This window comes from Flavisolibacter nicotianae, from assembly GCF_003628535.1.
Classification (GTDB): Bacteria; Bacteroidota; Bacteroidia; order Chitinophagales; family Chitinophagaceae; genus Flavisolibacter; species Flavisolibacter nicotianae.
Window position 1 is genome coordinate 571,606 of the sequence record NZ_RBCI01000002.1, and the last position, 115,343, is coordinate 686,948.

A 115,343-nucleotide genomic window follows, 5' to 3' on the forward strand; every position below is an offset into this window, starting at 1 on the left:
TGCATCATTCGTGATTTTTTTCGACCGTCCGTTTATGGCCGGCGATTTTGTGAAGGTGCAAAACGTGTCGGGAGTAGTAGAGCGAATCGGGCTGCGGAGCACACGTGTACGTACAGCCGATAAATCCTATGTGACGGTGCCCAACAAGCAAATGGTGGACAGTATTCTCGATAACATTTCGCGGCGGTCGCATATACGCGGTGAAATTAATTTGAACATTCACCTGCAAACCCCAACGGCCCGAATCAATGAACTGATCATCGAAATCAAAAACTTTCTTTCCACCATCCCGGAAATTCAAACGCAAACAGTCCTGTTCAACGATATCAGGATGCAGGCCTACATTGTATTCATTGAATTTTTTACGCCGCCGATCGAGTGGGCACGTTTCACCGATATCAAGCAGCGAGTCAATTTTCACATCCTGCAAACGATGGACAAACTGGAGATCAGGATTGCCTCCGAAGGGAAAGAAGCGGCTAGCGGGCCAAAGTAAAGTCGAATAGGCAATTGGCAATTAGCAAAGCGTGTACACCCTGGCCCTGACTCATTGCTTATTGCTTGCTGAACCAGCAATCACCTCCGCCAGTTCTTTTTCCGGCATGCCGATACGGCCATACTCCACTACGCGGCCGATCTCTTTGCCGTTCTTCAGTACGATGAACGTCGGAACGTTAATGATGTTGAAGGTTTCCGCCAGGTTGAAAAGGGTTTTCTTGTTGCGGTCAACACCCAGCAGCGTAATGCGGTTGGGGGAGAGGCCGGCGGCGTCGGTTGTGGCCAGGAAATTGGGAAGCAGGTGCTTGGTATCGCCGCACCAGGTACCGCCAAAAATCAAGATGCTTACGCTGTCTTTCACTGCAGCGAATTGTTTCACCACGTCGGGATTGGGTGTAAAGCTTTTCTGTCCTTCTGCAAACCAGCTGAACGCCGTATCGGTTACGAGGTCTTTGCGGCTGATGAATCCTTTCAGCACTTTTATACCGCTGTTGTCGCGGCTGATCTCAACCGCCGGCTGTGCATATACTGAAGAGAGCGAAAAGAAGGCAATGATGCAGAGGAGAATCGTTTTCATGTTTTTCCTTGTCCTTCAAAAATAAACGCAATCAGAGAGACGGGTGTTAAAGAGATGCTACAAATTCAAAAAGAAGGACATCCGTAGCCATTTCGGAATTTCCAAACGACGATCTGGAAAACCAATCGGCGGATCCCGAAGGCCGTCAGCCCTGAAAAAAACAAGCATGAAATCTTGTTGCAATGCAGCAGTGTCCTGCCAAATTTCTTTGAACCGAACCACTCCAAACTTCTTCTATCTTCGCCCCTATGTGGAAGTCCATTGCCATTGCTGTACTGCGGTTTAAATATGTCCTGCTTTTCCTCCTTGCGCTGCTCACGGCCTTTTTGGGCTACGAGGCCAGCAAGGTGAAACTGGGCTATGAATTTGCCAAAGCCATTCCCACCGACAATCCCAAGTATCTTGCCTTCGAACGCTTCAAGCAAACCTTTGGCGACAACGGTGGACTGATGGTGCTGGCCGTGCAGACCGACCGGTTTTTCGACTCGGCTTTCTTCAATGATTTTGTCCAGTTGCAACGCGACCTGAAAAAGGTCAACGGGATCGAAGGTATTCTTTCCGCGCCGTCGGCGGTGAAACTGGTCCGGGCCGAAGACGCCGAAAAGCTGCAGGCACTTCCCCTTTTCCCGGACTCCGTGCTGGCGCAGGCGCAAATCGACAGCGGCAAAGCTGCCCTGCTGAACATTCCTTTTTACCGGGGTTTGTTATACAACCTGCAAACGCAGACATGGATGATGGCCGTTACGGTCGACAACAAGTTGTTCAACACACCGGAACGCAGCCGTGTGATCGACAGTGTGCTTCGCCTGTGTACGGATTTTGAAAACAAACATCACATCCAGCTACACAGGAGCGGGCTGCCGCTGATCCGCACCATCCTGAGCGACCGGATCAAAAACGAAATGAAATTCTTCCTCATTGGATCCGTGGTGCTCTCTGCACTCATTCTCCTCCTGTTTTTCCGTTCGGTGAGTGCGATGCTGCTTTCGCTGGCCGTGGTGGGCATTGGTGTGGTCTGGAGCGTAGGCTTTTTGCAGTTGATGGGATACAAGATCTCGATCCTGACGGCGTTGATTCCGCCGCTGGTGGTGGTGATCGGGATTCCCAACTGTATTTATTTCCTGAACAAGTTTCATACAAGCTACCGCGAAACCGGCGACAAGCGGGAAGCGATCATTACGATGATCAGCAAGATGGGGATCGTAACCCTGTTTTGCAATATTGCAGCAGCCATCGGTTTTGCCGTGTTTGCGCTGACAAAAAGCGCCATCCTGAAAGAATTCGGTGCCGTTGCCGGTGTCAATATTTTGGCCCTTTTCTTTATTTCTCTATTGCTGATCCCGGCGGTGTTAAGCATGCTGCCCGCACCAAAGCCACGTCACATGAAGTACCTCGAAAGTGCCCGCCTGCAGCGATGGCTGGCCAGGGTGGAAAGGTGGTCGCTTCATCACCAGGCACTCATTTTTGGAATCACGGCGGTCGTACTGGTGGTTTCCATTATCGGTATCACACGGTTGAAAAGTGTGGGATACATCGTGGATGATGTGCCCAAGAACGATAAGATCTACACCGACCTGAAATTTTTCGAAGAAAATTTTGGTGGTGTCATGCCGCTGGAAGTGGTGGTGAACACGAAGAAGAAATACGGTGTGACCCGCAGCCTGCAAAACCTTGTAAAGATCGACTCGCTGGTGCAATTCCTTGCGTCGAAAAAATATATCGGCAAGCCGCTTACATTGACCGAAGGATTAAAGTTTGCCAAGCAGGCCTTTTTCGAAGGCGACAGTACGTTTTACATCATGCCCGGTGAAAACGACCTGCTGGCACTGCGGCCCTACCTCTCGCAAAACACCGACAGCACTACAGCCACCACCGACTCGGCAAAGCGGAAACAAAGCTTTACCCGGCTGGTGTCTTCATTCATGGACAAAGACCGGCAGCAGGCCCGTATTTCTGTTACGATGAAAGATGTGGGATCGGAGCGACTGCCTTCCATTCTCGACAGCATTCAAATCCGGGCCGAAGAGATTTTTAACCGCGACAGCATTGACGCATTAACAGCAAGTGCGGCAGTGAAGGCCGAACACAAAGATGACTCGCTGTGGAGCAAGCGAAAGGTCGATGTGGAGCTGACCGGCGGCTCCGTGACCTTCCTCGAAGGCACACGGTTTATCATCAATGGCCTGAAGGAAAGTATTCTCTGGGCGTTTCTGCTGATTGCCCTGTGCATGCTCTATCTTTTCCGCTCGTTCCGGATCCTGCTTTGCTCACTCATCCCCAATGTCATTCCCCTGATCATTACCGCAGGCATCATGGGTTGGGCAGGCGTGCCGCTCAAACCGTCTACCGTACTCGTTTTCAGTGTTGCATTAGGTATCGCCATCGACATTACGATTCGCTTTCTGGTGAATTACAAGCAACAGTTGAAAGGAAACGAATCAAACGTACAGAAAACGGTTATTGAAACCATCTACTCCACCGGCTTAAGCATTGTATACACCTCTATCGTTCTCATTGCCGGCTTTGTTATCTTTTGCTTTAGTGGCTTTGGCGGCACACAGGCGCTGGGCTGGTTGACATCCGTTACACTGGTCACGGCAACCGTTGCCAACCTGGTGTTGTTACCGGCTTTGCTGCTGCGGGTTTTCAAAGGGCGCCAAAAGTCGTAGAACCTTTCTTGCGACTTCTTTGTTCCGCTTGTGTTGCTGCCCTGAACCCGGCTGCAGGGGACAGGCTTTGTCCGTCTGGTTGCTGGGGTGCCTGCCGGTCCGTTGAAAAATTTTATCGGCGGGACGTTTGAAAAAGGCATTTGGAAAATGTCCGGCGTGCATGCAGCTTTTTGCCTGAATTTGGAGACTAATTAATTCACCCGCACAATGTTGTGCGACTTTTTAACCATTAACTCCTAAACATGAGAAGAACTCTAACACTCATGCTAGTCATGCTGTTTCTCAGTTCGCAGCTACTGGCACAAAATCGAACCATTACAGGTAAAATCACAGATGTCGCCGGCCTTCCTATTGCAGGAGCTTCTGTCCAGGTCAGGGGCACCAATTTGGGCACGGTGACCGGCGCGGATGGCTCTTATAGCATCAGTGTGCCGTCCAATGCCAATACACTGGTGGTTACCGGGTCGCAGCTTATGCGGCAGGAGGTGGGCCTCAGTGCCAATCAAACAACCGTAAATATCACCATGCAGGCTGCCGAACGAAGCCTGCAGGAAGTGGTGGTAACCGGCTATGCCGTACAACGGCGGAGAGAGGTAACGGGGTCGGTTGACCGTATTTCAGCACGAGAGATCGAGAACCTGCCCATCACCAGTCCCGACCAGGCCTTGCAGGGACGTGCGGCAGGGGTAACGGTAACCAACAACTCCGGTACCCCCGGTTCATCCATCAACGTAAACATTCGCGGCATCGGCTCCATCTCTGCCAGCAGCCAGCCGCTTTATATCGTGGATGGCATTCCGATCAACACCGGCAGCTTTTCGCAGGTCGGTGTGGGAGGGCAAACGCTGAACAGTCTCGTGGACATCAACCCGAATGAAATCGAGTCGTTTGAAGTGCTGAAAGATGCGGCAGCCACCGCTGTTTACGGGGCCCGTGCTGCGAATGGTGTGGTGTTGATCACCACGAAGAGAGGCCGCAACCAACGCACAAAGATCAACGTTAGTTCCTCGTACGGGATTCAAAAAGCCTGGCGGAGAATTGAGACGATCACGGGACCGGAATATGTTGCGTTGGTGCAGGAAGGCGTCCGGAATCGCTTTGGAGCATCCATTGTGCCTTCGCAACTGGGGCTGACCGGGCTGGATGCTGATCCCAGCACGTATCCGACAACGAACTGGCAGGACCTGATCTTCCGTTCGGCACCCATTGCGCAGCACGACATCTCCGCACAGGGCGGCAACGAACGAACCCGGTTTTACGTCGGTGGCGGTTATTTCGAGCAGCAGGGCATTATCATTGGTTCTTCCTTCCGCCGCTACAACTTCCGTATCAATCTTGACAACAATGTAACCGATAAATTCAAGATCAGTACCGGCTTCTCTGGAAGCCGTACACGTACAAGCCGTACCAATAACGACAACAACATTTATGGCGTATTGAGTACGGCTGTCTTAAATGGGTCGTATTACTCTCCCTTCAATCCCGATGGGACGTATGTCAGGGACCCGAATTCGTCGATCGAGAATCCGCTTTTGTCCGGCAACGAGATTTACAACAATGCCAACAACAACCGGATACTGGGTAACCTTGCAGGTGAATACCAGATCCTGCCATCGCTCTCCTTCCGCACCACGTTGGGTGTTGATTACACGCAGCTCAACGAACTTCAGTTTTTCCCTTCTATTTCGGCAGCCGGTGCAGGCACCAATGGCCAGGCTAACGAAGGCTACAACAATGTGCTGAACCTGATCAACGAGAACATTTTGAATTTTACTAAAAGTTTCGGCAGTCATAACCTGACACTGATCGGCGTAGCGTCTTACCAGAAAAACCGGTTTGAATCCATCTTTGGCCAGGCCCTGCAGTTTCCCGGCAACAGCATCCGCCGCCTGTCTGCCGGTTCAACCAAAAGCATCCTGACATCGGATGAAAACAGCCAAGGCATCATTGGTTATGTGGGCCGTGCCAACTACAATTACAAGGGCCGGTATCTTTTCAGTGCTTCTGTACGCAGGGATGGCATCTCCAACTTTGGTGAAAACAAGCGCTATGGTACATTCCCCGCTTTCTCTGCGGGCTGGGTTCTTGGCGACGAGGACTTCATGAAAGGCATCCGTCCGCTTACCAACCTGAAAATCCGTGGCTCTTATGGTATCACCGGTAATGCCATCGGTATTGGGTTGTTTGCTTCCCGTCCGTTGGTGGGTGTGGGAGCAAACTATCTTTCGTCTGCACCGGGTCTTGCTCCTTCGCAATTAGGGAATCCCAACCTGAGCTGGGAAGAAGCCCGCCAGGCCGATCTTGCGCTGGAAGTGGGCTTGTTCAACCGCATCAACCTGACGGTGGAAGGGTATAAAAAGAATACAAACAAACTCCTGCTGGCCAGGCCCCTGGTTGGTTCTTCCGGTTTTACGACGGTAACGGAAAATGTGGGTGAACTGGAAAATATGGGACTGGAGTTCCAGTTGAATACGAGGAACATTGCCAAGAAAGATTTTACCTGGACTACGGATCTTAACCTCACCTTCCAGCAGAACATCGTGAAGAAACTGCAGGGCGGCACGCCCTTCGCAGCCGGTTTTGCCAGTTGGGTGCAGGAAGGCGAATCCATTGGATCGTTCCGCGGCTATAAGGTGGCGGGTATTTTCCAAACGCAGGACGAGATCAATGCGGCCCCCTTTCAAAATTCGAATACCCGTCCGGGTGATATCCGCTTTGTCGACATCAACGGCGACAACAAGATTACCACGGACGACCAGACAATCCTGGGCAACGCCATTCCGAAATTTTTTGGTGGCCTGACAAACAACCTGTCCTACAAGGGTTTTGAGCTGAACGCCTTTATCCAGTTCGTTTCCGGCAACAAGATCTACAACAACACCCGTGCCTTCAGCGAAGGCATGAACAGCGTGTTTGGACAAACGGTTGGTGTAAGAGACCGCTGGCAGCCCAGCAAAACCAGCACCACTGTGCCAAGAGCCGTATTTGGCGACCCGGCCAATAACCGTCGTGTGTCGGACCGCTGGGTGGAGGATGGTTCGTACCTGCGCCTGAAGAATGTGGTGCTTTCGTATGGCCTGCCGGCAGCGGTTACCAACCGGCTGCATGTAAGCACGTTCCGGGTGTTTGTACAAGGACAAAACCTGGTTACCCGCACGAAGTACAAAGGCTTTGATCCGGAGGTGAGCACCTTCTCTACGACGAACACGGCACCGGGAACCGATTTCCTCACTTTTCCGCAGGCACGGACGATCACCTTTGGATTGAACCTTGGTTTTTAAACCCTTTAAATGTTTACAATGAGCTTAAAAAATAAATGGACAGGAATGTTATTGGTAGCTGCTCTGTTGGGCACCAGTTCCTGTAAAAAACTGCTGGAACAGCAGCCCGGATCAGCCCTTGACGCGACAACAGCTTTTAATACGCCGACGGCCGTAGCAGCCGGTGTGGCCGGTATTTATAATGGCCTGCAAAGTGGCAACTATTATGGTCTTCGCTACTGGGCGCTGGCAGACTTGTACGCCGATGTGTTGCGGCATACAGGGACCTTCCCTTCGTTTGCTGAAGTTGCCAACCGGAACATCCTCTCGAATAATGTGGAGGTGACCAACATGTGGAACCAGATCTATGCAACGGTCAACCGGGCCAACAACATCATTGCGGCGATACCGAAAGTGACCGATCCGAGTTTTACCAACAAAGCCGTCCTCGATGGGGAGGCTCGCTTTGCCAGGGCGTTGGCCTACTTCGATCTGGTTCGCCTGTGGGGTGGCTCTACAACCGGTTACAACAAAGCCGGCGGCTTGGGAGTGCCTTTGTTCCTGGAGCCTACGCTGGTACCGGAAAATGCGGCGCCGAAACCACGGGCAACCGAGCAGCAGGTGTATACGCAAATTGCAAGTGACCTGGATGTTGCCATTGCCAACCTGCCGGCGGGGCTGCGTACGGGCCGTCCTGGCGTGGATGCGGCACTGGGCCTCAAAGCCCGTCTGGAACTGTACCGCGGCAATAATGCCGAAGCGGAAAACCTGGCGACACAGGTCATTGACAAATACAAAGGCAACACGGCTTTTGGCGGTCTTGCACCCAACTATGCCGATCTGTGGCTGACGCAAAACGTGAAGCCCGAAAGCATTTTTGAATTGCAATACGATGCAACGAACACCAACTCCATCGCCTTCTTTTATTTTACCGGTGCCTACGGTGGCCGCAACGAAATCACGGCTGCCACCACGTTAAAAGGAGTGCACGAAGCCGGTGATAAACGCCTGCCGGTAAACGTGACCACGGCTTCTACACTGGCGCCGGCCAACAAGACGCTGAAGTATACACGGGTGGCCGGGACAGACAATGTCATCATTCTCCGTCTTGCCGAATTGTACCTTATCCGGGCGGAGGCGAGGGCCAAACTGGGAGCTGACCTGGCTGGCGCAAAAGCCGATGTGGATGTGATTCGTGCACGGGCCGGGCTGGCACCCACAACGGCAGCGACGCAGGATGAGTTGCTGGCCGCGATCGAGCAGGAAAACCTCGTGGAGTTTGCGCACGAAGGACATCGCTTCTTTGATTTGCGCCGCAACAACCGCGAAGATGCCGTGCTGGGTTTCACCGGTCCGAACGAATTCAAGGCCCGCTGGCCCATCCCGCAGCGGGAACAACAGACCAGCGGTAACGTGGTAGAACAAAACCCTGGCTATTAAAGCCCGGAATTCGACTCCCGAAAAAGCGCTCTGCAAACCAGGGCGCTTTTTTTTACGTAACGCCTACGTGAAAACACCTATAGATTAACGATATAGTTTATATGGGAAAATATAAAGGAAAAAAAATCGTCTTCCCGTGCAACCAAACCTTAAATTTTTTCGCCTTTTTTTATTTCTACCCCTAAATTCGCAACGCTAATTTTTAAGCACCACCAAAAAACTGGATACACGAACATGAGAAGTCGAGAAAAGAAACTGTGTCAGCGACAGGCTGTTTTACATTACTGCTCCCATCACTGCATTCTGCATCTTTAAATCGTTTATTCGTTATCCAATCCATTCACCACGCCCTATCCAATTTACGGATCCTCCATTTTAAACATGATTGACCAATCAGCTTTCCACCTGATGGATACATCTTTTATCCCTTTTTAAACACAAAAAACAAACATGAGAAGATTTCTAATGCTTATGCTTGGAATGTTGCTGCTTAGTTCACAACTCCTCGCACAAACCCGCACCATTACGGGTAAAGTAACAGATGCAAGCGGTGCTCCGATCGCCGGCGCTTCTGTGCAAATCAAAGGAACAAGTGTAGGAACGGTCACCAGTACCGACGGTTCGTACACCATTTCTGTTCCGGCCAATGCAAAATCTCTGGTGTTCAGCGGCGCTGACCTGGAACAAAGAGAAATCAGCATCGGCAGCCAAAACTCCATTTCTGTTTCCATGCAGTCCAATGAAAAGAGCATGCAGGAAGTAGTGGTAGTCGGTTACGGTACAAAGTCGGTACGTGAAGTCACCGGCTCCATTGCAAAAGTGGGTGGAGACAAGATCGCCAACGAACCTGTGAGCAGCTTTTCGCAAGCCCTGGCAGGTAAAACCGCTGGTGTGCAAGTCAACCTGTCAACCGGTTTACTGGCCGACAGAACGGCTATCCGTATTCGTGGAGTGAACTCCATTTCATCGTCTTCGCAGCCGCTGGTTGTGATTGATGGTGTTCCTGCTTTTAGCGGTAACCTCAATGGATTCAACGGCGGAAACGGAACACGTTTCGACCCGCTTTCGTTGATCAACCCCAACGACATTGAGTCGGTAGAGGTGTTGAAAGATGCCGGTGCTGCCGCCATCTATGGTTCTAGAGCGTCGAATGGTGTTTTGTTGATCACAACAAAGAAAGGAAAGAAAGGTACCATGCAGGTGAGCTTCGACTCCAAAACAAGTTGGGCTACTGCAACCAAACTTCCCAGCCTGTTGAACGGTGATGAGTTTATTGCCATTTCAAATGAAAAAACGACCAACCGCTGGGGTGTTAGTAACCCTTCGTTTGCTACGCCGGCAAAAAACAGCGATATCAACGGCGATGGTGCGAACGACCGCACAAACTGGAATGACCTGCTGTACAGAACCGGTTTGATGACCGACAACAGCGTTGCCTTCCGTGGTGGTGCTGACAAAATTTCTGTTTACGGTTCGTTGCGTTATCTGAACCAGGAAGGCATCACACTGAAGAACAAAATTCAAAGCGGACAGGCTCGCCTGAACCTGGACGTTACTCCGAAGACCTGGTTCAAGGCCGGTTTGCAAATGACCTATAGCAAAACCCTGAACAACGGTGTTTTGTCTGATTCGTATGTCACCGGTACAACCGTATCCGGCTGGATGGCCCCTCCGACTGTTTCGGTCTACAACCCGGCGAACATCACCGGTTACAACCTGACATCAGCCGGCCTGTTGTCATTGGGTAACAACACGCCGTTGCAACCCGGTGGTGGTTCTTTGTTGCCAAGCACGGCCTACTACTACAACGTGCTGGCTGCGTTGAATCTGAACCGCAACGACAACACCGCGACTGATACAAGGATCAATGTGTATGGCGAACTGACACCGATCAAAGGATTGAAGCTCACGAGCCGTTTCGGTACCGTGTACATTTCGAACTTTGAAGACCAGTACAACTCTCCATATATTGCCGGATTGGGTGTTCCGTATGGTGGCCTGGTGCAAGACCAGGAGCAAAACAACAACCTGTGGAACTGGCAGAACTACGCCAGCTACGACAAGATGATTGGTGGTGGTCACAAGATCTCCGTAACGGCTGGTACTGAATACCAGAAAAGAACCTTCCGTTATTATTATGTTGGTGCCAACAACTTCAGTGATCCTTTCTTTAAAGACATCATTGATGGTGCGTATACCAATACACTGCCCGGAAGTTCTACAATCCTCAACCTGACGGGTGGCGACAATAGCTCAAACGGCTTTATCTCTTACTTTGGCCGTCTTGGCTATTCTTATGCCGGTAAATATTTTGTTGAAGGCTCATTCAGAAGAGACGGTTATTCTGCCTTTGGTAAGAAAAACCAGTTTGGTAACTTCCCTGGCGTGTCTGCTGGTTGGGAAGCGACAAGAGAAAGCTTCTTCCCCAAAACAACCTGGCTGGATTACCTGAAGATCAGGGGCGGCTGGGGTAAAACCGGTAACTCAGCAGGCCTGGGCAACTATGCTTCCAGAACCTTGTACAGTGGTGCTGCGTATACCAGCTTAACGGGTTTGGGCATCTCTCAGGCGGGTAATGCCAGCTTGCAATGGGAAAGCTCAGAAAAGACCAACATCGGATTTGATGCAAACTTCCTGAAAAATAAAGTTTCGTTGACTGCCGACTACTTTAGCACCAACATCAACAATTTGATTTTGGCCGCTCCCATTCTGTATACCGTTGGTGTACCGGGATCCAGCATCTCCACAAACATTGGTGGCATGACCAACAAAGGTCTTGAGTTGACGTTGAACGTAACACCGGTTTCAACCAGGGATTTCAACTGGACGACTTCGTTGAACTATACAACCATCACGAACAAAGTGACCGGACTGGTTCCGCAAAATGGCAACGCCGATATCACCTCGGGTGTACAGGTAGCCAGTGTTGGTAAAGCGATCGGTACCTACAAACTGCCGGTATGGGCTGGCGTTGATCGTGCTACAGGAAACCCGATGTGGTATTCTGGCACTGGTGCGATCAAAATGTGGGATTTCGCAACGCAGAAATGGCTGGATGACAAAGGGCAGCAAACAACAGCCCTGTCGTCTACTAGCGACTACGTTTATCTCGATGGAAAAACCGGTTTGCCAAAATGGTATGGCGGTTGGGACAACACCTTTACGTTCCAGGATTTTGATTTGAACGTTAACATCATCTACCAGGGCGGCAACTACATCCTGAACAGCACAAAAGCCGGTATGCTGACAAACTTCTTCAGCAATAACTTCAGCGAGATTAAAAACCGTTGGACAACACCGGGCCAGATCACTGAGGTGCCGAAACTGTGGGCTTCCGACAATACAGCCAACCAGTCTTCCACACGTTTCCTCGAGAAAGGTGACTTTGCAAGAGTGAGAACGATCACACTGGGTTATAACCTGAACAGGAGCCTGCTGAACAAATGGGGTCTTTCAAGAGTAAGAGTCTATGCGCAGGCTTTCAATCCTTTTACCATTACCAAGTACAGCGGATTGGATCCTGATGTGAACTACAACTCTTTCAGCAACATCGCCATTGGTACAGACAACAGGGCTACACCTCCTATGAAAACCATGACGGTGGGTGTGAACGTAACATTCTAATTAGTTAACTCATTATAAGGACGATAAGTTATGAAATTGAAAACGATAAAAATTGCTGCACTGGCGCTCCTTCTTTCAGGAAGCTTTGCAGCCTGTAAAAAAGACTCCTTGTTTCAGGAGCCGACAGATGCCATCTCCGATGCGGATGCGTACAGCACGGCTGCCCGGATTGATAAAGCCGCTATTGGTATGTACGATGCATTGCAGAATGCTAACTATTTCAGCGGCCGTATTTTGATCTATGCCGACCAAAGAGGATTGGATGCTACGCCAAGTACGTATTTTGGTACGATGGGTAGCTTTACAACCCTGACTTCTTCCGATGGAACGGTTGCTTCTGCCTGGCAGGGTGCATACCGCACGATTTACACAGCGAATCTTTTCCTGAAAAGTTATGCAGCCAACAAAGGTTTGCTGACCCAGGCAAAGGCCGATCAGTACGAAGGAGAAGCCAAGTTCATCCGCGCCATTTGTTATTGGTACCTGGTGAATCTCTGGTCACAGGATTACAATTTCACAGCCGATGCCAGCCACCCCGGCGTTCCCCTGGTACTGGATGCTTCTGACGAGCCGTTCTCTTCTTCCAACAACCTGCCAAGGGCGACGGTAAAACAGGTGTACGCACAGATGGAAACCGATCTGCTGGATGCAGAAGCTAAACTGCCCCTGACTTCATCTGACGCTTTCACTAAAGTTGCTCGTGCAACCAAAGGTGCTGCAAGAGCTATGCTCACACGCCTGTACCTGTACAAAGGCGACTATGCCAAAACAGTGACCTATGCTGATGCGGTGATTAACTCGAACCTGTATTCGCTGAATGCAGATCCGAAGACAACGTTCACAGATCCATACACCAGCAACGAGTCTATTTTCTCGGTAGCGATGAGCGGTGGTGATAATCCGAACACAAACAACTCTCTTGGCCAGCACTACGGTACCAATCCCGGAAGAGGTGATATCTCGGTAACATCGGATTATGTTGCCCTGATGAATACGGCTACTGACAAACGTTACCTGAACCTGATCAAACAATACCAGGGATCGTACTGGACAACAAAGTACTCAGGCCTGACGACGGATTTTGTACCGGTTGTCCGTTATGCTGAAGTGCTGTTGAACAAAGCTGAAGCTTTGGCAAGAATGGCAACTGGTGTGGATGCAACTGCACTGGCACTGGTACAGCAAGTAAGAAGCCGTTCCAACGGTGGTCTGCTTGTGGTAACCACCAAGCAGGAATTGATCGATGCCATCATCAAAGAAAAACGAATTGAGCTGGCTTTCGAAGGTTTCGGTATCACGGAATTCAACCGTTTACACCTTGACCTGCCGGCACACGGTATCGTAAACGCGATTCCTTACGGCAGCAACCTGCGTGTATTCCCGCTTCCGAAATACGATATGGACAAAAATCCAAATCTGGTTCAGAACCCGGGCTATTAATCGGATCACAAACTCATGGAAAGGCTGCCTTCGGGTAGCCTTTCTTATTTGACATGATCTGGAACGTTGGTTTATCATAAAGCAACCGGGCAGGTATGAGCCGATGGTAGTTGACAGATAACAACCAGGAGGAGGGCTGCTTATCTCGAAGATCGATTGTGTTGTCCCAGATGACGGTTTGGAATAAAAAAACCCGAGGTTCCAGCGTCTCTTGAGAGGAAAACAGGCTTGCTTAAACTCCCTGTTTCGTTTGTGAAAAATAAAAGACTGTTAGCCGACGGTCTTTTTTAATAAATCAATGGATAGCCATTTGATCTTTTTATGCAGGATTTTTCGGCCATAACTATTTTTTTGATTCAAAAGGTTGCCGTCTACCGAAATGTCGATGTTGAAAAAAGATGTATAAAAGAAGACCACTGAATCGAGAGACATTAAATAATTGCCTATGTAAGGAGAGTGCGTTTTCTTTTTACAGTCTTTTGCACTGTGCGCCGTGAATGGTAGTGAACAGTGCCCAATATTTTCGATTGTTATTGTTGAACGGATCAATATTCAAGAAGCGGAATAAATGTGTATTTGTTCTTATCAAGAGAAAACGACCAATAATGGGATTTCAACGAAATGTTAAAAGCCTGGCTTTCTCTGATATAATACAGATTATACATTTGCGACCCTGACTTATTTGTACAACAATTTTTCTAAACCAAAAATCAAACATGAGAAAATTTCTGATGCTGATGCTGGGAGTGTTGCTGCTAAGCTCACAACTCCTGGCACAAAACCGGACCATTACCGGAAAACTAACCGATGAAAACGGGCAGCCGCTTGTGAATGCATCCGTTACCGTGAAAGGTACCAAAGCGGGAACCACCACCAATGCAAGAGGTGAGTTCTCCTTGAACGTTCCTGCTGATGGCAGAACACTTGTGATTTCTTCTGTTGGCTACCAGGCTAAGGAAATTGCAGTGGGTTCATCCAACACCATTACTGTTAGCCTTAGTTCTGAGTCACAAAATCTTGCGGAAGTGGTAGTAACAGGTTACGGTACACAGGCAAAAAAGTCGTTTACCGGGTCTGCCTCCAAAGTGAATGCGCAACAGATTTCTACCCTGATGACGCCTTCCGTAGACAAGGAACTGGGCGGAAGGGCTGCTGGTGTGCAGGTGACCAATTCCAGTGGTACCGTCAATGCGCCGGCAACCATTAGGATCAGGGGCATTCAGTCCATTAACCAGTCCAACCAGCCGCTGTTTGTGGTAGACGGTGTTCCCATCATCACGGGTAACCTGTCCGCGACGACGAACTCCAATGCGTTGGCCGACATCAACCCGGCGGATATCGAAAGCATTGAAGTGCTGAAAGATGGTGCTGCCCTGAACATTTACGGTTCAAGAGGTGCGGCCGGTGTGGTGCAAATCACTACTAAAAGAGGCCAGCGCGGCCAATTGAAAGTCAACTACGATGGCTTTGTCGGCTTTAGCTCGGCTGCCAAGCGGTACGCCTTGCTGGATGCCAGCCAGTTTGTTACCATTGCCAACGAAAAATCGGCCAATGCTGCAAACCCCGCTACAGCGCCCAAGGCGGGTATCAACCCCGGTGGTGTCAACACCGACTGGCAAAAAGAAGTGTTGGTGGATAATGCTCCTGTTGCCAATCACAATTTGAGTATTGCAGGAGGTTCCAATCGTACAACCTATTACATGTCGTTGAACTACGGCAGCCAACAAGGTGTAGTAAAAAGCAACTGGAATAAAACCTATCGTATCCGGGCAAACATCGACAACGAAATCAATAGCTTTATCCGGATTGGCAACAACATCACACTTTCCCGCCAGGAAAACCAGGATCAGAATACCGGCACTAACTCACTGGGCGGCGCCATTGCGTCCAGCATCCGCTTGTTGCCCAACGTGTCTCCTTATGATCCCAATAACGTAACCGGATTTAATATCAATTCGGCCAACCAAATACCGGCAGGCCCTAACTCACAGGGTATCGATGCCAACTGGTTTAACATTGCGTTTCTGCTCAAGAATAACCAATACTATTCCGAGCAGTTCCGGATTATTGATAACGCCTTTGTTGAACTCACACCGGTAAAAGGGTTGAAGTTGCGTTCGCAGTTCCAATACGATATGTTGAACGATTACGCTTACCAGCGCTGGGATCCCCGGCACGGTGACGGTTTCAGCAGCGTAGGTCTTGCTTATAACGCCGACCAGAATTTTGCCAACATGACCTGGCAAAACTATTTTAACTACAACAAGAGCCTGAACGCACACAATTTCTTCCTAACCGGCGGTTATGAAGTGACCAAAGGCAGAACAAAGTGGTTAAGCGCAACGGGAACAAACATTGCTGACCTGTTCTACCTGCAAAAAAATGTGATCTCGGGTTCTGCCTCGACGCCAAGCATTGGCGGTAATTACAGCGAGTCTGGCTTTGAGTCGTTCTTTGGCCGGTTTAACTACGACTACCGCAACCGTTATTTCGCCCAGGTGAGTTTCCGCCGCGATGGTCAAAGCTCTTTGGCCCCCGGTAAGAAGTACGGTAACTTCCCCGGTTATTCAATCGGTTGGAGACCGTCGGAAGAGTCTTTCTGGAGAAACAGTGTGTTTCTTACAAACACGTTCAGTGATGTTAAATTCAAAGCCTCGTATGCCACTGTTGGTAATGCCCTGGGAGGCCTGCCTTACCTGAGCACATTCGGTGCAGCACCCTATGGCAACATCAACGGTCTTGCTGTGAATGCAATCGGCAACCAGGACCTGCAATGGGAAACCAGTAAAAAATACGATGCAGGTATTGAAGTCGGCTTGTTAAAAGGGCGGATCAATTTTACCGCAGATTGGTTCCTGAACGACATTGATAATCTTGTGTTGAATGTGCCCACGCCGCTCAGTGCCGGTATCCCGGGTAACTCTATTCCGCAAAACATCGGGACTATGGAAAACAGGGGTATTGAATTAGGCGTTGATGCCTCGGTAGTCCGTAGCAAAGATTTCAGCTGGAATGTGAATGTGAACTTCTCCAGTGTGCAAAACAAGATGAAAAGCTTGTATTCGATTGGCGGAACACCCACAGAATTCATTCCGAACGGTTCTTACAACATCATTCGTGTAGGTGATCCGATTAACATCATTCACGGCTATCGCTTTGCAGGCGTCAATACGGCCAATGGGTATCCGATGTATTACAAAGCCGATGGCAGATTGGTGGTACGGAACGTTCCCAATGGTGCTTATTACTATATTAAGGACGCTAATGATGGTACCATTACATCGGCGAACCAAACGTCCATGACGTTTAACGATAGAACAAACCTGGGACAAGCCAATCCTACCTGGTATGGCGGCGTTACCAATTCACTGAGCTACAAAGATTTTGGATTGGACTTCATGTTCCGCTATTCCGGTGGCAACAAAATCATGAACATTACCCGTCAGGAAGCCCTGTTGGACCAGGCCTTTGTCAACAATGGCACAGAGATTTTGCAACGTTGGCAAAAGGCCGGCGATGTAACGACCGTCCCGAAGTTGATTTACAACCAGGGGAACGTGATCAATGAAACCGGTCTTGCGATTTCACGTTTTGTAGAGTCGGGCGATTACCTGCGGTTACAGAATGTGATTCTCCGCTACAACGTGAATGCATCTGCCTTGAGTAAGATCACCAATGGCCGTGTACAAAGCCTGCGCATTTATGCACAAGGACAAAACCTGCATGTGTGGACAAAATACTCCGGGGCCGATCCCGACAACCACACAACAGCCGGTTTGGAAAATCCCGGTTTACCTCCGCAGATCAGAACCTTTTCGTTTGGTTTGAACGTAGGCTTTTAATCAATTTTTTTCACTAGAAAACTATTAACACGATGAAGAAAATAAGTCTGATATTAATACTGGCTTCTGTCGGTGTTGTGAGTTGCAAAAAAGTTTTGGATACGCAATCGTATTCGTCCATCACCGATGCAACGGCCTTCGACACACCGGAAAGAGCTCTACTGGTACTGAATGGCGTGTACGATGCCGCACAAAGCGGTGGCTATAACGGTGGTACAGAAACAAGAGGTTATCCTTTTGGTTCGGCCAACATCGAGCAGGGTGACGTGAGAGGCGAAGATGTGATTAACGTGGCCGCCTTTTACCAGGCGACGTATGAAACCACGCACACGCCAACTTCTGCCAATGCGGTTGCCTTCTGGGACAATACCTACGGTATGATCAACAAAGCAAATGTTGCCATCGAAGGTTTTAAAAATGCCGGTACAAAGGGCACGCTGACTTCAGCGGTAGCCACACAATACGAGGCCGAGTGCCGTTTTTTGCGGGCGATGGGACATCATGAATTGGTGCTGATGTATGCCCGTCCTTATTTGGATGGTAATGGCAGCCAGCTTGGCGTTCCTTACAGGGACGTTGCCAACACAAGCGGCTCTGCTGTGGAGCAATTACGGACCATTCCTCGTCCAAAAGTTGCAGACGATTACCAGAAGATTTTGGCTGACCTGGATTTCGCTGAAGCCAATTTGCCGGCAGGCACGGCTGGTACGGCGATCAACACCTACCGGGCCACTAAAGCAGCCGCTATCGCTCTGAAAATGCGGGTGAAACTGCACATGGGTGATTATGCCGGTGTGATCACCGAAGGCAATAAACTGGTTCCGGCTATCGCTCCTTATGTTAGCCCGATCGGCGGTTGGACGTTAACGGCTACGGCTGACGGAGCCTTCAGTGCAACAGGTGGCGCCAATGCATCGAAAGAAAATATCTTTTCGGTCAAAAACGATCCACAGGATAACATCAGTGTGAACGGTTCGTTGCCCGGCCAGTTTGGCCCGACGAATTTGGGTGGCCGTGGACTGGTAGCTGTTTCACCCATAATCTGGAACAACACCGGATGGAAATGTGATGATAAAAGACGGACGCTGTTGTACACTGCAGGAACCAACAACAACGGTAAATCAAGCATACTTACGCTGAAGTACAAGGACTTTGTTACCCGGGGCGACTGGGCGCCGCAAATCCGTTATGCGGAGGTGCTGTTGACCCTTGCAGAAGCAGAAGCACGCCAGGGTACGGGTGTTTCACTAAGAGCGATTGACCTGCTCAACGCCGTGCGCAACAGGGCATTGGCCAACCCGGCGACGGATGCTTACACAGTCGCAAGCTTCGCTGATAAAGTAGCGCTGGTCCAGGCCATCCTGCTCGAACGCAGAATTGAATTTTTGATGGAAGGAAAACGCTGGGGCGATATTAGCCGCCTTTCAGGCGAAAATAACCCGGCCTATTCACCAGGTGGTGTTCCTGCCAAGGCGTCCAATGGTACGCAGGGAGCTGACATCTATGGTTGTGGCCTGGCCTATGCTCCCACAAGAGCTGCCATCCCATACAGTGATTACCGGTTCATTTGGCCAATCCCCTCAAATGAGGTAACGCAAAACCCGGTTGTTACACAGAACCCCGGTTACTAAGCCAATCAAGAACAAGCATAAAAAAAGACCGTCAGCCGACGGTCTTTTTTATATGTCATGCCTCAATTTATTTGATCACTTTCTGTAGTGTTTGGAGGATCTCCTCGCCGTGTAAATTTTCTGCAATGATGTTCCCCGCCGGGTCTACCAGCACGTTATAGGGAATGGCCTGCACGCCGTACAAAACCGCTGCAGCATTGTCCCAGAATTTCAGGTCGCTTACCTGCGTCCAGGCAAGGCCGTCCTGCTGGATGGCTTTTTGCCAGGCATCTTTGTTCTGGTCGAGCGACACGCCGAGTATCGTAAAATTTTTATCCTTGAATGCATTGTAAGCCTTCACCACGTTGGGATTGTCCTGGCGGCAGGGCTGGCACCAACTGGCCCAGAAATCCACCAGTACATACTTGCCCCTGAACTGGGACAGTGAAACCGGATTGCCATTGACATCGGGCTGCGAAAAATCCTGCGCCTTTGTGGACGGGAGATTTTTCTTTACGTTTTGCAGGCTGGCGTGGGCCGGAAATTTTTGGGCGGCCGCATTGATAATGTCGGCGATTTCCATTTTGCTAAAACCCTTGATGCCAAGATTGCTGGCCGTGTTTTGAAACGATCCCAGGGCATATAACACGAGTACAGGGCTTTTGCTGTTGGCGATAAACTCCTGTGCAAACGATTTCAGCTCGCTGGCCGTTGCTTCCACTTTGGCATACGCTGCACTCACCACGCTGTCGGGAGCACCGGCTTTTTGCAGCGAATCCATCTGCGCACCCTGTGCAAAAAGCTGCATGCCTTTCTGGTAAGAGGTCTGGTCGAAGGAAAGGAGGGCCGTTGTGGCCGGCGAATTCTTAACTGTGTAGGGTTCCGCCGTGTTGTTCAGGTCAGCCGACACAGTGATTTTTTCGGCATCGTTAATAAAAAACGCAAACGGCACCACCTTGCCCTGCAGCCGTAACTGGTAAAGGTTTTCCTCTTTGCTTTTTGCATTGAGCGTAAAGGAGCCATTGGTTTTGAGCGTGGCCGAATCGAGGATCGTGGGACGGCCATTGGGTGTATTTTCTTCGAGGTAAATAACGTTGGACGACGTGTTCTTCACGGTGCCGTCCACTTCCAGCGGTTTGCCGCCGGTCTGATTTTCTTTGCACGCCGCGAAACTGACAACGAGTGCAAAACCAAGTAATTTCTTCATGCGATTAATTCAATTTTTCGAGGATTTTCCGGGTGACTTCTTCCGCGTTTGCCTTGCCTTTGGAAAGCTTCATCACTTCGCCCACAAATAAACTCAACAACCCTTTTTTCCCTTTTTTATAGGCTGTTATTTTTTCGGCGTGTTTTGTTAAAGAGGCGTCAATCAACGTGTCGATCTCGTTTCCCGACTGCACCTGCAATCCCTGTTCCTGTATATACTGCCGAACGTCTGCTTCCGGATTGTTAAGGAGATGTGGAAAGATCTTTTGCGATGCGATACCGTAGGTGATCACACTCTCGTCGATCAGTTGAATCAGCCGGGCGATCGTTTCCGGCCGCACGGGAATGGTATCAATAGAAAGGTCGTTTTCGGCCAGGTAATTTTTAACGGGTCCAATGACCCAGTTGGCGGCTGCTTTAGCGTTGGCCGTTTCGTTGGCCACCTGCAGAAAATACGTGGCCAGTTCGATATCCTCCGACAGTTGCGAGGCGTCGTATTCGGACAGCTTGTGCTCCTGCAGCAGGTTGTTTTTTATTTCGCTCTGCAGCGGCGGCATGCTTTGCCGGATGGCCTCAATCTGTTCGTTGGTAACGATGAAAGGAGGAAGATCGGGTTCGGGAAAATACCGGTAGTCGTCTTCGTCTTCCTTGGTGCGGATGACATAGGTGGTGAAGGTCGAATCATCCAGTCCTTTTGTTTGCTGCAGGATGGTTTCGCCGCGTTTGTGTTTGGCAATCAGTGCTGCACTTTCCGACTCGATGGCTTTGCGGATATAGCGGATGGAGTTCAGGTTTTTAATCTCCACCTTGGTGCCTAGTTTTGGCTCCCCCTTTGGACGAACAGAAATATTGACATCGCAGCGCAGGCTTCCTTCTTCCATGTTGCCGTCGCAAACGCCCAAATGCCGCACCAGTTTGCGCAGCGTCGTCACATAGGCTGCCGCTTCTTCCGAACTTCGTAGATCGGGTTCTGTAACGATCTCCAGCAGCGGTGTGCCGGCCCGGTTGAAATCAAGTTGCGTATAGGCTGTTTCTCCTTCATGTACGCTTTTGCCGGCATCTTCTTCGATGTGGATGCGGTTGAGGCGAACGGTTCTTTTCTCGCTGCCAACTGTAATCTCCACGTATCCTCCTTTGCAGATCGGTGTAGTGTGCTGAGAGATCTGGTAGCCTTTTGGCAGGTCGGGGTAGAAATAATTTTTGCGGGCAAAATAGTTTTGCTGAACGATCTCGGAATGGGTGGCGAGGCCAAGCGTAATGGCCAGGCGAATCGCTTCCCGGTTCAGTTTGGGCAAGGTGCCGGGATGCGCCAGGGAAATGGCGCTGACCTGTGTGTTAGGCGGTTGGCCAAACACGATGGTGTCGCCGCAAAACAGTTTGGTCTTTGTGAGCAACTGTGCATGCACTTCCAGGCCGATCACAACTTCGTATCCGGTATCTGCATTCATGGTCAGCAAAAATAGCCTATCCAAACAAAAGCCCTGTCTAAAAAGACAGGGCTGAAAAAGACTGCACAATGAAACAAATTTGTGAAACGTCAGACCTGCGTTGTGAAAAAGAGAAACGGTTCATTTAACGTTCACTCCTGTTTCACGTTTGACCTTTCACGACTCCCGTTACAGGTCCACTGTTTTTATTTTCCTCGGAATTCTGACTTCGATTGTCTGGGTTTTGCCACCGCGGTTGATCTGCATTTTTACATTCGGCTGCTCTTTTTTCTCCCGCATCATTTTGGCAATGTCATCGGCGCTGTTTACAGGTTTGTCATCGACCTGCAGAATGATATCGCCTTCTTTGACGCCGGCTTTGGCCGCCGTGCCTTCGTCGTCAATGTCCAGCACTTTTACGCCTTTGCCATCGTCTGTGTCCTGTACGGACATGCCCAGCTTTGGTCCGCGGCCCGGTACATATAGATTGCCGGCAACAGGAGGCATGGCACGTTCAAACATGCGTTCATTCATATTCTCCCGCCATACCTGATCGGTAAGGACGCGGGGTGCTACCATGGTGGTCATGTTCACGCCTTTCCAGCGACCCAGTTCGGCGGTTGTTTTTTGTTCTTTGCCGTCGCGCAGGTAGGTGATGCTCACCTTTTCGCCGGGCTTGTGGGAACGAACCGTCTCTGTTACGTCGTCGGTGGTTTCAATTTTTTTGTTGTCGATTTTGGTGATGATGTCACCTTTTTTCAGTCCGGCTTTTTCGGCGGCACTTTCTTTCGATACCGACTGTATCTCGGCACCTTTTTCGTCGCCGTCCGTTACCACGCCCAGCATGGCTCGGTTAGAGTCGACCCGGAAAATCGAGGGTTGGTCAAAGTCGAAGTTGAAATTGAAATCGTTGTTGCCACGGCCCATGGCAATGGCGCCGGACCCCCGCAGGTTGTTGATGTGCACATTGACATCTTTGAGATCGGCGGCGTCTTTGCCGTTGATCTTGACTTTGTCGCCGTCGATCTCGATCACCGTTTTACCGGTTTCGTCGCCGGTACGCGTAATCACGATCTGTTGTTTCCGGGTCTTTGCTTTTTCCTTGTCTTTGGTTGTAACATCCTGCGCGAGCAGGGTAGCCGGAACAGCACAAACCAATAGGGCACCCAACATCAGTTTGGAAAGAAAACATTGTTTCATAAGCTGAATTCTTTTATTTTTTGACTACGTTTAATTTCGTAGATCAAATATAAGATGGATTCCTACATTACGAAACTTTTCGCAATTGTTAAAAGACGAGCGGTTTAAAGTGCGCCTTTAACGGTTGCAATCACTTGCCGGAGGTTCGAACTGTCCTGCCCGCCGGCCGTGGCTAATGTTTTCTGCCCGCCGCCACCACCTTTGATCAGCGGCGAAATTTTTTGCTTGATCAGGGCTGAAGCATCCAGGCCTTTTTCGGCCGCAATGGCATCATCGAAAAGCAGTACCACGCTGGCTTTGCCATCAATCGCGGCAGCAAGGGAGATGACAGGGTTGGGCACCGCGGCCTTCAGTTCAAACGCCAGCTTTTTCAGGGCGTCGGCGCTTGGAACGTCCACCACCTCGCCAATAAAATGAGCGCCATTGATGATCTCGGCTTTTTGCACCAGGCCGTCACGAAGCGCTTTGATCTGGGCAGCCTCGAACTTTTCCAGTTGCTTTTTCAGCGCCGCATTTTCATCGTAAAGAGAAACGATTGCCTTATTGAGGTCTTTCGGGTTTTTCAATGCTTCCCGAACCACACGGACAGTAAGGAACTGTTCCTGGATATAGTTTTCGGCGGTCAGCCCGCTAAGGGCTTCAATGCGCCGCACACCGGCTGCAACGGCCGCTTCGGATTTGATCTTGAAAAATCCCAGCTCGCCGGTAGCACCAACGTGAGTGCCGCCGCAAAGTTCAATGGAATAGGTTGGATCGATTGTCACGACGCGGACAAGGTCGCCGTACTTCTCGCCAAAAAGGGCCATGGCACCGCTCTGCACCGCTTCTTCTTTCGGCATTGTGCGAATGACGACGGGAAGGTTTTCGCGGATCTTTTCGTTCACCAGCCGTTCCACTTCGTTGATCTCTTCGTCGGTCATTTTGCTGAAGTGCGAGAAGTCGAAACGGAGGTAGTCGGCGTTTACCAGCGAGCCTTTTTGTGCCACGTGTGTGCCCAGCACCTTGCGCAGCGCCGCATGCAGCAGGTGGGTGGCGCTGTGGTGAATGGCGGTGGACTGTCGCCTGCCCGCATCCACTCTTGCCGTGACTTCTCCTTCCAGTGAAGACGGAAGCTTTTCAGCAAAATGGATGATCAGGTCATTTTCCTTTTTGGTATCGACAATTTTTACTTTTTCATTTTTAATGAGGAATTCTCCCGTGTCGCCAACCTGTCCGCCGCTTTCGGCATAGAACGGTGTTTTGTCCAGCACAATCTGGTAGGCTTCTTTGCCCTTGGCTTTGACCTTACGGTATTTTAAAACAGCCGCTTTTGCTTCCAGCGAATCATAGCCGACAAATTCGTTGCTGGTGCCTTCGTTCACCACGATCCAGTCTTCGGTATCGATGGCGGTTGCGGCCCGGGAACGGTCTTTTTGTTTTTGCATTTCGGCATTGAACCCTTCTTCATCTACAACAAAGCCAACTTCTTTGGCCATTAACTCTGTTAAGTCTTTAGGAAATCCGTAAGTGTCTTGGAGCTTGAAAGCTAAATCACCCTTCAATTTTCCAAATACAATATTTAGACTTTTCTGAATCTCTTCAAGTTGTTTTCGAAGGGGCTCAAAAGTTTTATCCCATGCTTGCTTTTGCTCCTTTAGCGTACTTGTAATGCCTTTTAATTTTTCAACTGTTTCCTTTGGTAACCCAATATTTGGGAGATTTCCCATTGAATCTTTTAAGGAGGTGAAAATGCTTTCATCAAATAACTTGATACCATTTTCCAAAGTCTTAAGAAATGCTTCCTCTTCTTCGCGGATCACTTTCGCTACAAAGGCTTCCTGTTGCTTCAATTCAGGAAACACGTTTTCAAATTGTGTGGCAATCACAGGCAGCAATTGGTAAAGCAAGGGCTGCTGGTAGCTCAAATAAGAATAGTAATACCGAACCGCTCTGCGCAAAATTCTTCGGATCACATAGCCGGCGCCGGTATTCGAAGGCAACTGGCCATCGGCGATGGTGAAGGAAATCGCACGGATATGATCGGCCAGCACACGAAAGGCAATGTCGCTTTTGGTATCGGTGCCGCTGTAGTCATTTTTGGTGATCTCCTGGATCTTCGCGATGGTGCCCGTGAAGATATCCGTGTCGTAGTTGGACTGCTTTTCCTGCAGCACCCGCACCAGGCGTTCGAATCCCATGCCCGTATCCACGTGTTTGGCCGGCAGGGGTTGCAGGCTTCCGTCTTTTAGCCGGTTGAACTGGATGAATACGTTGTTCCAGATCTCGATCACCTGCGGGTGATCAGAATTCACCAGGGTCTTTCCATCCACGCCGCTCCGTTCTTCATCCGGACGTGTGTCCACGTGAATTTCCGTACAGGGGCCGCAAGGACCGGTGTCGCCCATTTCCCAGAAATTGTCTTTTTTATTGCCCAACAAAATCCGGTCTGAAGGAATCCATTTTTTCCATTCGGCAGCCGCTTCTTCGTCTTTGGGCAGGCCGTCTTTTGCGTCGCCTTCAAACACCGTGACGTACAGCCTGTCCTTTGGAATTTTCAGCACAGCGGTCAGCAGTTCCCAGCTCCACTCGATCGCTTCTTTTTTGAAATAATCGCCGAAGCTCCAATTGCCCAGCATTTCGAACATGGTGTGGTGATAGGTATCCACACCCACTTCTTCGAGGTCGTTGTGCTTACCGCTCACCCGCAGGCATTTCTGCGTATCGGCAATGCGGGGATGCGGCGCAGGCCTGTTGCCCAGGAAATAATCCTTGAACTGGTTCATGCCGGCATTGGTGAACATGAGCGTGGGATCGTTCTTTACCACGATCGGTGCGGACGGCACAATCTGGTGGCCACGGGTCGCGAAGAAATTCAAAAAAGCGCTGCGGATCTCGGCACTGGTCATCACAATAAAAGATGGTTTTTTGCTTTTTATACTCTTATTTTGTCCCTCCTCGGTTTGAGGGTGAGCAAAGGTAAGGAGACGTGAGACGTGAAACGGCAAACGTGAAACAGGGAGGCACCTGAATTTAACAGACTTTCCTTTTTGCGTCTCACATTTGACGTTTCATGACCCGGTTCTGCCAACATGAAAAAAATCAAATACTACTATAACACGCATACGCTTCGTTACGAAAAGCTGATCACGCCGTTGCGGGTGAAGCTGTTGCGGGTATTTGGTTTCCTGGCAACCGCCTTTGTCACAGCTGCGATCATCACCTATTTCGCCTTCCGGTTTGTGGGTTCGCCTTACGAAAAAAAGCTGCGGTCCGATAACGAAACCCTGCGCTACCAACTGCAACGGCTCAACGACCGGGTGGAAGCCATCGACCAGCAAATGGCCGGCCTGGAAAAACGGGACAACGAAGTCTACCGCAGCATCTTCGAGGCACAGCCCATCCCCGACAGCCTGCGTGCCCTACAGGCCGAAAAAGAACAGGAGATCGCCAGGGTGGAAGGCCTGTCCGAAAGCTCCCTGATTTTTTCCATCGATACCACCATCCAGCGCCTGAAGGCCCGTATTACGTCGCAAACGAAATCGTACACCGAACTGGCCGACCTGGTAAAGAACAAAGAAAAACTGCTGGCCGGTACACCGGCGATACAGCCCGTAAGCAACAAAGACCTGAACCGGATTGCCTCCGGTTTCGGCTACCGCATCGATCCCGTTTACAAAACCATCAAGCTCCATGCAGGCCTCGATTTTGCCGCTCCGCAGGGCACACCCATTTATGCAACAGCCGATGGCGTGGTTCGGGAGGCGGGCTTCAGTGATGGCGGTTACGGCAACCACGTGGTGGTGAACCATGGCTATGGCTACGAAACCCTTTACGGACACATGGTGCGCATCAAGGCCCGGAACGGGCAAAAGGTGACGAGGGGAGAGGTGATCGGTTACGTCGGCAGCACCGGCAAATCCACCGGTCCGCACTGTCACTACGAAGTGCACAAGAACGGGCAGAAACTGGATCCTGTTTATTTTTTCTACAACGACCTGAGCCCCCAGCAGTTTGACCAGTTACTCAAGCGGGCCAGTTCCTCCAACCAAAGCCTGGATTAGAGTTTGGAGTTTGGAGTTTGGAAAAATTAAATCGGACAATATAAGCCCGGATATTCTGGTAAAGGGCACAAACGCCGAAGGTGTCCCGTGTTGATAGAATAGAATGAAATAAGACGAAAACCGGCTTCAGAGGAGCCGCGTGTTCTACGCAAAGCAAAATATAAACCGCCATCGGGAAAGAAATACAGAGCGCCTCCGGCGAAGAAAAATTACAAATTACACCAGTTACGTCAACCACAAACCGCAAACTTTCTCATGACCCTCCAGGAAGCACAACAAAAAGTCGACGAGTGGATCAAAACCACCGGCGTTCGCTATTTCAGCGAACTGACCAACATGGCCATTCTGACCGAAGAAGTAGGCGAGGTGGCCCGCCTGATGAGCCGGCAGTACGGCGACCAGTCATTCAAGGAAAGCGACAAGAGCAAAGCGCTTTCCGATGAACTGGCCGATGTGCTTTGGGTCCTTATCTGCATTGCCAACCAAACTGGCGTTGACCTCACCGAAGCCCTGGAAAAGAATTTTGAGAAGAAAACCTCCCGCGACAGCCAACGCCACCGGCAAAACGAAAAGCTGAAGTAATGAGCAATGAAAATTGCGCCAGGTACGATAGAGCAGGATAGCAGGAGCGTTGCAAATTGCTAATTCCTCCCTCCCGCAATGGCTTCGTTTTTGTACTTCCACACAAAAAGAGGGTGGTATGAAGAGTTTTTCTATTGGCGTGGTGTGGAAATCCCTGAAAGATGCCTTTTCCGGTTTTAGCGACGACAAGGTGATGAAACTGAGCGCTTCGCTGGCCTATTATACCGGCTTTTCGCTGGCGCCGCTCCTGGTGGTGATCATTGCTATTTGTGGTTTTGTGTTTGGGCAGGAAGCCGTGCAGGGCACCATCGACAACCAGATAAGAGGATTTATTGGCTATGATGCCGCCAGGCAGGTGCAGGACATGATCAAGAATGCATCGCTCAGCGGCAAAACCACGATGGCCACCATCATCGGCGTGGTAACCCTGCTCATTGGTGCGACTTCCATTTTTGGCGAAATCCAGGACTCCATCAACAGCATCTGGGGCTTAAAGCCAAAGCCCAAAGTGGGCCTGGTGAAGACCCTGCAGGTGCGCCTTCTTTCCTTTGGCCTGATTGCCAGCCTGGGTTTTATCTTGTTGGTGTCATTGGCGGCAACGGCCGTGGTGGAAAGCCTGGGCGACCGGTTAAACGCTATGTTCCCCGATGTGGCCGTGGTGGCCTTTTACATTATTAACCTGGTGGTGAACATTGCCGTGACCACGTTTTTGTTTGGCGTTATTTTCAAAGTGCTGCCGGATGCCCGGATCAAATGGAAGGACATCTGGCCCGGGGCCATTGCCACTTCGCTGTTATTTCTCATCGGTAAATTTGCCATCTCCCTTTATATCAGTAAAAGCAATTTTAGCAGCAGCTACGGGGCTGCCGGTTCGCTGGCCGTGATCTTTGTCTGGATCTATTATTCTGCCATCATTTTGTATTTCGGGGCCGAATTCACCAAGGCCTATGCCCTGAACAAAGGCGCGAAGATCGTTCCCAACAAGTACGCCGAATGGGATGAAGAGCCAACGGTTCCGGGTGCCGAACCCAAAAAAACACCGGAGAGTGCAGGTTCTTCGCCATCTGAAAAAGCTCGCCGTCTATCGCCGCAACCCGTTCCCCAACTGGCCGTTGACAACCCGGTAGCCCATAACCTTGAGGCAACCAGTGCCCGCGACAAAGGCAAGGAGGGCCCGGGTATGGGAACCGTGCTCCTTGGACTAGCCCTGTATTTTATGAACCGCGGAAAAGGCAGGACGCACGATCAGTGACGTGTCGTGAAATCGTTCCGCTAACCGGCCGCAGGGCTGCTGGCCATTTTTTTGTAAGAGGTACCCCTAAAAGGCATGCAAAAGAAGCTGACCCCAAAAGGTGTCTGGAACCTGCTGAAGCAAACGTTCACCAGTTTTTCCGACGACAGGATTGTAAAGCTGAGTGCCGCACTTGCTTACTACACGGTGTTTTCCATCGGCCCCATGATCATTGTCGTGATCTATGTGGCGGGGTTAGTATACGGGAGGGAGGCCATCCAGGGAAATGTTTTCCACCAGTTGCAGGGCCTGGTAGGTGCTGATGCAGCCGGGCAAATCCAGGAAATGATCAAAAACGCGGCGCTGAACGGCAGCGGCCCCATTGCCGCCGCCATCGGTATCGCCACTCTCCTGATCGGTGCCACCAGCGTGTTTGCCGAGATCCAGGACTCCATTAATATGATCTGGGGTTTGAAACCGAAGCCGAAAAAGGGCTGGCTGAAAATGATCCTGAACCGCCTGCTTTCGTTCTCGATCATTGTGAGCCTGGGCTTTGTGCTGCTGGTTTCACTGGTGGTCAACGGCGTGATCGAAGCCCTGATGGACCGCCTGCAGGCCCGCTATCCCAATGTCACGGTGGTGGTGCTTTACATCATCAACCTTGTGATTACGTTTTCTGTCATTACAGCCTTGTTTTCTGTCATCTTCAAAGTTTTGCCCGACGCCCTGATCAAGTGGAAGGATGTCATGATCGGTTCCATGGTCACGGCCTTGCTGTTCATGATCGGGAAATTTGCCATTACCTTTTATATCGGGAAGTCCAATGTCGGCAGCACGTACGGGGCTGCCGGTTCGCTGGTGGTGCTGCTGCTTTGGGTGTATTATTCGGCCATCATTTTGTATTTCGGGGCCGAGTTTACCAAGGCCTATGCAACCGATTATGGTTCATTCATCCGGCCTAGTCCCTATGCCGTTTGGGTCAAGAACGTGGAAGTGGAAGAAGGGCGAACCTCGCTCAAACAACAGGAGCAGAAAAAGAAGGACGAGAACGAAAGCACGGGGGATAATATTAAAGTGACGTAGAGCCCCCTCAATCCCCCAAGGGGGAAGTGGCTTTAGCGCAGCCCTTGCTTTTGCACGATACAGAAAGCCTATGTCCTTCTTTAAGACTTAGCTTTTCCTTTTAAGCACCAGCAGCAGAATTTCAACTCGTCTTCCCTTGTGTCGCACCCTTCAGCGTTCAGAATAAAATTGCTCAAAGATGGCATCTTGCATAAGCGAGCCTTTGTGCTACGGCCAATCCCCCTTGGGGGGTAGGGGGGCTTTCCTTACTTTTGCCGCCATTATGGCAACAGATAACAACCGCTTTCAGGCAATCATATCGCACTGTAAAGAATACGGATTTATATTTCCTTCTTCCGAGATCTACGACGGCCTGGGCGCCGTGTACGACTACGGCCAGTGGGGCAGTGAACTGAAGAAAAACATCAAGGACTACTGGTGGAAAAGCATGGTGCAGCTAAACGAGAACATCGTGGGCATCGACGCCGCCATCTTCATGCATCCCACCACCTGGAAAGCCAGTGGTCACGTGGACAACTTCAGCGACCCGATGATCGACAACAAGGACAGCCAGAAGCGCTACCGTGTGGATCACCTCATCGAAGCCAAAGCGGACGAACTGGAAAAGGCCGGCCACCCGGAACAATCGGAGATCCTGTTGAAGGAAATGGACACGCTATTGGCCGCCAATGATTTTGCCGGGCTGAAAACACTGATCGAGAACAACAAGATTGTTTGTGCGGTCAGCAACACTTCCAACTGGACCGATGTGCGCCAGTTCAACCTGATGTTTTCTACCGAGTTTGGTGCCGTATCAACCGAAGACAACGAAGAGAATATCGTGTACCTGCGTCCCGAAACGGCGCAGGGCATTTTTGTCAATTTTTTGAACGTGCAAAAAACAGGACGGATGAAGATCCCGTTCGGGATTGCACAAATCGGAAAGGCCTTCCGAAACGAAATTGTAGCCCGCCAGTTCATCTTCCGTATGCGGGAGTTTGAGCAGATGGAAATGCAATTCTTTATCCGGCCCGGCTCGCAAAAAGAGTGGTACGAACACTGGAAGGAAGAGCGCATGAAATGGCACCGGAGCCTCGGCATCCCGGCTGAAAAATACCGCTTCCACGACCACGTAAAACTGGCCCACTATGCCGATGCCGCCTGCGACATCGAATATGATTTTCCCATTGGTTTCAAAGAAGTGGAAGGCATCCATTCCCGTACTGATTTTGACCTGCGCAATCACCAGGAGTACAGCAAAAAGAAAATGCAGTACTTCGACGCAGACGTGAATCCCGAAACCGGCAAGCCCTATGGCAATTACATTCCCTATGTGATTGAAACGTCCATTGGTGTGGACAGAACGGTAATGATGGTGTTGAGCGAAGCATACGAAGAGCAGGACCTGAGCACACCCGAAAAGCCCGACAGCCGCGTGGTGCTGAAGTTCCCTCCCAAACTGGCACCCATCAAACTGGCCGTTTTGCCCCTGGTAAAAAAAGATGGCTTACCGGATATTGCCCGCAACATCATCGATACCTGCAAGCCGGAGTTCCGTTGTTTTTATGAAGAAAAAGATACGATCGGCAAACGCTACCGGAGAATGGATGCCATCGGCACGCCCTTCTGTATTACCGTCGACTACCAAACCAAGGAAGACAATACGGTGACCATCCGTTACCGCGACTCCATGCAGCAGGACAGGATTCACATCGACCAGGTAAAAGACCTTGTCTTGAAAGCACTGTAAGACGAAAAGACCAAATAACAGGGCAGGTGGGATGGCAACAGCAATGGCCGGACCGCCTGCTTTTTTTTTATCAGTTGGCGCAAGTGTATCGACGGCAAACCTGTCAGGCTTTGCCCGTGATGAAATAGAGCAGCGTTCCCACGTATTCTTTAATCAGGTTGTCCCAATAGGTAAGCGCAGCCGCCGAAGGAAGAAGGTAATCCTCGAGAAAATTGGTGCCGCCACCGCGTGAAAGAAAATTGCACGGGTAAAGCGTTGCATTGATGCCGGCCTTTTGGAAAACCCGTGATGCCCGCGGAAGGTGCATGGCCGATGAAATCAGCAGGTAAGGACCGGTTACATGCGCCGAATCGGAGAGGCGCTTTGCATTGACGGCGTTTTCAAACGTGTTGCGTGACAAGCCATCTGTAAAGATTCGCTCCGGCGGAATTCCCAGTTGAACAAGATTCGTTTTGATAAATGCGGCTTCGCTGAATGGCTGCTCGGTGATGTAGCCATTGCCGGCGGCAACGATGATGTTGTTGAGATGTCCCTGCTTGTACAAAAGCGCTGTTTGGATAAACCGGTCCGACACGTTGTTGAAATAACCGGTTTTGTCGCCCGGGCTGTAGCCGACAAGCCCGCCGAGCAAAATGCCGGTGTTGAATGTTTGTGAGGCGGCCAACTGCACCGGCTTTGTTTCGTAAGCCTTCATCAGCTTTGTGATCACGAACGGGTTGGTGAAAAAAACAAGAAGGCCGAAGGCCGTGCGAAAGGCCAGTTTTTTTCGCCGGTCAGTTTTTGCCAGCAGGGCAAAAAGGAAAACAAAAAAGATCCAGAGCAACGGACGAAGAAAAAGTACGATAAGCAGTTTTACGAACACAAACATGATGGCGGCTAAGATAGCCTGAAATGCTGATCCATTTCATCACTCCCGGCATTCATTGTTTTCTAAAAAGACAAAGGGCTTTGCTGAGCAGCAAAGCCCCTAACCGATGCCTGCTAAAAACTAACTGATCGCAAGACGGTGTTTTTTGGAAACCTTCCCGTTGGTGGGGGCAGGCAAAGCTGGTTTGCTTTTATTTTTTGCGCTCGTTTCCGCGTCTTCAATTGCTGCATGTGCAGCGGCCAGCCGCGCAATCGGCACCCGGAACGGCGAACAACTAACGTAGTTCATTCCAATACGGTGGCAGAACTTCACGCTTTCCGCATCGCCGCCATGTTCGCCGCAGATGCCCACTTTCAGGTGTGGCTTGGTTTTGCGTCCTTTTTCTGTTCCCATCCGGATGAGCAAGCCTACGCCTTCCTGGTCGATCGTTTGAAACGGGTCGTCGTGCAGCAGCTTTTCATCGAGGTAAACCGGCAGAAAGCCGCCAATGTCGTCGCGGCTGAAACCAAAGCTCATTTGAGTAAGATCGTTGGTGCCAAAGCTGAAGAAGTCGGCTACTTCGGCCATGTGGTCGGCTTTGATGGCTGCCCTCGGGATTTCGATCATCGTGCCATAGAGATAAGGAATGGCAGCCAGGCCTTTGTTTTCACACACTTCTTTGTATACCCTGTCGACGATCTTTTTCTGGTGGGTCAATTCGTTCACCGTGCAGGTCACCGGCACCATGATTTCGGAAAACGCTTTTTTCCCGTCTTTGAGCAATTCGGCCGTCGCTTCAAAAATGGCCCGCACCTGCATCTCGGTGATTTCGGGGTAACTGATTCCCAGCCGAACGCCGCGATGACCGAGCATCGGGTTGTTTTCGTGCAGGGCAAGAACGCGTCTGCGCAAGAGACTCATGCTGATGCCCAACTCCCGGCTAAGCTCGTGAAGTTTTGCCGAGTCATGCGGTACAAATTCGTGCAGCGGTGGATCGAGCAGGCGAATGGTCACAGGATAACCTTTCATGACTTCGAGGGTTGCCTTGATGTCTTTCTTTACGAAGACAAATAGGTCGTTCAGTGCCGTTTTTCTTTCTTTTGCCGTTTTACTTACGATCATCTTGCGCAGCAGGAACAGGGGCTGTTCGCTGTTTTCGCCGTAGAACATATGCTCGGTGCGGAAAAGCCCGATGCCTTCGGCGCCAAACCTGAGGCCCTGCTCCGCATCGTGCGGTGTTTCGGCATTGGTTCGGACCGCCATCACTTTTACCTTGCTCACGAGTTTCATCAGGTCGTTGTACGACTGGTTTTTATCGAGGTCGATGTCTACGAGCGGCAGGCTGCCTTCATACACAAAACCCTTCGTCCCGTTCAGCGTGATCCAGTCGCCTTCCTTGATGAGGGTGCCGTTGGCACGGAAGGTTTTGTTTTCCTGGTGAATCTCAATGTCGCCACAACCAACGATACAACATTTGCCCCAGCCTCTTGCCACCAGTGCCGCATGCGAGGTCATGCCCCCCTTGGTGGTAAGGATGGCCTGCGACTTGTGCATGCCGTCTACGTCTTCAGGTGAGGTTTCTTCGCGTACAAGAACAACTTTTTCGCCGCGGTGCGCCCATTCCACTGCCTCGGCCGACGAAAAGACAACACGTCCTTTGGCGCCGCCGGGTCCGGCCGGCAATCCTTTCGCGATCACCGGGTTTACCTGCTCGGCCTTGGGGTCGATCATGGGCAGCAACAATTCAATCAGCTGGTTAGGTGCCACCCGTTTAATGGCGGTGTGGATGTCGATCAGTTTTTCACTGTACATCTCGGTGGCCATACGTACGGCGGCAATGCCGTTGCGTTTGCCCACGCGACATTGCAGCATATACAGCGTTCCTTTTTCAATGGTGAACTCGATATCCTGCATGTCCTTGTAGTGTTTTTCCAGCCGCTTCTGGTACGTATACAGTTCTTTGTACAACTGTGGCATCCGTTTTTCCAGCGTGGGCAAATGTTCGCTTTGCGGGTTTTTCGAATATTCATTGACGGGAGCCGGTGTGCGGATGCCTGCCACGACGTCTTCGCCCTGTGCGTTGACGAGGTACTCGCCGTAAAACCGGTTTTCACCATTGCCGGGGTTGCGGGTAAAGGCAACGCCGGTAGCGCTGTCGTTTCCCATGTTTCCAAAAACCATTGCCTGGATGTTGACGGCCGTACCCCAGTCGTCGGGGATTTTTTCAATGCGCCGGTATTCGATGGCACGCCTGCCGTTCCAGCTTGCAAACACGGCACCGATTCCGCCCCACAATTGTTCGTTGGGATCTTCGGGAAAGGCCTTGCCCAGCACTTTTAAAACCGTTGCTTTGTATTCTTTTACCAGCGCTTTCAGGTCGCCGACGGTCAGGTCCGTATCGCTGAAATAACCTTTGGATTGTTTTACTTTTTCCAGCTTTTCATCCAGCAGCTTGCGAATGCCTTTCCCGTTTTTGGGTTCAATGCCGGCTGCTTTTTCCATGACCACATCGGCATACATCATGATCAGTCGCCGGTAGGCATCGTAGGCAAATCGTTCATCGCCTGAACGGGCAATGAGTCCTTTGATGGTTTGTTCGTTCAATCCTACGTTAAGGATGGTTTCCATCATGCCGGGCATGGACTTACGGGCACCCGAGCGAACAGAAACCAGCAGCGGATTGGTAATATCCCCGAAGGTTTTGCCCGTTAGCTTTTCCATCCGGTGGATAGATTCTGCCACTTGCTTTTGCAGCACTTGCGGAAAGGTTTTGTTGTTTTGATAATACCAGGTACAGACTTCGGTGGTGATGGTAAATCCCGGTGGAACCGGCAGGCGAAGGTTGGGATGGCCGGCCATTTCGGCAAGGTTGGCGCCCTTGCCACCCAATAAATTTTTCATCGATTCATTGCCGTCTGCTTTTCCGCCGCCGAAGAAGTAAACAAATTTTGCGGCACTGGTAGTCTTTGCCATAAATGCGTTGTTTAGACTACAGAATTATGGCGGATCCATTCAAATTTTTACTACTGCGATCAGCCCTGCTGCTGATTCTAATCAGCAGCCATGGCTCCTGGCGGGATGTGTTCTGCAATAAAAAAAAGTTGAAAAAAATCGGTCGTGGCTTACCCGTACAACTCCTGGTGAATGGCTTTCCGGTCGTACCCCAATTCCTGGATACGTTGTTTGGCTTCGCTGATCATGGCCTTCCAGCCACACAGGAAAAATTGCGCCGGCGGCGGCGCTGCATTGCCATTCTTCTTTTCCTTCACCAGGGTTTCATACACGTCGTGCACATAACCGCTTTGGCCGTTCCATTTTTCGCGGGAAAGAGTCGGAACAAAATGAAAGCCTTCCATTTTCGATTCCAGCTCTTTCAGTTCGCTGGCATAAAGCAGGTCTTTCTGTGTGCGGGTGCCAAAGATCAAATGGATGTCCGGGTGCGGGATCTGGTGCTCGTAAATGTAGTGTACCATGCTTCGGAACGGCGCAATGCCGGTACCTGTGCAGATAAAATAAAGATCACGGTCCAGTGGCTCGTGAAGGGTGAATACCCCCTGCGGACCGCGAAGGGTGAGCCCGGAGCCCACGGTCACCTCGTTGAAAAGGTAGGTTGAGCCGACCCCTCCTTCAAGGTGCACAATTAGGAGCTCGAATACATTGGTGCCGTCGGGCCAGGAGGCGATGGAATAACTGCGGAGACGTCTCGCCGGTTTCTCGTCGATGGGTAAATCCAGCGTCACAAATTGCCCGGGTAGAAAATCAAATGACTGCAACTCAGGGACTTGAATCCAAAACCGGCGGGTATTGTCGGTTTCATTTTCAATACGGGTCACAATGCCTTTTCGCCAGGGTTGCAGTGCCATGAGGTGGTTTTATGCCAATGTACGGAAAATGCGTAATTCTGAAAGTTTTCCACAAAAAACGGGTCTTGGCACAGTAGTTGAAAACTAAAACGCAGAAATTAACGCCTTAAAATATTTTAGTCGGACGGTTTAGGTTAAAGGGCTGGTATTCTTACCGGCCCTTCTCTTTTATAACCGGTTCCCCGGCGCCAGACTTGAAAGGCGAGAAAGGGTTTGGTAATAAAACTTGCTTCCTTTCTTGTAGACTACCACCAGTGCTGCACTGCGGGCAAGGCTCTTTGCTTTGGCACTCGGCGCCTTGCTTTCGGTCGCCGCAATGGGGATCAATTGCACCACGTTTTGTGAAGTTTTGGGGACAAGCACTTTTTTCGGTGAGCCAATATTGGCCTCGTCACCGTACTCAACCGGTGTTTCATTTATGGTCTTGATCGTAACGCCATAACGGGTGCCGTCTACCCAGAGTTCGCTTGGGTAAATGCGGCCCGGCGATTCCGCGTACAGGAAATAGTTTTTGGCAGTTCCCCTGCTGACCCGCAACCCTTTGTCATTTGGCTCGGGTGCCTTTCCGCCCGAAACAACTTGTGAATATCCATACAGCTTTATGGTTCCCTTGCTTTGCGCTGAACAGGAAAGACCTACGGTGAGAATGGTAAAAAAGAAAAACAATGCTTTCATACTTCTTTGATGTTTTAAAACGGTTTTTTCACTAAAGGTCGAATGAAAAACCCTCCGGTTAAAGAGGGTTTTAACAGTTGTTACTGACGAATGATTTTTTGTACGTGCCTGTACTTGTTGTCGTCGCTGAGGATGTTCAGAATATAAACCCCTGCCGACAGGCGCTGCAGCGGAACAGAGCCGCTTTGGTAGCCCCTTGATTCCTGGAACATCACCTGCCCTTTCATGTTGAGCACCTGCACCATTATTTTCCGAACTCCGGTTTGGTTGCCGGTCTGGTACTGCACATCACTGGACGATGCGGTTGGATACACGGTCCGGATAAAGCTCCGGTCATTGGTGACCGGTGTAATTCCCGTGTTCAGGTTGGGGGTAAAGTTGGGTGTTCCCAGGAAGGTGTAAAACATCCCATTTCCATGGGTGCCGACCAGTAAAACGTTATCGGCCGGCCGGTAAGCCAGGGAGGTGACCACGGAATAATTCAACAGGCTGCCACCTTCCCGCTGCCACACCGGGGACTGACCGGCATCCAGCACCGTTCCCAGGTTGGAGGTGCTGTAAAGACCAATCGAGGTGCCGACATAATATTCCGTGACCGGCTGGTTCGACGCATCTTTCTTTACCACGATAGCGCAACTGCGGAACGAAGGAAGGGTAAGGTTTCCCTCCGCGTTTTTCCAGGTTGGTGTAGCCGATTTACCGTTTTTGGTCCACCAGATTCCGACTACGTTATAGTTCGATACCACGGCAATCACCTCGTCGTCGTTGTTGGGATTAACGGCAATATCCTGCACATTACCCGTCAGGCCGGAAGGCGTAATGTTGACCGGATGTGTGGTTGGTGCCGCATTTTGCGGGTCATCCAGGCGGTAAATCTTTCCGTTTGTGGTGCCCATATAAAGCGTGTGGCTGCTGACATAGGGGCCACGGCTGTAGCCAATGCCCCGGATGCCTACGTTGCGGCCGCTTGTTGGATCGGTTGGGTCAACCGTTGACGATACGCCGGTCATTTCCGTCCAGTTGCTGGAGGTAACCGCACCGGCATTGGTTGTCCGGAACAGGCGGTTGAAGTTAACGTAATAAAGGTTTCCTGAATTATCGGACTCCAGCCGCAGGTTGGTCACAAATTCGCCAAACTGGTTTTCATCGGTGCTTTGTCCCTGCTGCGACGTCGTCAGGCCCGAAGGGGTAATTTCGGTTCCGCCCTGAAAAGGGTTGGCAATCCTTGCCCTGTAGAGGCGGCCAAACTGGATCGACTCATAAATGTATTGTGTCCCGCTGTTGTCCTGCGAAATACCGACGTAGGTACCATCGGCACTGAACAGGAGCCGGTGGTTGTTGCTATCGGCGGGTGCCGTGCCCAGCACACCGGTTTTATCGCGGAAGCGAACACCATTGTCCTGTGAGCCTGAAGCAAAATTGTTTCGGCCCACCGTCGGATCGATGGCAACATTGTAACACTGCAGCGTTTGATAGTTCGGGATCATTCGCCAGGCCACGGTTGCGGCCATGACGTCCGTGGTTTCCTGGATGCCGCCGTCGTTGGCGCAAATTGCCTGGCTGGGATTGGCAGGACTGAACACCAGCCGGTGAATATCGGAATGCGAATTGGCGTATTGCGAGTAGGAGAACGTAGTGGCATAACCGCCGATCCAGGCTGTGTTGGCCGTCGTGGCAAAACCGTCGGTGGAGCGGTAGAGGTTCGTGCCACCCACAAAAACGACGTTGGGGTTGTCGGGTTTCACCGTTACTTCCATATCGTAACCGCCCTGAACTGACAGGGGATCGGAGCCACTCAAATTGCCGCCCAGGATATCGGGCATATTGGCCGAGCGGTTTGTCCAGGTGTAGGTAGAGCCATTGACGTCCAGGCGGAACAAATCTGCTTCCGGTTTCAGGTCGCCACCCGAGGCCACGGCATCACTGCTCAGTCCATTTTCGTAAAAAACATAGGCAACGTTGTTGTTGGACGGTGCCAGGGAAATCAGGATGCGTTTGGGCCCGACGGCATTAAGAGTGGCATCGATTTCATAAGAATTGGCCCTCCAGTTCGCTACCGAATCCACACCCAGCGTTTGTCCGCCTGCAATGCGGGTATAGGAATTCAGGTTGCCCGTTGGAGACACCCAAACTCCCCTGAGGCTTTGTTCCGGAAAACCGCCGTTCACGGCCAGGTAAACCGTACCGTTGTTGGCAATGTCGAGGTCCATCTGGCCTGTGGTGGCAAAGGCGCCCTGTGTGCCGCCAAATACGGTTTGAAAAGTGGCACCGCCATTCGAAGTCCGCAACAGGCGGCGGTGTGCGGCAATGTAGACATCACCGTTTGCCGGGTTGATGCGGATGCGGTGTACATAGTCGAACGGGTTGTCGAAGGCTTCCAGCGCACCTCCCGGTAAAACGGTTCCGTTGATATCGGTAATGGTGTTCATCGGCAGGCGTGCCCAGGTTACCCCGTTGTCGATTGATTTCCAGATCCCGTAACCCATGTACACGGCGCCGATCTCGGTTGCTGTATTTCCGTATGGTTCGCCACCGCCGGCATACCAGGTATCCTGGAAACCAGGACGTGGATCCTGTGCCAAAGCCGTAAGGTTATGAATTTCGTTTTGCGGAGTTACCAGGGTCCATGAATTGCCGCCATCGGCCGAGCGCATGATGCCGCCGCTGACACAACCGGCAATGATGACACGGGTCGTGGCAAAGCGGGCATCGTATTTCATTGCCCTCGTGCGGCCGCCAATGTTGTTGGGGCCCGCCGGAATATAACTGTTGAGAACCTCCATCCGGCTGGTGCCGTTTACGCCTGTGGGTGCCACATCACCGGAACTCCGAACGGGTAACGTCCGCGCAAATGCTTTTTCCTGCGAAAAAATACCTTCGGGGATTTTGCCGGTTCGCGGGTCTTTGAGCAAATCATATTCATATTTCATGCGGGCCTGTAGGAATTCGGCAGGTGCCTCGTCTTCCTCTTCTTCCCTCTCCGGGAAAGTGCTTCCTTTTTTTGCAAACGGGACCAGAAAAAACAAAAGAGCAGCGGTTACCACAGCAGTGACAAGGAGGGTAATTCTGATTTTCATGTTTTGGGGTGTAGGTTATAATTTTTTTTAGGCAATGAGATGCATGATATTTTTCAGCGGCCAGCCTTACCCTGCATTTCCTTGTTTCAGAACGCTGAATTTACAACAAGATGCGCAGACCGAAAGCGACCGTTGGCAACAATGCAAAATCGTTCAAAAAAATATATGTTAAAACAAATTCCCTTTTGCCTGGCCGGTCTCATTTCTCTTGTTGGTCAGGAGGCTGTGAAACGCCGCGGGTCAACGCATTGAAGTCCTTCCTCTTAACAAGACAATAAAGCAACAGTTATTTCTTCCACTTGTTCAGGCGCTATCTTTGCACCCTTTACCCCGAGCAAAGAAAGGACGAGCCGAATGAGCGCAGGTGTTTTACTGGAAAAATACAAAGCCGACCCCCGCCTTTTTCAAGTAGCGGACAAGCTCAGTTATGCCCAGCCGCAAAAGATCTGGTTGCAGGGATTGTTTGGCAGTTCATCGCAGTTTGTTGCCGCCGGTATTTTCCTTCATTCATCCTGTTCGCAGTTGAACCATGTGTTTATCTGCAACGATGCCGAAGATGCCGCATATTTTCAGAACACGCTGGAGAACCTGACCGACGCAATCAACATTTACTATTTTCCCTCGTCGTTTAAAAACCGCAAGAATTACCGCCTGCTCAATTCATCGCACGTCATGCTGCGCACCGAGGCGTTGACGAAGTTTTCGTCGCAACTGGGCAACAGGGTGGGAGCCCTCGTGACCTATCCCGAAGCCGTGGCCGAAAAGGTGGTGGTTTCCAAAGCCATTTCCGAGAATATCATTCACCTGAAAGCTGGTGATGAAATCGATCCCGACGGGCTGTATGCGCGGCTGGTGGATTATGGCTTTGAGCGGACCGACTTTGTCTACGAGCCAGGGCAGTTTGCCGTACGGGGCGGCATCCTGGATATTTATTCGTTTGGCAACGAAAAACCCTACCGGGTTGAGTTGTTTGGCAATGATGTGGACTCGATCCGCATCATCGACCCGGAAACACAACTGAGTGAGCGACGCCTGTTGCAGGTCAGCATCATTCCCAACGTGGAAACGCAGTTTGAAGAAGAGGAGAAGGTTTCGCTGCTGCAGTTTCTCCCGGAGAACACCGTGGTGTGGATCCAGGACGAAGACCTGCTGCGGGAAAAATTACTGAACACGGAAGAAGAAGTAGACCTGTTTCTTTCCACCGTTCAAACAACCAGCAAACCGGCCGACGAAGAAGCGGACGACAAGCTGGTGAAAAAGGATGTGAAACGCGAAGAGTTTATTTCCGCCGCCAATTTTTTCGACGACCTCCGGAACCGGTCCGTCCTTTATTTTGGATACGAGAAACCGGAGCAGTTTCATACCGAAATTGGCTTTGCCACCAAAAGCCAGCCGGCCTTCAACCGCCAGTTCGATTTTCTGATCAACGACCTGAAAAGCTGGGAGGCCAAACGGTTTGAACTGAACATCTTTGCCGAAAACCCCAAGCAGCTCGAACGGCTATACACCATCTTCAACGACCTGAAGGAAGAAATCCAGTTCAACCCGATTGCCACGTCCATTCATGAAGGCTTTATCGACGAAGACCTGAAGATCGTTTGCTACACCGATCACCAGATCTTCCAGCGCTATCATAAATACAGGGTCAAGCAGGCCTACAACAAAAACAAGGCGCTGACACTTCGAGCCCTGCGTGAATTGCAGCCCGGCGACTACGTGACCCATATCGATCACGGCGTCGGTGTGTACAGCGGTCTGCAGAAAATAGAAGTGGCGGGCAAAATGCAGGAAGCCGTCCGGCTGATCTACAAGGACAAGGACATTCTGTACGTCAACATCAACTCGCTGCATAAGATTGCCAAGTACACGGGCAAGGAGGGCTCCGTGCCGAAGGTCAACAAGCTGGGCTCCGACGTCTGGAACCGGTTGAAAGAAAAAACCAAGACCAAAGTCAAGGAGATCGCCTTTGACCTGATCAAGCTTTATGCGCAACGCAAGGCGCAAAACGGATTTCAGCATACCCCTGACAACTACCTGCAAACCGAGCTCGAAGCCTCGTTCATTTACGAAGACACGCCGGATCAAAGCAAGGCGACGCTGGATGTAAAGAAAGACATGGAGTCGCCCTCACCCATGGACCGCCTCGTGTGCGGTGATGTGGGTTTTGGAAAAACGGAAATTGCCGTGCGTGCCGCCTTCAAAACCGTCGTGGATGGAAAGCAGGCCGCCGTGCTGGTACCGACGACCATTCTTGCCTTCCAGCACTACAAAACCTTCAGCGAACGCCTGAAAGATTTTCCCGTAACGGTGGATTATATCAACCGCTTTAAGTCGGCAAAGGAGAAAAAAGAAACGCTGAAGAAACTCGAAGAAGGAAAGATCGACATCCTCGTAGGAACGCATGCTATTCTTGGAAAAGAAGTCAAGTTCAAAAACCTTGGCCTTCTAGTCATCGACGAAGAACAGAAGTTTGGTGTGGCCCACAAGGAAAAAATTAAAACGCTGCGTACCAATATCGATGCGCTGACACTGACGGCAACGCCCATTCCGCGTACGCTGCAATTCAGTTTGATGGGGGCAAGAGACCTTTCCATCATCAACACGCCGCCGCCGAACCGGCAGCCGATCCAGACGGAGGTGCGGGTCTTCAACCAGGATTTTATCCGCGATGCGATCTATTTTGAAACCGAACGTGGCGGGCAGGCCTTCTTTATTCACAACCGAATCCAGGGTTTGGCCGAAATGGCTGCCATCATCCAGGGCCTTTGTCCTGATTTAACCATCGGCTGGGCACACGGCCAGTTGGAAGGGCACGAGTTGGAAGAGCGCATCATGGATTTTATTGACAGGAAATACGACGTGCTCGTATGTACCAATATCGTGGAAAGCGGTGTGGACATTCCCAACGTGAATACCATCATCGTGAACAATGCGCACCAGTTTGGCCTCAGCGACCTCCACCAGTTGCGCGGCCGTGTGGGACGCAGCAACAAAAAGGCCTTCTGCTATCTCCTGGCGCCGCCGATGAGCACCTTGCCAACCGATTCCCGTAAGCGCCTGCAAACGCTGGAGCAACACAGTGAATTGGGAAGCGGTTTCCAGATCGCAATGCGTGACCTTGACATCCGCGGTGCCGGTAACTTACTCGGTGGCGAACAAAGCGGTTTTATGGCCGAAATCGGTTTCGAGATGTACCAGAAGGTACTTGCCGAAGCCATCAAGGAATTGAAGCGCACCGAATTCAAGGAACTGTTCAAAGAAGAAATTTCCCGGCAGGATGATTTTGTGCAGGATTGCACCATCGATACCGACCTGGAGATCCTGATCCCCGACGATTACGTGGAAAATATTACGGAACGTCTTTCGCTTTACTCCCGCCTCGATAACTGCGAAACCGAAGAAGAATTGCAGGCCATGGAAGTGGAGCTGACCGATCGCTTTGGTCCCCTGCCACCGCCCGTGCAGGAATTGTTTGTCACTGTTCGTTGCCGCAAGCTGGCCGTGGAATTGGGATTCGAACGACTGATCCTGAAAAACGACTCGCTCAAATGTTACTTCATCAACCGTCCGGATTCGCCGTATTTTGAATCGGAAACCTTCAACCGCATCCTGTCGTATTTGCAAACCGGCACAAACAAAGCCCGGTTAAAGCAGGTGGGAAAACTGTTTATGATCGTAGCCGAACCGGTGAAAGACATGCAGGATGTACACCAGTTTTTGGGACGGATGCATACGACCGTCACAAAAGCGCCGGCGGCAACAGTGCAGGAATAAATCTCGCTAAATGTTCAAAACCGCATTTTATGCGTTGGCGGCATTGGTGACGGCAATGCTGGTAAACGGCAGCAGGAACGAACCAATGAACATGATGTAGAAGCCGGTACCAAACGACTGCAGCGTTTCCGCAACATTTTCCTTCGACTGGGTCATGGTAAAGACAATGATGGCGATAATCGCCAGCAAGGGAAACAGGTTAAACAGGACGGATGTTTTTTTGCGCAAAATGGCGAGTACGAGATTGGCGACCACACACAAAAACACAATCAGCAGGCAGATAAACGTAACCAGTTGGGTTGACGTAAACCGGCCCATGCTTCCGAAGCCTTCGGTGAGCAGGCTCCAGGCACTCAGGTTGGTTCCATAAATGGGTAGGGTGCTCAACTGCAGGAAGAAGGCAGCAACAATCGCAAGACTCAAGACAATGCGCAGTATGTTCTGATTTTCCATCGTGGAAAAATTTGGCAAAAGGTAGAAACTGTTTGCCGTTTTTACAAAAAAAAGGCGGCGTTGCGTGTTTGTACGCAGTGCCGCCCTCATTCGTGTTGGAACGCTGAAATATTTATAAAAGGCGCATATGCTCTTCGTCGGTCAGGCCTTCTTCGGTTTCGTTGTATTCCACAATGAAATTATTGCGGCCCTCACCAATCATGATGCGCAGGAATCTTCCCTGCACCAGTTCCAGCATCGATAGAAACAGGAAGATGGCATGCACCCGGTTCTCCACTTTTTCAAACACTTTTTCAAACGAAAGGGTACGCTGGCTTTGGGCCAGTGCAATCATGTCGTTGCGGCTTGTTTCCATGCTGTAGTTGTAGCGAACCACTGTGTGAATGGGCTTGTTCATGCGGTCCTGGTAGCGCTGCATCACCCGTTCAAAGGCTTTCATGAGTTTGAACAACGTGATGGTTTGCACTTCGGTGCCTTCGCTGGCCTCTTCGCCAATCTGCGATAGCTCTTTCTGGATATTGCCCCGCTTCACCATCAACTGTCGTTCCGCCTCCAGCAGGGTCATTTCCGCCGCGGCCTCTTTGTATTTTTTGTATTCGAGAATCTTGTCCACGAGTTCCTGGCGGGGGTCGATCTCGTTGCCTTGGGCATCCACCTCTTTGCGCGGCAGCAACATTTTTGCCTTGATGCGCATCAGCGTCGAGATGAACAGGATAAACTCACTGCTCAATTCAATGTTGAGAGTCTCCTGCTGGTGAATGAAGGCCAGGAAGTCGTTGATGATCTTTGTGATCGGGATATTATAAATATCCAGTTCGTCTCTTTCGATAAAGAAAAGGAGCAGGTCGAACGGACCTTCAAACTGGGGTAATCTGATTTGGTAGGTTGAACTCACAGGCTTGAAAATTAAAAGAAAGTCCCGCCTGCGCAGGCGGGACAAGTCAAAAATAGGGTTTCTTTCGCAAAAGCGGCGCCCTGGCTCTTTTCAATAAAAGACGAAAGCCGGCGCCCGTGCCGGGAAATTTGGAAACGGTACCCGGCAGCCGCTAGCGTTGTTTCAGCGAATCGCGGATCTCCATCAGCAGCTTTTCCTGCAGCGTGTACTCCGGTGCAGCCGGTTCGGCCGCGGCTACTTCTTTTTTGCGTTTCAGGCTGTTCATGCCTTTGATCAGGAGAAACAGGGATAAGGCAATAATGATAAAGCTGATGACGGCTGCTAAAAACTTGCCGTATTTAACAGCACCCCACGAAAGTTCTTCGAGATTTTTAAGGCCGGCTTTTTCCAGCAGGGGCGCCAGTATCAGCGGGGTAATGATGTTTTCTACCAGCGAGGTAACGATGGCGCCGAAAGCACCGCCGATGATTACGGCAATGGCCAGGTCAACAACGTTGCCTTTGAGGGCAAACTCCTTGAATTCTTTGACAAATCCCATAACGAAGGTTTTTGGTTTGTTTCCGAATGTAATACAGTTAGAGGACAGTTCAGAGAGGCGTCCCTATTTTTCTTCCGGGGCAGGATATTGCATGTTCAGTGCGGCCAGCGCATCGGTTATCTTTTGTGCAATGATGTATTCCTTGTACCAGTTATGATCAGCCGGTACAATGGTCCAGGGAATCTCGTTGCAATACGTGAAGACATCTTCGTAGGCAGCCCTGTATTTGTCCCAGAGCTTTGCTTCTTCAAAATCCTTTGCATTGTACTTCCAGCCTTTTGCCGGGTCCTGCGTTCTTTCCTGCAGCCGCTCCATTTGCCGTTCCGGAGAAACGTGGAGATAAAATTTCAAAATGGTTGTGTTGTTGTGTTCTGCCAGCAGTCGTTCAAAATCGTTGATGGCTTTGAATCGTTTTTGTGCTGTTTGGTCGTCGCACCAGCCATGCACCCGGGTTACCAGCACGTCTTCGTAATGGCTCCGGTTGAAAACCTGGATCATTCCTTTCGGCGGGGCATACCGGTGAATGCGCCACAAAAAATCATGACTCAACTCTTCTTCCGTCGGCGCCTTAAAGCCCTTCACCGACACACCCTGCGGATTGAGACCGGTGAAAACATTCTTAATGGCGCCATCCTTGCCGCTGGCATCCATGCCCTGGATAACCACCAGCACGGCGTGCTTGCTTTCGGCATAAAGGCGGTTCTGCAGATCGTCGAGTTGCTCATGCAGTTTAGCCGTTTTTTCTTTTGTTTCGTCCTTGGAAATTTCTTTGGGCGAGCGGGTTGGGATAGCGGTCAGAATGGCCATAAAGATTTCTTGTTTTAAATGAAAAAGCAGGTGCACTTTTGCAGCCCATGTCCAATCAAAAAACAGCCAACTGGGGTTTGTTCATTGTCCTTGCGCTGGTTTGGGGAAGTTCGTTTATTTTGATGAAAGAAGGAGCGAAGACCTTAACCGGCTGGCAAATCGGGACTGTCCGGATTTTTTCTGCAGCAATGGTCTTTTTTCCCTTTGCCGTGTTTTTTCTTCGCCGTATTCCGCGCCGCAAGCTGCCACTGATCGTTCTTACCGGAATCCTGGGCAACTTATTTCCGGCTTTCCTCTTTGGCATTGCCATCCAGCGACAGACGGAAAGTGCCCTGGCGGGTATCCTGAATTCATTGACTCCGCTTTTTGTGATCTTGATCGGCGCACTGTTTTTTCGCAAAACCGTTCCGGCAAAAAAGGTCATCGGGGTTTTGATCGGGTTCGCCGGGCTGGTGCTTTTGAGCCTGGCCAAAGGACCGGTCACGCTCAGCGGGATCGGTTTTATGCTGCTCATTCTTCTGGCCACTGTTTTCTATGGCTTAAATGTCAACCTTATTACCACCTATTTAAAAGGCATCGATCCATTTCAAATGGCAACGGTTTCCATCGCTTCGCTGTTGCTGCCGACCAGTGTGCTGCTTTATTTTCACCCGGTCTCCTTTGCAACGGCCGCCATGCGGCAAAGTATCCTGGCAACGGTTACATTGGGCGTCATGGGTAGTGCAGCCGCCACGACCCTGTATTATATTCTCATCAAAAAAGCGGGCGGCCTGTTTGCCTCCCTGGTTACCTATGCCATACCCGTGGTGGCAATCTTCTGGGGCCTGCTGGACGGTGAGCAGGTTGGCCCGGTGACGGTGGTCTGTCTTGGAATTATTTTGGGCGGTGTTTACCTGGCAAATAAATAGTTGACGCGTTCACAAGTTGGTGTAAACGAAAACAGCTTTCCACTGGTGAAAAGCTGTTTTTTTATCAAGCGTCCATAATGGTGCAGACTAAAGACACGTGAGCTTGTAAACTCGTGCACTTTTCTACACCGACATGATCTCTTTTTCTTTCGATTGAAGGTGTTTGTCGACCAGGGAAATATGGTGGTTGGTCAGTTCCTGGACTTCTTCTTCGGCGTCTTTGGCGGCGTCTTCGCTCAGGCCGTTTTTCTGTGCTTTTTTAATGTTTTCGATGGCATCGCGGCGAATGTTACGGATTGCTACCTTGGAATGCTCGCCTTCTCCCTGGCAACGCTTCACCAGCTCGCGGCGGCGTTCTTCGGTCAGTGGTGGAAGAAACATGCGGATGATGTTCCCGTCGTTTTGGGGGTTGATGCCGATATTCGAATTGATGATGGCTCTTTCAATGGGGTGGAGCATGTTTTTTTCCCAGGGCTGAATGCTCAGCGTACGGGCATCGAGCACCGTAATGTTGCCAACCTGGCTGATGGGCATGGGAGAACCATAATAATCAACGCTGATACCATCCAGCATTTGCGGGTTGGCCTTTCCAGCCCGTATTTTTCCCAGTTCAGCCTCGAGGTGACTGATGGCTTTCTTCATGGAATCTTCAGCAAATGAAAAGATTGACGACACGTCTTCTGTTGACATACGTTTTGATTTTTTGGTAGCGCAAAGCTAAGGAAGAAGCAGCTAAAAGGAGGTCATCTTTATTGCTCGGCCACGGCGGCTTCCTCGTTTTTAAAGGCAACGATTTTGGTGCCCTGGCCTTCGGTGGCCTGCGTGTAGGAAGAACTGGCCACCACGAGTACCGGCCGCTTTTTCCAGTATTTTAAAACGGCAATCAACGCAAACGAGCTTCCGATCATGAGGCTGAGTAGCACAGTTGTGCCCATGGAGCGGCCCGCATAGGCAAGCGCCACGAAAAATACGTTCATCAGGAGACAGATCATGGTAACCTGGCTGTGGTTAAAGCCACGGTCCAGTAACAGGTGATGAATGTGGTTGCGGTCGGCCGAAAACGGCGAACGGCCCTTCGAAATCCGGACGCTGAAAACCCGCATCGTGTCGAGGAGGGGTACGATCAGGATGGAAAAACCAATGGCAACCGAAGACGTAATAGGGAAACTACCGTTAAGGGAGTCGGCCACCGTAATGAACTTAATGACCAAAATGGCATTGACAAGTCCAAGAAGCAGCGAGCCGGAGTCGCCCATGAAAACTTTGGCGGGATGAAAATTATACACCAGGAAGGCGCAAAGGGCACCGGTCAGTCCAAAAGAGAGTACTGCATAGGCAGGCATGTGGGCCATGGCAAAGTAGGTGCCGAAGAGGGCCGTGGTCAGGATACCCAGGCTGCTCGACAGGCCGTCGACCCCATCGATCAGGTTGAAAGCATTCACGATAACGATGATGGTCAGGTAACTCAGCGGAAAACTGATGTATTCGGGAAGTTCATGAATTCCCAGGAAGCCGTGCATGCTGTCGATCCGTACACCGGCCAGGTGAATGATGATGGCAGCCGCCCCGATTTGTCCCAGCAATTTTTTGGAAGCGGAAAGGATCAGGATGTCGTCTTTGATCCCCAGGAAGAACATTAGCACAAAGGCCGCATAAAAATATTGGAACTCCGGCGCCTGTTGTAGCGAAAGGCAAAGCAGGAGCGACAGCAGGAAACCGATAAAGATACCAACACCACCCAGCGAGGCAATAGGCTTGGTGTGGAGCTTGCGTGCATCGGGTACATCGAACAACCCTTTTTCATCGGCTACTCTAATGATTGCGGGAATTGCAATGAAAGCAATGGCAAAAGAGACAGACCCAGCCAACAACAAATTCATCATACTGCAGGGTTTTGGAGTGTTACAATCAGTGTCATGCAAAGTCGTTTTTCGGGTTAGCGTTCTTCACGTACATGGCTTCTGCAATGATACTTGAGACGCAAAAGTAATAAGTTGAGATGATATTTTGTAATAAAAAAGATCGCACATTTGCAGGGCAAAAACGCATGATAACGGTCTTGCAAAAGGCCTTGCACCAATAAAAAATTTATGCCAAATCTTACCGAAATCGCTTCGCAGGTCAGACGGGACATTGTTCGTATGGTTCACGGCGCTGCCAGTGGCCACCCCGGCGGATCGCTGGGATGTGCTGATTTTCTGACAGCTCTCTACTTCCAAATCATGCATCACACACCACAGCCGTTTGATATGGATGCCCTCAACCAGGACGTCTTTATCCTCTCCAACGGTCACATCTCTCCGGTTTTTTATTCGGTGCTTGCCCGCAGCGGCTATTTCGATGCGGCGGAGCTGGCCACCTTCCGCAAGCTCAACTCCCGGTTGCAGGGGCACCCCACCACGCACGAAGGACTGCCGGGTGTGCGCATTGCCACAGGCTCGCTGGGACAGGGAATGAGTGTAGCCATTGGCGTTGCCCTGGCGAAAAAGCTGAACAACGACCAAAGCGTGGTCTATACTCTACACGGTGACGGTGAATTGCAGGAAGGCCAAAACTGGGAGGCCATCATGTTTGCGCCCAACCACAACGTGGACAACCTGATTGCCACGATTGACTGGAACGGGCAGCAGATCGACGGTCCCACCTACAAGGTCAACGACCTGGGCAACCTGCGGGAAAAATTTGAAGCCTTCGGCTGGCACACCCTGGAGATGAACGGTAACGAGATGGACGAAGTGGTGCACACGCTGGAAGAAGCAAAATCGCTTGTGGGTAAGGGTAAGCCCATCGCCATCATCATGCGTACCATCATGGGCAAAGGGGTGGAATTTATGGAGAACGATCACAACTGGCACGGTGTAGCCCCCAACGATGAACAACTGGCGAAAGCACTGGCACAATTGCCGGAAACGCTGGGTGATTATTGACCGCACCCAGCCCTGGAAGCCGCCTCGATGTCTCAAAAGCCTCCCCAAACCCCTCCAGGGAGGGGCTTTCCATCGCACAGACCCCTTCTTTTGCACGATACTTCAAAGCCTCCATCAGTCATCCTGATGGAGGCTTTTGCTGCCGTTTGGCGTCCCCGCCAACAGCTTTTTCTTTTGCCCCGGCGGGACTCCTGTTAATAGAAAATGCTCATAGAAAAGAGAACGAAGCTCCGAAGGAGCGATATATTTTTTATGTCATCAGTGACAGAATAGCCATGAAGCTTCCATTGCGGCGCTCCGTTCAACGTTCGGAACGCAGCCGGGCAAAAAGAGACGCCATCCCTTCAAGGGATGGCGTCTCTACGGATAGATAAGAATCCTGCCCAAGCGGGCCCTGTGCGTAGAAGTTCCCTCTCCTTGAGGCGAGGGCCGGGGTGAGGTGCTACTTCACTTCCTGCATCTGCACCAGCCTGTAATAATATCCTTGTTTTTGAATCAATTCCTCGTGTGTGCCCCTCTCCACGATCTCGCCTTTTTGCAACACCAGAATTTCATCGGCATGGCGAATTGTCGAAAGGCGGTGGGCAATCACGATGGAAGTACGGTTTTGCATCATGTTGTTGATGGCGTCCTGCACCAGCCGTTCGCTTTCGGTATCCAGAGAGGAGGTCGCCTCGTCGAGGATCAGGATCGGCGGATTTTTAACGATGGCCCTGGCAATGGTCAGGCGCTGGCGTTCGCCGCCGCTCAGCTTTGTTCCGCGATCGCCGATATTGGTCTTGAAGCCGGCTTCTTTTTTGGTGATGAAGTTGAACGCATTGGCCACTTTCGCCGCTTCCTCAATTTCTTCCTGGGCTGCTTCCTGTTTGCCCAAACGGATATTGGCATCGATCGTATCGTTGAACAGGATCGGTTCCTGCGTAACGATGCTGATATGATCCCGCACGGATTTTAGCGAATACTCTTTGATGTTCACGCCGTCGATCAGCAACTCACCGCCACTCACGTCGTGAAAGCGGGGAATGAGGTCGGCCAGCGTGCTTTTACCCGCACCGGAAGAACCAACGAGAGCCACCGTCTTTCCTTTTTCAATGGTCACGTTGATGTTTTTCAGAATGGGCACGCCGTCGTAGGCAAAGGCCACGTTGCGGAGTTCGATCTTGTGTGCAAAGCTGTCGAGCTTTTTTCCCGAGGGGTTGTCGTCGATCGCACTTTTTGTTCGCAGGATTTCTTCAATCCGTTCAATGGCAGCCGTGCCCCGGGCCATGTTGCTAAACGACGTGGACAGGGTTTTGGTCGGATTGATCAACTGGTAGAAAATCCCGAGGTAGGCAATGAACAGCGAGCCGGTGAGGCCAACGCTATCGCTCAAGACCAGGCGTCCGCCAAAATACAGGATGGCGGTAAAGATCATCACTCCCATCAGTTCCGAAACCGGCGAGGCCAGGTCGCGGCGGTAACCAATTTTGTTTTTGGCCCTGACAAGGGAGTGGTTGATGGAGAAAAAGCGGTTGCGCAGCAGCGGCTCCGAATTGAAGGCCTTGATCACCCGCAGACCGGAAAGCGTTTCATCCAGCACAGACAGGGATTCGGAGTTCAGGTTGGCGACATCGGCCGACGACTTCTTCAGGCTGCGACTGATTCGGCCCAAAACAATCGCCACTACCGGAATGCACAGCAGCACAAACAGGGTCAGTTTAACACTGATCAGCAGTAGCGTAGCCAATGTAAAGAGGATCGTCAGCGGGTCACGCACCCATCCCTCCAGTGTTCCCACAACAGACCCTTCCACTTCGCTCACGTCGTTGGTGATGCGGCTGATGATGTCGCCTTTGCGTTTTTCGGTAAAAAAACCAATCGGCAGGTGCAGCACTTTTTCATACAGTTCGGTGCGGAGCTGGTTGACGATCTTGTTTTTTAAGGGGTTGAGAATAAAATAGGCCAGGTAAAGAAACAGGTTCTTGAAAAAAATCGAAACGATGATCAGCACGCAGATAATCCCAAGCGTGGGAACGGCGCCCCGTTTGCTGATGCTGTCGAGCAGGAACTGACGGATGTAATTCACCACCGAATTGTTGGTTCCGTCGAGCATGCCGCTGCCGATCTTTTTGCCGTTGAAGATCATTTCCAGGAAAGGCGCCAGCATGCCCAGCGACACCAGGGAAAAAACAATCGAAAGCAAAATAAATACGATGTAAAGGAACGCTTCGGCTTTGTAGCGGCTTAGATAATTGAAAACTCTGGCGTATTTCTTCATTGGCGGCCTGCGGCACTGTTTTGGAAAGGCGCAAAGTAACTAATTTTACCCCGTCCGCCGGTGTTTTCGCCGCAGCGGGCAACAACATTAAACGTTTGTTATGAAGGAAGGAAAACGGCAGAAACAGATCGGCGGCTTGATCCAGGAGGAAATCAATGCCATTTTTCAACGGCTGGGTCTTGGTTTTATCCATGGCGGCATGGTCTCGGTTTCGTCTGTGAAGGTCACCCCCGACCTGTTGGAAGCACGGATTTATCTGAGCATCTACAACACAACCGATAAAAAAGCGATTCTCCACAAAATCGAAGAGCGTCACTGGGAAATCAAAAAAGAGTTGGCCGCCAGGGTCAAGCACCAGTTGCGGCGCATACCGGAACTGAAGTTCTTCCTCGACGATACGCTGGACCAGGTATTTAAAATCGAAGAATTGTTCAGCAAGATCAAAGCCGACGAGAAAAAGGATGAAGGTCCCGAAAACGAAAACCCGTAAACCCTGCCTCGTAAACTTGTGAACTGCGAACTGTGAACTTTTTATTCGCCTGGCGCTACTTCAAAGCCAAAAAAACCACCAATGCCATCAATGTGATCTCGTGGATCTCGATTGTGGCCATGCTGTTCGGCACGGCAGCGCTGATCCTTGTGCTGAGTGTTTTCAACGGCTTCGAAGACCTGGTGAAAGGACTTTATTCCTCTTTCTACCCCGATCTGCGCATTGCGCCGGCATCGGGTAAACAACTGACGTTAACACAGGAGCAGTTGCAAAAAATCCGCGCTGTCAACGGCGTAAAAGCAGTTTCGCTGGTTGTGGAAGAACGGGCCTTGCTCCGCAACGGCGAATCGCAATCCATGATCAACCTGAAAGGTGTGGACGAATCATACGGACAGGTAACGACTGTGCCCCAACACATGATCAGCGGGCAGTTTTCGGTGGGAACCGAAGAAAGGCCCTTGCTGGTGCTGGGTGCCGGCATCGAAAACGCCGTCGGCGTAATGGCGGACCGCAACCTGAACCCGCTTGTGGTATACCTGCCCCGCAAAGGAGAGGTCAATCTTTCCGATCCGTTTCAATCACTGAGTACCGATACCGTCAATACCTCCGGGAGTTTTGTGATCCAGCAGGATTTTGACAACAAATACGTGCTGACCAACCTGCAGTTTGTGAAACGCATGCTGCACATGGAAGCGGATTCCTATGGTGCAGGCGAGGTTGCCGTGAAGGCCGGCGCGGAGCCGGAGGTTGTGCAAAAGCGTCTTCAGAATCTTTTGGGCAATGCCTTTGAAATCCAGACCCGCTACGAACAGAACAAAAGTCTTTATTCCATCATGCAGATGGAAAAGTGGGTGATCTATGCCATCCTTTCGCTCATCCTCGTGGTGGCGGCCTTCAACATGATCGGGGCTCTGACCATGCTGGTACTCGAGAAAAAAGAAGACATCGGTGTGCTGCACGCCATCGGCGCCAGCCGCGAATTCATCAAGCGGATTTTTTTAACCGAAGGCCTTCTGCTGGCCCTGATCGGCGGCGGCGTGGGAATGCTGCTGGCGCTCCTCATTGCCCTTGCACAAATGAAATTTCACCTGATCCCGCTCCAGGGTGATAGTTTTATGATTGCCTATTTCCCGGTGAAGCTAAACCCCTGGGATTTTTTGCTGGTGGGTGCCACGGTGCTGGTGATTTCACTGCTGGCTGCTTTTGTCCCGGCACGGAAGGCGGCCAACCAGCAGGTAGTGCTGCGGAGCGAATGAATCCGCTGCACTTTACGTTTGCAACTGCTTTCTATCTAACATAACGTAGCTGCAGAAGCCTTTGTCGGCCCTGCTCAAGAGTCTTTCCGGACATACAAGAGTGCGACGCAACAGGTGATGATAGCAGCACTGCAGCTCAGTCCAAAAAAATTCTCTTTGCTTTTTGCACTCCGGTTGTAGCGTAATTTCATTGGCTAATTGACAAGGTTTATGGATTATGCTTTATTAGGTAAATCAGACCTACGCATCAGCCGCATTGCCATGGGCTGTATGTCGCTGGGAACAGAACGGGAAAGCAACAAAAAGATCATTCACCGTGCTATTGAAGGCGGCATCAATTATTTTGATACGGCGGATTTATACGACAAAGGATTGAACGAAACGAGTGTGGGTGCGGCCTTAAAAGGTAATCGCAAGGAAGTAATCATTGCCACCAAAGCGGGTAACCAGTGGCGTGCGGATGGCAGTGGCTGGGACTGGAATCCGTCGAAAGACTATATTCTTACCTGCGCGGAGAACAGCCTCCGGCGGCTGCAAACCGATTACATTGACCTGTACCAACTGCACGGTGGCACCCTCGACGATCCCATTGATGAGACCATCGAGGCGTTTGAAATGTTGAAGCAGCAGGGCAAGATTCGGTGGTACGGCATTTCGTCCATCCGTCCGAACGTGATCAGGGAATATGTCAATCGATCCAACATCGTAAGTGTGATGATGCAATACAGTTTACTGGACAGGCGGCCGGAAGAAACTTGTTTGGACCTGCTGCAGCAAAACAACATTGGTGTGCTGGCAAGAGGCAGCGTGGCTTCCGGGTTGCTCGTGGACAAAGCGGCAAAACCCTATTTGAATTATTCCGCAGCAGACGTGGAAAGGGCGGCAGCGGCTGTCAGGTCAATTTCTTCAGACCGCCGCACACCGGCGCAAACAGCCATACAATACGTGTTGAACCATCCCGCCATCACAGCGGTGGTAGTGGGTATGAGAACCAGGGAGCAGTTGGAAGAAGCGTTGCAGGTAGTGAAAGTCAAAGGCCTGACAGTAGAGGAGATGAACCGTTTGCGGAACAGTGTTTCTGGAAACCGGTATGAGCAACACCGCTAATAACACACTTGTTACTGTATTGCAGACATGTTTTCTTTTTGTTCAAGTGACGCTTCCTTAAGGTAATCAAAAATCTGGCTGATCTGCTGGTCGCTAAGTTGTGTAAACGAAGGCATCACCTGTCCGTTGAATTACACAGCCAGTTTTTTTGCATAAGGATCGGTTGCAATAAAGCGCGCCGGATTTTTTACCCATCTGATCAAATTTTCTCTTTTTGTCCATGGGCCTCTTGCTTCCACACCACCCAGCGCTGGACCGGTTAGGGTTTTGAAAATGGAATGACAGGCTTGGCAATTGGCAGAAAAAAGGTTTTTGCCCGCCACGTTTTTAACGACAGCTGCTATTGAGGAAGAGTTTGTTTTTGCTTCCGCTGCATTTTCTCTTGACGCAATCCATTGCGATTTTACCATTGGCTTCATGACGGTATATGTGAGTGCGGCACCAAACAAAATCAGTACAGAATAAAGGATGTATTTGATCTGTGCCATACTTCTTGAAGGGACGAACGGAGAAGCCGCGCAGTTGAGCGCGGCTTCTGCAAATACAACACTTCTTTACTTCAAAATCTCCCTGCTGATCACCACCTTTTGGATTTCGCTGGTGCCTTCGCCGATGGTGCACAACTTGCTATCGCGATAATGTTTTTCCACCGGGAAGTCTTTCGTGTAGCCATAACCGCCAAAGATCTGCACGGCATCATTGGAAACCTTTACAGCTACTTCGCTTGCGTAGTATTTGGCCATGGCCGAAACCTTGGTTACAGGCTGCTTTTTACTTTTGAGGTCACAGGCTTCCAACGTCAGCAAATTGGCGGCTTCGATTTCCGTGGCCATGTCGGCAAGTTTAAAGGAGATGCCCTGGAAGGAGGCAATGGGCTTGTCGAACTGGTGGCGCTCCTGTGCATATTGCAGGGCGGCTTCGTACGCACCTTTGGCAATGCCCAGCGAAAGCGAAGCAATGGAAATGCGTCCGCCGTCCAAAACCACCAGCGCCTGCTTGAAGCCGTCGCCGACCTCGCCTAAACGGTTGGCATCGGGGATCACGCAGTTCTCAAAAATCATTTCGGCTGTTTCGGAGGCCCGCATCCCCAACTTGTTTTCCTTTTTGCCACCGCTAAAGCCAGGCGTGCCCCGCTCCACCACAAAAGCCGTTGCGTTGTTTTTTGCCCGGGGTTCGCCGGTGCGGCAAATGACCACGGCCACATCGCCGCTCTTGCCATGCGTGATCCAGTTTTTAGTGCCGTTGATGATCCAGTTGTCGCCATCTTTTGTCGCCGTACATTTCATGTTGCCGGCATCGGAGCCGGTGTTGGGCTCCGTTAAGCCCCAGGCACCGATCCATTCGGCCGTGGCCAGTTTGGGAAGCCATTTTTGCTTTTGTTCTTCGTTGGCGAAATTCAGAATATGACCGGTACAAAGCGAGTTGTGCGCCGCCACGCTCAGGCCAATGGAGCCGTCCACTTTGGCAATTTCTTCAATGATGGCTTTGTATTCGAAATAGGAGAGACCGGCACCACCGTATTCTTCGGGGACCAGGACGCCCATCAAACCGAGTTCACCCAACTGCTTAAAAATGTGAAGAGGAAATTCCTGGGATTCATCCCACTCCATTACATGGGGCTTGATGTGTTGTACGGCAAAGTCACGGGCAATCTGTGCTACCTGCGCGGTGATTTCATTGGTTTCAAAATTCATAAAAGGAGCAATCGTTTATAGAGACGAAGATAAGGTCGGAACCATGATTTGGGTGGATTGACAGGATGTGCAGGAAAACTGACCTTCTTCTATTGAAAAGAACTTTTTGTAATCAAGGCGTCTTTATTTCCAATTTAAACTTTTACATCTACCCAAATCAGGGTTCAGACATGCAATTCCAATCCATCGTAGGCAAGATGCATGCCCTCGGGTAAGATGTTTTCAATTTCGTCGTGCCGTCCCAGCTGGTGAGAGATATGCGTGAAATACGCTTCCGGAACCTGCAGTTCCTGCACCAGCGCAATGGCTTCATCGAGCGAATAATGCGAGATGTGTTTTTCCTTGCGCAAGGCATTTACCACTACGATTTTGCTGCCCCAGATCTTTTCCTTTTCGCTTTCGTCGATGCGGTTGGCATCCGTGATGTAAGTAAAGTCGCCAAAGCGAAAGGCAAACACCGGCATCTTCAGGTGCCAGACCTGCAGGGGGACGATAGGAATATTGCCAACAGAGAAGGCTTCAAGACCGATCGTGTTCAACTCGATGTTGGGAACGCCGGGATATTTTTTATCGGCAAAGGCATACGCAAACTCCCGCATCAGCGCATCGATGGTCATGGGGTTGGCATAAACTTCCATGGCCTGCTCCTGGAAATAATTAAAAGCCCGCACGTCATCCAACCCGGCGATGTGGTCTTTGTGGGGGTGGGTGAATAAAACAGCGTCGAGCCGTTTTACTTTTTCCCGCAGCATCTGGTAGCGGAAATCAGGAGTGGTGTCAACCACGATGGTTGTGGAAGGCGATTGCACCATGATGCTGGAACGCAGCCGGGTATCTTTTTCGTTTTTCGACGTGCACACCGCACATTCGCAGGCAATCATGGGAACGCCGCTGCTGGTGCCGGTGCCAAGAAAGGTAATGGTAAGGGGAGGAGTATTCACAATTGAAAGGTAAGAAGGAAACAAGGACGTGGGGCAGTACGCCGTTGGCAGTAAAACGAACCAGTCTGTCATTTCTCCGACTGCATACTGCCTACGGCAAACTTTCATCACCGTCGCCCTGCGCTGCATGGTAACGGCCCATGATATCGTCGAACCATTTGCGGCTGTCGGGAGAAAGGGCTTCCGCGTCGATTTTGAGTTGCGGCACAAGATCGATCAGGGTGTTGATGCGCCCTTCCAGGGGCAGGAATTTATTGAGTACAACCACTTTCCTGTCTTCCAGTATGCAAAAGCCGCTTTGAAAAGAGCCTCGTTCGTACCGGACGATGTAGCCGCTTTCTTCAATCATCTTGTCGATTTTGTCAAGTGTTGTCTGCGTATACTTCATGTGAAAAAGTCAAAATTCAAAAGGCAAAAGTAAAAAGAGAGTCTCTATTAAGACAGTCTTTTGCATTATTTGCTCACCATCTGCACCACGGGTACAATCATTTCTTCGAGACTGACACCGCCGTGCTGAAACGTGTTTTTGTAATAATTCACGTAATGATTGTAATTATTGGGATAGCACAGGAAAACATCCTCGCCGCCAAAGATGTACGACGAATTGATGTTGGGAGAGGGGAGCCCGATCTCTTTCGGATCGCGGAAGGCCAGCACTTCTTTGGGATCGTAGTTCAGGTTGCGGCCGTGCTTGTAACGCAGGTTGGTGGTGGTTTGCTTGTCGCCGATCACCTTTACCGGCGTTTTTACCTTCACACTGCCATGATCCGTGGCCAGTACGATCTTGATGTTTTTGTCGGCAATTTTTTTCAGCGCCTGGTGCAAAGGCGAATGTTCGAACCAGGACTTGGTGATACTGCGGTAGCTGACTTCGTCGCCGGCCAATTCTTTCAGCACTTCCATCTCGGTTCGTGCATGGGAAAGCATATCGACAAAGTTGTATACGATCACGTTCAGGTCGTTGCCCAGTAAATTATGCACGTTGTTCAACAGGTCAAGACCGGCCTGGTTGTTCAATACCTTCGTGTACGAAACCCGCAGGTTGCCTTCACCAAGGGTTTTTAACTGGCTACGTAAAAATTCTTCCTCAAACAAATTCTTTCCGCCTTCTTCGTCGTCGTTTTTCCATTGCTGCGGATATTTTTTTTCGATGTCAATCGGCATCAGTCCGGAGAAAATGGCGTTGCGGGCATAATGCGTGGCGGTGGGCAGGATGCTGTAAAACGTGTCTTCTTCCACCAGCCGGAAACTCTCCAGGAAAATGGGCATGATGGTGCGCCACTGGTCGAAACGCAGGTTGTCGATCAGGACAAAAAACGTGGGAACGCCTTTTTCAATGTGGGGCATTACTTTTTCACGGACCAGCGTATGCGAAAGAACGGGTTTGTCTTTGACACCGGGTTTTAGCCACGATGCATAGTTCCGGCTGATGAATTTAAAAAACTCGGTGTTTGCTTCGCTCTTCTGGGCCTGAAACACCTCCTGCATTTCAGGGCTGTCGCTGCGCTGCAGGCTGAGTTCCCAGTGCACCAACTCCTTGTAAATACCCATCCACTCGTTGTGGTCAGGATTGGAGTTAAGCGCCATGAACAGGTTGCGGAACTGCTGCTGGTAAGCCGTGGTGGTTTTTTCCGCTACCAGTCGCCTGTTGTCGATGATTTTTTTCAGCGAAAGCCAAACCTGGTTAGGATTCACAGGCTTGATCAGGTAGTCAGAGATCTGGCTGCCGATGGCTTCGTCCATCAGGTTCTCGGTTTCGTTTTTAGTAATGAGCACTACCGGAATCTGGGCGTTCACTTCCTTTATTTTCGAAAGGGTTTCCAGGCCGGTGATGCCGGGCATGGTCTCGTCGAGCAGCACAACATCCACGGCATTTTCCTTTACAAAATCAATGGCATCAAACCCGTTGGTGAGCGTTTGCACATCGTATCCCTTGTTCTGCAAAAAAATCTTTTGCGATTGCAGGCTTTCAATTTCATCATCTACCCAAAGAATCTTCGCTAGTGACATAGTTCTTCTGTTTAAGTGAAACGTCAAATGTGAGTCGTGAGGCGGAAGAGTCTTTTACATCGATGTGAACTCCGCTTTCACGTTTGATATTTCACGTCTCATGAATTTCAAATGTAATCTCTGCAAACGAGAAACCAAGTTGCGCAACTGCTCCCGGCTTATTTTTGAGGCAACTTTATCTTTTTCGCATGGCTTATGTACGCAAGATCATCAACGACCCCGTCTATGGTTTTATTACGATTGATGACCCGTTGATATTCGAGATCATTTCGCACCCTTACTACCAGCGCCTGCGGCGCATTCATCAAATGGCCTTTGCATCGCTGGTGTACCCGGGAGCTGTACACACCCGTCTGCACCACTCACTTGGCGCTTACCACCTTATGGGGCTTGCACTGACAGAGTTGTGCAACAAAGGCGTGGAGATTACAAAAGATGAAGAGCAGGGAGCGAAAATCGCCATCCTGCTGCACGACATCGGCCATGGCCCGTATTCGCATGCGTTGGAAAGAAAACTGATTAAAGGCGTGCACCACGAAGAAATCTCGATCCTGATCCTGCAGTTGCTCAATGAAAAAATGAACGGCCGCCTGCAAACCGCGATCGATATTTTTACCGGGAACCATCCCAAGCGATTTCTTCACCAGTTAGTATCCGGGCAGTTGGACGTAGACCGCATGGACTATCTTACCCGCGACAGCTTTTTCACGGGAGTGGTGGAAGGTGCCATTGGCTACGACCGCATTTTAAAAATGCTTACCGTACACAACGGTGAACTGATGGTGGAGGAAAAGGCCATCTTCACGGTGGAGAAATTCCTCGTGTCCCGCCGCCTGATGTACTGGCAGGTTTACCTGCACAAAACCGTAATGGCTGCCGAGAAAATGCTGGTGCGCATCATCGAGAGGGCCAATGAACTGATTGCCGGCGGCATAGAGTTGCCGATGGCTTCGGCCAACCTGCAGTTCTTCCTGAAAGAACACAGGCCCGATGGCAATTTTATCAAACACCTCGAAAAATTCGCCCAGCTCGACGACACCGATGTGATGTGCACGGTGAAAAACTGGTGCGGGCATTTTGATACCGTGCTGTCGCGGCTGAGCAAAGGACTGGTCGAGCGAAAATTACTCAAGATCAAGTTCTCTGCCGAACCCTTCGATGACACGCTGGTTGAGGCATTGCGGAAGGACGTGGCGCAAAAGCTGGCTGTCTCCGAGGCCGAAGCCTCCTACCTTGTTTTTACCGGCGAAGCAGTGAATACCACCTACAACCCGGATGATGAACATATTAAAATTCTTTACAAAGACGGTACGATCTCGGACATCTCCCGCGTGGACAATGCGCTGATCCGCGAGCAAATCTCCGCCACGGTCAAAAAATATTACCTTTGCTACCTTAAATAAAAGAGGTCAAAAAAGGCTAAAAGTCAAAAATCTCATAATAACCAGCGGTCTGTTGCCGTTTGTACCGTTTGATGGTGATATTTGTTCCGTTGACAGCATAGACCTGTTTGACTTATTTGACTTATTAGACATTTATGCAATTCACAGCCGCCCAGATCGCAATTTTGCTGAATGGAAAAGTAGAGGGAAGCGCCGAGGCCAGTGTGTCCTCGTTTGGAAAAATTGAAGAAGCGCAGGAAGGGCAGTTGACCTTTTTAGCCAATCCCAAATACGAAGAATTTTTATATTCAACGAACGCCTCGATTGCCATTATCAACGAGGCCTACGAGTTGCGCCAGCCGGTCAAGCCTACGCTGATCCGTGTGCCGGATGCCTATACGGCCTTCGCCCTTCTCCTGAGCAAGTACCAGGAAATGGCAACGCAACAACTCAAAGGAATTCAGCAACCTTGTTATATCGCCTCCTCCGCCCGTATTGCCGGCGACGTGTATGTCGGTGCTTTTGCTTATATCGGCGAAAATGTACGGATTGGCGAAGGATCCAAAATTTTTCCGCACGCATTCATTGGCGACAATGTCACCATTGGCCGCAACTGCATCATTCATCCCAGCGTAAAAATCTACCATGATTGCGAGCTGGGAAATCATGTGACGATCCATGCCGGCACCGTGATCGGTTCCGATGGTTTCGGTTTTGCTCCGCAGGCCGACGGCTCGTTTAAGAAAGTGCCGCAGATCGGCAACGTGGTGATCGAAGACAATGTGGAGATCGGTGCCAATACCACCATCGACCGGGCAACCATGGGTTCTACCTGCATCAAGTCGGGCGCCAAGCTGGATAACCTGATCCAGATTGCACACAACGTGGAAGTGGGCAACAGTACCGTGATTGCGGCACAGGCTGGCGTGAGCGGCTCTACCAAGATCGGTAGCAACGTGATGATCGGCGGACAGGCCGGGCTGGTAGGACACATCCAGATTGCCGACGGCTCCAAGATCAACGCACAAAGTGGCGTAAGCAAAACACTCAAGGAGCCCTATAGCGCGGTGACAGGTTCTCCGGCTGCTGATTATACAAGTGCCCTGCGCAGCCAGGCGGTCTTTCGCAACCTGCCGCAACTGGAAAAGCGCATCACGGAACTCGAAAACATCATCAAGCAATTACTGACACTGCAGCCTGATTCCATCCTGAAAGAACGGGAGGATTAGAAGGCCTCGCACAAATTCCTATTGTGAATGGTGAATAAGAGACCTCTCGATTCACCATTGACGATTCGCCATTCACCCCACACTGACAACAAGCGTTTCTTTTGTTCAGTCTGCGCTATCTTGTTTTGTGCCTGTAACGTCGCTCTTATCAGCGTCCGGCGTAGCAGTGTACAACCATTTATGCAAATGCAGGATTCTGTGTTTAACTTTCCTTTCATTCGATTGCCCGTTTCAAACCTTTTCGTATGTCTGCTATCACCACATTTACGGGGAGTATACCATACCATTACGAGACCTTTCTCGGCCCCCTGTTTTTCGAACCGTATGCACTTGACCTGGCCGAACGGATTCACGCAAACGACCGGGCAAGGATTTTGAAACTGGCCTGCGGCACCGGCAGGGTAACCAGGCAGCTTGTGGGCAAGTTGCCTCAAGATAGCCGTTTGCAGGCGACAGACCTGAATGCCGATATGCTCAGGATTGCAAAAGAGCAGGTGAATGATCCCCGTGTGGAATGGTCGGTTGCCGATGCGCAGGACCTGCCTTTTGAAAGGGAGCAGTTCGATCTGGTGATCTGCCAGTTCGGCGTGATGTTTTTCGAGGACAAGCGCAAAGCCTTTGCGGAAGTTTTCCGCGTGCTGAAACCCGGCGGCAGCTTTCTATTCAATACCTGGGATGCGGTGCCGCACAATGCGGTTGCCAGCTTAACAGAACAGGCCTTGCAGAAGGTTTTTCCAAAAGACCCGCCCACATTTTTTATGAAGGGGCCACATTCATTTTTTGACCAGAGCCTGATCCGGCAACTGCTGGAAGGTTCCGGTTTTCGCCGGGTAAAAATTGAGCCTGTTGACAAAACATCTGTGGCCGCGACGCCGGATGATGTGGTCAGGGGCATTCTGGACGGCACACCGATCAGTCCTTTTTTGAAAGAACGGGAAGAACAGGCAAACGAAGTCAGGAAACAGTTGCGGGAATTGCTGGTTCGCGATTATGGCAACAGGAATCTTGCCTTGCCCATGCGGGCCTTTGTTTGCGATGCGGCCAGGCCCTGATGCTCTTTTTTCTAAAAATTACTTTGGCAGGCTTGCGGTCGTTTTCACCGAGCTTATCTCCGAAAGATCGTAGGAAGGGCAGGCGCCCTGGCGCGATGCAATGAATGCGCCCAGCGAGTTGGCAAACTGGAGTCGTTCTTCGATGGCGACACCTTCTTTTGTTTTGGCCAAAAAGCCGGCTAAGAACGCGTCGCCGCTTCCAACGGTGTCGGCCACCTTCACTTTAAAGCCGCCGTGGGCATACAGGCATCCTTCCTGGCAAACCATGGCCCCTTCGCCGCCCCTGGTTACAATAATTGTCGGAATGGAAAAGCGGCTTTGCAGGTCTTTGATCTTTTCTTCGTCGGTCGCCAGGTTGGTGTACCAGGAACTGATCAGGGGTAATTCGTGTTCGTTTAGCTTGAGGATATCGGCGGTGTGCAGGAGTTTTTCAACAAGATCTTTCGAAAAATGCGGTGGCCGGAGGTTGATGTCCAGCACTTTGGTATGGGCGGCTTCGAGCAGTTTCCACAAGGTCTTTGCAGACGTGTCGTGCCGGGCTGCCAGGCTTCCGTAGATGAAAAAGCGGGCATCGTTCACCAGTTCCGTCAATCCCTTTTCCAGTGAAATAAAGTCCCAGGCCACGGGTTGTACGATTTCGTAGGTCACCTCGTTGCTTTCGAGGATGGTGGCGTTCACGATGCCCGTCATGTGTGCAGAGTCCTGTTGCACATAGCTGGTGTTGATGCCATTGATGACGAGCAGTGACAGTAGCTCGTCGCCCCGCTTGTCTTTTCCCACCCGGGAGATCAGGGCCGTTTGCAATCCCTGTTTCTGCAGGTGGTAGGCCACATTCATCGGAGCGCCACCCGGTTTGGTGCCGGTGGGCAAAATGTCCCAAAGGATTTCACCAAAACAAACGGCATCGAAGCGCTTTTCCATATAACAAGAATTTAGGCATTCGCGGGCAGAAAATGGCGGCCGGGAAGACCCGTGTCGGTGCGTGTTTCCAGGCTTGTGCCGGTATTGAATTTAGTAAAATCCGCAACGCCACGCGAAGGATTTTCACGGGCCTTTCGCCTTGGGCTGGAAAAGGGTCTTCCCGGCCAGTGAAACGGTGCTTTTTTAACGAGTTATCCATTGGTCAACCCGGCGTTTTTCGATACATTTGCCAGAATAGACCTGCACCTTCCAAGGTGTGTAAACGATAGCAAGAAAATGAGTGAAATTATCGATACGCTGACAACAACACCGGCACCCGTAACCACTACCCCCGCCTATGGCGCCGATTCGATCCAGGTTTTAGAAGGCTTGGAAGCCGTTCGCAAACGTCCCGCGATGTATATCGGGGACATTGGTGTGAAAGGCCTGCACCACCTGGTGTACGAGGTGGTGGACAACTCCATCGACGAAGCCCTGGCCGGACACTGTAAAAACATTCTCGTTACCATACATGAAGACAACTCCATCTCGGTGGAAGACGATGGCCGTGGAATCCCGACCGGCATCCATGCCAAAGAAGGCCGCTCCGCCCTCGAAGTGGTGATGACCGTGCTGCACGCCGGTGGTAAGTTCGACAAGGACTCGTACAAAGTTTCCGGTGGTTTGCACGGTGTGGGTGTGAGCTGCGTAAACGCCCTGAGTACAAAACTTCACGTGAACGTGTTCCGTGAAGGAAAAATATTTGAGCAGGAATACCGTATCGGTGTACCGCAGTATCCTGTACGCGAAATCGGCGTCACCGAAAAGCGGGGCACCACTGTCCACTTCTGGCCCGACGATACCATTTTCATTACATCGGTTTACAACAAAGACATTTTGGAAAGTCGCCTGCGTGAGCTGAGCTTTTTGAACAAAGGCCTGCGCATTACGCTGAACGACCTGCGTGAAAAAGACGAGGACGCCGGTCTGACATATTCCAAAACCTTTTACAGCGAAGGTGGTATAACCGAGTTTGTGGAAATGATGGACAGCAACGGCGGTCGCCAGTCCTTATTGCCAAAGCCTTTGTATGTAGAAGGACGCGATGAAAAAGCCAATGTTGCGGTGGAAGTGTCCATGACCTACAACACCAGCTACAACGAGCATATTTACTCCTACGTTAACAACATCAATACCATTGAAGGCGGTACCCACGTTTCGGGTTTCCGCAGCGCCCTGACCCGCGTGTTTAAAAAATACGGCGATGAGCAGGGGCTTTTTGAAAAGGCAAAGGTGACCATCGAAGGTGATGACTTCCGTGAAGGCTTAAGTGCGATCATTTCGGTAAAGGTTCCGGAGCCGCAGTTTGAAGGCCAGACGAAAACAAAGCTGGGCAACAACGAAGTCGCCGGTATTGTGAACACCACGGTGGCCCGTGTGCTGGAGTCTTACCTGGAAGAAAACCCCAAGGAAGCGAAGAATATCATCCAGAAAGTGATCCTGGCGGCACAGGCAAGAGCGGCTGCCAAAAAGGCCCGCGAGATGGTGCAGCGCAAATCCGTTTTAAGCGGTGGTGGACTGCCCGGTAAACTCGCCGACTGTTCCGAACGCGATCCCAATAAATGTGAACTCTACCTGGTTGAGGGTGACTCGGCCGGTGGTACGGCCAAGCAGGGACGCGACAGAAGTTACCAGGCCATTCTGCCCTTGCGTGGTAAGATCCTGAACGTGGAAAAGGCCATGGAGCACAAGATCTACGAGAACGAAGAGATCCGCAACATGTACACTGCTTTGGGTGTAACCGTCGGTACGCCGGAAGACCCGAAGGCATTGAACCTGGTCAAGCTTCGTTATCACAAGCTTATTATCATGACCGATGCCGACGTGGACGGAAGCCATATTGCCACGCTGATCCTGACTTTTATCTTCCGTTACATGAAAGAAATGGTGGAGCAGGGCTATGTGTACATTGCACAGCCACCGCTTTACCTGGTGAAGAAAGGGAAGGAACAGGTGTATGCGTACAACGAAGAACAGCGCAAGGCCCTCGTGGAAAAAATGGGTGGCGGCAACGAAGGTTCGGTGAACATCCAGCGATACAAAGGTTTGGGTGAAATGAACGCCGAGCAGTTGTGGGCAACAACCATGAACCCCGAGACAAGAACGCTGAAGCAGGTGACCATTGAGAGTGCAGCCGAAGCCGACCGCGTCTTCAGCATGCTGATGGGCGATGAAGTGGCACCGCGCCGCGAGTTCATCGAAAGCCATGCGAAATACGCAAGGATTGACGTGTAAATGCCTCCCCAAACCCCTCCAGGGAGGGGCTTTCCATCGCACAGACCCTTGCTTTTGCACGATACTTCAAAGCCTCCATCATATTTTAAGGTGGAGGCTTTTTGCTGCCGTTGGGCGTCTCCGCCAACGGCTTTCTTTTGCCCCGGCGGGGTATCGTGTTCATAGAAAGAAAGAACAATCGAGAGAATAAAGCTCCGAAGGAGCGATATATTTTTTATGGTACCAGCGATGGAACGTCGATTGAACACCCGTTGCGTCGCACTCTTCAGCGTTCGGAACGCAGCCGGGTAAAAAAGAATGCCATCCCTTCAAGGGATGGCATTCTTCGGCTTACAATCGGGTCTCGTGCCCGGAAATTCCCTCACCTTGAGGAGAGGGTTAGGGCGAGGTGTATATTCGCCGCATGAAAACAGTTTTGATTACCGGGGCTACATCGGGTTTTGGCGAAGCCTGCGCAAACATATTTGCATCGAATGGCTACCGGCTCATCTTAAACGGCCGCCGCACGGAGCGGCTGCAAACATTGAAAGAACAACTGGAAAAAGAAAGTGCCGTTCCCTGCTACCTTCTCCCGTTCGACGTGCGGGACCGGGAAGCGGTTTTTGCGGCAATCAACAGCCTGCCGCCGGAATGGCAAACCATCGACGTGTTGGTGAACAATGCAGGACTGGCCCTCGGTCGCGACCTGTTCGACCTCGCCAATGTGGATGACTGGGATACGATGATCGATACCAACCTCAAAGGACTGCTGTATGTTTCCAAGGCCGTTGTTCCATTCATGAGCAAAAGGCGGCAGGGGCATATCATCAACGTCGGGTCCACCGCAGCCAAGGATATGTACGAAGGCGGCAACGTATACTGTGCTTCCAAAGCAGCCGTCGACGCGGTGAGCAAGGCCATGCGCATCGACCTTTTGAAGCACCATATCAAGGTTACCGCCGTACACCCGGGCGCTGCCGAAACCGAATTTTCGCTGGTGCGCTTCAAGGGCAATACCGGTGCCGCCGAAAAAGTGTATGAAGGGTACGAACCGCTGACCGCCGAAGACGTGGCCTCCGTTATTTACTACTGTGCATCGCTGCCGCCGCATGTTTGCATCAACGACCTGGTTCTTACCTGTACGCAGCAGGCCGATGGAATCCACTTTCACAAGGACGGGAAACCCGTGTAAAAAAAGATTGTAAAAACCCTAACATCGCAAGGGGAATAGCAGTCATTGGTGGCACAAACTTCGCTTTGCGAAGGGCGGATTTTTTGGCGGGATTTTCCGGTAGTTTTCCGGCAAGGGTTTCTACGCAATTTTGATGAAAATCAACGCGTCTTCTTGGGCCCGCTAAAAAAATAATTACTTTTAAGTCCAGTTCCATTACCTATTGATAAACCATGAAAAACACGATTTTCTTTTTCCTTCTTTTTGTCCTGGCTGCCGGCTCTACGGCATCCGCCCAGGACGTGATCCGTTTACAGGAATGCAATAACAGCTCGATCAAGCAACAGGCCGACAGCCTGCGCCAGTTGTATGGCCGCGATGGCTTCCAGGTAATCCGCGAAGCATCGATCAGCATGGAAAGCGAGTACGAAATGCCGGTGGTTGTGCCGCTGCAACAGGGCTCCTGGTACCAGTTTGTTTTTATCGGCGACATCAGTTCGCGTCTCTATGAAGTGCGCATGTACGACTGGGACGAGAAAATGGTCGTCTACCAGAAAAAAATGTGGGGCGATGTGGATGGCAACATCATTTCGTTTTCGTACATACCCAAGTTTAGCGAGATGCACATGTTTAAACCGGTGCAGCAAAACAAGCAAAAAAAACAGGGGCTTTGCGGCTATGTTATGCTGCTGAAAAAGGTGCGCTAACCTCGCCCCTGCATTTGGACACCCCGATCCCCCAGTAGCCTCCAGGGACGGGCTTACAATCACACAGACCCTTGCTTTTGCACGATATAACGAAGCCTCCATCATACAATTGATGGAGGCTTTTTGCTGCCGTTTGGCGTCTTAACCTACTGCAATTTCTTTGCCCCGGAGGGGCATCCTGTGAATAGAAGAAAGAATAGAAAAGGAAACAAAGCTCCGAAGGAGCGACATATTTTTCTTTTGCTGCCAGCACTAGAATAGCCATTGAGCTTCCGTTGCACAGTTTATCCTGACGATGGAAGGGCTCCGTTCAACGTTCGGAACACAGGGCGGCCGAAGAATGCCATCCCTTCAAGGGATGGCATTCTTTGATAAATAAAATCATCTTGCCCAAGCGGCCCTGTGCGTAGCAGTTCCTTCTCCTTGAGGTGAGGGTTAGGGTGAGGTGTATATTTGCCTCATGCACATCGACATCATCACTGTTTTGCCCGAGTTGCTGGAAAGTCCCTTGTCGCATTCGATCATGAAAAGAGCGCAGGACAAAGGGTTGCTGACCGTTCAAACGCACGGCCTGCGCAAGTGGGCCGTGAACGAGTACGGCCAGGTGGACGATTACCAGTACGGCGGTGGCGCCGGCATGGTGATGATGGCCGAACCATTGGCCAATGCGATCGATGAATTAAGCAAGGAGCGCACATTCGACGAGGTCATCTACCTTACTCCCGATGGCGAAACCCTGACGCAAAAAATTGCCAATACCCTTTCGCTGAAAGAAAACCTGCTTCTCATTTGCGGACATTACAAAGGGATTGACCAGCGTATCCGCGAACACTATGTAACCAGGGAAATTTCCATCGGCGATTACGTGCTGAGTGGGGGCGAACTGGCTGCCGCCGTCCTGGTCGATGCCGTCGGTCGCCTCCTTCCCGGCGTTCTCAATGACGAAACATCGGCCCTCACCGATTCCTTCCAAGACAACCTGCTGGCACCACCCGTTTATACCCGTCCGGCCGAATGGCGCGGAATGAAAGTGCCCGATATTTTGCTCAGTGGCCACACGGCAAAAATTGAAGAATGGCGGCACGAGCAGGCCGTTCAGCGCACCAAAGAAAAACGCCCCGACCTGTTGGAGGACGAGGCGCTGTAAGTCAGGAGCGGTGAATGGCCAATGAGAAAGTTCCTTAAACACCATTGACCATTCACAACTCACGATGCTTACGATTTGCTGATCAAGTTTGCCTTCCGCAACAACCTCCGGTTTTCCCGCTTGTGCATCAGGTTGAACACCAGCGTGTACATCACCGGCAGAATCAGCAGGGTGAGGATCGTGGACGTGATCAAGCCGCCGATCACCACTCTTGCCAGGGGCTTCTGGGTCTCGCTGCCGATGCCTGTTGAAATAGCGGCCGGCAATAAACCAATGGCTGCCATCAGGGCCGTCATTACCACGGGACGAATTCGCGACCGGACACCTTCGCTTACGGCTTCCACTACATGCAGGCCCGCTTCCAGGTTTTTCCGGAAGACGGAGATCAGGATCACGCCGTTTTGAATACACACGCCAAAAAGGGCAATAAAGCCAATGCCGGCCGAGATGCTGAAGTTCATCCCCGTGACATAGAGTGCCAGGATGCCACCGATCAACGCAAAGGGTACGTTCATGATGGTGAGCATGGCATCCTTTGCATTCCCAAAGGTCATGAACAGGATGAGGAAGATCACCAGCAAACAAACCGGGACCACTTTGGCCAGTGTTGCCGAAGCCCTCTGCTGGTTTTCAAATTCGCCGTTCCAGGTCATGGAGTAGGCCTGCGGAAGGTGCACGGCGTCATTGACTTTCCGTTGCGCTTCGGCAATGGTGCTCCCCAGGTCTCTTTCACGAATCGAAAACTTTACGGCGATGTAGCGGGTGTTGTTGTCGCGGTAAATGAAAGCCGGTCCTGTCAGTGTGCGAATGTTAGCAATTTCCTTCAGCGGTACCTTGGAGCCATCCTGCGCCGGCACCATCAGGTTTTCCACTTTGTCCTGTGCATCCCTGAATTCTTTCTGGTAACGGACCCGCACATCAAACTTTCGTTCGCCCTCGTACAACTCCGTCGCGGCCTTTCCGCCGATGGCCATTTCAATCACGGCGTTGGCGTCGGCCATGTTCACGCCGTAAAAAGCCATGCGCTGCTGGTCCAGTTCAATCCGGAATTCGGGTTGCCCGAGGTTTCGTAGGATCCCGAGGTCTTCAATTCCCCTCACCGTACTCAGTTGTGCCATCACCCGTTTGGAAAGGCTGTCAAGCGTAGTGAAATCAGGGCCAAATATTTTCACCGCCAGGGCCGCGTTTACACCGGCGACGGCTTCTTCCACGTTGTCGCGGATCGGTTGCGAATAGTTCAGGACAATGCCTGGCAACTTGCGCAACTGCCCATCCATTTCATCGATCAATTGCTCCTCGGTGATCCTGCGTTTCCATTGTTCTTTTTGTTTCAGGTCTACCTGGATCTGCACGTTAAAAAATCCTTTCGGGTCGGTGCCATCATTGGTCCGGCCCACTTGCGAAAGGGTTTGCTCTACCTCGGGAAATTCGCGGAGAATGTCCACCATTTTATCGGAGATATGTTGCGCTTCCTGCAGCGAAACGCTCATGGGCAACTCGGCTTCCACCCAAAGGGCGCCCTCGTCGAGTTCGGGCAGAAATTCGGTTCCCAGGAATTTGACGATGCCAAACGAAAGACCCATCACGGCGAGGGCAATCAGGAGGCTGGCCTTGGGAAAACGGGTGGTGAGGTTGAAGGCTTTCATCACACCCCGTTCGATAAAAAGAACAAGGGGATTGTGCTTTTCCCGTACGTTCTTGCGCAGTAAAATACTCGACAGGGCAGGCACCAGGGTCAGCGTGAACAGCAGGGCGCCCAGCAGGGCAAAACCCAGTGTATAAGCCAGTGGCGAAAACATCTTGCCTTCCACTTTCTGGAAAGCAAAAATCGGAATGAGGCAGGTGATGATGATCAGCTTTGAAAAGAAGATGGCCTTTCCCATCTCCGTTCCGGTTTGTTTGAACAGCCCCAGTTTGGCCAGCTTGTTGAATCGTTCCATGCCCACTTCCCGTGCCCGGTGGTCGAGCGCCACAAACAATCCTTCCACCATCACTACGGCACCGTCGATGATGATCCCAAAATCCACGGCGCCCATCGAAAGCAGGTTGGCGCTCATGCCCTTGATGCGCATGCAGATAAAGGCAAACAGCAGGGAGAGTGGGATGATGATTCCCACCGTCAGCGTGGTGCGCCAGTCGGCCATGAAAAGAAACACGATCACCGTCACCAGGATGATTCCTTCAAGCAGGTTGTGCACAACCGTGTGCTGCGCATAATCCATTAATTCGGTGCGGTCGTAAAACGTATCGACCTTGACATCTTTGGGCAGGATGTTTTGATTCAGCTCTTTCACTTTTGCTTCTACCCGTTGCAGCACTTCACTGGGGTTTTCGCCTTTGCGCATCACCACGATGCCTTCAATCACATCGGGCTGCTTGTCGCGGGTGACCCATCCCAGGCGTGGCCGTCCCGCTTCGGTCACGGTGGCAATATTCCTGACGAGGATAGGCACATTGCCTTCCCTTGTGACGATGATGTTTTCAATGTCCGGAATGTCTTTCAAAATCCCGATGCCACGTACAACAAACGATTGCCCGTTGCGCTCAATTACGTCGCCGCCCACGTTGATGTTGCTTTTCTGCACGGCGCTGTATACATCGAGCGAAGAGAGATTGTACTTGGTGAGCATCTCGGGATTCACACTCACTTCAAAGGTTTTTTCTTCGCCGCCAAAGCTGTTTACATCGGCCACACCGGGTACCGATTTGAACTGCCGGTCGAGCACCCAGTCCTGGATGGCGGTGAGCTCGTGAATGGATTTGGTGGGGCTTTTCAATGTATAGCGATAGATCTCGCCGGTGGGGCCATAGGGCGGCTGCACATCGGGCTTGACACCTTCGGGCAGGTCGGCATTTCCAAGGCGGCTCAGCACCTGTTGCCGGGCAAAGGCATCGTCCACATCGTCGTCGAAAATGATGCGGATATAGCTCAGGCCAAATGCCGAGGTGGTGCGCAGGTTGGCTTTTTTCTGTACCGAATTCAGCGCCACTTCCAGAGGGATCGTGACAAATTTTTCTACCTCCTCCGCACTGCGGCCCGGCCACTGCGCAATGATGATGATCTGCGTGTTGGTGACATCGGGAAAGGTTTCAATCGGCGTGTTTTTATACGAAACAAAACCAAATACGGCCAGCACGGCTGTCATGAAAAAAACAAAATACCGGTGCCGCAGGGAAAAATGAATGATGCGTTTGATGAACTTGTTCATGGTTGAACATTTGTGTGAATGGTGGATGGAATTTGCTTCCGTCAGATGTTAAACGTTAGACGTGAAACGGGTGTAAAGTCGTTACCCCACTTTATAGTTTGATGTCTGACATTTGACGTCTCACGTCACTTCATTTCCTGCGCTTCCTGCAACTGGCGATAAAAGAGCAGGGCCTGGTTGCTGATAACCCGTTCGCCAGCCATCAATCCGCTTTTCAGGTAGACGATTTTGCCGGCCGTTTTCAACACTTCCACCTCGCGAATCTGCAGGTTGCATTTGCCATGGTACACGACCACGAAGGTTTTCCCATCTTCGCTCACAAGCGCCGATGCGGGAATGACATTGGCCCTGGCGCCTTCGGTGTTTTGGATCACGATGTTGGCAAACATTTCGGGCTTTAGCCGGCCGCTGTTGTTGGGCAGCACAATGCGGATCTTCATCACCTTTGTTTGCGGGTCCAGCACCTGGTTTACCTTGTCCACCCTGCCCACGAACGAACTATCGGGATAGGCCAGCGTTGTCACCAGCGCTGTGTAGCCTTCTCTCACTTTGGCGATGTCGCTTTCATACACATTCGCCCAGATCCACACATCTTTTGTGTCGCCAACCGTGAAAAGGTTTTGACCGTTGTCGTTGCGGATGAACTGGCCGGGATTGACATTTTTTTCCACCACGTAGCCGCTCTTCGGCGCGGTAACTACATAGGTGCCGTTGGCCGAGGTGCGGCCACTCCCGTTGATGGCAATCTGCGACCGGATCTTCGAGGCATTGGCCAGTGCTTTCTGGTAGCCCTGTTTGGCGACAATGAATTCTTTTTCGCTGCCGATGCCGTTCTGAAACAGGTGTTCGGCATTGTCCATTTCGCGTTTGGCGATGGCAATGTCGTTGCCGGCAGAAGAAAGGTCGGCATAGTTGCCGGCAATGTCGGCGCTTTTGATCAGGGCCAGCGTTTGCCCTGCATGCACATAGTCGCCCAGCGAGGCGTTCACACTGATTACCTGGCCACTGCTGACGGGGAAGATTTTGACGACTTTGTTTTCGTTGAAGCTCACCTCACCCGAAAGCTTGAGTTCATCGCTGATGCGGCTTTCGCTCACACTGTCGATGGTCACCATTTTGGCCATGCTGTCGCTGATGCAGACCTCTTTTTTTTCCGGCGCTGTCGCGGCATGACCGTCGCAGGCGGTGAAGCCAACCGCTGCCGCAAGGAGAAGAAGGGAAATGGGAAAAATATGTTTCATGATTCAGTTATTGAAGCGTGATGATTGTTTGTGCGGTGACATAATTGAATTCGGCGGCTGCGTTCAGCAGCGCCGTATACTGTTGCAGTTGCTTTTGTTTGGTGTCTTTGTACGACGAAAAAAAGTCGATAAAATCAACCAGGCCCACTTTACGCTGCCGGTAGCTTTCCACCATGTTGCGCAACAGTTTTTCGTAATTCTCCGACCAGGTACCGGCGGCACTGTTTTGCACCTGCAATAAGGTTTGCAACTTGTTGTAGGCGCTCAATACTTCGGCCTGCACCACGGACTGCGTTTGTTTTTCGAGCAACTGAGAACTCTTGACATTCCACTCCGCCGCCTGAATGTTGCCACGGTTCCTGTTGAACAACGGAAGAGGCAGGGCAACCTGGAGGCCGGTGTAATTGCGCACATAGCTGTTCGAGCGGTCGTAATCGACACCCACGGTCACATCGGGTTTTGCCAGTGCTTTTTGGTAGGCGAGATTGTGCTGCTGGTAACTGGCCTGCACGGCAGCCAGCGCGGCATCGGGGCGGGCCTTTTTGGCGCTGTCGATCAGGGGCAGCAGGGCAAGGTTATTCAACACGGATAAATCCATCGCTGGTGTGGCAACGGCAATTGGTGCGTTGTCGCCTGCCTGCAACAGGATGCGCAATTCTTTTTGCACGTCCTGCTGCTGACGGAGGTTGTCGGCATAATCACTTTGCAGGGAATACAGCAGCGATTTGATGCGCACATTGTCTTTAAGAGAAATGTCGCCCACCTTCAACATTTCATCCATGCCCCTGGCGAGCGACCGGGCATGCATGATCTCCGTCTCGAGCAAACCGGCCGTTGCCTGCAACGCCGATAAATTGTTTAGATCGGTAACGAGAACATAGCGCAGGTTTCGCATCAGGTCGGAAAACTGGGCCTGGGCCGTTTGCATGCCGTCCTGTGCCAGTTGTACCTGCAGGCCGCGTTTGCCCGCCGTACGAATGAGCTGGGTGAGATTCAGGTATAATTGGCCGCCGTCCTGCGGGATGGCCGCGGTTCCCTTGCCGTGACGGAAAAATTTCCCGTCGTATAAATTTTGTTCGGTTGCCAGCAGGGGATTGTCCCAGGCTTTGGCTTGCTGAATCAAGGCCTCGCCGGCATTGATGTTATACTGCGCCGCCAGCAATTGAAGATTTTTTTTTAAAAACAGCTCTTCGGCTTTGGGAATGGAAAGACGCAGGGTGTCCTGCGCTTTCAGGCTTGCAAGGGCAAGCATGCATGCGCCAAAACCAAAGCTGCGCAGAAGTGCAACTTTACGTTTCATGTCTGGATGATTTGAGAGGAAGAATTTTGTCGCAACGACAAAGCACTGCACGGGACGTGCAGGAAAAAAGCAATACAGTTTCAGGTCTTGGGAGGAGGGGCCAGGATTTCAAAAAAACCGGATGAAAGCGAGTTCTCATCCTGCAGCGGAATGCTCCTGTATGAATATAGGGAGGATTCTTTTTTCACGGCGGCGCTGGGCTGCACCAGGAAAAAATGCGGCTTCAGCGCATGAAAATACCGGGCATTGTCGTCGTCGCTGTCCTTTGTTTTGTGAGGGTCTTTGTCTTTGGAAAAGCTGTACTGGATATACTCGCTCAGGCTGTTGATGTCATGCACCTGCCGGAAGTCGGCGTCATAGACGTCCTTCTCATCGATCTGTGCGATAAACATCGAAAAGTTGACATGCAACAACAGCAATATGAAGGCAAGGAGGCGCATCCACCTGCAAAAAAAGAATCTGTGCTTTCTATTGCAAACACCAAATCGGTCAATCAGGACTCTGAATGGGTCGTTGCAGCTAATGAATCTTCAAAAGAAAGCGGCAGAAAACAAAAAGCCACCCGTTGGTTTGCCGGCTCGCCCTTATACCAGCTCTTCTTCCACCTGCGCAAATCCTTTCTTCGGCTGCATCCGTTCCCACAGGATTTTGTACACGGTTTCCGCAATGGGCATGTCGGCGCCAATGCTCTTGTTAAAATTGTGGATGCACCGCGACGCATAATAGCCTTCGGCCACCATGTTCAGTTCCAGTTGCGCGGCTTTCACCGTATACCCTTTGCCGATCATGTTGCCAAAGGTGCGGTTGCGGCTGTACAGAGAATAGCAGGTTACCAGCAGGTCGCCAAGGTAAACAGAGGCGGCGTAGTTCATGTCTTTTTTCTTGTCGTGAACCTCGTGTTCGCCTACCACGATGTGTTGCACACCCACCTTGCGCAGGAAGCCCGCCATTTCATCGGCGCTGTTGGCAATGAGCACACTCAGGAAATTATCGCCGTAGTCCAGGCCGTGGGCAATGCCGGCGCCCAGTGCGTAGATATTTTTCATAACGGCAGCATACTGCACACCCAGGATGTCGGTGTTGACCACGGTATTGATATACGGTGCTTCGAAGCAGGTGGCAATTGTTGCGGCGGTTTCGCCGTCGACGCCCGAGAACGTCAGGTAGGAAAGTTTTTCCGCCGCCACTTCTTCGGCGTGGCAGGGACCCAGCACCGCGAAATAATTTGACAGTGGAAGGGCAAAATGGCGTTCCAGGTATTCGTTCAGCAAAATATCGCAGCCGGGAATCAAGCCTTTGATGGCCGACAGAATTTTTTTGTTCCTGAGCGAGTTCTTGTCGATGCTTTGCAGGACCTCTTCGGCATAGGCCGAAGGCACGGCAAAAACCAGCAGGTCCGATTCGTTGACGACCGTTTGCACGTCATCGCTCATGCTGAGCAGCGACACATCGAAGTAGGCCGAACTCAAATAATTCGGGTTGTGGTGGCGCTGCTTTATGTAGTCGATGCTGGCGGAATTGCGGATCCACCAGTTCACCCGCTGCTTGTTGTCGGTAATAATTTTTACGAGGGCTGTACCCCAACTGCCGTTGCCAATCACGCCTATTCTCATTCCTTCCATGCTAATCGTTTTGAAAAATTTGTTCTTTGGAAACCACAGTTACTTTTTGCCCGCTGCGCAGGTTTTTGCTGACGGCCGTATAGGGTCCGGTTACCAGTTTTTCGCCCTCCTTCAACCCGGCGGTGATCTCGAAATAATTGATGTCCTGAATGCCGGTCGTTACAACCCGCTTCTCCACGGTGCCGTCGCTTTTGATCACATACACCACTTCTTCCAGTTCGTCGGTGTTGAGGGTTTCGTCGGTGGATTCTTCTGTGTTTGCTTTTTGTTTTGCTGCCGTGTGTTCGTCACTGCCTTTGGGTTTTGAAACCACCGCACCTACAGGAACACTGATGACATTCTGCCGTGTTTTCGTTTTGATGTCTGCTCTTGCATTCATGCCCGGACGAAAGGGCATGCTGCGGCGTCCGCTGTCGAACAGGTCGGCGTAAGACGAGGGCAGCAGGCGGATGTGCACTTCATAATTCGCAACATCGTTCGATAAAAAAGACGTCGCGTCTTTCCGGGAACTACCGTTGGCGATGCCGGTTACCACGCCTTTGAACTTTCGTTTGTTATAGGCTTCCACTTCCACGTCGGCAGAGTCGCCGATGGCGATCTTGATAATGTTGTTTTCGTTCACGTCCACCCGCACCTCCATTTTGCGCATGTCGGCAATGCGCAGCAGCTCCGAACCCGGTAACTGCATGGCGCCAATCCGTTCACCCATTTTTACATTCAATGCAATGACGGTGCCGCCGATCGGGGAGGTGAGAATGGCTGAAGAAGGAGAGGCGGTGGTTCGCGGTGCCTGCATATTTTGCAGCAGTCCTTCAAAACCGGGCGGAATGTTGGGAAGACTGACACGCTGGGGTGAGGCCGCGGAGCCTTTTTCACCCTGGATGCGGGCCAGCTCCTGTCCCTTGTTTACGCTGTCGCCTTCCGCGATAGCCAGTTGCACTACCTGGCCGCTGATGGGAGAGCCAACCCTGATCTCCATTTCGGGATAGAGCTTGCCGCTCGCCGATACCGTTTCCACGAGTGTGCGGCGGCGGACCACTTCGGCCGTCACCTTCATGCCATCGTTCGCTCCCTTTCTCGTGCTCTTTACAACCGCAAAGACAACAGCCAGGGCGCCGGCGGCGATCAGTGTCCACTTCAATGTTTTGTTCATAATCGGTGTTGCCTTTTGCAGCAACGAATTCGGGCATAAAAATAAGCTGCCCGTTTCATTGAATGATACTGATGCAGACAACTATGAATGACCACAGGTGGATTCCCGTCTTCCAGCACTTTAAACGCATTGGCCTCCGCCTGTTCTTATTTGCCTATTGCCCGTTGTTACTTGCTTACGCCTCCAGTGCCTGCGCCAGATCCGCGATCAGGTACGACGGGTCTTCCAGCCCGGTGTAAATCCGGATATACTGGTGTTCATCGTTGGAAGGGTCAAAGTCGCCTGGCTGTAACCCGGCGCATTTGGGCAGCACCAGCGATTCGTGTCCGCCCCAGCTCACGGCCATGTAAAAATGTTTCAGGGATTCGCAAAAACGCGTAATGCTTTCCATGGTGCCGTTTTTCAGCGTGATGGTCAGCAGGCCGCAGGCGTCCTGCATTTGCTCTTTCGCCAGGTGGTATTGCGGAAACGATTCATCGAAGGGAAAGATGATTTTTCCGACTCTCGGGTGCGCTTGTAAAAACCGGAGCACTTCGGTTGTTGTGCGGGAGATCCGCTCCAGCCTTGCCGGCAGGGTGCGCAGGCCGCGAATCAGCAGCCAGGCATTGAAGGGCTGGATGCCGCTGCCGATGGCGAGGTATTCAAGGTCGAAGATTTTTTTCATTAGGTGGTGCGAACCGCTGAGCACCCCGCCCAGCGTGTCGCTATGGCCGCTGATATACTTGGTGGCTGTTTGCATGCTCAGGTCAATTCCCAATTCGATGGGCCGTTGATTCAGGGGCGTGCAGTAGCTGTTATCGATCAGCGTAATGATACCGTGCTTTTTGGCAAAGGCCGCCACTTCTTTCAGCGGTTGCAGCGCAAAGGTCCACGAGTTCGGCGACTCCAGGTATATGAAGGTGGTGTTGGGCTGTAGTGCCGCCTCAAAATTTTTGATATCGCTTCCGTCGATGTAGGTCGTGCTGACACCAAAGCGGGGCAGAATGTTGTCGAACGTCTTTTGCGCCCAGGTGTAAGGCTTCTGCACCGAGATGATATGATCGCCGCTTTTGACATTGGCAAAGACCGCGGCAAAGATGGCCGCCGCACCGTTGTTGAACACGAGGCAGTCCTCTGCACCGTCGAGTGCTGCCAGTTTTTTACGCAGGATGTCGACGGTTGGATTCAGCCCGCGGCTGTACAGGTAGCCGCCCATCTCGTCTTCAAATGCCGTGCGCAGTGCGGCAACGGTTTTGAACCGGAAGTTGGAGGTTTGAATAATGGGTGGTGCAATGGCGTTGAAATACTGTTCGCGGTCTTCGGCCAGTTCGTTAATGATGTATGAAAAATCCATGTTAGTTGACTTGTTCGGGTTTGCGGAAGGTTTTTACCAGAAAATAAAGGCCGGTGAAAAAAGCCAGCACCAGCAGGCCAATCAGCGCCGCATAATCATTGTTCCTGTAATCGAGGGCAATGCTGATGGCCACAAAAATATAAGCGGCAATAAAAACAAGCGGCAGCAGGGGATAAAGCTTCATGCTGAAGATGCCCGAGCCGTCGAGGTGCCTTGTGCGTTTGCGGATAATAAAGATGCTGCCCGCCGATAGCGCCATGCCAAAGCTGTCGAGGAAAATCGTAAAGCTCAGGATCTTGTCGAACTCGCGGGCCCAGAAGACCACGATCGCGGCCACGGCGGCAAAGACCGTGAGGGCAAGACTGAGCGCTTCTTTCTTGTTGCGGCGTGTAAAGGCAGCGGGCAAAATGCCGTCTTCGCTCATGGCATACATCACCCGCGGGTTGCTGAGAAGAACGGCATTGACATAGGCCAGCACGCCAAGAAAAAGCAGGACGGACAGGATGCGTTCAGCCTGTGCGCCAAAAATTTTTGAAGCCATGATCGCGGCGATATTGGTGCTTTTTTTCAGTTCTTCGAAACCGATCACTTTCACGTAGGCATAGTTGATCAGCAGGTAAAGCAGGATGATGACGAAGATGCCGATAAAGATTCCTCTTGGGATGTTGCGGTTGGGCTTTTCCACCTCTTCGCCAAAGTTGATGGTCTGCTGGTAACCGCCAAAGCTGAAGCTGACCGCCACGAGTCCCACGCCAAAAGCTTTGATATATTCCCGCAATGCCGGTCCCATGCCGGTGGCGGCCGGCAGTGCAGAAGAAGCGGGGCCGGTAGCAAAAAACAAAGGCGTGATCAACAGCACGACCATGCCAATTTTGATGATCATTAAAACCGTTTGCGTCTTTGCGCTCATGCGCAGCCCCAGCATGTTAACGATATAGAAAAGGGTAATGGCAAAAACCGCAATGGACACCTGCACGGTTTTGATAAAACCGGCATTGGCGGCCACCTGCAGGTAAGCCGCATCTTTCGATGCGGGAATCAGCACGCTGGAAATATACTCGCTCCCCACGAGGGCAACGGCGGCACAGGAGGCGGCATTGGAAACCAAAATAATGCAGTTGATGGCAAAGGCAATGGAGGGGTGGTACGCATAAGCAAACACCTTGTAGTAGCCGCCGGTCACCGGGAGCCGCGAACCGATTTCCGCGTAGGTCAGTGCGCCGCAAAGTGCCACCAGGCCGCCGGCGACCCAGCACAGGTAAAAAATGGCCGGTGTGGGTGAAGCGGCTGCCACGTTCACGGGTGTACGAAAAATTCCCATGCCGATCACGAAGCTGATAACGATCATGGTGAGATCAAAAAGCTGCAGCTTTTGTTTTTGCATCATGGCGGGAAGATAAGAAATGCGTTTGGGGTTTGGGGTCTGGTGTTTGGGGTTGTTATCTTCCGTTAGTCAAACTTTACATAAGGCAACTGTTCAAGCGTTTTGAGATATGATAATTTGGCAGTTGGCCCGGAGGCATTGCTGGAAAATTTATCCACTCAAATTTGCGGAGTCCGTCGCCAAAGACGTCAGCTACAAAAACAATAAGGGGTATAAGGGACTCTATCATGAACAACATTTCCGAAGGTTTTGGCAGAGGAAGCTGGCAAGAATTTATGCATTCGCTTACGACTGCAAAAGGTGAAGCCGAAGAACGCAAGTCACTCCCTTATAGAGGTTTTGATGTTCACTATTTTTCGGAAACACGTTGCAGTGAAATGTATGCCGCTGCTGACTCGCATGTGAAAAAAAGGTGCTTTTATTCATTGCCTTAATTCATCCGCCTTCAGCGGGCAAAAGTTTAAAAAACGAAAGCAGCCCCTGAACAACTCCAAACTCCAGACTCCAAACTCCAAACCCTTTCCCTACATTTGCGCCTGCCATTGGTTCCCGCACGTGCGGGATGAAAAGGGAAGCCGGTGCAAGTCCGGCGCTATCCCCGTAGCTGTAAGATGATGAGCAAGGAGTGATCGGTCATACGTCCTCACCTGCTCTAAGTTCTGAATAGCAAAACCACTGTTCCGCCTGCAGCGGAATGGGAAGGTGTTCAGAATTGTCATTAAGCCAGAAGACCTGCCAGTCGCGATTTCATCATTCATGCTTTCGGAGGAAAAGCAGAGAAGATAAAGCCGCGGTTATCTTTCTCTATTTTATTTTTCGGAAGCAGTCACAAAAAAATTAAAACCAATGCGAAAATTTTTTGTTGTGGCTGCACTTATTGCCGGCAGTCACCTTCAGGCTCAATTCCAGGAGCGAAAAGACACACTTGAAAACGTAACACTCACAGCAAACAAGTTCTCCACCAAAACCACCGAGACAGGAAAGGTCGTTGTTACGATCAGCCGGGATCAAATTGAAAAAGCCGGTAGCCGCGACCTTGCCCAGGTCATCACGGAACTCGGTGGCGTTTTTATCAACGGCGGTAATGCAGGCAAGGAAAGGAACATTTACCTGCGGGGCGCCAAAGTGGATTATACACTGGTAACGGTCGACGGTGTGCCCGTCTATGATGCGTCGGGCATCGGCAGCAATTTCGATATCCGTTATTTACCCGTTGACCTGGTGGAGCGGGTGGAGATTATCAAAGGCAGTCAAAGCACTTTATACGGCAGCGATGCCATTGCCGGTGTCATCAACATCATCACCCGCAAAGGCGGATCCGGCCCGTTTTCGATGAGTGGCGTGGTGAACGGCGGAAGCAACCAAACACTGCGTGCCAATGCAACGCTGAACGGCAGCGTGAAAGCGCTTGATTACAACATCGGCTACGTGCATTTTGAGACTGCTGGTTTTTCCGAAGCGCAGCAGCCCGCAACGGCAACCACGGCGTTTGACAGGGACAACTACCGGCAAAATAGCGTGCAGGTCAACCTTGGGATCCAGGCGGCGAAACAGGTACGTATACAACCTTTTCTGCGCTACAGCCAAAACAAGGGAGCGCTGGACAACGGAGCATTCATCGACGAACGGGATTTTGCCTACAAGGCAAAAAACCTGCAGACCGGGGTGCGGACTACAATCGGGATGGACAAGGGGCAGGTCAATCTTCTTTACCAGTACAACGGCACGCAGCGCAACTACCTCGACGACTCCACACAAAGCCGTAACGGCTATTACACCTTCGAACAATCGGCATACAAAGCCCACGAGCATTTTGCCGATGCCTTTTTTGTGTACCCATTCCGTGCTTTCCGCTTAACGGCGGGCGGTGATTTTCGCAGCGCCAATACGGATTACACGTCGCTCAATGTAACGCCACCCTTTCCGCCCTATGTTCCGGTTGCCACGATTTCGAAAACGGAAAGCAGCGGCGACAGTGTCCGGCAGCAGCAGGTGGGTCTTTATGCAGCCTTGCACTATGCAACAGGAGACTTTACCGTGGAAGGTGGCGGCCGTTTCAATCACCACTCGGTCTATGGAAACAATATTGCGTACAACCTCAACCCTTCTTACCTCCTGCACAAAAGTGTAAAGGTTTTTGCCAACCTGTCGACAGGCTACAAAACACCAAGTCTTTACCAGTTGTTTTCCGAGTACGGCAACAAGGCGTTGAGCCCAGAGGCATCGCTCAACCTGGAAGGTGGCGTGCAGGTGTTTCTGAAAGACAACAAAGGCCAGGTAAGGGCCACATACTTCAATCGGAATATCCATGATGTAATCGCCTTTTATTTCAACCCGGTTACCTATCGTTCATATTATATAAACCAGGACAAACAACGCGACCACGGCATTGAACTGGATGCAAGTTGGAAGCCTTCGGAGAAATTCCAGGTGCGGGCTTTTTACAGTTATGCCGACGGGCAGGTGACCACGAAGCAGGGTGGAAAGGATACGACATATTTCAATTTGTTGCGCCGGCCAAAAAGCACGGTGAACCTGACCCTGGGAACACAACTGACGCCTGCGTTGTATGCGTCTGTGAATGTGAATGTCGTTGGTGAACGAAAGGATGTCTTTTTTGACCCGGTGAGTTTTGCTGCACAACCCGTCACGCTACCGGCCTATACGCTGCTGAATGTCTATGCGCAGTACGCCTTTTTACAAAACCGGCTGACACTATTTGCCGATCTGCGGAATGTGCTCGATCAAACCTATTCGGATATTTACGGCTACAACACGGCCCGCTTCCAGGCCTTTGGCGGTTTGCGTTTCCGTTTGTAACAGTGTACGCTTAAATCACATGGATGCGTGGTGTGACCGAAACGACCCCGGCTCACCACGCATCTTTTAAACAATCTTGATGAAAACATTCTTAAACTGGAGCGGGGGCAAAGACTCCGCTCTTGCTCTTTACACCGCCCAACAGGAGGGCATACCGGTAACGGCACTAGTAACCTCGATGAATCAAGCCCTGGACCGTGTTTCCATGCACGGCGTGCGGCGGGAGTTGATCCAGCAGCAGGCGGATTCGCTGGGTCTGCCCCTGCAAACAATCGACCTGCCCGAAATGCCGGGGATGGAGGCCTATGAGGAAGCCGTGCAGGACGTGCACCGGCAACTGAAAGCCGAAGGATTTACCCATGGATTGTTCGGCGATATTTTTCTCGAAGACCTGAAAGCATACCGGGAAGAACTGCTGGCGAAAGACGGCCTGCACTGCCTGTTTCCGGTGTGGAAGATGGATAGCAGGGAAGTGGTAAAACATTTTCTTGAAAAAGGCTTCCGGGCCGTTGTGGTCTGCACCAACAGTGCCTGGCTCGATGAGAGCTTTTGCGGACGGCTGATGGACGATTCGTTTTTTAACGACCTGCCCGCAACCGTGGATCCTTGCGGCGAGAACGGCGAGTACCATTCGTTTGTTTTTGACGGGCCGAATTTTTCCGGTCCTGTTTCCTTTCAAAAAGGGGAGGTGGTTTTCAGGGAATACGCGGCACCCAAAACCGGGGACGAGTGTTTTACAACACCCCGGCCGAGGAGTGGTTTTTATTTTTGCGACCTGCTGCCGGTTTGAGTTTTGCACCTGTTACATTTGCAGAAACCCGGGCCATGGATATCAAGCTGAAAGACTTTATTACGGTCACCTTTACCCTGTTTGCCGTCATCGACATTATCGGAACCATCCCGATTTTGATTTCCATGAAAAGCAAAATGGGGGAGATCCGCGAGGCGATGGTGACACTGGTGTCGGGGGCGCTGATGGTCTTGTTCCTCTACATCGGCGAGCCGCTGCTCAACCTTCTCGGCCTGGATGTTAGTTCGTTTGCCGTAGGCGGTTCCATCGTGATTTTTATTTTGGGTTTGGAGATGGTGCTGGGCCTGGAGTTTTTTAAAAGCGAAGACAATATACGGTCGGCAACCGTGGTGCCCATTGCCTTTCCACTGATTGCCGGTTCGGGTACGCTGACCACGATCATTTCGCTCAAGGCTAACTATGCCCCGGCGGTGATTCTCTTTGGCATCCTTGCCAACCTGCTTTTTATTTTTGGTGTGTTAAAATCCCTGCGATTCATTGAACAGATCCTCGGACCGGCAGGATTAATTGCCGTGCGAAAGTTTTTTGGCGTAATATTGCTCGCCATTGCGGTAAAGATTTTTGCATTCAATGCACATAGCCTGATCCGCTGATGGTTTTGCTCTTTCTGGCGTCGTAGTACAATGGATAGTATAAGAGTTTCCGAAGCTCCTGATACAGGTTCGATTCCTGTCGACGCTACCCAAGCCGCACTCTCTAAATTATTCAGAGATGTGCGGCTTTTACATTTCTGTAAAAACCGCTCCAGCTCTGTAACGTAGGCGAAAGCTTCGTTGATTCCCGTGGTTCGACACCTGTCTTCCGCCCGGTTGTAGAAAATTCCTTCAGGAAAGAGTAAAAATTGAAGCTTTTGCTGACTGCTATAACTCGCAGAACTCCACATGGGTGCGAGTTTGGTGGAATAATTGACGGCAAAGTTTACACAGAGTTCAGGGTTCGACACCCCTTTTGACCCTTTTTCCAAGTCTTCAGCCACTTTCTTCTTTTCGTCTTCGTAATCCTTTACAAAATCCAGGTACAGGTCATAGGGTATTTCCCCTTTTTTCAACCTTTCCTTCTGCCAGGCTATATCCTTGTCAATTTCCTTAATCCTACCTTCAAAAGCCGATTTATTATCAACCTCTTCTTCGCTGAACTTGTAGTAAGTTGCCAGCATTTGCTTTTCAATGAGAGGCACTAAAGGTTCTGATTTTAGCGTGTATTGCTCTAAGATGCCTGTAAATTGATCATGTAATGATTCCGCATTCCGATTACAGTTGCAGCCTTTTGTATTGCACTTGTAATACCAAATGCCTTTGGCTTTTACGATATATCCTCTTAAAAAAGAGCCACAGGTTTCACATCTTAAAAACCGCTTTAAGGGTATAGCATCATTTTCCTCTGTGGTGGTATATCCGTGGGCATTGCGGTTCTGTACTTCGTTTACTTTAAGGAAGATTTCTTTTGATATGAGTTTTTCATGGATACCCTCGACTACCTGTCCTTCTAAAAGATTATGCGATAATAAACCGCAGTAAAAGGGATTACGGAAAATAGAAGACATCTGTTGATGTGAGATCCTTAACCCAAGGGTTGCCAGTCGTTCTCTTGCCTCTTCATTAGAGACTTGCTCAGTTGCCTTCCACATAAAGGCTTTGCGAAGCAATTTTCCTTGTTCATTGACTACCCAGGACTTTTTGCCTGCCACTTTACCTCTTTCATAGCCGATGGGCGGACCCTGGCACCATTCGCCCCTAAGTAATGCTTCTTTAATGCCCGTGATACATTTCTCTCTTCGAAGCTGATTGTCGTACTCAGAAAAGATGAACTGTATATTTTGCTGCAAGCTTCCATTGGCTGTTGTTGTATCCGTTGGCTGCGTAACGGAGAAAATAACAACGCCCTGTTGTTTAAGTTGTTGGGCAATATAAATCGCATTAGCCCCTGATCTGGAAAACCGGTCTACGCTATAAACAATGATGTAGGAGATTTTGTCCCTACTTTTTTTCACAAAAGAAAGCATGTTATTAAACTCCTTTCGTTCATCGGTCTGGGCACTTTCGTAAGTACCCCCAAAATAACCCATGATGGTATAGCCATTCTTAGTCGCAAACTGCTCGCAATACCTTCTTTGGGTTTGCAGGCTCATATTGTTATCTGCCTGCTCCTTGGTGGATACCCTGGTATAGATAACGCAGTTGCCGGTTTTGGCCTTTTCTGTTTTGGTTCCTTTACCAAATTGATTAAAAATGATTAATTCACTCATAGTGGTACAATTTTGAATTAGGCTGCTTTTTTGTTTTCTTCTTTACTTATGGATATGACTTTGGCTTGCTGCTCTTCAAGCCTTTCTTCCTTAAAACAGTTGTAAACGATCTCGGTATAAACCCGGATGGCATCGGCAATTTTCTGCGCCAGTTCATCGCTTATATCCTCGTATCCTTTACAGGCTTTTACATCGGCTGCTGTCACATCCTTATATTTTGTTTTTATTGGTTGTTTTTCGGCTTTCATAGGCTGATACAAATTTATAAAATGTTGATTATCAATGCGAAAAGAAAATAAAAGGAAGGTCTAACCTTCCTTTTCCTCCTCTTCTTCGTCCTCATCGTCGTAATTATCAATAATATCCTGAATCTCGTGAATGGCTTCTTGTTCTTCTTCCGCGCCTTTTTCGTAACGCACTTCTACATACACGAACTCGCCATCTTCATCTACACCGGTGATGGTGTTTTCCAGGTCGTTATCGGAAATGATTCCGGCTACATCTCCCATTGCGCCTACAGGGACTTCGAATTCTTTGACTTTGATTGTTTTCATTTTTATGGATTTTTTATTTGGTGACAAACATAGAATGGCAAAAGAACCCACTGTCCGTTTTGGGCAGTTATGGGAAGTTTTGGGAACAATTCTGCGTATTTGGGACATAATTCCTTTGGATCGCCAAACTGTCTTCAAAAACTACTGATCGCAAACCTATAACCCTCTGAAAAGCCAGCTTCCAGCTTTTGTCGATAAGTGCTAAAGAATTTCATATTGTACTTAACAATCCTTTCTTGCTCTTAATTGCCCCTAACTACATTTCATCATTTCGCTATTCGGTACAAATATTTAGGATTGCTGCTGACGCATTTTCCACTTTTAGCCAGTTTGCGCACGTTTTTGCAAGTAATTGCACGTTTTTAAACGTTTTGGTTCGTAATGTCACCTGAATTCTTATTAAAAACTGGTTAGAAAAGGTTGGTAATGGTTGATTAGCGCTGATGCAGGACGGTTCAGTATAAGGCAGCTTGTGATGCTGCAATTACTGGGGAGCAATTAGGGAGTAGTTAAGGAGTCATGTAAAAGTTTAGGGAGTATTCGTGGTTTTAAGGAGAAATTTAAATATTTGAATTTAGCCTCTATAGGAAATATTTTAAACTACTTATCTGATTTTAATTTGATTTATAGATTCAAGCTTATACTGTATTTTTATCGGTTTTTATTACATTGTCCAAAATTTGGCAAGTCTATAAACCTACAACTATGTTCTTTGGAGAACGTATTAGGCAACTAAGAGAAGAAAAAGGCTTGCTGCAAAGGCAATTGGCTGCTTCGCTGGAAATGGACACACCCATGTTCAGTAAAATCGAAAGGGGTGAAAGAAAGGCTAAAAGAGACCAAGTTTTTCTTTTAGCAAAACTCCTGTCAGTGCCCAGCGAAGAACTGCTTGCCCTGTGGCTTGCAGGTCAGGTTTATGAAATTGTAAAAGATGAAAAGGTAGCCTTGAATGCCATGCATATAGCTGAAGCCAGGTTAAAGCTGCCGGTCAAACCAAAATACAAAACAAATAACGGATAGTACTGCTTTATGAACCAAAACCCGGAACAAATAGCAAGAGACAGAATTGATGAAATGCTCGATGCATGTGGATGGGTTGTGCAAGATTATAAAAAGAAGAATGTACACGCTGCATCTGGCGTTGCTATTCGTGAGTACGTAACGGATACAGGTCCGGCTGATTATCTCTTATTTGTTGATGCCAAACCTGTCGGGGTTATCGAAGCCAAAAGAGAAGAAGAAGGGCACAGGTTAACCGTTCATGAAGACCAAAGCAAAGAATATTCAGAGGCAAAACTCAAATATCTCAATAATGAAAAGTTGTCGTTTGTTTATGAAAGCACAGGGCAGGTAACCAGGTTTACAGACTTTCGTGATCCCAAACCACGTTCAAGACCAGTTTTTGCCTTTCATCGTCCAGAAACTTTCAGGGAGTGGATAAAAAAAGGCAAGTCACTTCGTGCCAGCCTGCACGACATTCCTGTTTTGCCGGAAGACGGTTTAAGAGATTGCCAGATCATTGCCATCAATAAATTGGAAGCATCATTCAAAGGAGCTAAGCCAAAGGCGTTGATCCAGATGGCAACAGGTTCGGGTAAAACCTTTACTGCGATTACGGCAATCTATCGCTTACTAAAGTTTACGGAAGTAAAGCGGATTTTGTTCTTGGTTGATACAAAGAACCTGGGTGAACAGGCAGAACAGGAGTTTATGGCTTATCAGCCAAACGATGACAATCGCAAGTTTACGGAGTTGTATGGTGTGCATCGTTTAAAATCGAGTTACATTCCTTCCGATAACCATGTTTATATCAGCACCATCCAACGTTTGTATGCTGTGTTGAAAGGAACAGAATTGGAGGAAAGTGCAGAAGAAGAAAACCCGGCAGAAAAATGGCAGCCAAAAGAAGTGCCGCCAGTAGAATACAACGAAAAGCTGCCCATCGAATTTTTCGACTTTATCGTTATTGATGAATGTCACCGCAGCATTTACAATTTGTGGAAGCAGGTGTTAGAATACTGTGATGCTTTTGAAGTGGGCTTAACGGCTACACCTGATAAAAGGACTGTTGCTTATTTCGATCAAAATCTTGTATCCGAATATTCCCACGAAATGGCGGTGGCGGATGGTGTAAATGTGGGCTATAACGTTTATACCATTGAAACAGAAATTACAAAAAATGGAGCAACACTCTGGAAGGGTGAGTATGTAGAACACAGGGAAAGGCTAAGCCGTAGAAAGCGAATGGAAATGCAGGATGAAGATGAAGCCTATTCGTCAAGAGAATTGGATAAGTGGGTGGTAAATCCGAACCAAATCCGAACCATTATCCGCACTTTCAAAGAACATCTGCCGGAAATGTTTTCGGACCGCTACAATGAACAGGGCGAATATGAAGTTCCCAAGACATTGATTTTTGCCAAGACAGATAGCCATGCCGACGATATTATTCAAATCGTAAGAGAAGAATTTGATGCCGGTAATGATTTTTGTAAAAAAGTAACCTACAAAGCAACCGAAGACCCAAAGTCTATCCTGGCGCAGTTCAGAAACGATTACCATCCAAGGATTGCTGTTACCGTTGATATGATCGCAACCGGCACAGACGTAAAACCATTGGAATGCCTGCTCTTTATGCGTGATGTTAAAAGCCGCAACTACTTTGAGCAGATGAAAGGACGGGGCACAAGAACAATACCTTTCGATGATTTAAAAAAGGTTTCCCCAACGGCAAAATTTACTAAAGACCATTTCATCATAGTTGATGCCATAGGCGTTACTATGAGCCTGAAAACGGATAGCCGCCCATTAGAGAAGAAGCCTGGTGTTTCCCTGAAAGATTTATTGGGTGCAGTGGCTGTAGGTGCGAGGGACGAAGAATTGTTTACCACCTTGGCTGGTCGTTTGGCAAGGTTGGACAAACAGATCACAGAAAAGGAAAGAAAAACCTTCGTTGAAAAGGCAGAAGGTAAAACCGTTTCACAGGTAGTGAAAGATTTGTTGAATGCTTTTGATCCGGATACGTTGGAAGAAATTAAGCAAAAAGTGGAGCAGGAAAATCCCAATGCTTCGCCGGTACACAAGCAGGAAAAGGTAGCCGAACTGCAAGCAGCCTTGCAGAATAATGTAGCCAAAATATTTACCGGCGACTTGAACGATTATATTGAAAACGTTCGCAAGGCTCACGAACAAAAGATTGACCTGCTCAATCCCGATGCGGTAACAAATGTTGGCTGGGATAAGGACAACAAAGACAAAGCGGCTGAACTGATACAGGATTTTAAAACCTGGATGGAAGAGCATCAGAATGAATTAACAGCCCTGCAAATATTTTACAACCAGCCTTACAGAAGAAGAGAACTAACATTCAGCATGATTAGGGAAGTGCTGGAAAAGCTTCAAGAGGATAAGCCAAGCCTTGCACCTTCGACCATCTGGCGGGCTTACGAACAGGTTGACAAAGCCATTGGCTCACCAAAGAATGAATTGATTGCCCTAGTATCGCTGATACGAAAAGTAACAGAAGTGGACGAAACACTAACCAGCTATGACAAAACCGTTGACCGCAACTTCCAGCAATGGATTTTAAAAAAGAATGCCGGACAACACAACCTGTTTAATGAAGAACAGATGGAATGGCTACGCATGATGAAAGAGCACATTGCTCGAAGTATACACCTGAATGCAGATGATTTGGACTATACGCCTTTTGATGCACAGGGCGGTAAAGGAAAAATGTGGCAATTATTTGGCGACAAGATGGATGATATTATTAATGAACTAAACGAAGCACTGGCGGCATAAGATGAGTGAATTAGAAACATTACCAGTTGGGTGGACCGAAGCAACATTTGAAGATTTGCTGGATTATATACAACCCGGTCCTTTTATTGTTAACTCTGAAGAATACGACGACAGTTATAAAACACCCGTTTTAACTGCCGGAAAATCTTTCTTCATAGGTTATACAGATGAAACAAATGGCATTTTTAATCAGTTGCCTGTTATCATCTTTGATGATTTCACAACTGCAAACAAATTTGTAAATTTTCCTTTTAAGGTAAAGTCTTCTGCAATGAAGATTTTACCGGCACGTACAGAAGAAGTGAACATCAAGTATGTGTATTACTTCATGCAAACAGTACACATAAAAAGCGAAACACATAAACGTTATTGGATTTCTGAATATTCCAAGGTTTCAATTCCTTTTGCACCTTTCCATGAACAAAAACGCATCGTTGAGAAAATAGAAGAACTGTTTAGTGAGTTAGATAAAGGAGTGGAAATATTAGAAAACACACTGCAGCAATTAAGAATTTACCGACATGCAGTTCTTTCTCGTGCCTTCGAAGGAAAGTTTACTTCTAACTGGCGTAAGGAAAACAATCATCTTAGGGGACACGATGTACTGCAATTAGTTCAAGAAAAAAGAACAACTGAATTGAATAATCTCATTGCCCAAGGTGATGCAGAAGCAAAAAGAGTATTGGGAAAGTTAAAGAAGCACAAATTTACCGAACCTGATAACTCTTCCATACCTAAGCAATGGTGTTGGTCAAGTCTGTTGAATGGGTGCTTTTTAGTTGTGGATTGCCATAACAAAACGGCGCCGTATCAAGACAAAGGCATTTTCCTGATACGAACGACTAACATACGTGATGGTCGCTTGATCTTAGATGATAAAATTCATTTTGTATCAGAGGCAACTTATAAAAGATGGTCAAAAAGGTGTCCTCCACAACCGGGCGATATTCTTTTTACACGTGAAGCTCCAATGGGAGAAGCTGCAATAATTCCTCCCAATACTAAAGTTTGCATGGGTCAACGGACAATGCTTTTGAGAACTTTTCCAGAATTGCTTTTACCGAAGTACATGCATTATGCTATTATGGATCATTCTTTTCAGCACCGTATGCGTAGTAATGCTATTGGTACAGGTGTAAAACACTTACGAGTTGGCGATGTAGAAGGTTTACTATTTCCTGTTTGTTCTGTAGAAGAGCAGTTTCAAGTAGTGCAAGAAATCGAAAGTCGCCTTTCTGTTTGCGAAAAAATAGAAGAAACAATTGAAACAGCATTAAAACAATCGGAAGCACTTCGCTACAGCATTCTCAAAAAAGCGTTTGAAGGCAAGCTCGTGCCCCAAGATCCAACGGATGAACCAGCCAGCGTTTTATTAGAGAGAATAAAAGCAGAACGGGAACAAAATAAACCGGTAAAGAAAGTAAGGGAGAAAAAGGCAAGAACTAAAAAGAAAACGAAGCAGGAAGCATGAGTAAGGCAGCCAAACCAAAACCGAAAAAAGTTACTGCAAAAAAAAGCGTAGCGAAAAAAGCTGCTCCTAAAAAGGCTGTCGCTAAGAAAGCTGCACCAAAGAAGGCGGTTGCAAAAAAGGTGGCTGCAAATATAGTTGTTGATGATCCGGACAGGAAGCTGACAATTATGGTTTCGTCAACCGTATATGGGATGGAAAGTGACCTTGACCAGATCGCTGCAATATTAAGACAGCAGTATGGTTACAATGTTGTCATGTCAAAGGAGGGTAGCGTTTATGTTCCTGTTGAATTTATTGACAGCCCGGAAAAAGCTTGTTTAAAAGCAGTTGCAGATTGTGATCTCTTCTTCGGAATTGTTTTTCCCAGATACGGTTCTGGTATAACACACAAAGAGTTTAAGGAGGCAGTCAGGTTAGATAAACCTCGCTGGTTTATTGCCCATGAAAAAATTGAATTTTTAAGAAAGCTATTTCAACAATTTATGTTTGATAAAGATGGCAAACGCAATGCTTTCGATATTAAAAAGACAACTGTTTTAGACAGCATTAAAGTGGTGGATATGTATAATGACGTTCGCCAAAACTGGGTGCAGTCTTTCACTACAATTGATGAAGTAATGTTATTCCTGGAAACACAGTTTGGCGATATGAAAAAGCGGATCGAAGAAATTGACAATCGTAAAAACAAAAAGAAATGAACGAAGAACAACTCATAGAAGACCTTTTAAAAGAAGGCGAAAGCGATCAGCTTGAGTTTAAAGAAGTTGTTCGCAAAGATGATGTGGCTAAAGTGCTTTGTAGTTTTTTGAACGGCAAAGGCGGTCGCATTTTAATTGGCATATCTGATAAGGGCAAAGTGATAGGCATATCAAACGCCGATAAGCATGTCGAGGAATTGAAATTATTTTTGGTTTCTGCTATCATACCCGAAGCGCCGATCAATATAGCCCTTGATCGTGCAGAGGACAAGGATATAATTACAATTAAAGTTTATGGTGGCTCAAAACAGCCTTATTTATTTGATGGAAGCATTTATTACCGAAAAGGTGCTTCGACAGTTAAAGCAACGTCCCAGCAAATTTCAGAACTGATACATGGTCGTCAAAAGGCTGAACAGCATTGGGAGAGAAAGCCAGCTATTGGAGTTGACCTTGATGATCTTGATAATAAACTGATACTTTCAACCATTAAAGAAAGCCTGGAAAATCATAGAGGTAATTACAAAAGCAACGATGTGCTTGAATTTCTTACTCACTATGGTCTGTTTCAGAATGGCTCCTTTACCCATGCTTGCGTAGTGTTGTTTGCTAAAAATCCGGCGAGGTATGTTCCGCAGATAAGAGTGCGGCTTACTGAATATGCGGAAGGAAAGACAGATAGATCATTACTTCGTGATGAAGTATTGGAAGATAACCTCTTTACCATCCAGGATAAGTTAGAGCGTTACATCAACAACCTGGGGGTGCGCAGCATTTTCGAAGAAAAGCAATGGAAGAGAGTTGATTTCAAGTTTCCGATAAAAGCATTGCAGGAGGGAGTAATAAATGCATTAATGCACAGGGATTATTCCAGTCCTTCCAGTGGCGTTTCAATTAGCGTCTATCCCGACAGTTTTGTTATATCGAATAGTGGGCATTTACCTGATGACTTAAAAGTAAGTGAGTTAAAAAAGAGCCATCGTTCTCATCCTGTAAATCCGGATATAGCTCATATAGTATTTCTCAGGGGTTTAATTGATAAGCTGGGCAGAGGCACAGTAAAGTTGGTAGAAGAATGTCGCAAAGAGGGCTTAAAAGACCCTATTTGGAAAGACACTATTGATGGAGTTACCCTAACGTTTCAGGGTCCAAGAGCCTTACCTAAAAAAGGTCGTGAAACTGATGGTGAAAGTGATGGTGTAAATGATGGTGTAAATGAGGCTGTAAATACGTTGATTAATGATGGTGTAAATGATGGTGTAATTGGGGAGGTAAATGATGGTGTAAAGAAAGAGATTATTAAAGTAATTCGTATCATAAGGGATAACGAGGGACTTAAAGCTCTTGATATTGCTACCAAGAGGGGTAAGTCAAAACCCACGATAGAACGTTATTTAAAACTGGCTAAAGACTTGGAAATCATAGAATTTAAAGGAGCCCCTAAGAAGGGGGGTTATTTTCTTACGAGGAAGATTACAGATAGGCTTCAAGGACAGGGATCACTTAATGATGGTGCAAATCATACAAAATGATGGTGTAAATGGTCAAGTGCCCGATAAAGTGCCCGACATAATGCCCTTTAACCTGCCTGATAAAGGAAGGAATGATGGTGTAAGATGATGTAAATGATGGAGTAAATTACCGGATATTGCCGGAGAAGATACACAGGTAGAGAAAGTGCCTTTAAAATCAGCACTTAAACCCTCAGATAACATTGCCGGATATTACCGGATAAAATAAATAGACAAAGAAAATGAGTAAAGAAATCAATAACACGTCAAGTATCATCAGCAAGGTTTGGAGCTTCTGTACCATACTAAAAGATGATGGTGTAAGCTATGGTGATTATCTGGAGCAATTAACCTACCTGTTGTTTCTGAAGATGGCGGACGAGTTCAGTAAACCACCATATAACCGAACCATCCCAATTCCTGCAGAATACAATTGGGAAAGCCTTAGTTCCAGGAGAGGGGCAGATTTAGAACTTCATTATACCACGCTATTGCGGGAGTTAGGGCAAAAGAAAGGCATTCTTGGTCAGATATTTACCAAAAGCCAGAATAAGATACAGGATCCGGCAAAGCTGTACAAGTTGATTGATATGATCAATAAAGAACAGTGGAGTACCATGGGTGCTGATGTGAAAGGGAAAATCTATGAAGGGCTTTTAGAGAAGAATGCAGAAGACACAAAAAGCGGGGCAGGTCAATACTTTACACCAAGAGCTTTGATTAGAGTCATGGTCGAGTGTTTAAGACCGGAGCCGAAAAAGACCATTGCTGACCCGGCTTGTGGCACCGGAGGTTTCTTTTTAGCAGCTTATGATTACATAGCCAAACAGGATTTAGACACAGATCAGAAGAAATTTTTGAAGCATAGCACTTTCTTCGGCAACGAGATTGTTGCCGGCACAAGGAGATTATGTTTGATGAATATGTTCCTACACAACATAGGTGATATAGACAGTGAGAACTTTATTTCACCTGCAGATGCTTTGGTAGCCGACAGTGGTTTGAGAGTGGACTATGTGTTAGCCAATCCACCTTTCGGTAAAAAAAGCAGCATGACCTTCACTAACGATGAAGGAGAACAAGACACGGAAGATTTAACCTATAACCGCCAGGACTTTTGGGTAACTACCAGTAACAAGCAATTAAACTTTTTACAGCACATAAGAACGATGCTGAAGTCAACAGGTAGAGCAGCAGTTGTTTTGCCCGACAATGTTTTGTTTGAAGGAGGCGCAGGTGAAACCATTCGTAAGAAACTATTAGAAACGACCGATTTACATACTATCCTTCGCCTACCAACAGGCATATTCTATAAGCCGGGTGTAAAAGCAAATGTGCTTTTCTTCGATAACAAGCCAGCCAACAAAACGGCATGGACAAAGGAAATATGGTTTTACGACTTTAGGACCAACATTCATTTTACACTGAAGAAAAACCCAATGCAGTTGGAAGACTTGCGTGACTTTATCAATTGTTACAACCCAACCAACAGGCACAGTAGAAAAGAAACGTACAATGCACAGACGAACACCGAAGGAAGATGGAGAAAGTTTACTTATGATGAAATAATCAGCAGAGACAAAACCAGTTTGGATATTACTTGGATAAAGGATAAGTCCTTAGCCGATTTAGACAACCTTCCAGACCCCGATGTTTTAGCAGGAGATATAATTGAAAATCTGGAAGCGGGCTTGGAAAGTTTTAGAGAAATAATGCTAACTATAAATGGGAAAGAAATTAACTAAGCACATAAAAGAATAATTGTTCTATACATGTCACAATAAGAGTGGCTCGGTAAAATAAAGGGTGAATGGGTAGTTATGACATCCAATGGTTCGAGTATCATTTTCATTAACAGTTTATCCCTAATGCTATTTGCTATAACCGTTGACAATAACTATTGTTCTGGATTTTTTCAGCTCTCCAAAAGGAAAGAATAGAACAAAGGCGTTATAACCATTATTGAAAAACTGATAGGTAAATTTTACAGTTCCATTTTTTGTAGTAAGATCAATCAAACCATCTTTTATAAACTTACGGCCGTGGCAATAGTGCTGAACAAACTCCCAATTATGTTCCAATGTTGGTGGGAAAATAATTTCGCCAAAAGCCTCGGCAAAGGACTGTGATGTCAAAAAGTTCCGGATCCCGCAATGTGGTTTATCGGTTTTGATGGGTTTCTCGAGGATAAGCAACGCACACCTGTTCTTTGAACAATCAATATATCTTCTAAGCGAGGCGTGTATGGAAGCACCAAAATGTTTGGCTAGATGCATTGCCGAGTCAATGCTTAAATTGAGTTTGTTTAATTCGGAAATGAAACGATCATGTTGGAAAAGAGTAATGGATGCAAAGTAGTTTGCTTCGGCCTCAAATTCTTCATTGGCCTCCGGGCTTAAGGTGTGTTCATCATCGCCCAGGATGTCATTGATTTCTCTTTGCCAAGGGAGGATACCATGGGCTGTTTCATGTAGCTTAACGAAATTTTTGCGGTTGAAACCTTGGGAAAGATCCAGATAGATGGTTTTTTGTCTTCGATCAAATATGCCGCGAACTTTTGACAAGGCTCTTTTTAAAACACTGTTGGCTTTGTCGATAAAGCTGGGATGAATTTTTGAAACATCGAGATCCTTTCTTACGATAAGTTCTGAATAGGCAACAATTTTATCAACCGGCGTTGGGAATATGTCAAGGCTTTTGCTGTTTTTCAAAACATCGAGAGAAATTTTCTCGATGTCATTTTTTGCATGGAGGTCAACCATTTTGCTGACGGAGTACCTTTAGGTAGGTTAAGAGTGCCCGTTCCTCCTCCGCAGAAAGCTGTTGCGCTGACAAAGCAGCGTTATTAAACAGCTTATTTTTTGCGTCCTGCGATTCCTGAATTATACCTGCCGCTGCTAACAGATTATTCAGCTCCACATTGTAAATGCTTGCCAGCTTGTAAAGAATATTTGCCGAAGGCTTTTTGATCTTGTTGTTTTCTAGCTGACTTAAATAGGCATTTGAAATCCCGGTAGCTTCCTCAACCTGTCTTAGAGTAAGCGACATCAGTTCACGGGAATCTTTCAGTGTTTGTCCCAGTGATCTCATGATGTATTGTTTGATTTGATTATACGAAGATAAGGGAAATTGCTAAATAAAACAAGCTTTTCTAAATTTTTGATAGATATTTTTAGAATTGCTTGATAGAATTAGATTTTTGTATTATCTTTGTTTTTAAATAGCAGTAACATGAAAAAGACTCAACACGTAGTTAAGCACCAAGATGGCTGGGCTATAAAAGGCGCCGGCAACAGTAAGGCCACTAAAGTAACCCCTACCCAAGGAGAAGCTATAAAGGTGGCTGTGGGCATTGCAAAGAATCAACATTCAGAAGTGGTTATCCATGGAAGGGATGGAAAAATCCGTGACAAGGACAGTTACGGTAATGATCCAAAAACCATTAAAGACACCAAACATTAGCTGATAAAATGAAAAAACCCAGTCAAACAGGTGGCACTGCTGATTGGGTTCAGGGAAAAAAGTTTGACCGACTTCCGCATTTGAGACTTATCACCTCAAATGTTTCCCTCTTGTTTTGCGAATGTAATCTGTATTTATTAATTGAGCAAACAAGATTGTGCCTGGGCTACAACCTTCCATTAGCCTTAAAGAAGCGTGAAGGATAAATCTTAAAAATATAAATCATGAACACAGATTCAATTAACAAAATTCAAGACAAAGACAAAAATCACTCTAAGCAGACCACCATTATTGTAAATGGCAGAAACAAGACCTGGAATGAAAAGACTATCTCTTTTCAGCAGGTAGCAGAACTGGCCTTTGGTAAGTACGAAGACAATGGCGTAACAGCTTATACTGTGACTTACAAAAAAGGCGAGGGTAATAAACCTGAAGGCTCCATGGTTAAGGATGAAACAATTCATGTAAAAGATAAAATGATTTTCAATGTCACAGCAACTAATAAATCATAGTCCTGATCTTAAGAAGCTCAGGGATGAAGGGTATGAGATTGAAATCCAGGGCGGACACTTAGTTGTCCGCCATATACCTTACGTGAACAGTACGAAACAGGTTTGTTTTGGTACGCTAGTGACAAATCTTGATATGGTCAGTGTTACCAGAACCGCACGTCCGGGTACGCATGTTATTTATTTCCAAGGAGCGCATCCATGCAATAAAGACGGAAGTATATTGTCTGCTATACATCACCAGACGCATACACAATCAATAGGCCCAAACCTTGTTGTTCAACATTCATTTTCAAATAAACCCATAAAGGGTTATGCAGACTATTATGAAAAAGTGACCCGCTATGCTGAAATTATTTCGGCACCAGCCAAGGCCATTGACTGTAGCGTAACTGCACAAACGTTCAAAGCTGTGGTAGATACCGATGAACACAGCGTTTTGAAATTTGTAGACACCAATTCTAGTCGCTCCAATTTATATGAGGTAATGAAAAAACTGCAGGGGCAGAAAATTGCTATTATTGGATTGGGCGGAACGGGCGCCTACATACTGGATGCCATTGCCAAAACACCTGTGCAGGAAATTCATTTGTTTGACGGTGATCTTTATTTGCTGCACAATGCGTTTCGTTCGCCCGGGGCGCCGACAAAGGAAGTGCTAGACAGACAAATGAAGAAGGTTCATTATTACCAGGAATTATATTCCAACTTCCACAAGAACATCATTGCACATGATTACTACATGATAGAGGAACGGCTCCATGAATTGGAAGAGATGACTTATGTGTTTGTTGCCGTGGATAAAGGATCAGTGAAGGAACCTTGGTTAAAGTATTTTGTAGATAAAGGTCTTGCTTTTATTGATGTGGGTATGGGCATTCATAAGATTGATGATAAATTGATAGGTATTTTGCGAATTACCACTGCAACGAAGGATAAAAACGATCATCTTGAACATCGCATTGCCTTAGCAGATGATGATGGAGATGAATATCAAAGCAACATCCAGATATCGGAACTGAATGCCCTGAATGGCTCATTGGCTGTTGTGAAATGGAAAAAGCTTTGTGGCTTCTATCAAGATCTCGAAGAGGAGCACCATACTACTTATTCTATTAACGTATCACAACTACTCAATGAAGATAATGCAGCATAGGTTTGTAGACAGCATTCCGGAACAGCTAGACGAAGGTGTCTTATACATTTCATTGACTTATTCCACAGTCATACACAAATGTGTGTGTGGCTGCGGCAATGAAGTAGTCACTCCCCTTTCGCCAACAGATTGGGAATTGACATTCAATGGCGAAACAGTATCGTTATATCCTTCCATTGGCAACTGGGGCTTTGAATGCCAATCGCATTATTTTATTACAAGAAATAAAATAAAGCATGCTTTAAAATGGAGTGACAAGCAAATTGAAAGAGGAAGAAAAGCGGAACAAGCTGAGAAGAAAAAGTATTTTAGCAAGAGAAAACGAAAACGTAGGAAAGAATGAATTAGATCCTGTAAGCAAGCACCGAATCCCCGGCTGACTTTTAATAATGGAAGAGTGGAAGGAAATACATTTAATTATTCTTCCACTTTTTTATATCGGTAATTATTGTTTTACAATAGTTTAAATTACTTTTGGAAGAGAAATCAGTATTTTTCACTTCATTTCTTCCACCTGACAAAAATGATTTAATGGATTCCCAGAATCAGGATTTAACCAAAGACTTTGTTCAACTGGCCCGTATTGCCTTATCTGGGCGCATACAGGATATTCAATTATTAATTCACCGTGCCTCTAAACGATATAAAACTTCTTTCCCTGAAATGGCGAGTGGCCTCGTTTCACTTTTACAGGAATCACCATCACAGATGTCTCCGTTACGTAAGCATAATGATGTTCCTATACCAGTGGATGTGGATTCACGTCTTCAATTACTTCGTGTTGAAAACGGTTTTTTCGACCATGAGCCTATCTTTTCGGATGAACTTCAGTATGTTTTGCAACAAATATTATCTGAGCGAAGAAACAGCAAATCATTAATTGATCAGGGCTTGCACCCTACGAAGTCCTTATTGTTCACCGGGCCTCCGGGAGTTGGAAAAACCTTAGCAGCCAAATGGATTGCTTCACAATTACGCCGTCCGCTACTGGTTTTGGATTTGGCTGCCGTGATGAGCAGTTTCTTGGGAAGAACGGGCAATAACATTCGTCATGTTTTAGACTATGCCAAGAAAACAGAATGTGTGCTTTTACTTGACGAATTTGACTCCATTGCTAAGAGAAGAGATGATAATAGCGAAATAGGCGAATTGAAACGTTTAGTGACAGTACTGTTACAGGAAATTGATGATTGGCCTCCAACAGGGTTGCTTATAGCCGCGACCAACCATCCGGATTTATTAGATCCTGCCGTATGGCGACGGTTTGAGGCAATACTTCGTTTTTCGAATCCCACCCGCGAACAAATTGAACGACAGATAAGAAATTTGTTACACCACCAAAAAGATAACACGGAGCTATGGAGCCAGATACTTTCATATGTTTTCAACGGCAGCTCGTTTAGTGATGTAGAAAGACATATTAATTTCATAAGGAAATCATCAGCAATCTCCGGGAGATCAATGGAGGAAAGTGTGCAGTCTTTTTTACAATCGCTGGAATTAAAACTATCGCATGATCAGAGAGTGGAATTGGCTTGCGTGTTACACAAAAGCGGCTTTGTATCCCAAAGAGGCGCACAGGAGCTAACTGGCATTGCAAGAGAAACAATACGTAAACACAATAGCATTAGAGCTGATACTCAACAAATGCATCATAAAACGACAAAGGGTTCATCCAAACCTGACAAAAAGAAAACAAGCAAGAGCAACAAAAACTAACTAAAATGGCCAAACGAAATTTCTTATTGGGGAAAGGCGAACGGTTAACAGAACCTGTGCAGGGGACTTCGGGCCCTGTAAACAAAATTGCGCCGTACACATTTTCGGAGGCTAAACAACGTTTGCAACCCATGATTGAAACCGTAGCAAAGGAAGTTGAACAACTGCCCGCAGATGCATGTCCGGATGATTTAGCGGTAGCATCGATTACTTTAAATCCTGAATACATTGCCAAATCGTATTATCCGACTGATTTACTGCGTTCCGTAGGTTTGGAAACTATAGGAAGCCGCAACCGCCACATGAAACCCGAAAAGAAAAGTCGTGGTCGTGAACCGGAAGAAACTATAACTACGGAATTATTTGTAATAGGGAAGCGGCCTAGCTTTATACAATGGGCTAACCAGTTTGGTTCTCTTGAAGAATCCAATCCGGGAGCTGAACAAATTGTTGCAATTGAACAAATTGCTTTTCCAAAATCTGGAGAAAAAATAAAAAGTATCGATACTAATAATAAAAGAAAGGTTTATGAAGTGGTTCTGCATGTTGATGAGGAATACGGCGAAAAGAAATACTTAGAGTTATTCAAAAACTATCTTACCAAATTTGATCTCAAACCAGATTTCAAGCATCGCTTTTATGCAGGAGGATTGTGCTTTTTAGAAATAGAAGCTCCGGCTGAATTGATCAGTGAGATAGCCCAATTCAGCCTCGTTCGGGTTATCAGGACTATGCCTTCTTTACGACTGCTTGACCCTGCTACACGAATCACCGACATGGATAACAGCATCGAGGTTGATTTGCCGGATGAAGACGCAGTGAACCCTGATATTAATGTTGCCATTTTTGATGGCGGAATACCTGAAGATCATCCTATTTGCAGATGGGTTACCCCGATAGACGGCATGGGTGTCGGACCTTCACACCCGAAACTTCTTAAACACGGTGTGGGCGTAACTTCTGCTTTTTTATTTGGTCATATTGACCCAAGAAAACCTTTACCGCAGCCATATGCTTATGTAGATCATTATAGGGTATTGGACATTGATCCTACTGCGAATCCAAGAGAGCTTTATGAAGTACTGGAGCGAATAGACAATGTGCTCACCACTAAAAAGTATGATTTTATCAATCTAAGTATTGGTCCTGCCATACCTGTTGAAGATGATGACGTACATGCGTGGACAGCAGTACTAGACGACCACTTGTCCAAAGGAACCTTGCTTGCGACTATTGCGGTAGGTAATGAAGGTGAAAAAGATCCTTCCATAGGCGCTAACCGGGTACAGGTGCCGGGAGATTGTGTAAATGGGTTATGCATTGGAGCCTGCGATACACCGGAATCGAAATGGCAGAAAGCTTCTTATAGTTCGGTGGGGCCTGGCCGAAGTCCTGGCTTAGTGAAGCCTGACCTTGTAGAATTCGGAGGGTCAATTGACCGGCCTTTCCTCACTTTAGATTCTGAAAATGGATTAAGGTTATCACCAACAAGCGGAACAAGCTTTTCAACTCCGAGTACGATGAGAATGGGGGTAGGAGTAAAAGCGCATTTTGGAAATTCATTGAATGCACTGGCCATTCGAACATTGCTGGTCCATTGTTGTGAACGTGCGGATCTTCCGGAGTTTGAGGTCGGATGGGGACGAGTTGCCAGGGTATTGGACGAAGTTGTAATTTGTGATGATCATGTAATGCGTGTAGTCTACCAGGGTACAATTTCAGCATCTAAATATGTTAGGGTGCCTATTCCTTTGCCGAGTAGTACATTGGATGGTATGGTAAAAGTAAAGGCTACTATTTGTTATGCAACATCAGTTGATCCCCATCACCCCGGCAATTATACCCGAAGCGGTTTGGAAATTGTATTTCGTCCTAACAAAGACGTACATGCTGATGTAAAGGTTGACGGAAAGAAAACAGGGCAAAAATCTTTTCACCCACAGTCCAAACCTTTTTTCGCAAAAACGCAGAAGCAATATGCAACTGAAGAAGAGTTAAGAAGGGATGCATGGAAATGGGAAAATTGCTTACATGGTGAGAACAGGTTTAGGGGAACGAGTTTAAACGACCCTGTGTTTGACATCCATTATAATGCAAGGCTGGCCGGACATAATGATACCAGCAAGCAGGAAATCAATTATGCAATGGTTATTACAGTAGAAGCACCCAAAGTAAAAGACCTGTATGATCAAGTTCTTAGAAAATACGCAACGCAGTTAGAACAATTGCTTCCTGTAATTGACATTCCACTCAAGGTATAACTAACATTGGGATTCCAAATACCTTTCAATGTATGTCAAACCTTGAATAAAGTTCGATTTTACGCAAGGCGGTTCTACAAATTTTTGAAAGTCGAACCCGCCAGGGTTCGACTTTTTGCTTTTTGTTTCTGTACATCTCCTTTTTGCAAAAGAGCGGAGAAGCTGGAGCCGGAAAACCAGCGTGCCTTCCTGGTAATCATAGGTATGCCGGCCGTACACCAAATCGCCGCATTTTACATCCATTAAAAAACGGTGTACCACCTGATACCCCAAAGCCAGCTTGGTATTATTCCGGAAGCGCCGCATCCCGTTTTCCTGGTGAACTTTCCGGCCGTATGGGAAAGCATTGTTCCATTCCTGCAGCAGTAGTATAAAACGATGGGATATACAGGTAGCCAGGTCATAACAAAAGCATTCTTCAGGGAAAAATAAGGAACATGAAAAAGTATTGGTCGCTTTACTTTTTTGCTGCGTTGCCTGGTCGCTTCGCTAATCTGCACAAACCATCAGACTGGAGACAAACACGCTTCGGGCCGTGAACGTTTCAATGACCGTTGTGAAGGTAGAAGGCAAAAAGGTAATCAGGGTGCTAAAAAGTCCGGCCGTAACCGCCTTCGACGAACCCACGTTTGTAAAAATAAAAGGCCTCGATTTCAAAAACGGCATCCTCGAAGCAAAGGTGCCGAGCAGGCTGTTGCCTGATGCGCCGGGCCTGTCGAGAGGATTCATTGGCGTTGCTTTTCGCATCAACGCCAGCAATAGCAAGTATGAAAGTATCTACCTCCGGCCTGTTAACGCAAGGGTTGATGACCAGGTCCGGCGAAACCATTCCATTCCGTATTCTTCGTATCCCGATTACAAGTTCGACCGCCTGCGAAAAGAATCGCCGGAACGTTATGAATCGTATGCCGATATGGAAATGAACAAATGGATTACGCTGCGGATTGAAGTAAAAGACACGCAGGCGAAACTTTTCCTGGATCATAAAAAGCAGCCTTCTTTGCTTGTAACCGGTTTGAAACACAGGGCCGGCCTATCAGGGACGGTTGGACTTTGGGTTGAAGTTGGAACGGAAGGTTATTTTTCCGATTTAAGGGTTTACAAAAACTGGAAGGCTTGACCCTTCACGATTTTCAGGCCCGCTAACCGCGTATGCAGAAAGCGTCGCAAAAATGATTTGCTGACAAAAGTTAGTTGTTTCCCGGCTGTAAATCATAAGCTGCCTGCCGGCATTCTATAGTTTTGCCCGGCCTATGTTCCGGTATATCACAGCCATCGTCCTACTTACAGCGTTTGCAGCACAGACGTTCCAGCAGGCTTTTGTTGTGCTGAACTATTATACAAATGCGGCTCCATTTGCCAGGAACTGCGAAAACAAGGAAAGGCCTGCCCTGCACTGTAACGGCAAGTGCCAGCTAATGAAAAAAATGCAGGAAGAAGAAAAGAAAGACCGGCAGGTGCCCGAAAGAAAACTGGAAACGAAAAATGAGGTGGTTTCCTCCCTGTCTTTTTTCGCGACCCTTCACCTGGCACATCCGCAATCGATGAGAATCTTCAGGCTGCCGCAGCCTTCTCCAGTTTACCCCGGATGTTTTTCCGAGATCTTTCATCCGCCTACCGTTTAAGCAATTCCTTCGGCCAGGTTTTTAACCCATATAACCGCCTGCGCATGGCGCAGGGAGGCCTGGGTTTGTTTGTACACCAGATTGTTTCATCGAAAGAGGTTTTATGTCTATTTCATATAAGGGGCTTGTCCTGGCGATTCTTTTAGCCGGCGGACAGGCTGTTTCTGCACAACAGGTCATTAAAGGAAAAATTATCGATGCCGCTACGAAAGAAGCGGTCCAGGGTGCCACGTTGCATTGTACACAAGAGGGTTGCCATTGCGGGTGCACGACAAACGCTTCGGGTGAGTTTGAAATGCGTTGCACCGATTGCAAATCGGCGACCGTCACATCAATCGGATACGTGAAACAAACTGTTTCTCTTTCTGAAACCGGTTTTATTGTTTCGCTAACCCCTTCGGCTTCCCTGCTACAGGAAGTCGTGCTTTCTGCCAACCGTGGCGAAGCCGTACAGCGGTCGCAGGCGCCGGTTGCCATTGCTTTACTAAGCAGCAAAACGATACAGGACGCACGGCCCACCACGGCAGACCAGGTGTTGAACAAGGTGAGCGGCGTAAACATGGTAAACCTGGGGAACGAGCAGCACCAAATGAGCATACGCCAGCCCATGACCACAAAAAGCTTGTTCCTCTATTTGGAGGACGGCATTCCCGTTCGAACCACGGGGCTTTACAACCACAACGCCCTGCTGGAAATGAACCTGGCCGCCACCCGGTCCATCGAAGTGATCAAAGGCCCTTCCTCCTCGCTTTATGGAAGTGAAGCCATCGGTGGCGTGGTGAATTTTATAACGGCGGCGCCATCTGCCGTCCCTGTGGTCAAATTATCTGTACAGGGGAATGACATCGGTTATCGCCGGGGCGATTTGATGAGCAGCCTGTCGGCCGGCAAATGGGGCTTTGTGGTGAGCGGCTATTATGCCGATAAACGCAATGGATTTTTGGAATACAGCGATTATCACAAGGGCACACTGACAGGGAGAATTGATTACCGCTTTTCGGACAAAACATCTTTATCCAACAGCCTTACCTGGTTAAACTACTACAGTGATATGGCCGGCGGCATCGACAGCACCATGTTTGCAAACCGCAGTTTTAAAAACCCGCAAACCTTTACGTACCGGAAGGTGGACGCACTCCGCTATCATTCCACACTGACCCAGCAGTGGAACGGCAACAGCAAGACAACCGTTTCTCTACTGTACCGGAACAACACCATTGGACAAAACCCGGCGTACCGGGTGAAGGACGACTACAGGAAGCAGGGGACGGTCTTTGCCGGCCGGAAAGACCTCGCACACGGGGAGATCAATGCAAGCAGTTTCCGGAGCTATTCATTGATTGCACAGCACCGGCAAAACCTGCAATGGAAAAACGCCGTGTTCATTGGCGGACTGACGATTGACCGGAGTCCGTCAACGTATGATGCTGCTTACATCCGGATTAAAAAAGACACACTTAGCAAAAAATATCTGAGCTATCAAAACACAGACAGTGTGCTCACAAACTATGCAACAGGTTTGAATAACTATGCAGCCTTTGCTAATTTCGAATTCAGCCCGGCAAAAAAGCTGCGTATCGTTGCCTCGCTGCGTTACGATTTTTTCCATTACAAGTTTGATAATCACCTGGCACCTTCGGCTTTTAGCGGTTCGCCTGATACCACCAGCAATTTTCAACGGCTTAGTCCGAAACTGGGGTTCACCTATAACTTCTCCCGCCGTTCGGGTCTCTATGCCAATTACAGCGAAGGCTTTGTGCCGCCACAGGTTTCCGAATTGTACACGGGTGTAAAAGTGCCCAATATCAAGCCCTCTGTTTTTTACAATTACGAAATCGGCGGATGGGTCGAGATCATTCAAAACAGGTTGAGTGCCGACATGAGTGCATACCAGTTAAGCGGCACCAACGAGATCGTTTCCATAAAGCTTGATGACGGCTCTTTTAGCAATCAAAATGCCGGCAGGACTTCGCACAAAGGAATAGAAGCGGGGATAAACGCAACACCGGTAAAGGATATTTCGTTCCGGTTCGGCGGCGCTTACAGCAAGCACAGGTTTGTTAACTATGTAGAAAAGGGCATCAGCTATAATGGCAATGAAATGAGCAATGCGCCGAACTGGATGTACAATGCCGAAGTTTGGTACAAGCCATCGTATGTAAAAGGGCTGCGCATCGGCGCTGAAATGCAGCACATCGGCAGCTATTTTGTTGACCCGCAAAACACGGCCCGGTACGGAGGCTATGATGTGCTGAACCTGCGGGCCGGTTACCGGGTTCGGGGCGTCGAGATCTGGCTGAACGTCCTGAATGCAACAAACAGGTATTACTCCTACATCACCACCAAATCGTCCTTTGGTTACAGCTATCAACTGGCAGAGCCGAGAAATTTCAACCTGGGCCTGTCGTACGATTTTGCAAACCTTTTCAAACCAGTGAAACAAAAACGTTCAGGAGGTAAAGGGCAATGACAAGCGCTTTTTGACACTGCTTTTGCACGTTACAAATCTTCCATGCTTTCCCTGTATCCCCTTCCGATGGGGAGCAAAATGCCGTTGACGTCTACTTCTTCGGCCGTGTAAGCGTTGATCCTGGCCAGCGACACAATAAACGACCGGTGAATACGCCGGAAGAGATGCGGCGGCAAAAGCGACTCGATTTCGTGGGTGCTTATTTTCGAAAGGTATTCGCCTTTGATCGTCACGATCCGGATATATTCCCGCTGGCTTTCGATGTAAAGGATTTCGGAGAAAAGGATCTTTACCTTTTTTTTATGCACGGTTAAAAACAGGTAGTCCTTGGTTGCGCTGCTTTCTGCAGGCTCGCTCTTTTCTTTTTGTGCCGTTTTTACCTTGTTCACCGCCACCAAAAAGCGTTCGAACTCGAAGGGCTTGAGCAGGTAATCCGTGACGTTCATTTCAAAGCCTTCCACGGCATACTGGTGATAGGCGGTGGTAATGATCACGGCCGGCGGATGGGACAACGTTTTTAAAAAAGCCATGCCTTTCAGCTTCGGCAGGTGAATGTCCAGGAAAATAAGATCGGTGGGGTGATCCCGCAAAAAATCAGTGGCCAGAATGGCGTCTTTAAACGTGCCCTGCAGCTCCAGGAAGGGCACCTGCGAAATATAATCCGCAAGCACTTTTACCGCCAGCGGTTCGTCTTCTACAACTATGCATCTGATCTTAGACATGACTGGCCAGGTTGATGGTTAGCGTTGCCGAAAACACGCCGGCGCCCTGTTTTGCCGACAGGTCGTAGTCGTTGTACAGCAGTTCGAGCTGGCGTCGCAGGTTGGAAAGACCAATGTTTTCTTTCACGTTACCGGCGGTGGCTTCCGACGAGTTTTTGACCACGTAGGAAAGCCGGCGATTTTTCACCGACAGGTGAATGTCCACAAAAGGCTGTCCTCTTGTTTCCGACACACCGTGCTTGAACGCATTTTCCACCAGGGGAATCAGCAACAGGGGCGGCAAAGCCTGTTTCATGTCTTCAATATCGTGATTAAAATTCACACGTAGCGACTCGTCGTAGCGCAGCTTCTCCAGGGCGATGTAATCGCTGATGATTTTCAGCTCCTGCTCGATGGCGATGTACTGGCCGCTCGTTTCGTACAACATAAAGCGCAGGATCTTGGACAGGCGGAGGATGGATTCCGGTGTCCGATCGCTTTTGTCCCTGGCGAGCGAATAGATGTTGTTGAGGGTGTTGAACAGGAAATGCGGGTTGGTTTGCGAGCGGAGATAATTCAGTTCCGCCTCCTGCTTTTCAATGCGCAGCTTCTGTGCCGCCTGCCGCAGTTTGATGTGATCGTAAACATGCCGGATGAGCGCAAAAAAAACAATCGACGACATACTGTACGACATCTGGTCGGTTACACCCTGCAACGTTGTTTTGAACGTGACAAGCGGAGTGTATACCTGCATGCCGATGCCGATGAGCCGCCAGGCATAAAGCCCCCACGAATACAGCATGAGGTGAAGAAAGAGGAGGGGGATGGCGACAAGGATGTTGAGAAGGATCGTGCTTCGCTTGCGGGTAATGAGCGGCAGCGTGTATTCGAAAAGAAGAAAATTGAGGACAAGTACATAGACCAGGCGCCAGCAATTGTTCAGGACCCGCGGGCCGAATTCTTCCGGGTGTTTGTGCCATTCCGACAACAACCACAGGGCCAGGAAAGCGATCCCGATCCACAGGTACAAAACGAAGCGTTTCCTGTTGAATTTTGTCTTCATCTTTTTTCGAGGCACTAAATATCGGCAAAACTTTTCCGCTCGGAGGTGTTGTCTACAGAACGTGTTTTGCCGTACACCAGTTGCCTGAAACGGTCTATCAAACCGGGAAAAGGTAAAAGCCCTCATGTGTGTGTTGCCGCTTCTGTTCGAAATAACCGATCGGAGAAACAGGAGACGCATTGGCAGGCAGCGACTACCTGTTCCTTCAACGTCCCTTTACAGCGATGCCCTGGGAGTCATCTTATCTGATAATCCTGTGTACGAAATTCTGATGAAGGAGAGAATTTCCTTAGGGGAAGCCGTGTTTTGCTTCCTCGTCAAAAGCGGCACCTCTTCGAAAATATTCATCCGCCGAGAGCAGGCCACTGCCTTTTATGGCAAAAAGAACGAGCAGGAGCAGTACGATCATGGAGATTATGAATTCAAAAACATTATCGCTGATATTCTTGCTGTTGACAAAAAATACCGCGACAACGAGAACCGGAATCTGGGCGATGGCTGCCACCCTGGTGAAAAGGCCGACGGTGATAAGGAAGCCGCACAAGAGTCCCAGGTAGGCGACGATGAAGGCCAGGATTTCTGCGTTCTGTGAAAACACGCCAATTCCGGTTTGTTGTATATCCATTTTTGCTTGCGCCGTGTCACGGATGAAACTGATGGATTTAACCATTAAAATAATACCTGTGACAAGCCGGAAAAAACTGAGCAGGTTGGGCTGGCCGACAGTACGCTTGATAAGGTTTGTTACAGTCATACAATCAATTTAGCCAACACGAAAAATAAGCGATGCAAGAGCACCCTAAAGGTACCCAATGTCGGACAGGTGTCGAAATTTAGTATGGCTTCTACAACCTGGCAGTCCATCGCCGGGCGAGGGTTGGAATGCCGATTGTATGCGTTCCATGCATGGGATACCTTCCAATTGAAAACTATGGCATCATCGGCGACCTGAACACGGTGGCGCTGGTGGGATTGAATGGCTCCGTCGACTTCATGTGTTTTCCCAATTTTGATTCACCCACTGTTTTTGCTGCCCTGCTCGATGACCAAAAAGGAGGCCGCTTCCAGATTGTTCCGGCCTTTACCGAAATGAAAACCAAGCAGCTCTACCTGCCCGACACCAATGTGCTGCTCACCCGTTTTTTATCCAAGGAAGGTGTTGGTGAGATCACCGATTTTATGCCGGTGGAAGAGCTCTACGACGGCAAAGAGCTGGTTCGCCGTGTGACCACGGTCCGTGGCGAAGTGCATTATAAATTGCTTTGCCAGCCTCGGTTCAATTATGCCCGCAGCAGCCACAAAGTGGCCATCCGTTCCGATTACGAGATCATCTTTTCCAGCGACGGAGAAGACGGCACGGTCCTGCGCCTGAGTAGCTCTGTACCCTTAACAGTCGACAACAAAGATGCAGTAGCGGAATTTACGCTGCGGGCCAACGAAACTGCCGAGTTTTTGCTCGAACACGTGCAGCGCGACCACTCCTATGAAAAAAATTTTAAAAACTTCATCACTGAAAGCTTGTTTCAAACGATGAACTACTGGAAGAACTGGGTCGCCCAGTCCAGCTACAAAGGCCGGTGGCTAGAAATGGTAAACCGTTCCGCTCTTGTATTGAAACTGCTGACCTCCTTCAGGTATGGATCCATCGTGGCTGCACCCACGTTCAGCATACCCGAAAGCATCGGCTTCCAGCGCAACTGGGATTACCGCTACACGTGGATCCGCGACGCGTCGTTTACCGTTTATGCCTTTCTTCGATTAGGCTATGCCAAGGAAGCCGGGGCCTTCATGGGCTGGGTGGAAAAACTTTGCCGCGATATCAAAGACCAGAGCCGCCTCGGGATCATGTATGGCATCGACGGGCACGTGCAACTGAAAGAGCAGGTGTTGGATCATCTTGAAGGCTATCGCGGTTCCAAACCGGTGCGTATCGGCAACGATGCCTACCGCCAGTTGCAGCTCGATATTTACGGTGAGCTCATGGACTCCGTTTATCTCTACAACCGGCACGGCGAGCCCATTTCCTACGACCTGTGGAAGGACCTGGCAAAGCAGATCGACTGGCTTTGCGCCAACTGGAACCAGCCCGATGAAGGCATCTGGGAAGTGCGGGGTGGAAAGCAGCACTTTTTGTATTCAAGGCTGATGTGCTGGGTGGCTTTCGACAGGGCGCATAAAATTGCCCGTGCCCGTTCGTTTCCCGTAAACGGGAAATGGAAAGAAGAGCGGGATAAGATCTTTAACGTCATTTATGCCGACTACTGGAACGATAAAGTAAAAGCCTTTATGCAATATCCCGGTGCGGCTACCGTGGATGCCTCTTCGCTCATGATGCCCCTTGTGCGGTTTGTGTCGCCCAAAGACCCGCGGTGGCTTTCCACGCTCCAGCAAATTGAAAAAGAACTGGTTTCCGATTCGCTGGTCTACCGTTACCGTCCCGACCTGGCGGCACCGGATGGCTTTGCCAGTCATGAAGGCACGTTTTCCATGTGTACCTTCTGGTACGTGGAATGCCTGTCGCGGGCCGGGCAGCTGGAAAAAGCCCGCTTCTATTTTGAAAAAATGCTGGGCTATGCCAACCACTTGGGCCTCTATTCGGAACAGCTGGGTTTTGAAGGCGAGCACCTGGGAAATTTTCCCCAGGCCTTTACGCACATGGGCCTGATCAGCGCGGCCATTAACCTCGACAAACAATTAAACGATAAACGAAACAAAAGCACCAACGGAATATGAAAGCAATCGCAATTGAGCCAGGTACCACCAATGTTGCGTTGATCGATGTGGACGAACCGCAGGTCAGCGCACCCGATGAAGTGAAAATAAAGATGCTGCAGGTAGGCATTTGCGGTACCGACCGCGAAGAGGTTTCCGGTGGCCGTGCCGACGTGCCGCCAGGTGAGAAAAAATTGATCATCGGCCACGAAATGTTTGGGCAGGTGGTGGACACGGGGAGTGCCGTCACCAAAGTGAAAAAAGGCGATTACGGTGTGTTCATGGTGCGGCGAGGCTGCGGCCAGTGCAAGGCCTGCCTGGCCGGACGAAGTGATATGTGCTATACCGGCGCATACACGGAACGTGGCATCAAGGGCGCCAACGGCTTCCAGGCACAATATGTCGTTGACAAAGAGCGATACCTGGTGAAAGTACCGGCCGAGATAAAAGAGATCGGCGTTCTAACCGAACCCATGTCGGTGGCGGCCAAGGCCATTGATGAAGCCCTGATCATTCAAAAAGCACGGCTGCAGGATTTTGAGAAGGAGGAAAGCTGGCTGGAGGGGAAAAAGGCGTTGGTGGCCGGTATCGGCGCCATTGGGCTGATGGCGGCTTTCGCTCTTCGCCTTCGTGGCGCAACCGTGGTTGGACTGGACGTGGTGGACGAAGGCACACGTCGTCCGCAGTTGCTCAAAAAGATTGGCGGCACGTACGTGGATGGACGGTCGGTGCCGGTTACGAGCCTCGATGAGGTATGCGGCGAAGTGGATTTTATTTTCGAGGCGACCGGCGTCGCTGAAATCGAGTTTGAGTTGATCGATGTGTTGGGTACCAACGGGATTTATGTGGCCACGGGCATCCCGGGCGGCAACCGCCCGCTGACGCTGGAAGATGCTTCGCTGATGAAGCAACTGGTGTTGAAAAATGGCGTGATGCTCGGGAGTGTCAATGCCAGTCTTCACCATTTCGAAGTGGCGGTCGAAGACCTGGCAGCCTGCCTGGAAAAGTGGCCGGATGAAATCAGGGCGGTGATTACCGAACGCATTCTCTACGAAAATTTCGATGCGGCGCTGCACAACCATTCTGCCGACGAGATCAAGGTGACCGTGCAGTGGAGCGAGCCCGATGAACAGTTGCACACTTGATCTTGTTCAACGCCCGATAACCGCTGTGCAGCGATGTCGCTGCGCAGCATAGGTACTGTGACCAACAGCCTGGGCCTTTGGTGGCTGAAGCTCTGAACAGGATTGATCCCGGACTTGACAAAAGTCAGCAACGAAGAAATGATCTCTTTATACATTTGCTCAGCGGCATGAAAAAACTTTGGATCATAGTGCTTTTGATGGTGTACGGTTTCTCCTCTACGGGGATGACCGTCAACCTGCATTATTGCTGCGGCAAACTAAAAAGCATCGACTGGTCGCCGGCACAGGAAAAAGACTGCGGCAGCAGCCATAAGATGGGTTCAAAGCCTTGCTGCGAAACCAAGCAAATCGGCAGCAAGGAAAAAAGCGACCAGGAGCAGGTGCTCGTTGTTCCCAAGCAAATCAAGGCCTTTTCAGAGGCCCTGCCACCGCTTCCGGTGCCGGCCATTGCGCAAGGCCTGCAGCGACCATTATCACCGGTCGCCTTTGCCCCGCCGCCACTTTTCTCACCGCCGCTTTTTATTCTTCACTGCGTTTACCGGATTTGATATGCTTTCCTCCAGGCTGGATGACTTCAGCCGGCCTCCTCATTTCTTCTTTCTGCAGCATTGCCTGCAAAGTCATTTATCAAATCCTAAAACGCATTTTTATGAAATCGTTCTTCCTTCTCCTAATAGCAACTTTTGTAACCGTTTCGTCCTTTGCTCAGAAAGCCGGGAAAGCCCCGGCTGCTGGTGTCGTTGTCGCCACCACGTATACCTGCCCGATGCATCCCGATGTAGTGAGCGACAAGCCGGGCAAATGCCCCAAGTGCAACATGGATCTTACCGCATCACCCAAAGAAAAAATGAAAGCGGAGGTGACCCAAACCTATACCTGCCCGGTGCACAAGAGTGTGGTGAGTGACCATGCCGGTGTATGCCCCAAATGCAAGACGCAATTGGTGGTGGACCGGAAGGGCAGCAAGCAACTGACAAAAACCTACACCTGCTCCATGCACCCGAACGTTGCCAGTGCAAAGCCAGGCAAATGCCCCGTTTGTGGCATGGCATTGCAGGAAGCAAAAGCTAATGGCCGGAACAACTAACCCCCGACAAAGCAGGGTAGCACCTGCTTTGTTCTTTCTCTTACCCAAACGTTTTTACATGAAAAGCATTCGATACTTCGCACTGCTTTGCCTGTTCGTGACCGGCCTCACGGCTGGCGCACAAACGGCCAACCGTGCAACCGATACAACGGCAACCTTTAAAGTGTTTGGTGCGTGTGCCCAGTGCAAGCAGCGCATCGAAAAAGCACTGAAGATAAAAGGCGTCGAAAAGGCGCAATGGAATATTCCCACGCAAATGCTGACGGTCACCTATGATGCGGCGCTCTTCAAACTGGACGACATCCATGCAAGGGTTGCGGAAGTGGGTCATGATACCGAATTAAAAAAAGCAAAAGACGACGTGTACAAGGCCCTGCCGGAATGTTGTCATTACCGCGAGATGCAGCAGGAGCAAACGGCCGCAACAGAAACGGCTGT

Annotated in this window: 89 protein-coding genes, 1 tRNA gene, 1 pseudogene and 1 riboswitch (2 of these 92 only partly in view); of the genes and pseudogenes, 52 read left to right on the forward strand and 39 right to left on the reverse strand. The window is 49.4% G+C overall.

Features of this window, described 5'->3' with window-relative positions; all coding sequences use genetic code 11:
* Window positions 1–496, forward strand: the 3' end of a protein-coding gene (locus tag D6024_RS07580; RefSeq protein ID WP_162944616.1) for a mechanosensitive ion channel family protein. 581 nt of this gene lie to the left of the window's left edge; 496 of the gene's 1,077 nt are visible here — the last part of the coding sequence; its start codon lies beyond the left edge, outside the window; its stop codon occupies window positions 494–496.
* 51 nt (window positions 497–547) lie between these two features.
* Here D6024_RS07580 and D6024_RS07585 read toward each other — a convergent pair whose 3' ends face one another.
* Window positions 548–1,075, reverse strand: coding sequence for a thioredoxin family protein (locus D6024_RS07585; RefSeq protein WP_121353976.1), 528 nt, complete (start codon window positions 1,073–1,075; stop codon window positions 548–550).
* A 248-nt stretch (window positions 1,076–1,323) separates the two neighbouring features.
* Here D6024_RS07585 and D6024_RS07590 point away from each other — a divergent pair, with 248 nt between their 5' ends.
* From D6024_RS07590 to D6024_RS07625, 7 genes are all read left to right on the forward strand, one after another.
* The gene (locus D6024_RS07590; protein ID WP_121353977.1) at window positions 1,324–3,744 is read left to right on the forward strand and encodes an efflux RND transporter permease subunit; all 2,421 of its coding nucleotides are present in this window, start codon (window positions 1,324–1,326) and stop codon (window positions 3,742–3,744) included.
* Between the two features lie 242 nt (window positions 3,745–3,986).
* The gene (locus D6024_RS07600; protein WP_121353979.1) at window positions 3,987–7,025 is read left to right on the forward strand and encodes a SusC/RagA family TonB-linked outer membrane protein; all 3,039 of its coding nucleotides are present in this window, start codon (window positions 3,987–3,989) and stop codon (window positions 7,023–7,025) included.
* A gap of 18 nt (window positions 7,026–7,043) precedes the next feature.
* The gene (locus D6024_RS07605; RefSeq protein WP_162944617.1) at window positions 7,044–8,444 is read left to right on the forward strand and encodes a RagB/SusD family nutrient uptake outer membrane protein; all 1,401 of its coding nucleotides are present in this window, start codon (window positions 7,044–7,046) and stop codon (window positions 8,442–8,444) included.
* Window positions 8,445–8,894: 450 nt separating this feature from the next.
* Window positions 8,895–12,068, forward strand: coding sequence for a SusC/RagA family TonB-linked outer membrane protein (locus D6024_RS07610; RefSeq protein WP_121353981.1), 3,174 nt, complete (start codon window positions 8,895–8,897; stop codon window positions 12,066–12,068).
* Between the two features lie 36 nt (window positions 12,069–12,104).
* A complete protein-coding gene (locus D6024_RS07615; protein ID WP_162944618.1) occupies window positions 12,105–13,508 on the forward strand; it encodes a RagB/SusD family nutrient uptake outer membrane protein in 1,404 nt (467 codons plus the stop codon).
* A gap of 716 nt (window positions 13,509–14,224) precedes the next feature.
* Complete coding sequence (locus D6024_RS07620; RefSeq protein ID WP_121353983.1) at window positions 14,225–17,350, forward strand: SusC/RagA family TonB-linked outer membrane protein; 3,126 nt, start codon at window positions 14,225–14,227, stop codon at window positions 17,348–17,350.
* Window positions 17,351–17,382: 32 nt separating this feature from the next.
* Window positions 17,383–18,981 carry a RagB/SusD family nutrient uptake outer membrane protein gene (locus tag D6024_RS07625; protein WP_121353984.1) on the forward strand — a complete coding sequence of 533 codons (1,599 nt, stop codon included), beginning with the start codon at window positions 17,383–17,385 and terminating at the stop codon, window positions 18,979–18,981.
* A gap of 67 nt (window positions 18,982–19,048) precedes the next feature.
* On the opposite strand, the gene D6024_RS07630 is transcribed toward D6024_RS07625, so the two are convergent.
* From D6024_RS07630 to alaS, 4 genes are all read right to left on the reverse strand, one after another.
* Window positions 19,049–20,167: a TlpA disulfide reductase family protein gene (locus D6024_RS07630; protein ID WP_121353985.1), complete on the reverse strand. Its 1,119-nt coding sequence runs from the start codon at window positions 20,165–20,167 to the stop codon at window positions 19,049–19,051.
* A 4-nt stretch (window positions 20,168–20,171) separates the two neighbouring features.
* Window positions 20,172–21,614, reverse strand: coding sequence for an Asp-tRNA(Asn)/Glu-tRNA(Gln) amidotransferase subunit GatB (gene gatB, locus D6024_RS07635; RefSeq protein ID WP_121354158.1), 1,443 nt, complete (start codon window positions 21,612–21,614; stop codon window positions 20,172–20,174).
* Window positions 21,615–21,782: 168 nt separating this feature from the next.
* On the reverse strand, window positions 21,783–22,793 hold the full coding sequence (locus D6024_RS07640) for a PDZ domain-containing protein (RefSeq protein WP_121353986.1): 1,011 nt from the start codon (window positions 22,791–22,793) through the stop codon (window positions 21,783–21,785).
* A gap of 104 nt (window positions 22,794–22,897) precedes the next feature.
* The gene (gene alaS / locus D6024_RS27215) at window positions 22,898–25,678 is read right to left on the reverse strand and encodes an alanine--tRNA ligase (RefSeq protein WP_121353987.1); all 2,781 of its coding nucleotides are present in this window, start codon (window positions 25,676–25,678) and stop codon (window positions 22,898–22,900) included.
* Between the two features lie 183 nt (window positions 25,679–25,861).
* Between alaS and D6024_RS07650 the strand changes: the two genes are divergently transcribed.
* The 5 genes from D6024_RS07650 to D6024_RS07670 all read left to right on the forward strand — a co-directional run bounded on the left by D6024_RS07650 (window position 25,862) and on the right by D6024_RS07670 (window position 31,458).
* Window positions 25,862–26,833: a M23 family metallopeptidase gene (locus D6024_RS07650; protein ID WP_121353988.1), complete on the forward strand. Its 972-nt coding sequence runs from the start codon at window positions 25,862–25,864 to the stop codon at window positions 26,831–26,833.
* A gap of 255 nt (window positions 26,834–27,088) precedes the next feature.
* Window positions 27,089–27,415 carry a nucleotide pyrophosphohydrolase gene (locus D6024_RS07655; protein WP_121353989.1) on the forward strand — a complete coding sequence of 109 codons (327 nt, stop codon included), beginning with the start codon at window positions 27,089–27,091 and terminating at the stop codon, window positions 27,413–27,415.
* Window positions 27,416–27,533: 118 nt separating this feature from the next.
* Entirely contained in the window at window positions 27,534–28,667 is a 1,134-nt protein-coding gene (locus tag D6024_RS07660) for a YihY/virulence factor BrkB family protein (RefSeq protein ID WP_121353990.1), read from the forward strand.
* Window positions 28,668–28,742: 75 nt separating this feature from the next.
* Window positions 28,743–29,729, forward strand: a complete 987-nt coding sequence (locus D6024_RS07665; RefSeq protein WP_121353991.1) for a YihY/virulence factor BrkB family protein — start codon at window positions 28,743–28,745, stop codon at window positions 29,727–29,729.
* A gap of 262 nt (window positions 29,730–29,991) precedes the next feature.
* Entirely contained in the window at window positions 29,992–31,458 is a 1,467-nt protein-coding gene (locus D6024_RS07670) for a glycine--tRNA ligase (protein WP_121354159.1), read from the forward strand.
* 103 nt (window positions 31,459–31,561) lie between these two features.
* On the opposite strand, the gene D6024_RS07675 is transcribed toward D6024_RS07670, so the two are convergent.
* The 5 genes from D6024_RS07675 to D6024_RS07695 form a co-directional block, all read right to left on the reverse strand.
* Window positions 31,562–32,326: a YdcF family protein gene (locus D6024_RS07675; protein ID WP_121353992.1), complete on the reverse strand. Its 765-nt coding sequence runs from the start codon at window positions 32,324–32,326 to the stop codon at window positions 31,562–31,564.
* A gap of 120 nt (window positions 32,327–32,446) precedes the next feature.
* Window positions 32,447–35,278: a pyruvate, phosphate dikinase gene (gene ppdK, locus D6024_RS07680; RefSeq protein WP_121353993.1), complete on the reverse strand. Its 2,832-nt coding sequence runs from the start codon at window positions 35,276–35,278 to the stop codon at window positions 32,447–32,449.
* Window positions 35,279–35,427: 149 nt separating this feature from the next.
* The gene (locus tag D6024_RS07685) at window positions 35,428–36,168 is read right to left on the reverse strand and encodes a ferredoxin--NADP reductase (RefSeq protein WP_121353994.1); all 741 of its coding nucleotides are present in this window, start codon (window positions 36,166–36,168) and stop codon (window positions 35,428–35,430) included.
* Between the two features lie 168 nt (window positions 36,169–36,336).
* Window positions 36,337–36,843, reverse strand: a complete 507-nt coding sequence (locus D6024_RS07690; protein WP_121353995.1) for a hypothetical protein — start codon at window positions 36,841–36,843, stop codon at window positions 36,337–36,339.
* 80 nt (window positions 36,844–36,923) lie between these two features.
* A complete protein-coding gene (locus D6024_RS07695; protein ID WP_121353996.1) occupies window positions 36,924–39,920 on the reverse strand; it encodes a T9SS type A sorting domain-containing protein in 2,997 nt (998 codons plus the stop codon).
* Window positions 39,921–40,274: 354 nt separating this feature from the next.
* Here D6024_RS07695 and mfd point away from each other — a divergent pair, with 354 nt between their 5' ends.
* Window positions 40,275–43,694 carry a transcription-repair coupling factor gene (gene mfd / locus D6024_RS07700; protein ID WP_121353997.1) on the forward strand — a complete coding sequence of 1,140 codons (3,420 nt, stop codon included), beginning with the start codon at window positions 40,275–40,277 and terminating at the stop codon, window positions 43,692–43,694.
* A gap of 27 nt (window positions 43,695–43,721) precedes the next feature.
* Here mfd and D6024_RS07705 read toward each other — a convergent pair whose 3' ends face one another.
* The 4 genes from D6024_RS07705 to D6024_RS07720 all read right to left on the reverse strand — a co-directional run bounded on the left by D6024_RS07705 (window position 43,722) and on the right by D6024_RS07720 (window position 46,387).
* Window positions 43,722–44,147, reverse strand: coding sequence for a hypothetical protein (locus D6024_RS07705; protein ID WP_162944619.1), 426 nt, complete (start codon window positions 44,145–44,147; stop codon window positions 43,722–43,724).
* 112 nt (window positions 44,148–44,259) lie between these two features.
* Window positions 44,260–45,042, reverse strand: coding sequence for a segregation and condensation protein A (locus D6024_RS07710; RefSeq protein ID WP_121354160.1), 783 nt, complete (start codon window positions 45,040–45,042; stop codon window positions 44,260–44,262).
* Window positions 45,043–45,193: 151 nt separating this feature from the next.
* Entirely contained in the window at window positions 45,194–45,580 is a 387-nt protein-coding gene (mscL, locus tag D6024_RS07715; protein ID WP_121353999.1) for a large conductance mechanosensitive channel protein MscL, read from the reverse strand.
* A gap of 63 nt (window positions 45,581–45,643) precedes the next feature.
* On the reverse strand, window positions 45,644–46,387 hold the full coding sequence (locus tag D6024_RS07720; RefSeq protein ID WP_121354161.1) for a PPK2 family polyphosphate kinase: 744 nt from the start codon (window positions 46,385–46,387) through the stop codon (window positions 45,644–45,646).
* 47 nt (window positions 46,388–46,434) lie between these two features.
* Between D6024_RS07720 and D6024_RS07725 the strand changes: the two genes are divergently transcribed.
* Entirely contained in the window at window positions 46,435–47,295 is an 861-nt protein-coding gene (locus D6024_RS07725; RefSeq protein ID WP_162944620.1) for a DMT family transporter, read from the forward strand.
* A gap of 123 nt (window positions 47,296–47,418) precedes the next feature.
* Here the strand turns inward: D6024_RS07725 and frr are convergent, their stop codons facing one another.
* Both frr and D6024_RS07735 read right to left on the reverse strand, forming a co-directional pair.
* Window positions 47,419–47,985 carry a ribosome recycling factor gene (frr, locus tag D6024_RS07730; RefSeq protein WP_121354001.1) on the reverse strand — a complete coding sequence of 189 codons (567 nt, stop codon included), beginning with the start codon at window positions 47,983–47,985 and terminating at the stop codon, window positions 47,419–47,421.
* Between the two features lie 59 nt (window positions 47,986–48,044).
* The gene (locus D6024_RS07735) at window positions 48,045–49,178 is read right to left on the reverse strand and encodes an MraY family glycosyltransferase (RefSeq protein ID WP_121354002.1); all 1,134 of its coding nucleotides are present in this window, start codon (window positions 49,176–49,178) and stop codon (window positions 48,045–48,047) included.
* Between the two features lie 207 nt (window positions 49,179–49,385).
* Here D6024_RS07735 and D6024_RS07740 point away from each other — a divergent pair, with 207 nt between their 5' ends.
* Window positions 49,386–50,222 (forward strand): transketolase, encoded by an 837-nt coding sequence (locus D6024_RS07740; protein WP_121354003.1) that lies wholly within the window; start codon window positions 49,386–49,388, stop codon window positions 50,220–50,222.
* A 442-nt stretch (window positions 50,223–50,664) separates the two neighbouring features.
* On the opposite strand, the gene D6024_RS07745 is transcribed toward D6024_RS07740, so the two are convergent.
* A complete protein-coding gene (locus D6024_RS07745) occupies window positions 50,665–52,479 on the reverse strand; it encodes an ABC transporter ATP-binding protein (RefSeq protein ID WP_121354004.1) in 1,815 nt (604 codons plus the stop codon).
* 100 nt (window positions 52,480–52,579) lie between these two features.
* Here D6024_RS07745 and rbfA point away from each other — a divergent pair, with 100 nt between their 5' ends.
* From rbfA to D6024_RS07760, 3 genes are all read left to right on the forward strand, one after another.
* A complete protein-coding gene (gene rbfA, locus D6024_RS07750; RefSeq protein WP_121354005.1) occupies window positions 52,580–52,969 on the forward strand; it encodes a 30S ribosome-binding factor RbfA in 390 nt (129 codons plus the stop codon).
* 32 nt (window positions 52,970–53,001) lie between these two features.
* On the forward strand, window positions 53,002–54,225 hold the full coding sequence (locus D6024_RS07755) for an FtsX-like permease family protein (RefSeq protein ID WP_121354006.1): 1,224 nt from the start codon (window positions 53,002–53,004) through the stop codon (window positions 54,223–54,225).
* A 210-nt stretch (window positions 54,226–54,435) separates the two neighbouring features.
* Window positions 54,436–55,332 carry an aldo/keto reductase gene (locus D6024_RS07760; RefSeq protein ID WP_121354007.1) on the forward strand — a complete coding sequence of 299 codons (897 nt, stop codon included), beginning with the start codon at window positions 54,436–54,438 and terminating at the stop codon, window positions 55,330–55,332.
* A 131-nt stretch (window positions 55,333–55,463) separates the two neighbouring features.
* Here D6024_RS07760 and D6024_RS07765 read toward each other — a convergent pair whose 3' ends face one another.
* The 5 genes from D6024_RS07765 to porX form a co-directional block, all read right to left on the reverse strand.
* Window positions 55,464–55,820 carry a c-type cytochrome gene (locus D6024_RS07765; RefSeq protein WP_205573240.1) on the reverse strand — a complete coding sequence of 119 codons (357 nt, stop codon included), beginning with the start codon at window positions 55,818–55,820 and terminating at the stop codon, window positions 55,464–55,466.
* Between the two features lie 66 nt (window positions 55,821–55,886).
* Entirely contained in the window at window positions 55,887–57,026 is a 1,140-nt protein-coding gene (locus D6024_RS07770) for an acyl-CoA dehydrogenase family protein (RefSeq protein WP_121354008.1), read from the reverse strand.
* A 164-nt stretch (window positions 57,027–57,190) separates the two neighbouring features.
* Window positions 57,191–57,967 carry an MBL fold metallo-hydrolase gene (locus tag D6024_RS07775; protein ID WP_121354163.1) on the reverse strand — a complete coding sequence of 259 codons (777 nt, stop codon included), beginning with the start codon at window positions 57,965–57,967 and terminating at the stop codon, window positions 57,191–57,193.
* Between the two features lie 91 nt (window positions 57,968–58,058).
* Window positions 58,059–58,355 carry a hypothetical protein gene (locus D6024_RS07780; protein ID WP_121354009.1) on the reverse strand — a complete coding sequence of 99 codons (297 nt, stop codon included), beginning with the start codon at window positions 58,353–58,355 and terminating at the stop codon, window positions 58,059–58,061.
* 65 nt (window positions 58,356–58,420) lie between these two features.
* Complete coding sequence (gene porX / locus D6024_RS07785) at window positions 58,421–59,977, reverse strand: T9SS response regulator signal transducer PorX (RefSeq protein WP_121354010.1); 1,557 nt, start codon at window positions 59,975–59,977, stop codon at window positions 58,421–58,423.
* Between the two features lie 188 nt (window positions 59,978–60,165).
* On the opposite strand from porX, the gene D6024_RS07790 reads away from it, so the two are divergent.
* The 3 genes from D6024_RS07790 to D6024_RS07805 all read left to right on the forward strand — a co-directional run bounded on the left by D6024_RS07790 (window position 60,166) and on the right by D6024_RS07805 (window position 63,640).
* Window positions 60,166–61,380 (forward strand): HD domain-containing protein, encoded by a 1,215-nt coding sequence (locus D6024_RS07790; protein ID WP_121354011.1) that lies wholly within the window; start codon window positions 60,166–60,168, stop codon window positions 61,378–61,380.
* Window positions 61,381–61,514: 134 nt separating this feature from the next.
* Complete coding sequence (gene lpxD, locus D6024_RS07795; protein WP_121354012.1) at window positions 61,515–62,588, forward strand: UDP-3-O-(3-hydroxymyristoyl)glucosamine N-acyltransferase; 1,074 nt, start codon at window positions 61,515–61,517, stop codon at window positions 62,586–62,588.
* Window positions 62,589–62,833: 245 nt separating this feature from the next.
* The gene (locus D6024_RS07805; protein WP_121354014.1) at window positions 62,834–63,640 is read left to right on the forward strand and encodes a class I SAM-dependent methyltransferase; all 807 of its coding nucleotides are present in this window, start codon (window positions 62,834–62,836) and stop codon (window positions 63,638–63,640) included.
* Window positions 63,641–63,658: 18 nt separating this feature from the next.
* Here the strand turns inward: D6024_RS07805 and D6024_RS07810 are convergent, their stop codons facing one another.
* Window positions 63,659–64,561, reverse strand: coding sequence for a carbohydrate kinase family protein (locus tag D6024_RS07810; protein ID WP_121354015.1), 903 nt, complete (start codon window positions 64,559–64,561; stop codon window positions 63,659–63,661).
* Window positions 64,562–64,837: 276 nt separating this feature from the next.
* Between D6024_RS07810 and gyrB the strand changes: the two genes are divergently transcribed.
* The 4 genes from gyrB to trmD all read left to right on the forward strand — a co-directional run bounded on the left by gyrB (window position 64,838) and on the right by trmD (window position 69,839).
* The gene (gyrB, locus tag D6024_RS07815; RefSeq protein ID WP_121354164.1) at window positions 64,838–66,835 is read left to right on the forward strand and encodes a DNA topoisomerase (ATP-hydrolyzing) subunit B; all 1,998 of its coding nucleotides are present in this window, start codon (window positions 64,838–64,840) and stop codon (window positions 66,833–66,835) included.
* Between the two features lie 403 nt (window positions 66,836–67,238).
* Entirely contained in the window at window positions 67,239–68,006 is a 768-nt protein-coding gene (locus tag D6024_RS07820) for an SDR family NAD(P)-dependent oxidoreductase (protein WP_121354165.1), read from the forward strand.
* Window positions 68,007–68,218: 212 nt separating this feature from the next.
* Complete coding sequence (locus tag D6024_RS07825; protein ID WP_121354016.1) at window positions 68,219–68,692, forward strand: hypothetical protein; 474 nt, start codon at window positions 68,219–68,221, stop codon at window positions 68,690–68,692.
* Between the two features lie 460 nt (window positions 68,693–69,152).
* The gene (gene trmD, locus D6024_RS07830; protein WP_121354017.1) at window positions 69,153–69,839 is read left to right on the forward strand and encodes a tRNA (guanosine(37)-N1)-methyltransferase TrmD; all 687 of its coding nucleotides are present in this window, start codon (window positions 69,153–69,155) and stop codon (window positions 69,837–69,839) included.
* Window positions 69,840–69,907: 68 nt separating this feature from the next.
* Here the strand turns inward: trmD and D6024_RS07835 are convergent, their stop codons facing one another.
* The 8 genes from D6024_RS07835 to D6024_RS07870 form a co-directional block, all read right to left on the reverse strand.
* The gene (locus tag D6024_RS07835) at window positions 69,908–73,048 is read right to left on the reverse strand and encodes an efflux RND transporter permease subunit (RefSeq protein WP_121354018.1); all 3,141 of its coding nucleotides are present in this window, start codon (window positions 73,046–73,048) and stop codon (window positions 69,908–69,910) included.
* 125 nt (window positions 73,049–73,173) lie between these two features.
* Window positions 73,174–74,289 carry an efflux RND transporter periplasmic adaptor subunit gene (locus tag D6024_RS07840; RefSeq protein ID WP_121354019.1) on the reverse strand — a complete coding sequence of 372 codons (1,116 nt, stop codon included), beginning with the start codon at window positions 74,287–74,289 and terminating at the stop codon, window positions 73,174–73,176.
* Window positions 74,290–74,296: 7 nt separating this feature from the next.
* The gene (locus D6024_RS07845; protein WP_121354020.1) at window positions 74,297–75,589 is read right to left on the reverse strand and encodes a TolC family protein; all 1,293 of its coding nucleotides are present in this window, start codon (window positions 75,587–75,589) and stop codon (window positions 74,297–74,299) included.
* Window positions 75,590–75,669: 80 nt separating this feature from the next.
* Window positions 75,670–75,981, reverse strand: a complete 312-nt coding sequence (locus D6024_RS07850; RefSeq protein ID WP_162944622.1) for a hypothetical protein — start codon at window positions 75,979–75,981, stop codon at window positions 75,670–75,672.
* A 192-nt stretch (window positions 75,982–76,173) separates the two neighbouring features.
* Window positions 76,174–77,211, reverse strand: a complete 1,038-nt coding sequence (locus tag D6024_RS07855; protein WP_240409984.1) for an NAD(P)H-dependent glycerol-3-phosphate dehydrogenase — start codon at window positions 77,209–77,211, stop codon at window positions 76,174–76,176.
* 1 nt (window position 77,212) lies between these two features.
* On the reverse strand, window positions 77,213–78,364 hold the full coding sequence (locus D6024_RS07860) for an efflux RND transporter periplasmic adaptor subunit (RefSeq protein WP_121354022.1): 1,152 nt from the start codon (window positions 78,362–78,364) through the stop codon (window positions 77,213–77,215).
* 175 nt (window positions 78,365–78,539) lie between these two features.
* Window positions 78,540–79,697: a trans-sulfuration enzyme family protein gene (locus D6024_RS07865; RefSeq protein WP_121354023.1), complete on the reverse strand. Its 1,158-nt coding sequence runs from the start codon at window positions 79,695–79,697 to the stop codon at window positions 78,540–78,542.
* Between the two features lies 1 nt (window position 79,698).
* Window positions 79,699–81,084, reverse strand: a complete 1,386-nt coding sequence (locus D6024_RS07870; RefSeq protein ID WP_121354024.1) for an APC family permease — start codon at window positions 81,082–81,084, stop codon at window positions 79,699–79,701.
* 161 nt (window positions 81,085–81,245) lie between these two features.
* Here D6024_RS07870 and D6024_RS27575 point away from each other — a divergent pair, with 161 nt between their 5' ends.
* From D6024_RS27575 to D6024_RS07895, 5 genes are all read left to right on the forward strand, one after another.
* Complete coding sequence (locus tag D6024_RS27575) at window positions 81,246–81,515, forward strand: four helix bundle protein (RefSeq protein ID WP_394338459.1); 270 nt, start codon at window positions 81,246–81,248, stop codon at window positions 81,513–81,515.
* A gap of 92 nt (window positions 81,516–81,607) precedes the next feature.
* A riboswitch (cobalamin riboswitch) is annotated at window positions 81,608–81,835 on the forward strand.
* Window positions 81,836–81,927: 92 nt separating this feature from the next.
* Complete coding sequence (locus D6024_RS07880) at window positions 81,928–83,901, forward strand: TonB-dependent receptor plug domain-containing protein (RefSeq protein WP_121354026.1); 1,974 nt, start codon at window positions 81,928–81,930, stop codon at window positions 83,899–83,901.
* A 79-nt stretch (window positions 83,902–83,980) separates the two neighbouring features.
* Window positions 83,981–84,691 (forward strand): Dph6-related ATP pyrophosphatase, encoded by a 711-nt coding sequence (locus D6024_RS07885; RefSeq protein WP_205573241.1) that lies wholly within the window; start codon window positions 83,981–83,983, stop codon window positions 84,689–84,691.
* 35 nt (window positions 84,692–84,726) lie between these two features.
* Window positions 84,727–85,305, forward strand: coding sequence for a MarC family protein (locus D6024_RS07890; protein ID WP_121354167.1), 579 nt, complete (start codon window positions 84,727–84,729; stop codon window positions 85,303–85,305).
* A gap of 16 nt (window positions 85,306–85,321) precedes the next feature.
* A tRNA-Arg gene (locus D6024_RS07895) sits at window positions 85,322–85,393 on the forward strand.
* A 742-nt stretch (window positions 85,394–86,135) separates the two neighbouring features.
* Here D6024_RS07895 and D6024_RS27580 read toward each other — a convergent pair.
* The 3 genes and pseudogenes from D6024_RS27580 to D6024_RS07915 form a co-directional block, all read right to left on the reverse strand.
* A pseudogene (locus tag D6024_RS27580) lies at window positions 86,136–86,957 on the reverse strand (recombinase family protein); the annotation flags it as partial.
* Between the two features lie 17 nt (window positions 86,958–86,974).
* Window positions 86,975–87,205, reverse strand: a complete 231-nt coding sequence (locus tag D6024_RS07910; RefSeq protein WP_121354028.1) for a hypothetical protein — start codon at window positions 87,203–87,205, stop codon at window positions 86,975–86,977.
* A 60-nt stretch (window positions 87,206–87,265) separates the two neighbouring features.
* Window positions 87,266–87,511 carry a hypothetical protein gene (locus tag D6024_RS07915; RefSeq protein ID WP_121354029.1) on the reverse strand — a complete coding sequence of 82 codons (246 nt, stop codon included), beginning with the start codon at window positions 87,509–87,511 and terminating at the stop codon, window positions 87,266–87,268.
* Between the two features lie 705 nt (window positions 87,512–88,216).
* Here D6024_RS07915 and D6024_RS07920 point away from each other — a divergent pair.
* From D6024_RS07920 to D6024_RS07945, 6 genes are all read left to right on the forward strand, one after another.
* The gene (locus D6024_RS07920) at window positions 88,217–88,531 is read left to right on the forward strand and encodes a helix-turn-helix domain-containing protein (RefSeq protein ID WP_121354030.1); all 315 of its coding nucleotides are present in this window, start codon (window positions 88,217–88,219) and stop codon (window positions 88,529–88,531) included.
* Between the two features lie 9 nt (window positions 88,532–88,540).
* The gene (locus D6024_RS07925) at window positions 88,541–91,315 is read left to right on the forward strand and encodes a type I restriction endonuclease subunit R (protein ID WP_121354031.1); all 2,775 of its coding nucleotides are present in this window, start codon (window positions 88,541–88,543) and stop codon (window positions 91,313–91,315) included.
* 1 nt (window position 91,316) lies between these two features.
* Window positions 91,317–92,786: a restriction endonuclease subunit S domain-containing protein gene (locus tag D6024_RS27035; RefSeq protein WP_205573242.1), complete on the forward strand. Its 1,470-nt coding sequence runs from the start codon at window positions 91,317–91,319 to the stop codon at window positions 92,784–92,786.
* On the forward strand, window positions 92,783–93,484 hold the full coding sequence (locus D6024_RS07935) for a DUF4062 domain-containing protein (RefSeq protein ID WP_121354033.1): 702 nt from the start codon (window positions 92,783–92,785) through the stop codon (window positions 93,482–93,484). Before D6024_RS27035 ends, D6024_RS07935 begins: the two co-directional genes overlap by 4 nt.
* Window positions 93,481–95,016 carry an RNA-binding domain-containing protein gene (locus D6024_RS07940; RefSeq protein ID WP_121354034.1) on the forward strand — a complete coding sequence of 512 codons (1,536 nt, stop codon included), beginning with the start codon at window positions 93,481–93,483 and terminating at the stop codon, window positions 95,014–95,016. Before D6024_RS07935 ends, D6024_RS07940 begins: the two co-directional genes overlap by 4 nt.
* 221 nt (window positions 95,017–95,237) lie before the next feature.
* Window positions 95,238–96,740 (forward strand): class I SAM-dependent DNA methyltransferase, encoded by a 1,503-nt coding sequence (locus D6024_RS07945; protein WP_121354035.1) that lies wholly within the window; start codon window positions 95,238–95,240, stop codon window positions 96,738–96,740.
* A 126-nt stretch (window positions 96,741–96,866) separates the two neighbouring features.
* On the opposite strand, the gene D6024_RS07950 is transcribed toward D6024_RS07945, so the two are convergent.
* Window positions 96,867–97,757, reverse strand: coding sequence for an ImmA/IrrE family metallo-endopeptidase (locus D6024_RS07950; protein ID WP_121354036.1), 891 nt, complete (start codon window positions 97,755–97,757; stop codon window positions 96,867–96,869).
* Window positions 97,750–98,085 carry a helix-turn-helix domain-containing protein gene (locus tag D6024_RS07955; RefSeq protein ID WP_121354037.1) on the reverse strand — a complete coding sequence of 112 codons (336 nt, stop codon included), beginning with the start codon at window positions 98,083–98,085 and terminating at the stop codon, window positions 97,750–97,752. Before D6024_RS07955 ends, D6024_RS07950 begins: the two co-directional genes overlap by 8 nt.
* Before the next feature lie 141 nt (window positions 98,086–98,226).
* Here D6024_RS07955 and D6024_RS07960 point away from each other — a divergent pair, with 141 nt between their 5' ends.
* The 10 genes from D6024_RS07960 (at window position 98,227) to D6024_RS08005 (ending at window position 108,197) form a co-directional block, all read left to right on the forward strand.
* Window positions 98,227–98,457, forward strand: a complete 231-nt coding sequence (locus D6024_RS07960; protein ID WP_121354038.1) for a DUF2188 domain-containing protein — start codon at window positions 98,227–98,229, stop codon at window positions 98,455–98,457.
* An 8-nt stretch (window positions 98,458–98,465) separates the two neighbouring features.
* Window positions 98,466–98,663 carry a hypothetical protein gene (locus D6024_RS26605; protein WP_162944623.1) on the forward strand — a complete coding sequence of 66 codons (198 nt, stop codon included), beginning with the start codon at window positions 98,466–98,468 and terminating at the stop codon, window positions 98,661–98,663.
* 18 nt (window positions 98,664–98,681) lie between these two features.
* Window positions 98,682–98,969, forward strand: a complete 288-nt coding sequence (locus D6024_RS07965) for a multiubiquitin domain-containing protein (protein WP_121354039.1) — start codon at window positions 98,682–98,684, stop codon at window positions 98,967–98,969.
* Window positions 98,944–100,122 carry a ThiF family adenylyltransferase gene (locus D6024_RS07970; protein WP_121354040.1) on the forward strand — a complete coding sequence of 393 codons (1,179 nt, stop codon included), beginning with the start codon at window positions 98,944–98,946 and terminating at the stop codon, window positions 100,120–100,122. The genes D6024_RS07965 and D6024_RS07970 overlap by 26 nt, the downstream gene beginning before the upstream one ends.
* The gene (locus tag D6024_RS07975; protein WP_121354041.1) at window positions 100,103–100,465 is read left to right on the forward strand and encodes a DUF6527 family protein; all 363 of its coding nucleotides are present in this window, start codon (window positions 100,103–100,105) and stop codon (window positions 100,463–100,465) included. The genes D6024_RS07970 and D6024_RS07975 overlap by 20 nt, the downstream gene beginning before the upstream one ends.
* Before the next feature lie 131 nt (window positions 100,466–100,596).
* Window positions 100,597–101,841 carry an AAA family ATPase gene (locus D6024_RS07980; protein WP_205573243.1) on the forward strand — a complete coding sequence of 415 codons (1,245 nt, stop codon included), beginning with the start codon at window positions 100,597–100,599 and terminating at the stop codon, window positions 101,839–101,841.
* 5 nt (window positions 101,842–101,846) lie between these two features.
* Complete coding sequence (locus tag D6024_RS07985; protein ID WP_121354043.1) at window positions 101,847–104,102, forward strand: S8 family peptidase; 2,256 nt, start codon at window positions 101,847–101,849, stop codon at window positions 104,100–104,102.
* A gap of 535 nt (window positions 104,103–104,637) precedes the next feature.
* Window positions 104,638–105,222: a hypothetical protein gene (locus tag D6024_RS07995; protein WP_205573244.1), complete on the forward strand. Its 585-nt coding sequence runs from the start codon at window positions 104,638–104,640 to the stop codon at window positions 105,220–105,222.
* 133 nt (window positions 105,223–105,355) lie between these two features.
* Window positions 105,356–105,727, forward strand: coding sequence for a hypothetical protein (locus D6024_RS08000; protein ID WP_121354045.1), 372 nt, complete (start codon window positions 105,356–105,358; stop codon window positions 105,725–105,727).
* Between the two features lie 103 nt (window positions 105,728–105,830).
* Window positions 105,831–108,197, forward strand: coding sequence for a TonB-dependent receptor (locus tag D6024_RS08005; protein WP_121354046.1), 2,367 nt, complete (start codon window positions 105,831–105,833; stop codon window positions 108,195–108,197).
* A 29-nt stretch (window positions 108,198–108,226) separates the two neighbouring features.
* Here D6024_RS08005 and D6024_RS08010 read toward each other — a convergent pair whose 3' ends face one another.
* The 3 genes from D6024_RS08010 to D6024_RS08020 form a co-directional block, all read right to left on the reverse strand.
* Window positions 108,227–108,919 carry a LytR/AlgR family response regulator transcription factor gene (locus D6024_RS08010; RefSeq protein WP_121354047.1) on the reverse strand — a complete coding sequence of 231 codons (693 nt, stop codon included), beginning with the start codon at window positions 108,917–108,919 and terminating at the stop codon, window positions 108,227–108,229.
* A complete protein-coding gene (locus D6024_RS08015) occupies window positions 108,912–109,961 on the reverse strand; it encodes a sensor histidine kinase (protein WP_121354048.1) in 1,050 nt (349 codons plus the stop codon). Before D6024_RS08015 ends, D6024_RS08010 begins: the two co-directional genes overlap by 8 nt.
* 289 nt (window positions 109,962–110,250) lie before the next feature.
* Entirely contained in the window at window positions 110,251–110,715 is a 465-nt protein-coding gene (locus tag D6024_RS08020; RefSeq protein ID WP_121354049.1) for a DoxX family protein, read from the reverse strand.
* A 152-nt stretch (window positions 110,716–110,867) separates the two neighbouring features.
* Here D6024_RS08020 and D6024_RS08025 point away from each other — a divergent pair, with 152 nt between their 5' ends.
* The 5 genes from D6024_RS08025 to D6024_RS08045 form a co-directional block, all read left to right on the forward strand.
* Window positions 110,868–112,694, forward strand: a complete 1,827-nt coding sequence (locus D6024_RS08025) for a glycoside hydrolase family 15 protein (RefSeq protein ID WP_121354168.1) — start codon at window positions 110,868–110,870, stop codon at window positions 112,692–112,694.
* Entirely contained in the window at window positions 112,691–113,818 is a 1,128-nt protein-coding gene (locus D6024_RS08030) for a glucose 1-dehydrogenase (protein ID WP_121354050.1), read from the forward strand. Before D6024_RS08025 ends, D6024_RS08030 begins: the two co-directional genes overlap by 4 nt.
* Before the next feature lie 167 nt (window positions 113,819–113,985).
* Window positions 113,986–114,366 carry an HYC_CC_PP family protein gene (locus tag D6024_RS08035; RefSeq protein ID WP_162944624.1) on the forward strand — a complete coding sequence of 127 codons (381 nt, stop codon included), beginning with the start codon at window positions 113,986–113,988 and terminating at the stop codon, window positions 114,364–114,366.
* Window positions 114,367–114,467: 101 nt separating this feature from the next.
* On the forward strand, window positions 114,468–114,905 hold the full coding sequence (locus D6024_RS08040; RefSeq protein WP_121354052.1) for a heavy metal-binding domain-containing protein: 438 nt from the start codon (window positions 114,468–114,470) through the stop codon (window positions 114,903–114,905).
* A 58-nt stretch (window positions 114,906–114,963) separates the two neighbouring features.
* Window positions 114,964–115,343, forward strand: the 5' portion of a protein-coding gene (locus D6024_RS08045) for a TonB-dependent receptor domain-containing protein (protein WP_121354053.1). It continues 2,182 nt past the right edge of the window; the window shows 380 of its 2,562 coding nt (coding positions 1–380); its start codon is at window positions 114,964–114,966; its stop codon lies off the right edge, out of view.

Coding starts and splice junctions, on each gene's coding strand:
- D6024_RS07585 (WP_121353976.1), bottom strand. CDS start 1,075: ATGAAAACGATTCTCCTCTGCATCATTGCCTTCTTTTCGCTCTCTTCA.
- D6024_RS07590 (WP_121353977.1), top strand. CDS start 1,324: ATGTGGAAGTCCATTGCCATTGCTGTACTGCGGTTTAAATATGTCCTG.
- D6024_RS07600 (WP_121353979.1), top strand. CDS start 3,987: ATGAGAAGAACTCTAACACTCATGCTAGTCATGCTGTTTCTCAGTTCG.
- D6024_RS07605 (WP_162944617.1), top strand. CDS start 7,044: ATGAGCTTAAAAAATAAATGGACAGGAATGTTATTGGTAGCTGCTCTG.
- D6024_RS07610 (WP_121353981.1), top strand. CDS start 8,895: ATGAGAAGATTTCTAATGCTTATGCTTGGAATGTTGCTGCTTAGTTCA.
- D6024_RS07620 (WP_121353983.1), top strand. CDS start 14,225: ATGAGAAAATTTCTGATGCTGATGCTGGGAGTGTTGCTGCTAAGCTCA.
- D6024_RS07625 (WP_121353984.1), top strand. CDS start 17,383: ATGAAGAAAATAAGTCTGATATTAATACTGGCTTCTGTCGGTGTTGTG.
- D6024_RS07630 (WP_121353985.1), bottom strand. CDS start 20,167: ATGAAGAAATTACTTGGTTTTGCACTCGTTGTCAGTTTCGCGGCGTGC.
- gatB (WP_121354158.1), bottom strand. CDS start 21,614: ATGAATGCAGATACCGGATACGAAGTTGTGATCGGCCTGGAAGTGCAT.
- D6024_RS07640 (WP_121353986.1), bottom strand. CDS start 22,793: ATGAAACAATGTTTTCTTTCCAAACTGATGTTGGGTGCCCTATTGGTT.
- alaS (WP_121353987.1), bottom strand. CDS start 25,678: ATGACCAGTGCCGAGATCCGCAGCGCTTTTTTGAATTTCTTCGCGACC.
- D6024_RS07650 (WP_121353988.1), top strand. CDS start 25,862: ATGAAAAAAATCAAATACTACTATAACACGCATACGCTTCGTTACGAA.
- D6024_RS07655 (WP_121353989.1), top strand. CDS start 27,089: ATGACCCTCCAGGAAGCACAACAAAAAGTCGACGAGTGGATCAAAACC.
- D6024_RS07660 (WP_121353990.1), top strand. CDS start 27,534: ATGAAGAGTTTTTCTATTGGCGTGGTGTGGAAATCCCTGAAAGATGCC.
- D6024_RS07665 (WP_121353991.1), top strand. CDS start 28,743: ATGCAAAAGAAGCTGACCCCAAAAGGTGTCTGGAACCTGCTGAAGCAA.
- D6024_RS07670 (WP_121354159.1), top strand. CDS start 29,992: ATGGCAACAGATAACAACCGCTTTCAGGCAATCATATCGCACTGTAAA.
- D6024_RS07675 (WP_121353992.1), bottom strand. CDS start 32,326: ATGTTTGTGTTCGTAAAACTGCTTATCGTACTTTTTCTTCGTCCGTTG.
- ppdK (WP_121353993.1), bottom strand. CDS start 35,278: ATGGCAAAGACTACCAGTGCCGCAAAATTTGTTTACTTCTTCGGCGGC.
- D6024_RS07685 (WP_121353994.1), bottom strand. CDS start 36,168: ATGGCACTGCAACCCTGGCGAAAAGGCATTGTGACCCGTATTGAAAAT.
- D6024_RS07690 (WP_121353995.1), bottom strand. CDS start 36,843: ATGAAAGCATTGTTTTTCTTTTTTACCATTCTCACCGTAGGTCTTTCC.
- D6024_RS07695 (WP_121353996.1), bottom strand. CDS start 39,920: ATGAAAATCAGAATTACCCTCCTTGTCACTGCTGTGGTAACCGCTGCT.
- mfd (WP_121353997.1), top strand. CDS start 40,275: ATGAGCGCAGGTGTTTTACTGGAAAAATACAAAGCCGACCCCCGCCTT.
- D6024_RS07705 (WP_162944619.1), bottom strand. CDS start 44,147: ATGGAAAATCAGAACATACTGCGCATTGTCTTGAGTCTTGCGATTGTT.
- mscL (WP_121353999.1), bottom strand. CDS start 45,580: ATGGGATTTGTCAAAGAATTCAAGGAGTTTGCCCTCAAAGGCAACGTT.
- D6024_RS07720 (WP_121354161.1), bottom strand. CDS start 46,387: ATGGCCATTCTGACCGCTATCCCAACCCGCTCGCCCAAAGAAATTTCC.
- D6024_RS07725 (WP_162944620.1), top strand. CDS start 46,435: ATGTCCAATCAAAAAACAGCCAACTGGGGTTTGTTCATTGTCCTTGCG.
- frr (WP_121354001.1), bottom strand. CDS start 47,985: ATGTCAACAGAAGACGTGTCGTCAATCTTTTCATTTGCTGAAGATTCC.
- D6024_RS07735 (WP_121354002.1), bottom strand. CDS start 49,178: ATGATGAATTTGTTGTTGGCTGGGTCTGTCTCTTTTGCCATTGCTTTC.
- D6024_RS07740 (WP_121354003.1), top strand. CDS start 49,386: ATGCCAAATCTTACCGAAATCGCTTCGCAGGTCAGACGGGACATTGTT.
- D6024_RS07745 (WP_121354004.1), bottom strand. CDS start 52,479: ATGAAGAAATACGCCAGAGTTTTCAATTATCTAAGCCGCTACAAAGCC.
- rbfA (WP_121354005.1), top strand. CDS start 52,580: ATGAAGGAAGGAAAACGGCAGAAACAGATCGGCGGCTTGATCCAGGAG.
- D6024_RS07760 (WP_121354007.1), top strand. CDS start 54,436: ATGGATTATGCTTTATTAGGTAAATCAGACCTACGCATCAGCCGCATT.
- D6024_RS07765 (WP_205573240.1), bottom strand. CDS start 55,820: ATGGCACAGATCAAATACATCCTTTATTCTGTACTGATTTTGTTTGGT.
- D6024_RS07770 (WP_121354008.1), bottom strand. CDS start 57,026: ATGAATTTTGAAACCAATGAAATCACCGCGCAGGTAGCACAGATTGCC.
- D6024_RS07780 (WP_121354009.1), bottom strand. CDS start 58,355: ATGAAGTATACGCAGACAACACTTGACAAAATCGACAAGATGATTGAA.
- porX (WP_121354010.1), bottom strand. CDS start 59,977: ATGTCACTAGCGAAGATTCTTTGGGTAGATGATGAAATTGAAAGCCTG.
- D6024_RS07790 (WP_121354011.1), top strand. CDS start 60,166: ATGGCTTATGTACGCAAGATCATCAACGACCCCGTCTATGGTTTTATT.
- lpxD (WP_121354012.1), top strand. CDS start 61,515: ATGCAATTCACAGCCGCCCAGATCGCAATTTTGCTGAATGGAAAAGTA.
- D6024_RS07805 (WP_121354014.1), top strand. CDS start 62,834: ATGTCTGCTATCACCACATTTACGGGGAGTATACCATACCATTACGAG.
- D6024_RS07810 (WP_121354015.1), bottom strand. CDS start 64,561: ATGGAAAAGCGCTTCGATGCCGTTTGTTTTGGTGAAATCCTTTGGGAC.
- gyrB (WP_121354164.1), top strand. CDS start 64,838: ATGAGTGAAATTATCGATACGCTGACAACAACACCGGCACCCGTAACC.
- D6024_RS07820 (WP_121354165.1), top strand. CDS start 67,239: ATGAAAACAGTTTTGATTACCGGGGCTACATCGGGTTTTGGCGAAGCC.
- D6024_RS07825 (WP_121354016.1), top strand. CDS start 68,219: ATGAAAAACACGATTTTCTTTTTCCTTCTTTTTGTCCTGGCTGCCGGC.
- trmD (WP_121354017.1), top strand. CDS start 69,153: ATGCACATCGACATCATCACTGTTTTGCCCGAGTTGCTGGAAAGTCCC.
- D6024_RS07835 (WP_121354018.1), bottom strand. CDS start 73,048: ATGAACAAGTTCATCAAACGCATCATTCATTTTTCCCTGCGGCACCGG.
- D6024_RS07840 (WP_121354019.1), bottom strand. CDS start 74,289: ATGAAACATATTTTTCCCATTTCCCTTCTTCTCCTTGCGGCAGCGGTT.
- D6024_RS07845 (WP_121354020.1), bottom strand. CDS start 75,589: ATGAAACGTAAAGTTGCACTTCTGCGCAGCTTTGGTTTTGGCGCATGC.
- D6024_RS07850 (WP_162944622.1), bottom strand. CDS start 75,981: ATGTTTATCGCACAGATCGATGAGAAGGACGTCTATGACGCCGACTTC.
- D6024_RS07855 (WP_240409984.1), bottom strand. CDS start 77,211: ATGGAAGGAATGAGAATAGGCGTGATTGGCAACGGCAGTTGGGGTACA.
- D6024_RS07860 (WP_121354022.1), bottom strand. CDS start 78,364: ATGAACAAAACATTGAAGTGGACACTGATCGCCGCCGGCGCCCTGGCT.
- D6024_RS07865 (WP_121354023.1), bottom strand. CDS start 79,697: ATGGATTTTTCATACATCATTAACGAACTGGCCGAAGACCGCGAACAG.
- D6024_RS07870 (WP_121354024.1), bottom strand. CDS start 81,084: ATGATGCAAAAACAAAAGCTGCAGCTTTTTGATCTCACCATGATCGTT.
- D6024_RS07880 (WP_121354026.1), top strand. CDS start 81,928: ATGCGAAAATTTTTTGTTGTGGCTGCACTTATTGCCGGCAGTCACCTT.
- D6024_RS07885 (WP_205573241.1), top strand. CDS start 83,981: ATGAAAACATTCTTAAACTGGAGCGGGGGCAAAGACTCCGCTCTTGCT.
- D6024_RS07890 (WP_121354167.1), top strand. CDS start 84,727: ATGGATATCAAGCTGAAAGACTTTATTACGGTCACCTTTACCCTGTTT.
- D6024_RS07910 (WP_121354028.1), bottom strand. CDS start 87,205: ATGAAAGCCGAAAAACAACCAATAAAAACAAAATATAAGGATGTGACA.
- D6024_RS07915 (WP_121354029.1), bottom strand. CDS start 87,511: ATGAAAACAATCAAAGTCAAAGAATTCGAAGTCCCTGTAGGCGCAATG.
- D6024_RS07920 (WP_121354030.1), top strand. CDS start 88,217: ATGTTCTTTGGAGAACGTATTAGGCAACTAAGAGAAGAAAAAGGCTTG.
- D6024_RS07925 (WP_121354031.1), top strand. CDS start 88,541: ATGAACCAAAACCCGGAACAAATAGCAAGAGACAGAATTGATGAAATG.
- D6024_RS27035 (WP_205573242.1), top strand. CDS start 91,317: ATGAGTGAATTAGAAACATTACCAGTTGGGTGGACCGAAGCAACATTT.
- D6024_RS07935 (WP_121354033.1), top strand. CDS start 92,783: ATGAGTAAGGCAGCCAAACCAAAACCGAAAAAAGTTACTGCAAAAAAA.
- D6024_RS07940 (WP_121354034.1), top strand. CDS start 93,481: ATGAACGAAGAACAACTCATAGAAGACCTTTTAAAAGAAGGCGAAAGC.
- D6024_RS07945 (WP_121354035.1), top strand. CDS start 95,238: ATGAGTAAAGAAATCAATAACACGTCAAGTATCATCAGCAAGGTTTGG.
- D6024_RS07950 (WP_121354036.1), bottom strand. CDS start 97,757: ATGGTTGACCTCCATGCAAAAAATGACATCGAGAAAATTTCTCTCGAT.
- D6024_RS07955 (WP_121354037.1), bottom strand. CDS start 98,085: ATGAGATCACTGGGACAAACACTGAAAGATTCCCGTGAACTGATGTCG.
- D6024_RS07960 (WP_121354038.1), top strand. CDS start 98,227: ATGAAAAAGACTCAACACGTAGTTAAGCACCAAGATGGCTGGGCTATA.
- D6024_RS26605 (WP_162944623.1), top strand. CDS start 98,466: ATGAAAAAACCCAGTCAAACAGGTGGCACTGCTGATTGGGTTCAGGGA.
- D6024_RS07965 (WP_121354039.1), top strand. CDS start 98,682: ATGAACACAGATTCAATTAACAAAATTCAAGACAAAGACAAAAATCAC.
- D6024_RS07970 (WP_121354040.1), top strand. CDS start 98,944: ATGTCACAGCAACTAATAAATCATAGTCCTGATCTTAAGAAGCTCAGG.
- D6024_RS07975 (WP_121354041.1), top strand. CDS start 100,103: ATGAAGATAATGCAGCATAGGTTTGTAGACAGCATTCCGGAACAGCTA.
- D6024_RS07985 (WP_121354043.1), top strand. CDS start 101,847: ATGGCCAAACGAAATTTCTTATTGGGGAAAGGCGAACGGTTAACAGAA.
- D6024_RS08000 (WP_121354045.1), top strand. CDS start 105,356: ATGTTCCGGTATATCACAGCCATCGTCCTACTTACAGCGTTTGCAGCA.
- D6024_RS08005 (WP_121354046.1), top strand. CDS start 105,831: ATGTCTATTTCATATAAGGGGCTTGTCCTGGCGATTCTTTTAGCCGGC.
- D6024_RS08010 (WP_121354047.1), bottom strand. CDS start 108,919: ATGTCTAAGATCAGATGCATAGTTGTAGAAGACGAACCGCTGGCGGTA.
- D6024_RS08015 (WP_121354048.1), bottom strand. CDS start 109,961: ATGAAGACAAAATTCAACAGGAAACGCTTCGTTTTGTACCTGTGGATC.
- D6024_RS08020 (WP_121354049.1), bottom strand. CDS start 110,715: ATGACTGTAACAAACCTTATCAAGCGTACTGTCGGCCAGCCCAACCTG.
- D6024_RS08025 (WP_121354168.1), top strand. CDS start 110,868: ATGGGATACCTTCCAATTGAAAACTATGGCATCATCGGCGACCTGAAC.
- D6024_RS08030 (WP_121354050.1), top strand. CDS start 112,691: ATGAAAGCAATCGCAATTGAGCCAGGTACCACCAATGTTGCGTTGATC.
- D6024_RS08035 (WP_162944624.1), top strand. CDS start 113,986: ATGAAAAAACTTTGGATCATAGTGCTTTTGATGGTGTACGGTTTCTCC.
- D6024_RS08040 (WP_121354052.1), top strand. CDS start 114,468: ATGAAATCGTTCTTCCTTCTCCTAATAGCAACTTTTGTAACCGTTTCG.